This window comes from Ruegeria sp. AP7, from assembly GCF_056539905.1.
Genome location: NZ_JBQFVT010000016.1, coordinates 1 through 88,692, shown reverse-complemented (window position 1 = coordinate 88,692; position 88,692 = coordinate 1). Strand labels below are relative to the sequence as shown.

The following is an 88,692-nucleotide window of genomic DNA, read 5'->3' as shown; positions in this document are numbered from 1 at the left end:
AACTCAATGAAAGGCCGAGAATGACCTTGAATTACTTCTCACCGGCAGAGAAGTTCGAAGAGTGTGTTGCGGCGATCGGTTGAATCGGCAGGACAAACCTGCCGTTAGCCGCAGCGCGGTGCGATTGTTCCGCATGAACGACCGCTCCGCGGACTTTGCTGTCACTGGTTGTCAAAGGTGCGTGAGATCGAAATTTGTGATATGCGGTTGTGATTCAGGGAGGATTGATTATGGCTGGCTGGCATATCGAAGGCGAGTACATGGAGACCTGCAACTGCGAGTTTTTGTGCCCATGCATTACCACGAACCTGACCGCGACGCCCACCGAGGGTGATTGCAAGGCAGCGATTGCGATGAAGATTCTCAAGGGGGAAAAGGACGGTATTTCGCTAGACGGTTTGTCCTTCATAGTCTTGCTTCACTCACCGAGCGCGATGTCCGAAGGAAACATCAAAGTCGGTTTGATTGTGGATGAGAACGCCAGTGATTCACAAACTGCAGCGATCGGCGACATCGCAACCGGTGCTGCTGGTGGTCCGATGGAAGCCCTAGGACCCTTGGTCGGCGAACTGGCGGGTGTTGAAAAACGACCGATCACTTTCGTGACCGAAGGAGACAAGATATCCGTGACAGCTGGTGAGCTGGTTCAGCAAGAGGTCGAAGCCGTCAACAGCGCTCTTCCGAATGGTGGTCCAATCAAGATCGATAATGTCCCCCATCCGGTAACAACAACGCTCGCACTTGCGCGAGCTACGAAGAGTAAGTTCAATGCCTTCGGAGTTGAGTGGGACGATGCCACTGGCTCTAGGAACGGACATTTCGCCCCGTTCGCGTGGTCTGCCTAACTCTGCGCGCACTGTGACAACAGCAACTGGAACTGCGCTGGAGCGCAGCTTGAAGCGAGACAGACTAATAGTGGTAGCTGGTCTTTCTTCCGTAGTTGTTCTAGCAGCGATTTATACCCTGCTCGGGGTCGGCATGCCCATGTCGGCTATTACTATGACACAGATGGCCATTGAAATGCCGGGCATGATGATGGCATCCGCAGAATGGACACCTGGTTATGCGTTAATGGTCTTCCTGATGTGGTGGGTCATGATGATTGCTATGATGGTGCCGAGTGCGGCTCCCACGGTGTTGTTTTATGCTGCACTTGCAAGGAAAAACAAAAACGCGAATAAGCCATACGCTGCTGTGTCAATTTTCCTTGCCGGGTACCTGTTCGTTTGGGGTTTCTTCAGTCTCGTATCAACTGCTGTGCAGTGGTCCCTTGTTTCAATTGGGCAGATGAGCGGGATGATGGAAATCACGCAAGCGCCGCTTGCAGGAGCGCTGCTTGTGCTGGCTGGACTTTACCAAGTGTCCCCTCTCAAGCAGGCGTGTCTGAGGCATTGTCAGCATCCGGTGATTTTCTTCATGCACAATTGGAAATCAGGGGGTTGGGGGGCTCTTCGCATGGGGATGCAGAACGGGTGGTTCTGCCTTGGGTGCTGCTGGGTTCTAATGGCGCTTCTTTTCGTCGGTGGAGTGATGAACCTGATTTGGATCGCCGCACTCGCAATTTTCGTCGGAATAGAAAAACTCGCCGCGGGGCTTCCGTGGTTGTCCATGCTTTCTGCAGTCGCGCTGATCCTCGGGGGACTGGCGCTTGCCTTGGCATGACGTTTTGAGCCCTCCGACAACAGAAGCGTACCGCGCAATCTAGTTGAGCCGCATTGTCGCCTTGGGCTCAAGGCAGACGTTCGCTCAATTCCGCTCAATGACTGCAATGCGGACAAAGCAGACATCCAGTTATTTTGTTTGGCTAATTGCCGCTTGACGAAAGGCGACTAATTTCCCGATCAAGAAAATATGCAAGCAAAATCCTGATAAGAACGATCGCGCCAAGTACACCAAGATCCTCAAGAGACCGATGGGCGATGCTGTGCAATATGTCCGAGATAATCAGAAACTCAAGCGCAAGCAAAATCAGTTGGCCCAGGTTGACCCTTAACTTCACGAAAATGGCTTCTCGCTCAGTACCATTGATCCATGTTTTGACGCATTGAGCGAGCAGGAAGCTAAGACCGCCTATTAGGAGGACGATAACGCCTGCGTCGACAGTACCAGCGACCAGCTTTGCTGTATCTTCGATCATTGTCATGATTGCGACCATTAGCTTGTGAGGCTTCAAAACCCACCGAGGAAAGTGCCAAGCAAGATGATCGCGATCAATGCAATCATCGGCACCAGAACAGCGACCACGAATATATCACCATATGCTTCTCGATGAGTCAGTCCACAAATCCCGAGCACCGTGATTACCGCCCCGTTGTGGGGCAAGGCGTCGAGAGCGCCCGAAGCGACAGATGTGACGCGATGCATGGCTTCCAAAGAGGTATTGGTTGCGGCGGCAAGTTCGACAAATTGTGAACCTAATGCATCAAGAGCGATACTCATACCGCCAGAAGCAGAACCCGTGATCGCTGAGAGCGTCGTAACAGAAACCGCCACGGCAACAAGTGGATTGCCCTCACTCAACCCGAGCATGGCATTTGTGATCGCCTGAAAAACCGGTAGTGCCGCTATAACGGCGCCAAAACCCACGAGACTGGCTGTGTTGAAGATCGGCAATACGGCCGCATCAGCCCCTTTGTTGAGGCTTGTTTTGACGCTTGCCAGACGGGTCCAATTTGTTGCGAGCAGGAACAGGATCGAAGTGGTTAGTGCGACAATGATTGACCAAACCCCACGTACGGCCTCAATGGTTGTCTGTCCAAACAACGGTTCGGCAAGGTAACTGGTATCAAAACGCGGAACGGCTACCTGGATGAAGAGGAAGTTAACCACGACCACAAGCACTACTGGAGTGATGGCTAGCGCGAAGCTTGGTTCAATCGTTTGAGGCGTATTGCTCGGTTCAATTTCGTTCAAGTCGAAGCCTTCGCCCTGGGATCGCGCGCGCATCTCACTGTCCAGTTTGGGAAGCACCTCATCGTGTTGTCCATATCCTTCACCGGCAGCTTCTGCACGGGACGCGCGGCGGTTGAGCCACGCCATTCCTAGGCCAGCCATGATGGCGGCCGCGATGATCCCGAGACCCGGTGCGGCGAAGGCTGTGGTTCCGAAGAACGGCATCGGGATGGCGTTCTGGATCGCAGGGGTGCCAGGTAGAGCCGACATTGTGAAAGTGAACGCGCCAAGCGCGAGCGCTCCGGGAATAAGACGTTTGGGAATATCCGCGTCACGGAAGAGAGCGGCTGCGATCGGATAGATCGCGAATGCCACCACGAAGAGCGAGACCCCGCCGTAGGTTAGTACGCCACAGCACAAGACGACCGCCAGAATGGCTTTGTCAGCGCCAAGCTTTGCAATCACCCAATGTGCGATCGAACGCGCCGAGCCGCTGTCATCCATAAGTTTGCCAAAAATCGCGCCAAGAAAGAAAAGCGGAAAAAAAGAAATGATAAAGTCGCCGGTATTCGTCATAAAAATCTGTGTGAAGCTGGCCAGCAGCGGCAGTGCGCCCGTCAATGCGGCTGCCAGCAAAGCCAGAAGCGGTGCCAATATCAGCAGCGTGACACCGCGGAACGCAAAGTACATGAGCAACAAGAGCGAGAGCAGAACGGAAACAATATCCATCATTTCTTCGGCTCCCGATTGGTGCCTTCAGCCAGATGCGCCGGCTGGAGGCTTTCTTCAAAAATCTCTCTAGGCCGCCAAGTTGCGGTCTTTCCAACGTTTGGCCACTCTGAGTTCACCCACTCGTCAGCAGTTTTACGCCCGATTTCGAAAAGGTGGTCCAGAAAGGCCATCTCGGCGTTCATCTTACTGGACACCCCGAGTTTACACATGGCACCAGATGCATGGATCCTGTGCAATCGCCCATCGCGGTAAGCCGCGCGGTCCAGATTGTCGTGTTCTATAATTTCCCAGAGGAACCCTAGAGAGCGTATTTCTTTCATCAAGCTGGCATTGAATGTAATTTCGTTAAGGCGATTTTCGATCTCATAGGGCGTTGTGGGAATTTCCGCGCGTTCGAACGGATTAATTTGAACAATGACAATGTCTCGCGCCTCGGTCTCGTCCACCAAGGGGAAGAGCGGTGGATTTCCCATGTAGCCGCCATCCCAGTAAGCTTCTCCGTCGATTTCCACAGCTTTGAAGACATGTGGAAGGCAGGCCGACGCCATGACCGCATCTGCACTCAGATCGGGTTGGCGAAAGACTTTGGGGCGCCCGGTCCGCACATTTGTTGCGGACAGAAAGATACGCGGCCCTTCTGCTGAATTGATAGCTTCAAAATCAAAACAGTCCCGCACAAGGTCCCGTAAGGGATTAATGTTAAGCGGATTGAACTGATACGGTGACGCCAGTTGTCGTGTAAACTGCGAAATGATGAAGCCGGGAGAATGCTCCAGGCTCCAATCGCCCCGCAACCTGTTCCACAGAGTTCGTTTGTATGGACTCGCCCTGCTGGCCCGACTCACCTGTGTCCAATAGTGCCTAAGCAAGTTGCGAGCACCTTCAGGCCCAGCCTGTGTTAGGCCCTGCGCTAAAGCGACGGCATTCATTGCACCGGCACTGGTGCCAGAAATGCCCACTATTTCAATATCTTCAAGCTGCAGCAATCGATCCAGAACGCCCCAAGTGAACGCGCCATGCGATCCACCGCCCTGAAGAGCGATATCAATTTTTTTCTTAGGCACAACCGAAGCTCCATGAGACTTTTTCGCACATGCACCATCATTATGCCGCATTGCAGCAATCGCTTAAAGCAAAAGAAACGGAATGCTCTATTTGTCGCATTTCAGTGACCGCTTTGGGCTCATAACCGACATACGCCGTTATCTGAAGCAATGCCCGTTTTTTGGTTGGCCAGATTTGGCAGGTCCAATTTGATTGTAAGCGCATGATTGGCCTGAGGCCCGTCGGGATGATGGTTTGCTGCGCTTCTCATTCATTTCTTCTCGAAACGGTAAACGCCATCCCAAGCGGCCGGTGGTTTAAACGCAAAACTTCTGCAACGTTCGACAAAGATATCTACAAGAATCTTGTTAACTGCGATTTCTCGATGCCTCTGTAGTGCGTCTAATGCATCAGCCCATTTTCCAGACTGATACAAGTCATAGCATGCACGCCATTCTTCGAGTTCGCGTTTCTTGGCTACGCTCACCAGAAAACCACTCTCATCATCTTTTTCCGCTATTAGTTCAAAGATACGACTAGGAAAACTAGTCCCGGCAGGCACGACAAAGTCGATTTCGCGCAGCAAAAACTTTTTCTCAACATGAACAGCCACAGCTGACGAAACGAGAATCCTTGTACCGTAAACTTTGTTCAACCCTTCCAGTCTGGAAGCAAAATTTACGGCAGCACCCAGTGCTGTGTATTGCAATCTCGATAGAGACCCAACGTTACCGACAACTACGCGACCTGTGTGTAGGCCGAAACGTGTGTGCAACGGACGTAACGGTAACGCTCCATTATCTGAATTGAGTTTCGCCTCAGCCTCTAAACACGCCAAAGCTGCTCGGCAAGCATGAACAGGGTGATCAGTATCATCGAGCGGAGCATTCCATAGAGCCATAATGGCATCTCCAATATACTTATCCACTGTACCCTGATTACCGGATATCTCTTTCTCCATTGCTTCGAAATACTCGGACAAAGCAAGCATCAGAACTTCGGGTTCAAGTCCCTCGGTCTGGCGCGTAAACCCTTTGAGGTCGGCGAACATAAGGGTCACGTCGCGCGACTCTCCCCCAACGCTAATTCTCTCTGCTCTTGAAAGGATAGAGCGCACCAGCTCCTTTGGTACGAACGCACCGAAACTCGACAACCCAGCTTTCATACTAGCAATCGCTGTTTCGAGTTCGGCGACTTCCTGAATCTTTGATTTCAGGTTCAAGTCCTCACTTAGTTCAAAGTTACTGACTTTTCTCGCTTCCGTTGCCACGCGTACAAGATTTTTGCTCACCAGGCGGGCGACAACAAAGGTAAATGCGACAGCCAGAACCAAAGCAAGTACGCCAATTTGCATGGCACGAGTCGTGTTTCTTTTTATTTCTCCGATAAACTCATCTTCTGGCACTATAAGCCCGAGCGTAGGTTGGGCACCGAAGACTTCAGGGATTGGCATCACAGATGTGATGTAGTTTCTTTCATCGGATGCTGGAGCTATGCGGAAAAAATCCTGCTGATTTGCTCGCCATTTATCAATGACACTGTCAATAATTTTGCTACTGCCTTCAATTGACTCGTTCGTATTGGAACTCACGAAGCGGGCCGCTCCACCTTCGGACCGCGAGCTGGTGTACGATAGTAGGCGACCTTCGCGATCCAGCATAAATACCAAACCATGATCGCCGATCCTGATATTATCTAGGATCTGCGAAAGTGCCGACATTGTTATGTCGAGCGCAACGACGCCTATCAGTGTACCTTCGTCGTCGACTACGGTTTTTGAGAACGTTGCACCCAGACGCCCTGTGCTCTCAAATTGATAAAGCGGCGAAACGTAAATGCCGCTTTGCTCTAAAGCCCCGCGATACCAAGGGCGCGTTCGAGGATCGTAGACAGTGGTTCCACTACGAAATGGCATGGCCAACGAACGGCCATTAGACCAAAAGTAAGTTTCCACGCGCTCGCCAGATTGATCTGAAATTATCCTTTGGACGCGATCTACTCCTTCCGGCACTGGCAAGGCGCTCGGTCCAAAAGTTTTCCAGTGTTTTGGAAGGTTTATATTCTGAAAAAAGTCTCCGGATTTTTCCTCTCCAAAATACAAGCCATAGTAGTGCTCATTGCCTTGCATCTGCGAATAGAGCACGTCCAAACCTGCACTGGAGCCAGCATCTTCCGTAAAATTAGAAAGAAAGACAGATGCAGAAGATACGACACTTCCCGCTCCGCGCATTACGGTTAGCATCTCATCGACTGACTGACTTCTGGCCTCGGCCATCCGCTCTTTCGCGGTACGAATGGCGAGTTCTCTGTTGCCAAAATAAAGAATGGCAACCAGCATTGTTGTTACGGCTAAGGTGAGGAACGTGAATAACGTCGCAACGCCGATATGGAGACGTACTTTCATACCCTCAATTAGTCAAAATGTAGCAATAGAAGTCCAGCCGCTCGTCGCCTCACAAATGAATATCTTGAGTGCATTGTACCCTGAGGACAGAAAAGTATTGGCACTAGTGTTCTTCCTTGGCTTCTTCGGCGCTTTTGGTTCGCCCAAACCGAACGCTAAAGGACGGCATATCGTGAACCAGCCAATAGGCAAGTGAACAAGCAATCACTAGAAGTGCCAGGCCGACCAGATCCAGTCCGCTGGTTTTTTCTGTATCGAGTATAATGACCTTTCGTGCGACGGCCATGAGCGCCGTCGCAACCACTATCTTCACATGGATTACATCGTCGCGAAGGTAGATTGTGATGTTTACGAATATTTCGATAGCGATTAGGACCGCCATGAAGGCGCCAAAAGTTGCTAATATTTCAGAGATTGTCAGTATAAAGACAGGCTGATTGATTAGTTTCTGATAAAGGGTCCAAGCCACATCCACGACGCCAAGTAGTATAACCAGAACCATCATCACTGCCAGAATACGAACGGCGATCCGAATTACGACCTGAAGTTTTTCTACAAATGGATCCTTGTGTTCCATTTATCACCGCCCCCTGTTTGCTACGTCTGGACGCCAAACGGGCTTTCTCTGCGCCGCCATCCCTTTCCATTCGGCTTTTAGAATATAAAAGGCCGAAGATTTTTGACAATGATTACAAGCGCAACCGGTAAAAGAATGTTTCGGTGTGACGATTTTAAAACTGGCGAATGCTACTTCGCGAGACGCAGAAAGTTGGTTCTGGAGAAATAAGCGGCACTCGGTATCTTAGGGTTACCGCCTTCGACCTTTAAAATCATGTGCTGAGCGCGGCCCTCTGTGCGAAGCAACTTTTGCCTTGGCGGCACAGGTGCAAGAAACGGCAAAGGAGAAAGTCTCGTGATTGGTCAATTGTTGCTGGGCTCAGTTATCACGCTGCTCTCTATTATCACAGGCGCGATAATGTGGGGCGTTCTCAATGAGGTACTTGAAAAAATGGAGCCATGGCTTCGACATTCGGACAACCGATTTATGTCATTCGTAGTAGTTTTGATCATTGTCGTGGTTTGCATAATGAGCGTGACCACATTTGGCGTTTGGTTGTGGGCCCTAGTTTTTTTTGCAGATGTCAGTATTCAGCCCGCTGGAAGAGGCTGTGTACTACTCACTGGTAGCGTATACGACCTTGGGTATTGGCGATGTAGTCGTCCCACAGCACCAGAGATTGCTTGGCGGGATGACTGGAGCAAACGGTTTTTTCATGTTTGGTTTGATGACGGCAATGCTCACCGATATTTTTCGCCACGTGGGAAGGATGCAGCGCGGCTTGAAAGACTAGTAAATTGCTGTTGGGGGCCAGCGGGAGTTTTCCCTACTCGATAAACTCTGCTGTTAAATGTGTTGGAACGACCTTCAATTGGGCTCGATCACCCCCTCTTGGAACGTAACATGCTCGACTAATCCCGCTAAATAAAAGGTCCGCGTCAGCATGAAGTGCCCAAATGATGATAATAGCTTTCCAGTTGGGCTAATCTCGGACACGACCTACACCGAAGATTGAGAAGCAAATGGATAAACGTCTGTATCCCAGGACAAAAGCAACGCAAAAAGTCCGCCCAATCCGACAAGCGTCGTTGTAACGCCGGAGCCCTATCGAGATAATTTTTTTGGTCGCGTATCGCAAGACGATACGCTTGTTAACCAACGACGTTCTTTCCCACTATCGCTTTGGCTGCAGCGGTCAACTTCTGGCTATGAAACTCAATTAAGCCTGAATCTAAGGTAAGTTCGAGACAAACAATTGGATAATGAATGCATTGGCAATATCGACAAAGAAAGCTGAAACCAGCGGAAGTACAATGAAGGCAAGCGGAGATGGGCCATACTTATGCGTCACAGCCGTCATGTTTGCTATGGCCGTTGGTGTAGCTCCAAGAGCGAAACCCGCGAAACCTGCAGACATCACGCCAGCAAAATAGTTTCGCCCCATCGTTCGATAGACAACGAATATGATGAAAGCAGTTGCAGCCGCAGCTTGAAGCATCATAGTGACGGCTAAAACACCAGCGGAACCCGCCAAAGTCCAAAGTTGCATACTCATTAGAGACATTGAAAGAAACACTGCTAGCGAGAAGTCTTGCAATAGTTTTAAAGAAGCTGTCCCAGTTGGCGTCTTGATCCTTGGAAAAACTCTGGGCGTCAGGTTTGCAAGTAAAATTCCAGAAAGAAGGCATGGCACAAAGAGCGGCAAGTTTGCACCAGTTAATTCCAGCGATTCATCTGCAATGAAGCCAATCACAATTGCTAGATGTGTCCAAAGAATAGCTCTCATCATTCCAGGATTCGTCGGGCCGCCGGTTAGATCGGTAGAAGTTATCACCTCATTGGCGTTTTCATTGGAACCGGAAATCGGCGTTTTCTCTTTCGCGCTTGGTTCGAGCCGGTCACGCGCAATCAAGTAGCTGGCGATTGGTCCGCCAATTAGACTTGCCATGATTAATCCGATCGTTGCGGCAGCGATGCCGAGCTCTGCCGCCCCCGCTACAGCGTACTGCTCTTCTACAACTGGGCCCCACGCAATGGCTGTACCGTGACCACCGATGAGAGACGTTGTCCCCATCATCACACCAGCCTGAGATGGCAACCCAAATAGTGAAGCTCCGAGAATGCCAATTCCATTCTGGATAAACATATACCCAATGGTCAAAACAAGCATGAGGCCCAGAAGTGGGCCGCCTTTAACTAGATCTGAGAACTTCGCATTAAGACCAATTGTGGTAAAGAAGTAGATCAGCAAAGCGTCGCGCGACGCCAGATCATAAACCACTTCTCGCCCGGTCACAGCCACCACGCCCAGTGTCACTAGCGCTGCCAGTAAGCCACCCGAAACCGGTTCGGGGATTGAGTACTTGCGTAATAGCGCAAACTGCTCTGTGAGCCTTGATCCGAGAAAGTAAACAACGATGCCAAGAGTCACAGCAATAAAACTATCCACCATGATCGGTTCTGCCATGAACGGACTCCTAACTTCGCCGCACCACTATTCGGTCTTGAACAAGCTGCAAAGATGCAACCAGAAATTATTGTCCGATGGTAGAGCATGATCGAACAAGGGTGCAACGAAACTATCCTGCTGCTAAACTTGGCCGATACTTACAACAAAAAGCCAATTCACAAAAAAATAGAAGGGCTATCAACGTGAAACACTTGATCCAAAGCCCTATCAGCATCGCCCTTTGCAGTGTAGCTGATGTTCCAGCTACAGCAGATGAAAAGACACATTCTTACTTATTCTTAGGCGAAGAGACGATCCTAACAGGCACCGAAAATTGCGATCTCTCCTCCTGCAGGAAGATGTTCAAAGTACTTCTGGACATAGACTTGGGACGTTTGCCGGTCGCTTGGTGTGGGAAGCGCAATGACCCGAAACACTCTTGGGCTTAGACGCTCGTTAATACGTTTGATGACGCCGCCTTTTCCTGCGGCGCCGCGCCCTTCGAACACTACAACAACTCTCGCCTTAGTTCGTTGCACCCAACCTTGGAGGTGACAAAGCTCCACCTGCAGTCTCTTAAATTCTGTCTCATAGGATTTCTTGGAGATTTTTTTCTTTGTCGCCACGTCCTTTGCCCCCCTTCAGCAATTGTAGGTAATTGAGTCAGAGTTATTGTGAGTTCGTGTCCTGCAGTCTTTGCACACGCATAAGCGCTTAAACCTACGAGCAACTAACAACCCACTCGTTCAAGCTTTAAGGCACTGCCAGATCAAACTATACGACAACCTACGCATCTAGAATTTCCGGTGCCTCTATTACAGGCCACCAGACATGTGTGGCGAGCCATTCGTAGTCGGGCCCGCCCACACCAGTCGCAGCATTTGTCTGCTTGTGCGCAGAAATTAGTTCTTGGCTGAAACGATGCCCCCCTCGAACGAACTTCACCAGTTCGCGATGCACAGTCCAGTTCAAAGCCAAACCCAATTCTGTGATTTGAAACCCACCATCTACACATTGCACGTTCGGGTTAGCTAGGAGGTTCAGCTGTCGTCTCACGCTGGTCTGAGGCAAATTAGTATAATTAGCCAAACCGCGAGTTGTCCAAGGTTGAGGATGGATAACAAGCGCTTGATGCACCCTCTGCATAGGGGGCGGATACTTAAAATGATCAAACGTGACTTGCCAGCGGCGCCAAAGTCGTAACCGATTGCGCTCAGTTTCACTCATCGACATAGCTGGATACATTAATGATTATGATTTAGCTGACAAGCCAGCTGAAGCAACGTTCCCATTAGCGGTAACAAGTAATCCTGGCTTACCGAGGCGGACGATCGCTCCAAAGTGTCCCAGAGTTAAAACGCTGATAACCATAATTAAACAGCGCTTGCATGTACTCTGGATCGAACGGCTCAGTTAGAGGATAGTCGAAATCCGTTCCGATCCAAGTTGCCTGGTATTCGGCGTCTCCCTGCAGACTTAGTTTGTACGCAATCGTAAGATCATCTACGCCTTGTGCTTTGATCAGCGTAGAAAGCGAGCGTGCAGATACTTGGAAGACCCCCGGCTTAATAACTCTAAGTTCTGGCTCAACTTTGCCGTTTCGGATCGCATATAGCTTGCCACCGCGAACATATTTTCTTGGGATATCCCATCCTGGAACGTAAGCGGTTTGAGAGTAGACACCACCATCAACGTGAAGTTCATCTCGAACACCATCCTGAGTTTCGACGTCGATCAAAACGGGAGGGAAAACGCCTGGTATCGAGGCTGAGGCTAGTAGCGCATCTACGAACACCTTTTTTGCGTTTGGAGACCCGCTAATTGCAATGGCGCCCAAGTCCCAAAGCACCGGCCTTTGTGCGTCCAAGCTGACCGACTGAACTAACAAACGCCGACCACGAAGATGTTCGTTAGCAATTTTTGCTAGGAAATCGTCGGTAATGTAGCTTTCGATTAGTTGCCTTAGTGGGTCAGAACTCTTCACAGAAGCACCGCTCAGAATCCCAGTAACGAACCTGCCTCTGAAAATCCGGGACGGTGGAAGCCCACCGTAAAGGTTTTTTAGCTCATCGTCATAATCGCTGCCTAAATACGCAAAGGGCGCAGCCAACGCACCAGTAGAAACCCCCGTAACTGCCATAAACTCTGGACGATTGCCGGCTTCGCTCCACGCGTTAAGAATACCGGCGGCGAAGGCTCCATCTTCGCCCCCCCCCGACAGTGTCAGTGTGTAATCTGAAGAAACGCCCGATGCTTGTCGCTGGCGTAGAGCGGTTTCTAGAAGCTCGCTTACATTGGCCGGAGCGACATCAGCCCAATAGCGAGCACCTTTGATACCTGGGACTTGTGGGTCCTGAAGATCTGTAGCGCTTACTGGAGTCCTCGAAATACTTGAGCAAGCCACTTGGAAAAGTAACAGGAAAACAAAGAGTTTTCTCCAATACATGCGTCCCGTCTCCCCAACTACTAACTGACTTGGACTAGGCCAGGACAAACGCCCAAATCATAAACATGGACCATGTTTTTTGATCGTGGTTTTAACCTGTGGGGCGCATTGTTTGTTCCCAACTCATTAGTCGCCTTCAAACTAATCCCAGCAATAAAAAACATGATTTTCATGGCATTAACGTTTCTCGGACCGGGCCATTTCTGTACTGGTTGGTAGGACGTCGGTGTGAGACGTCTGCTCAGCACGCGAAACAGGCTCAACAGACCATACCCTTTGCCCCAAATACAAAGCAAAACAAAGCATGACCGAAAAATTCACCCAATAAAGCGCGATGTCACCGAAGTAGGTCGTAGCGACATTCGCGATTAGAGGACCGGTTATGGATCCTAAGGTCCAAACCAAAAGCATAGTTACCGCTGCCGAAGACACAAAGACCGGAACCGTTCTGTCCAACGCGTGCGCCACAAGCAAAGAATATAGAGTCAGCAAGCTACCACCCAGCAGCATCAGTATAATGCAAAGGATTACGAAGCCGATTGAGTTGTAGTCGAATGAATTGACGTTATGGTCGTAGTCTAGGTCGACAAGTATCCCCATAAAAAAAAGAACAAGTGTTGCAGTGACCGACGCAATTAAGATTACTATCCGGCGATCCATCTTGTCGGATAGCCGGCCCAGCGGAAACTGAAAAAGAACGCGCCCGAGATAGATCAAAGCTACCATAATGGCCACATTTACAATCTCTATCCCGAGCTGGGCAGCGCTGTAGGGAACCACGCTCAACAGCGTTGTAGATACCATACCGATGGCAAAAACACCCACAGCCGCGGCTGGTGCATCTTTGAACAACCCGCGCACCCGAATGGGTACCGGTGTGTCATTGTTGGGTGGAGTTGATCTAGTAGTCGAGATAACCGCAATCGAAATGCAGTAAATCAAAGCGACATAGACGAATGCCTCTCGAATATCTCCAGGCACTACAAAGACTAAGAACTGACTGAACACCGCGACGATGCCTACGACAATCGAATAGACTGCGAGCACACTGCCACGGGTCCTTTCCTCTGTGGTTTCGTTCAACCAGGTGTCACCGATTGAATACAGCCCAGCAGTCGCCAAACCGCTCAGGAAACGTAGGAAGACAAGAAAAGGCGTACTGGTGGAAACAGAAAACAGTATGGCCACAGCTATCGCGATAGCTGCGCCAAAAGCGAATGCACGAATATGGCCAAAATCAACGATGGATCTGGCAACTACAAAGCAGCCGACTAAAAACCCTGCGGAATATGCCGACGCCGCCATCGACGCAGCTTCTTGTGAAGCTCCAATTTCAGAAAACGCGAGTGGCACCAAAGTGCCTGATCCAGCGGTGGCTAGCTGAACAGCAGCCATTGCGATGAAGAGCGATTGAAGATTGAGAACTTGGTTTCTGATTGCCAATGCACCCTAGCTCCAAGTTGCACCGAGGCTCGGTAAGTTTTTCCTACTTCTCGCTTCTACTCAGGTAGACGCGCGGTATCTCTCAGCACACAACGCCACTCGTTAAAGTTATTAACACTGAGTGTTACTGGAATCGAAAACCGCTGGATTCTATACTGGAACTTTAGGCCTTCGCGAATATTGCTTTTTGGTCGGATTTTTAGCTTACACTTTATGATCCAACAATAAAATCTTCTAATTTCCTCGAAATTTTTACTGAGCCATTTTGGCTCGCATAAATTTGTGAAAAACTACTGGTGCGGGCAGAGTTGGTTCAATCGATCTCTTTTCCCACGAAGCTCCTTGTGCCTTTGCGAGCGTCCAACAGGCGAGCAGCTTCGAATAAGCGGGTGAACAAATATGCATTTGAACTTCCTAGGGACACTGGCGGCTGTTGTGTTTAGTGCTTTTCCCATCGTGGCCGCAGCACAAGACACCCTCGTAACGGCAAGACCAGCAAAAGTATTCACTGTCGCTAAAGCCTCATCTGATTTTGAAAGAATTTATCCTGCAATTGTCTATCCTTCGAGGGAAGTTGAACTCTCTTTTAGAGTCAGTGGACGAATTACAGAGCTACAAATTAGGGCCTCTAGCAGTGTCGCAAAAGAAGACGTTGTTGCCCAACTAGACACCCGAGACTTCGAAGTCGAGGTAGAAAGGCTTAATAGCCAACTCGAAGAGGCAGAGGCGAATTTAATTGTGCTGAGGTCAGGTGCACGCCCTGAAGAAATTACAGCTCTAGAAGCCTCGGTTGAGGCAGCCCAAGCTCAAAGAGACCAAGCTCGGGAAGACTACATCCGCTCAGCTCAGCTTTTGGAGAGGGGGGTAATTCCGACAGCGCAGTACCAACAACGCGAAGCTGCCTTTCGTCTGGCAGAAGCCGAGCTGGTGTCACGAGAAGAGCAGCTTACAATTGGTCGTATCGGTGGACGGCCAGAAGAAATAATTGCTGCAGAAGCGGCGATCCGTGGCCTTAAAACGCAAATTCAAGCGGCAAAAAACGATCTTTCCGATGCTACGCTTCGAGCGCCGTTTGATGGAACGATTGCCAAGCGCAACGTAGACAACTTCCGCAATGTTCAAGCCGGTGAAACCATCGCCTTAGTCCAAGATCTATCGACCGTGGATGTAAGTTATGACTTGCCAGGCGCTGACATAATCGCAATGTCGTCAATTGGCTTCGACAATGTTGTTAGTGTGGTTACGTTTGACTCGTTACCGGGCGTAGAAATGAACGCAGACCTTGTCGAGTTTACTACGCAAGCAGACGCTGCGACACAAACCTATCGTGGTCGTCTATCGGTAACCCCGCCTGAAGATTTGGTCGTACTGCCGGGGATGGTAGCGCGCGTGATTACTAGGGCAGACGGGCAAAGCGACACACAGGTTGTCGTTCCATTTTCGGCTCTGGCGGCAAGCCCCGACGGTTCCCCATATGTCTGGCTAGTTGACGGATCCAGCAACGCCGTTGCGCGTCAACCGGTTGAATTGGGGGAGATATCTGACGAGTTCGTGTTCGTGAAAGCGGGTCTTAAAGAAGGGAACATGGTTGTCACTGCAGGCTTGAGCGAACTGCAGGATGACATGGTGGTTCGCCCAATTTCAAAAGTTGGTGAGTAGCAAATGGATCTCGCAAGGTTCGCAATTGAGAAGCGCCTTATTTCGGCGTTGGTGACTATTCTCATCTTGGTGGCCGGCTATTTTGCATATTTAACTCTTCCTCGTTTCGAAGATCCCGAGTTCATAATCAGGCAAGCTCAGGTCATAACACCTTATCCAGGTGCCACTGCAGAAGAAGTCGCGGAAGAGGTCACCGAAGTCGTTGAAAATGCCCTACAAGAACTCCAAGGGGTAAAAGAGGTAAAGTCAGTCTCTTCACCCGGACTCAGCACCGTTACGGTCGAATTTACAATCCCCACGACACCTGATTTTCCGTCGCTTCACGCAAGATTTGCCCAACTGCGCGCAAAGATACTTGACGCTCAAGCTAGCCTGCCGCCGAACGCACTCCAATCGCAGGTCTACGATGACTTCGGCGATGTGTACGCCTTGTATTTCGCGATTGTTGGCGACGGCTATTCAATAGCCGAGCTCCACGAGTACGCGAAGGAGCTACAGAGGGAGTTGGTTGCCGTCAGCGGTGTTTCCAAGGTGGTCTTAAGTGGCGAACAGAATGAAGCAATCTTTGTAGAGTATGCACCAGCAAGGTTAATAGAACTTGGAATATCACCACAGCAAATTGGGCAAGTTCTGGAGGGACAAAACCTCGTAGCGCCCGCGGGTTCCCTCAAGTCCAACTCGCGTCGCATAGAGATACGGCCGTCGGCGGCAGTCGCCTCAATTGACGCTATCAAAGACCTAGTCGTTTCTGTGCCGAGTAGTGGTGCATCATTTCGACTTTCAGATATCGCAATCGTGTCGCGCGGATACGTTGAACCCGCAAGCCCCCTACTTTTTCGGGACGGTCAGCCTGCAATTGGAATTGGAATATCGAATAGCCTAGGCGGAAACGTTGTGAACATGGGCGAAGCCGTGAAGCAACGGATAAACGAGCTGGAGAACCTAAGGCCAATCGGAATCCAAATTTTGCCAATCTCTGATCAGTCTGCTTCTGTAAAAGAATCGATCAACGACTTTGTCATGAACGTGGTTCTGGCGCTCATCATCGTTGTAGGCATATTGCTTATTTTTATGGGGTTAAGATCCGGAATACTCATGGGAGGTATTCTGTTGGTCACAGTCGCAGGCACGCTTGCCGGCATGCAGCTCTTGGGGCTCGACATGCAAAGGATTTCACTAGGCGCACTGATCATTGCGCTCGGCATGCTGGTTGATAACGCTATTGTCGTTGTCGAAGGTACGTTGGTCCGAGTTCAACGCGGTGAAGCCACCAGCGACGCTGCTATCTCTGTCGTAAATCAAACCAAATGGCCGCTACTCGGAGGAACAATCGTAGGACTCTTGGCGTTTTCCCCAATTGGCTTTTCACCGGACAACACTGGAGAATACGCCGGGAGCCTCTTCTGGACCATTTCAATCTCGTTGCTTTTTTCGTGGTTGGTAGCGATATGGCTCACGCCCTATTTTTGCACTCTGCTGCTGAAGCCAACCTCGGAACAGCCGCCTGCAGAGAATGCAATTCTCCGTGCCTATCGTTCGCTCCTCGCGTATGCGATCCGATTCCGGTACCTTACTGTGGGGCTTGTTGTTGCGCTCTTTCTCTCTGCAATCGCAGGGTTTGCGCTAGTACCGCCGGGCTTCTTTCCCAACAGCACGAGGGCGCAATTTGTTGTGGATTACTTTTTGCCAGAGGGAACCGACATTGAACAAACCAGTAAGGACATGCGGGAGATTGAAGCGCATCTCTTAACTCTGCCGGGTGTCACCTCTACAAATCTGTCCGTGGGCAGCGGGCATTTACGCTTCATGTTGGTATACGACAGTGAAGACCAGAACCCTGCCTATGGTCAAATTTTGGTGGACGTAGAGGATTACCGGCAGATCGATGCGTTACAGCCTGAAATTCAGTCTTGGATTGACCAAAACTACGCTGACTCATATGCAAAAGTTTGGAAGTTTGTACTGGGCCCTGGTGGTGGATCGAAAATCGAAGCTGAATTTTCTGGACCCGATCCCGTTGTGCTTCGGGAACTCGCCGAACAGGCAAAACGGATATTCGCTGAAAATGGAGCCATCGCGATAAAAGACGACTGGCGCGAACAAAAGCCGGTAATTCGACCAGTTATTGACACAGAAAACGCCCGTAGGCTCGGTCTCACCCAAGCGGAAATTTCTAGGGCAGTTTACTGGCATCAAGTAGGGGCGCCGATAGGGATTTATCGCGAAGGCGACAACTTATTGGACATAGTTATGCGCCCGTTCGAAGCAGCCCGAAGCAATATCAGGGACCTAAAAAACATCCAAGTTTATAGCGATGTAGCCGGAGGGTATATTCCAATACCCCAAGTTGTAGACCGATTTGACCTTGTTTTCGAAGCTGGGAACCTTAGGCGCATCGACCGCAAGCTTGCAATCACCGCACAAGCCGATAACGCACCAGAAGTACTCTCGGGCGACCTTTTCGCTCAAGTCCGAGCACTTGTAGAGGCTATAAATTTGCCAAGTGGGTACTCTCTTGAATGGAGGGGTGAGTATGGGGACTCGCAAAGTGCAAACGACGGTTTAGCTTCGACTATGCCGCTTGGGTTCGGAGCGATGATTGTCGTAGTTTTCTTCTTATTTAATGCAGTCCGACAACCACTGATCATATGGTTGACAGTACCTCTGGCTCTCATTGGAGTCGTCTGGGGGCTCGCGGCAACCAGAACGCCGCTCGAATTTATGGCAATACTGGGTATTTTGTCTCTAACAGGGATGCTAATCAAAAACGCTATCGTCCTTATTGACGAAACCGATACTCAGATTGCCGGTGGAAAACCGCGATTGCAGGCTGTTGTTGAATCAGCTGTTCTACGCGTCCGCCCTGTATCACTGGGAGTTCTTACTACTGTACTTGGAGTAATGCCTTTGCTGTGGGATCCGTTTTTCGAGTCACTCGCTGTGGTGATCATCTGCGGTTTGAGTTTTGCGACCGTTCTTACGCTGATAGTGGTGCCAACTCTGTACTCAATTTTCTTTAGAATAAATGAGGACGAAACAGCAGCTTAATCACTAACCTGCAAATCCCTACCTCTGCAAAACACCTCGCGCTTTCGGCATGTTCGGGCTTTAAGTACGTCCTTTTGCATGCACCAACTGATTTGGATCTAACCTTCTATTCGCACGACCTTATTGATTGATCAAGAAACCTTCGATCTGTTGGAAGGGGCAAATGTGTTGGAGACATTTGGTAGAACAATGATCAAGGGTTTCTCCGATCCGTTCGATATCCATGCGATATGACCATTCATGCAACCTGGCAAGCGCAACTACATCGGGTGTAGTTGCGCTTGTGGCTTTGCTTTTCGCCCGATGATTTTCATATGTGGCTCAGTGATTGGAGACTAGATATTATCAGACTTTGCAAAGTCCGCTTTTGCGCACCTCCGCCGTTCGTGGCCAGCGCAGCAATTGCTCCTACTCCAGCACCTCATCTCCGTCGCGGGCAGCTGCACGCCTTTCGGCCAGACGTTTGGCCATGTTGTACTCGTCACTGCCCCGTTCGAAGCGGCTTTCATAGAAGTCGAGCGCCATTGCGTTTTCCTTGGCGGTTAGCAAACCACCAGTAGAAAGCCCTTCAATAATGCTGCGACGTTGCTGGTCCGACATTTTCCCATAGTAGATTTCCGTGATTTTTTCGTTCGTATGGCCGAGGTTTAGGGACCAGGCTTTGCGGTCCTTGGGAGAGGTGCAAAGCTCATCCCCAAGCGCCTTGAGTGTATCACGAACGGAGTGCGGTGTGCATTTGCGTCCGATCTGCGAGGTGGCGAGGTCGAAAGCACAGCTCACGGCTGAGGAGGATTTCATAGGGGGTACGGGGCTGATCTCCGGACCTCGTTGTTTCAGATGTGCAAGCTCAGGGAAGACAGCGTCGTCTTGGGTGAAGCCCAGTACCATTAGCTCCGAAAGCCAGCTTACGAGGACCTCTTGGAAGGCTTCAGTACGCGGGAAGAATGCACTGCGAAAACTCTTCCCATTCTTTGCGCGCATTTCTAAGGCGTCCTGAACCAGCTCCCCTTTACAAAGGTCAATATGTTTCAGTCTCAGTGTAGTGAGCGCTGCGGCGCGTAACCCACTGGTATAAGCACAAGCCACCATGGCGCGACCACGGCGCTCCGCAATCGTGCGATCTGGCATCTTTTCCAACATCTTTTCCGCCTGCTCAATCTTCAGATAGTCGCGATCATCGCGCGGCAGGGTTTTGGCGTGTACCGCCTTCGGGAGCTCCAGATAGAGCAGGATGTTTTGGTTCAAACGCTTGTAGCCTTCCTGAAGCCGAAGCCATTCGAAGAACTGGCGAACCTGCGAAGCGTGGTGCCGGATGGTAGAATTACCCAAACCGCCATGCGCTTTGGGCGTTTGGCCAAGGTTGACCAAATGATCACGAAAGGCTGCGGCGTCCTTCGGCGTGACCTTGTCGAAGGCTTTGCCTCCTAGGTAAACCTCCAGCATGCGGATGCTGCGCAAATGGGCGCGCTTGGTCGAAGTCTCAAAGCGCCCAGCATAGATTTGCCACTCATGAACGATCCGATCGTTTTTCGGGTACCAAACCGTCTCGCGAAGTTCGGGTTTATTCCCGGTATCAGCTGGGATCTCACTATTACTTTCGTCTATCAAAGCCAGGCTGGTACCTGACATTAGGCATTTTTCTATGCTGTCGTATTCTGACGCTTTCAGTAACTTTGTTACCTGGGCGTCGCAGGTAGCACAGACGCCTACCGCCATGTACCTATGACTGGAGGTTGTCATCAGCGAGATCGACTGAGGAGCGGGATAACCTGCACTGCCGCAGCTCAAACAATTGAACTCACCCCGCTTCAGTTTAGCCAGCGGTTTGCGCTTCTGGCCATTGTGGTAGCGTTGCAGCTCAGCTCCACGAAAAACAAAAGGGCGCAGATCGTCTGATTTCCGCAGGCCAGATTTCATCCAGTCGGTGATGGCATTGCGTCGAACATTGTAGATTTTGCATAGTTCATCTACCGAATAGACTTGGTCCTGGCAGACCTTCACCTTGTAGTGGGCTCGTGTCATAATTCGCGCCCTGACTTGCGACTTTTCTTTTTGGTCTGGCGTGATGCTTCAGCCAGTTTTTCCTCAAACGCGAGCAGGCTGGATAGGCGCCAGCGACTGCTGTTTGGGGGCAGCTTGATCGGTGCGGGTAGAACACCAAGCTCCACGCGTTTCCAAACTGTTTGGCGAGCGATACCAAAGCGTTTGGCCACTTCAACGTCTTTGAGATAGCGTTCGTCTTCGCCGAGGTTTTCAGCTTCTATCGCCTCCAATGCAGCAACCTGCACTGACGTCAGAGCGGGCGGATTGGAGTGAAACTGAACTTGAGCCTGAACCCCGCCTTGATTGGTGTCAGACACAGGCGATTGCGAAACGGCAGTAGAGGGATCTGCGAACAGATCCCCCATTGCAGAATTGTAGCTCAATTTAGCCATCGGCACCCCCATTCAGAGATGCCCAGTTATGGGAAAGAGAAAAGCTCTGGGGCTGGAACATTAAGCGCCCTCCCGCAAGAGTTCGCGGATGTCACCAACACGCCAAGCTGTCGTGCGAGGCCCGAGGCGTACAGGCTGAGGGAAGCGCCCTGCGCGGACGCCTGCCCACCACGTCGAACGGGATACAGGTATGGGACCGTGGGGGTGTAGGATCTGCTTTTCGCGCAGCAGCGCATCGTCGGGAAGATCGTCAAATCGCATCGTAGTCCATCTATGTTTGTTACAGATGGTCCAAGGGTGACGAGGTCCGGTCTTGTTCAGCGATTATCCACGAAGTCCGATCGTGGATCCACGATGTGAATTATATTTTTAAGGAGTTCAGTCGCTCCAATAGTCGCTGTTGACGTGCAACTCACTGGCATCCTTCAGAAGCCTACGAACCGTTTGCTGGTCCACCCCGCAGCCAAGTTCAGCAGCCTTGTCCGCAATCTGCTTCGGCACATCAGAGCGTTTTTGAATGGGCGTATAGCTGTGGCCGTCCACTGCGCAGGCAATGAGGGCTTTTTGAAGCGTTGCGATCCGTGTAGTGCTTGCAGACTTTTGAGCCCGGCTATTTTCGGCGGAGGAAGAGGCCTCTAGCATTGCGTCCAATTCAGACAGGCGCTCATCTTTCGCTCGCAGCATATCTCGAAGTTTCTCATTCTCCGCAATGATTTCCGCATTCTCAACAACGGTATCCGAATGCTGGCTATCCTGAGGCGGCATCCCCACGGCACGCCGCCATGCTAAGGACACATAATACCCCCTTTTCGCCAGCCAAAGCAGATAGTCTTTTGCAGGCGCCTTCTCACTGATTTCCCCGATCTCCAACGCCCTTTCCAAAATCAGGAACCTGTCGTTACGCTCACGTATCGTCTCTCCGGTTTCCGGGGCGTTGCCGCGCCAGCTATCTGTGCGGAATGGCTTAAAGTTCAGCGACAAATCGATTGCCTCGCGGGCTGTCCAATAAGGTTTTCGGACCCATTCCCCAATCAGACGCCGTTCCTGCCAGGCGTAGTCGAGGGACAGAATTTCCTTCCTCCGATGGGCAAAATGCTGACCGTCAAATGCGATCGGACCTTCCGGTGTGATGGCCAGCCACCAATCCGTATGGAACGGTAGGTTGTTGCGCTCTGCCCACCAAACCCAAAACACAGGCACGCCTATTCGTTCACCTGACCGCTTCGCTCTGGTTAATAGCGCGCTATGGTCATTCAGCACCTGTGCGACTCCGGCATCATCTGGCGAAATGCCCAGCGCAAGTAGGACGGCTTCTTCGAGAGACCAACTGCTCTGATAGATCCAAGCCTGCATCAAGTGTTCAGCTGGTTGTACCGGGGCCTGTCCACATTCAATCATGTCCCAGTTTGTCCTTCTTCATCTTATCAAGCTGATCTGCCCACCATTGTGTCAAATCAACTCGCTCATCCCAGTGGGCGCCGCGTGCGTATGCCCGGCGGATTTCGTTCTTTTCCACATGGGCGAGGGCTCGCTCAATGGCGTCCGGATGCCAGCGGCCGGATTCATTGGCCAATGTGGAAAAAATTGCCCGAAAGCCATGCGCCGTCATCTCGTCCTTCTCATACCCCATACGGCGCAGCGCGGCATTCAAAGTATTGTCGCTCATGCAGCGCTTGGATGAACGTACCGATGGAAAGAGCAACTTGCCCCAACCCGTCAGGTCGCGCAGTTCCTTCAAGTGATCGAAGGTTTGGCGGGACAGCGGTATTGTGTGAGGCCGCCGCATCTTGGCGCGATGTGCCGGAACGGTCCACGCCATTCTGGCTTCGTCGATCTCATCCCACTCCGCCATTCGCAACTCTCCGGGGCGCAGGGCAGTCAACGCGAGCAGTTGCAACGCGAGGCGCGTAGTTCTTTGACCGGCAAACCCTTCGATAGCCCGCAGCAATGCACCGACCTGCGCCGGATCAGTGATTGCCGCGCGGTGCTGCACCTGGGGCCGGATCAGGGCATCCTTCAAACCATAGGTCGGATCGTTATCCGCGAGTCCCAGGGCGATGGCATAGCGAAAGACGGCCCCGGCAGCAGACCGCATCCGTACGGCGCTTTCGTGATTGCCCTTTTTCTCCATCTTCTGCAGCGGAACCAGAATATCCCGTGCTGTTATATGCGTGATCGGTATTTTCCCGATGTCTGCGGAAAGTAGCCGGTGAAACCAGGCGGTCTTTGTCAGCGTTGCTTCGGCACGGCCTTCGCTGCGCTTCTTTTCCAGCAGTTCTGCCGCCAACTTGGAGAAGGTAGCGTTGTTCTCTGCCTCTTCTCTGGCTTTTTTGTCTTTGCGAACGCTGGAAGGATCTTCGCCATTTGCGATCAGGCTGCGGGCGTCGTCCCGTTTCCGTCGCGCATCAGCCAGTGTCACTTCAGGATACTTGCCCAGCGCCAGCAGCTTTTCCTTTTGGAGCCAACGATACTTGAAGCGCCAGAGTTTCGAACCGTTCGGTTTCACTAGCAAATATAGTCCGTCAAAATCGGCCTGCTTGTAGGGCTTCTCCTTAGGCTTCAGAGCCCGAATCCGTGCGTCGCTCAAGACAGGCATTGGGGGTACCTCCCAGTCATCGTGTGGCACGTACCCCAATTCGGTACCCCATTTGGGGGTAGATTGCAGCGCACGCGGGAGGACGACATCGGACAATCCGACAGTATAAATCCTGCAACTACAAGCTACTATCAGTCAAAATCGGACGCAACTGGATGTTAAAGTGGTGCCCCCACACGGACTCGAACCGCGGACCTACTGATTACAAATCAGTTGCTCTACCAGCTGAGCTATAGGGGCACTGGGTGTCGATTAATCGCTCGGAACAGGGACTGCAAGCCCGAATTTTCGCGTCGCCTTAACTTTGTGATGGTTTGCCTTAGGATAACCTAATAATTAGGCCTCATCCAAATTTGACTGCGCCGGGGACAGGTTGTAACCCAAGCGATAATTTCGCCCGAGGCAAGGACAATTCCAATATGCAGATGGTCATCCAAGCCGGAGTACACTTTACCGACCACGACCCGCTGCTCAATCTGCTTCAAGCGAACGCACAGCTTGTCGCTGAGAGCCATGCGGCATTTTGGGGGATGCGTCCGTTCAGAAAGATCTTTCGGCCAGCTCTGAAGCCTGCGGCTGACCGCCCTTCGCACCAAGATACGCGGGCAAGGTTTCAGAAATTAATGCCTCAGGGGCAAAAGGTTGATCGAGCGATCCTGTCAAGTGCGCTGTATCTTGGTGAACGGGCATCGATCATCATGGATGGGCAGTTCTATGCGAATGCGGGTCAAAGGATGTCCTATATGGACCACCTGTTCAGCGATTCGTCAGTCGAACTGTTTGTGGGGCTGCGCAATCCCGGCAGCTTTATTCCGAAGGTATTGATGTTGCTATCGGCCCCCGAGCGCGAACATATAGTTGCGACGACCGATCTGAGTCGCCTGAGTTGGCTTGCGATGATTGAGGACATTCGCGATCTTGCTCCAGACGTCAAGATCACCTTGTGGAGTAACGAGGATTCTCCTCTGATCCTTGGTGACATTGCGCGCGCACTTGTCGGACTACCCGCGGACACGCAGCTTGATCAGGAATACGCGCTGCTGTCCTCGCTCATCTCGGATCTGGGAAAGCAGGAGCTGAAGGGGTTGAGGGAACAACAACGCCCACCCAACGATCCCATTCTCAGAGGAAGGTTAGCACAGATCTTTCAGCAGCATGCGCTGACAGAGGCGATCGAGGAAGAGGTGGAACTGCCCGGCTGGAGCGAAGACATTATCGCGGCGTTTACCGAACTTTATGAGCAGGATCTAGCACGGCTTCGGACCATGCCAGATCTCCGTTTTTTGGACCCGTAAGCGGCTGAAGTTACATCCCCAGCGCTTCTTTGTACATTTCAAGAACCGCTTCTTCCTCGGCAATATCGTCCTTATCGCGCTTGCGCAGGGCGACGACCTTGCGCATGACTTTGGTATCGTAGCCACGGGCTTTGGCCTCGGCCATGACTTCTTTCTGCTGGTCGGCAATATCTTTCTTTTCGGCTTCAAGACGCTCGAAACGCTCGATGAACTGGCGCAGTTCGCCTGCGGTCACTCGGTAATTTGCTGCGGCCTGATCTTCAGTGATGTCTTCCATCTGCGTCTCTCCCAAGGGCTGAAAATAAGCAGCCGGATACATCGGCACCGACCCGATCGCAAGCAGACAATCCATACGGCGGGCTTGTCTGAATGGCATCGATCCGCTAAGCGCGACGACGGGTTCAAAGGGTGAGCGTAAACAACTATGTTCGACATTATCGTCTGGGGCGGTGCCGCCCTGTCCATGGCCGGGCTGATCGGTCTGGTTTGGTGCATCTTGCGGGTGATGAAAGCGCGCAAAGCTAACCTGACCGATGAGGAACTCCGCGCTGCAGTTCAGGGCGTATTACCCTGGAATCTTGCATCCCTTTTCCTGTCGGTTCTGGGGTTGATGATGGTTATCCTCGGAATTTCTTTTAGTTAACCGAACAGATCACACGGGCATATTGTCGAACCGCGCCTCTAACGCATCTTCGCACAGCGCTGCATCCAGCCGCCGCAAGCGCGAAGGTATCTGAACACGCTGCGCGCGCATTTTATCCAGAACCTGACTGACACGGGGCTGAAGAGCCAGCCGAGTCTCCAAGCATGCACCATGTAGCCTTTCTTCCAGCCGTTCCGCCTCCGTATAAAGATCCTGAGCAGTCATTTGCATCCTCCCATACAGTGCCAGTCTGCCTGATATAGGTAACAATATTAAGACCAGCACGAGACCGGGCCAAAACACCGCGGAATCTTGCCTGTGAGGGCCAAATACCGTCAATATGACCTTGGTCGCCCAAAACATATGCTCAATTCGCGAGATTTGCTTTGACAGACATCAATTCGTGATTTGGCACTTTAATCACATTCCAGTATTGATATATGAGTTAGAGCCGAACGGAGGATCCCATGACGCCAATAGTGAAAGCTTTTTTTGACCCTCAGACCTTCACCGTCTCATATGTGGTGCAGGAGCCCGAAGGACAGGCCTGTGCCATCATCGACAGCGTTCTGGATTTTGATCACGCCTCGGGGCGCACTGACACCAGTTCGGCCGATCAAATTGTCGAATATGTGACCGACAACGGGTTGAAGGTGGAATGGATACTGGAAAGCCATGTCCATGCCGACCACCTGTCAGCAGCGCCCTATCTGCAGGAAAAGCTAGGGGGAAAAATCGGGATCGGTGAGAATATCGTAGTCGTGCAGGACACATTCGGCAAAGTGTTCAACGAAGGAACCGAGTTCCAGCGTGATGGCAGCCAATTCGATGCTCTGTTTACGGAAGGGGCCAGCTTTCACATCGGCCAGATGCGCGGGGACGTCCTGCATACGCCGGGTCATACTCCGGCCTGCATGACCTATGTGATCGGCGACGCAGCATTCGTTGGCGATACATTGTTCATGCCGGATTTTGGAACCGCACGCTGCGATTTCCCGGGCGGATCTTCGGAGGATCTATTTGCCTCAATCCAAAAGATTTTAGCATTGCCCGACGAAACACGGGTATTCGTAGGGCATGACTATAAGGCACCCGGACGAGATGAATTTGCCTGGGAAACGACGGTAGGCGAACAGAAGGCGTTGAATGTCCATATCGGACAAGGCCGAAGCGTTGAGGAATTTGTCGAGATGCGCGATGCGCGGGATGCGACCTTGGCAATGCCACGTCTGATTTTACCCTCTCTGCAGGTCAATATGCGGGCCGGTCAGATGCCACCGGCGGATGAACAAGGTGATGTTTTCATGAAAATTCCGGTCAACAAGCTTTGACACGGAATATCGGGTGAGGAACTAGAAATGAATGTGGAGTGGATGTGGGGTCTTGCGGGTGGCCTGCTGATCGGGCTGGGTGCCGCTGTATATCTTCTGTGCAATGGTCGGATCATGGGAGCCAGTGGCATTCTTGGCGGATTGGTTGAGCGCAGCGACCGCAGTGCAATGACGGAACGTTTAGCCTTTGTTATTGGGCTGATCGGGATACCTTTCTTGCTACGCCCCTTGATTGCACCACAGACTCAGACTCATCTGACCCCGGATTTAGCAATTGTGATCCTGGCCGGGTTATTGGTCGGTGTGGGCACGCGGATTGCAAATGGTTGCACCTCGGGTCACGGCGTCTGCGGGATTTCTCGCTTCTCCCTGCGCGGGATTGTCGCCACGGTTTTCTATATCCTTGCTGGCGGGTTAACGGTCGTTCTGTTTCGCCAAGTTCTGGGGGTGATCTGATGCGCTCAGTATTTGCTTTTCTCGCCGGAGGTTTGTTTGGCACCGGGCTGTTGATCTCAGGCATGACCAACACCACCAAGGTGCAGGGATGGCTGGATGTGTTCGGCAACTGGGACCCGACGCTGGCCTTTGTCATGGGCGGGGCGATCCTGCCCATGTTGGTGGCGTGGCAAATGACCCGGAACCGAACGCCGCTGGTAGGTGGCAAATTTCCTGCTCCACCTCGTGTTGAGCTGGATCGTCGGCTGATCGTTGGTTCTGTTCTGTTCGGGGTTGGCTGGGGGTTGGCAGGTCTGTGCCCTGGCCCGGCGATGGCCTCGCTCAGTTATGGTGGTGTTGGCGGAATTGTGTTCCTAATCGCAATGATTGCGGGCATGTTGGCCGCGCCAAAGCTGGGTGCACAACTGGACAGGATGGCTGACGCGGCCTAATCAGTTGTCATGGAGATTCGACCGATTACCCCCCGCTATGCTGTCTCACCCCAGATCACGGTTGAGGATGTGCCAGCCATCGCCAAGGCAGGTTTCGTCAAGGTGATTTGCAATCGTCCTAATACGGAGGTGCCGCCAGATCAGCAGTCTGATGCCATCGGGCAGGCCGTGCGCGAGGCCGGAATGGAATACGAGGTATTGGAGCTGACGCACCAGACTATGACGCCAGAGAATGTCGCCCTGCAGCGCGATCTGGCCGAAAGCTGCAGCGGGCCTGTCCTGGCCTATTGCGCATCCGGTACCCGTTGCTCCGTTGTTTGGGCGCTGGGACAGTGCAACCGGCTAAGCACGGATGAAATTCTGGACGCGACGGGTAAGGCTGGCTATGCGCTCGACGGACTTCGCCCAGCGCTGGAGCAGTTGCGCGCACAGGACTAAGCCACCTAGTACGGCCCATCGCCCTCAGGCGCTGGTAGTCCAGCAAGATGTGAAATCTCGGCAACGCGTTGGTCAGGATTCGATGGCAAAATATCATCCGGGTTAAGCTGAGTATCATTCATTGCCTGTTCGCTGGTCACAATTTCTTCGTCCAGCAACGCTGACTTTTCGTCATCGTCCAGTTTGGAAACTGGGCCAGACTTGTGAGCCAGAAAGGACTGTTCGTCCGTCGTTGGCAATGTCGCGACCGGATTGTGTTCATTTATCCGAACCGCGCGCATCCCACCGCATTGCCCCAACCGACCAATCGCCATACGGCACGGTCGATTGACAGAACTTCAACCCGATCCACACGCGCGCCTAGCAACGGAAGGACGTCGCCAACTGTCAACTCTGACAGAGCAGTCAACGGCAGTGAAATACGGCTTATTAAAGCGTTCAGTTCAGCGCGCATCACGCCGGATGCCTGATCGAGGTTCTTACCCGCGAGACTGTTTTCCGCCTCCTGCTCCGCATCAGACAGAGGTCGGTCAGGCAACAACACGCAAACTTCCCCCTGTCGGCTACCGCCAGCCAACTCGACTGTCAGATCGAATACACGATATGCCTCATCCACCAGCGCCAGTGTCAGGCTGCGCCGATCTTCAGCCCGCGATGTGAACTCAAACCCCGACAGGCTGGCCATATCCGCCGCGGATTCGACCAGCTTCTGCGCCCGGCCCAGCAAATCCTCGATCAAGGGGGCGACCATGGCGGCGTCAGTGTCCGTAAACATTCGCTCCGACGGTGGATCAGAGGTGACAATTGCGATCGTCTGCTGCTGAATCACGGCCGACACGCATCCCGGGTCCAGACATACTGCCGCCATGCTACCTTGATCCGAGCCAAAGAGCAGCATCAACCAACCCTGTTTCAATCGCGCGGTCGCGTCCTCCTGCGCACGCAACGCCTGTTTGGCCCCGATGACTGCCAGCGCTAGCCCCATGCCATCACCTGTCGCCCGCGCCAAACCAAGCCGCAGGGCACGTAGAATTGAACGGAGCGTATCAACTTCACCCTGCCTCGCCGATAGTTTGCGTGCCAATGCTGATTTGGTCATCGCCCCGCTCTGCCGTCTTAGAATACACCTAGGAATTGTGTAACCCGCAGATCGTTACAAATATCTTTATGACATCCTCATTGCGCGGCCTGCCGATAAGCAAGTGGCAGACTCACACGGAAGGCGGCTCCTGCCTGCCCGGGCAAATAGGCGACTTCGCCCCCTAGGCGCTGCATGATCTCGCGACAAATCGCCAAACCCAACCCGGCCCCACCTGCCTTGTCCGAGCCAACGCGGGCAAATTTCTCGAACACCAGCGATTGCGCCTCGGTCGGGATGCCGCCGCCATTGTCGATGAAATCAATCACCACCTGCCCGCCAACGTCATGGGCCGATATCGTCAGCACCGGCTCATCAGCGTCGCAGTATTTCTGAGCATTCGAGATCAAATTAATGAAGACCTGCCCCAGCCGATCCAGATCAGTGTAGAGCGGGATGCGTTCGTTGGCGCGCACCCGCCGCAAACCAATCTTGCGATCACTGCCTGCCAGAGCACTTGAGACTGCGCGATCCAATACCTCATTCAGCGTTGCGTCATCCATATTCAGGCTGACCTGCCCGCTTTCCAGGACACTCAAATCCAGCAGATCGTCCAGCAGCCGGGTCAGACGCAGCGACTCGTCATGAATGATCGCAGCATAGCGGGTCTGCTCTTCTGCGCTCAGGCCCTCGGCGTCGCGCAGGATTTCGGAAAATGCGCGGATCGAGGTCATCGGCGTGCGCAATTCGTGGCTGACCTGACTGAGAAAGGCGTCTTTCTGCTTTGATACTTGGGTGAGCTTGGCGTTGGCCTCCCTTAACTGGCGCGCAGTGCGGCTGAGTTCAGCCGATTTCGCTTCGAGCTGGCTGGAATATTCCAGCATCTGAGCGGATTCGTCGGCTACGGCCAGCAGGTCCTCGACCGAAACAGACGCACCACCCACGATCTGACCAATCATCGCATGGGCGGTTGCGGCACCGACCGAACCGCTGAGTTCACGTTCCAGCCGTTCCAGAAACTGCGGAGTTGGTTCGGGAAGACGCCCAGGCCGGCCATTCTGCCGTTCCGCTTCGGCCTGAAAGAATTCCTGCGCGGGTATGGTGCCCAAAATCCGCTGGGTCATGATCATTAGATCTTCGCTTTGCGCGACTGACCCGGTCCAGCCGCGCGCCGAAACCGAGTGGTCGAAGACATTGACGAATTGTGCACCCTGCAGGCGTTCCAGCGGGCTTGGGAAGCTGAGCATCGAAGCGACGCAGAAGGCGATTGTGTTCAGTGACAGCGACCACATGACTGTATGCACCATCGGATCAATTCCTTCGATCCCAAAGAGCGCTTGCGGGCGTAGCCAGCCCCAGCCGAAAGGTCCGTTTTCGATCACCGACGCCGGGATGATACCACCTTCCATGCCGGGCAGCAGCAGAGTATAAATCCACAGGAAGAACCCAACACTGAGCCCCACCAACGCCCCGGTTCTGGTCGCACCGCGCCAGAACAAACCACCCACCAGAGCGGGCAGGATCTGAGAGATCCCGGCAAAGGCCACCAGACCGATTGAAGCCAGTGCAGCCCCGCCACCTGACAAGCTGTAGTAGAAATAGCCCAGTGCCATGATCACAGCGATCGAGACACGGCGGGCCATCAGAACGATGGTCCGGACATCACCGGATACCGACGCGGTGCCTTCCTGCGTATTCAGCCAGATCGGCATGACCAAGTGGTTCGAGACCATGGTCGACAGCGCCATGGCCGTGACAATCACCATCGACGTAGCCGAGGAGAACCCGCCGATGAAGGACAGCATCGCCAGCCAGTCATTGCCCTGCGACAGCGGCACGGTCAGCACAAACAGGTCCGGGTTCGATCCCTCAGGCATCAGGTCCAGCCCGACCACCGCGATCGGCACCACAAATAGGCTCATAAGCAGCAGATAAAGCGGAAAGGCCCAGGCTGCAGTGCGCAGATGGCCTTCGTCATCATTCTCGACCACCATGACCTGAAACATCCTTGGAAGGCAGACAAAAGCCGCTGCCGAGAGGAAGATGAAAGTGGTCCAGCGCCCGGCATCCACATGCCACTGACCAATCTCAGACGCGTCGATCTGGTCCATCATCGGCCCCAGCCCCCCCGCGACGCCCCAGACGACAAAGATACCAACCGCCAGCAGAGCAAAGAGTTTAACAACTGATTCCAAGGCAATAGCCGTGACAACGCCGTGGTGGCGCTCGTTTGCGTCCAGATTGCGAGTACCGAAGAGGATCGCAAAGACCGCCAGACCGGCAGCGACCCAGAACACGCTGGATCCCTCGCGGTAAAGGCCGGTTGGATCAGCCTCGGCAAAGATCGAAAAGGACAGCGTGATCGACTGCAATTGCAGCGCGATGTACGGCGTGCCACCCAGCACCGCCAAGATCGTCACGCAAACCGCCAGGGTGTTGGACTTGCCGTAACGCGACGAGATCAAGTCAGCGATGGAGGTCACGCGCTGGCTGCGTCCGATACGAACCAACTTGCGCAGGCCCCACCACCAGCTGATCATTACCAGAGTTGGACCCAAATAGATGGTCACAAATTCCAGCCCAGAACGCGCGGCGTTGCCGACCGCGCCATAGAATGTCCAGGCGGTGCAATAGATCGACAGAGACAGCGTATAGATCAGCGGGGACCGAAGCCATTTCCCACCTCCGCGTGCCGCAACCCGATCAGCGGTAAAGGCCACGCCGAACAGCAGCACCACGTAGCCCAGACAGACCAGGATCAGGACATTCAGTGTCGCCATGATTCGGCCCCGGGCTCGGCGTTCTCGCGTGCTGCCATACGCCTAGCAGCAATGCCAAAGACCACACTGATCAGAATCAGAACCCCCCAGCAGGCAAAGATGTAGAACATGGCTGAGGAAAGCGACAACGCCTCGGCACTTTCACTTTCATCAGGCCACAGAAGCGGTAGCGCAAGCAGGGCGGCCCCCAGAAATGGCAGCAGTCGCGCCGCATCAGCCAGTCTGCGCCGACGATAACCCTGCCGCTCGAGAAACAGAGACGGTCGGGCCGGCGAGGGCCGGTCTTTGCCGTCGTCCGGGGAATTCATGACTGTGACGCCTGCGCATGCAGGTCACGCACCGCGGTCAAAACCTCGGTATTCGAGAACGGCTTGGTCATGAAACGACTAACCCCGGCCTGTTCGGCCATCTCCCGGTCACGGGATTGCCCGCGTGCGGTCAGCATCAGGACGGGCAATGCCTTCATCTCCTCATGCTCGCGCAGATCACGCAGCACATCCATTCCGCTTTTACCCGGCAACATCACATCCAGAATCACCAAATCGGGCTGAGCGGACAGTATTACCTGCACCGCGTCCGTTCCCTCGGCATGCGTTTCAACCTGCCACCCTTCACGCGTCAGCAAAAAACGGATCGCCTCGGTGATATTGGGTTCATCCTCGATCAACAGAACCTTACGGCTCATATTTGTACTTCCTCCCCAGGACCGGTTGCACGTCCGGCCACCTGTCCAGACCAGCTTAAGCGCAGCGTCACGAAACTGTCAAAACCCTTCGCTCAAGATCGACGGTTCCCGACGTGCGCCGCAATCTCGTTTGGGGCAAATCCGACAACTGACCCCGACTTGCGCCGCGTTCTCCGTCGGCCGCACGGTGTCTTCAACCGGCAGCACCAACATGACCGAACGGTAGACCGGCTCGGCTCCGAACGCCTCGGCCGGTTGGGGGGAGGCGATGGCGAAACATTCAAACTGGGCGGCGGTGCGGCCAAGCTGCACGACGCGCTTGCGGATCGGCACCAGAGGGCGGTTTAGCGCCGTGAACAAAGGCCAGAGCGGGCACGCCTCGCCATGGCGCGGCAGGGCAAAGCCCGGCGCAGGCTTATAGAAAAGAACGCTGCCCGAGGCGTCGCAGATCACCAGCCCTGTAGGACGTGCCAGCGTGCCTTCGGGCAGAAAGGCCAACCGTCGCAGCACCGTAACCAAATCCACCGAAAATGCTGCCGCGAGGGCCAGCGGGTCAGGATCTGACGCGTCAAGCGCGGAGCGCACCTGATCCAACGGCATGGCCAGCGCATCAGCTCCGTAAAGGGTCAGCAAGCCCGAGGCTACGGCGTTGGCGGCGGAGGACTCGAGCCCATCCAGCAGCGCATCGGTTAATTCCCCTCCGGCTTCGAGTTCCGGGAAATGATATCCCTGTTCAGCAAAAAAGGCCTCGACCGCATCAAGGGGGATGCCACGCAGATCGCGTTGCCCGTCACTGTCATCAAGATAGGCCACAAGCGCTTTGGAGCTTTCAGCCAGCCGCTCGGCATCCTGATGCAGATTGCGATGGAAGCGGTCGCGCCATTCGGCCTCGATCTCTCCGGGTTCGGCCAGAATCGCGGCGGTTGAGCGGATGGCGGCAGCGGTCGACAGCACCTCATGCATCGAAGCGGCCAGATGTGGGTCATGTGTCAAACGATCCGAAAGGGTTTCGACTGTACGTTCCAACGTCACTACGCGGCGATGCATCTGTGCCAGAACGCCAGACCAGCCGGGAAAGCGTCCGGCGAATTCTTCGAGCCCGTCAACCTCGGCCTTTTGACCAACCGCATCTGCCGCCGCCTCGCGCAGGGCTGAGATGAGCGTATCTTCTATCCCTTGCGTCAGCAGCGATGGTTCCACTGACAATGCCGCCGCAATATCAATCAGAAGCTTGCCACCAATGCGGCGGCGATTGTGTTCGATAAGGTTCAGATACGATGCCGAAATCCCCACCTGCCGCGCCAGTTCCGCCTGTCGCAACCCCGAGATTTGCCGCCTTTCGCGTATCCGGCTGCCGGTAAGGGTATCTCGCATCTTGTTTGTATCCTTGACGACTGCAAACAGATTTGCAGAATAACTGCATGATTTTTAACTCTTGGCGAAGAATTATCAAAGAAGATTTACAGCTTTGACAACGGCCACAGAAAGAAACCCACCCTTTCGCGCCGCCTGCTCTTCTAATTCAACGCAATACCCGTCACGATAAGTACATGAGCGATCCCGCCTTCGAATACGCCCCAATCGGCCTTGTTGAGCTTGAGAACCGGATCATCCGGCGGTGCAATCTGCAATTTGCGCGGACCTTTGGCGGGGATGAAGCTGATTACCGCAACATGCCCTTGCTACATCTTTATCCCTCGGTCGCCGACTGGGAGCGGATTGGAGCACGAAGCCTGCAAGTGATGCGCGACACCGGGTACTATACGGATGAACGAGTTATGCGGAGGCGCGACGGGGACCTGTTTTGGTGCCGCGCACGAGGGCGGTCCCTTACGCCCGACGATCCGTTTCGTCACGGGATATGGAGCTTTTCGGATATCTCGGAAGAACGCCCACTTGTGCAATTGACCACCCGCGAACGCGAAGTCGCCATCCTGTCCTGCCGCGGCCTGTCTGCAAAAGAAATCGGAGTGGAGTTGGGGCTGAGTTATCGCACAATCGAGGCCTATCGCGCTCGTCTTCTAGAGAAATATGGCGCTCGAAAGCTGCCCGAGTTGGTGGCAAAACTGTCAGGGACGCCGCTGTAATTGCAGCGCCCCTCGAACTTGAAGCGAAAACCCCTATTTAACGGGCGCAGTCGACGCTTTTCATGGGCGTCTGCATAGCTTATAACCCTGCGTAATCAGACCAAGCCCGCAGGGAACAGACGGGCCATAGGGGAACCTTCGAGGACACTCATGACAGATACCAAACACGAAGCGGATGTCGCGTTTATCAAGGCACTGGCCGAACTGCTGCGCGAAAACGACCTGACCGAACTGCAGGTCAAACGCGAATATGGCGATGACGACAGCCTGAATGTCCGCGTCAGCCGTATGTCGCAGACTGTTGCCGCTCCGGTTCAGGTGGCGGTTCCTGCGGCAGCACCCGCAGCCGCACCTGCTGCTGCACCCGCACCAGCCGCAGAGGCGCCTGCTGCGATGGACGATCCCGCCAGCCACCCCGGCGCAGTGACTTCGCCCATGGTCGGCACCGTTTACATGCAGCCCGAACCGGGCGCGCCTGCATTTATCTCGATTGGTGCGTCGGTATCCGAAGGCGACACGCTGCTGATCGTCGAAGCCATGAAGACTATGAACCACATCCACGCACCCAAGTCGGGCACCATCAAGCGCATTCTGGTCGGCGATGGTGATGCCGTGGAATTCGGCACGCCTCTGGTCATCGTTGAGTAAGGCGGGCCCATGTTCGACAAAATCCTGATTGCCAACCGAGGCGAGATCGCCCTGCGCGTGATCCGTGCTGCCCGCGAGATGGGGATCAAGACGGTCGCCGTGCATTCAACCGCCGACAGCGACGCGATGCATGTGCGTATGGCCGACGAATCGGTCTGCATTGGCCCACCGCCCAGCCCGCAAAGCTATCTGTCCGTGCCCGCGATCATCTCGGCCTGTGAAATCACCGGCGCGCAGGCGATCCATCCTGGCTATGGCTTCCTGTCCGAGAATGCCGAATTTGTGCAGATCGTCGAAGATCACGGCATCACCTTCATCGGACCCACCGCGGAACATATTCGCGTCATGGGCGATAAGATTACCGCCAAGGACACGATGAAGGAACTGGGCGTGCCTTGCGTTCCCGGCTCCGATGGCGGCGTTCCCACACTGGAAGATGCCAAGCGCATCGGCGAAGAGTTCGGCTATCCCGTCATCATCAAAGCCACCGCCGGCGGCGGCGGTCGCGGCATGAAAGTCGCAATGACCGCAGATGAGATGGAAAGCGCCTTCATGACCGCGCGCGCCGAAGGCAAAGCCGCCTTTGGCAATGACGAGGTCTATATCGAGAAATACCTGACCACGCCGCGCCACATCGAGATTCAAGTTTTCGGTGACGGCAAGGGCAAGGCGGTTCATCTGGGCGAGCGCGACTGCTCGCTGCAGCGTCGCCACCAGAAAGTGTTCGAAGAGGCCCCCGGCCCATGCATCACCCCTGAAGAACGCGCCAAGATCGGTAAGGTTTGCGCCGACGCGGTGGCCAAGATCAACTATATCGGCGCTGGCACCATCGAGTTCCTCTATGAGAATGGCGAGTTCTACTTCATCGAGATGAATACCCGTCTGCAGGTGGAACATCCGGTGACCGAAGGCATCTTTGGCGTCGATCTGGTACGAGAGCAGATCCTTGTCGCCGCTGGTGAGGACATGTCGTTCGGTCAGGACGATTTGGAGATCAACGGTCACGCCATTGAGGTTCGTATCAACGCGGAAAAACTGCCGAACTTCTCGCCTTGCCCCGGTAAGATCACGGCCTATCACGCGCCGGGTGGTCTGGGTGTGCGGATGGATTCGGCGCTCTATGATGGCTACTCGATCCCGCCGTATTACGACTCGCTGATCGCAAAGCTGATCGTGCAAGGCCGCGACCGAGCTGAAGCATTGGCCCGTCTGGAACGCGCATTGGGAGAGCTAATCGTCGACGGCATCGACACTACCGTGCCGCTGTTTCATGCGCTGTTACAGGAACCTGACCTGCATAGCGGTGACTACAACATCCACTGGCTGGAGCACTGGCTTGCGGAGAACATGGCCCAATAAGAAAACGGGATCAGAGGGCTACGGCCCTCTGGTCCCGGGGCACCCGGCATGAGCCTTTCCCCTGAACTTCTGCTGCATGGCTACTCCATCGGCATCTTTCCGATGGCAGAGCACCGCGATGACCCCGAGCTGTTCTGGGTCGATCCGAAGATTCGCGGCGTGTTCCCGCTGGATGGCTTTCACATCTCACGCAGTCTGGCGCGTCGCTTGCGGACGTGTGGGTTCACGATAAGCATCAATCGCGATTTTGCGGGCGTGGTGGATGGCTGCGCCGACCGATCGGAAACCTGGATCAATCCTGAACTGCGCCGCCTGTATCAGGAACTACATCGGGCAGGCCGCGCGCATTCCCTCGAAGTCTGGGAGGGTGCTTCGCTGATTGGCGGGGTCTATGGTGTGGTTCTGGGCGCAGCCTTTTTTGGCGAAAGCATGTTTTCGCGCCGCACGGACGCATCGAAGATCGCACTTGCCTATCTGGTGGATCGGTTGCGCCAAACCGGGTTCACGCTGTTCGATACGCAGTTTTTGACCGCGCATCTGGCCTCATTGGGCGCGATCGAAATCCCGCGTGCAGTTTATCACAGCGAGTTGAAACAAGCGATTGATCTAAAAGCGGATTTCACCACTGATCTGCAGCAGACGCCTCAGGGTGTGATACAGCGGATCACCCAGACATCGTAACGCGCATGGTCCAGCGCGTTCAGCGCGGGTGAGGTCGCGATCATCCAGCCATCAAATAACTGCTGCGCCTTGCCCTGTTCCCAGATAGTCAGATAGGCAAAGGCGTCGCCTGTGGGGTTGTCAGCCGGGTAGCGGCAATCGCCCAGTGCAACGTCCAACCCGAACACGGTCGCCGTCTGTCCGTTCTGAACCTCGATATCCAAGGTCTGCCCGCTAACCTTATCCAGCCCGCGCAGCATGGCGCCCGGACCGGATTCTACCTTTTGCTGTGCAGCCGCAGCAGTCACGGTGACCAGCAGCGCAGCGAGGGCCGCACGGATCATTCGCTGCCGTCCCCTGCAACAAACTTGACCAACAATGAGATCAGGCTGACCGCGCCCTGCGTGTCCTCGATCTCATCACCCGGCTCAAAATAGAACGGAGAACCGCCGGGCATCACCTCAACAAAATTGCCTCCCAGCAAACCTTCTGAGGAAATCACAACTGCGCTGTCATCCGGGATCAAAATGCCATCCGCCACAGAAAATTGTGTATCGGCACGGTAGGTGTCAGAATTCAGTGTAACGCCCGTTACTGTACCGATTTTCACACCGGCTAGGCGCACATCAGTTCCAACGCCGACACCTTCAAGAGAGCGAAAAGACGCGCCCAGCTCGTATCCTGCGCTGGACTGGGACAGGCCAGTGGACTGGCTGGCATAGACGCCAAAAGCAATGGCGCAGGCCAGCACGGCACCGCCGACAATAACTTCTGTCTTGGTATGAGCTGACATTGCTTATTCCGGGCTCCACGCCTCGTAATCCGAGCGCTCTACCGGATCAGCACGGCGCAGCGACCCTGCCGGAGCATAGGCCAGCGCGGTTCCAGTCAGGTTTTCCTGATGCGGTTTCTCCCAGGATTTGTGGGCCAGAGGTTTGTCGGTTGGCGGTTCATCCCAAGTGCGATGCAGCCATCCATGCCAATCAGGGTCGATCCGGCTGGCCTCGGCCTCACCATTGAAAATCACCCAACGTTTGCTGTCGTCTGCGTTACGATAGAACACGTTGCCTTCATCGTCTTCACCGACCTTGATCCCTTTGCGCGCAGTGTAGAACTGCGTGTTCAGGGTGGCTCCGTTCCACCAGGTCACGGCCCGCAATAGACTGTTCAGGATTCCCATCGGCTGCCTCCGGCATTTCTGTCCCCGAAGATATGGACCAAAGGCACGCTGAGGTCCAGTGCCACCGGGCTCGCCTGCGTCATTCCGGCAGAATAGCGGTAACTTCAATTTCAATCCGATATTTCGGATCGATCAACCCGCATTCAATCATCGTGGCTGCAGGAGGGTTCGCGCCAAACCTCTCGGCCAAAACAGGCCAGCAAGGCTCGAACTCGGTGCGATCCGGCAACATATATGTGACGCGCACAACGTCTGAGAATGATGAACCAGCCTCGATAAGCGCATTTTCGATAATCGACAGAGCTGAGCGACATTGGTCAACCACCGTGTCCCCCTGACCTACAGTCCCTGCGACATGAACCCAGCCTCTAGTGACAACTGCGCGGCAATAGCCAGCCTTGGCCTCGAATTCGCCGCCAGAAGATATCCGTTTGATTGCCATGGTCGCCTACTAAAATTGCCTCAATGACCTCAAAGCCGATTCAATGCGAGGCTCTGCCTCGCGCTCCGAAGTATTTATAGCCAGATGAAGCAGGGGTCCGCTCTTCATCTGGCTATAGATACTTCGGGGAAGTCGCCCAATGGCGACGGGGACAGAGCCCCCTAACCAGTGCCGCGGGCAAGCAGCCTCGGCTCAACCAGCGGAAGCAGATTCAGCTGTGTCAGCGTAGATGATCAGCGGTTGCGACTCTGACGTCACCGCCTCTTCGTTGACCACAACTTCGGTCACATTCTTCATGCCCGGCAGCTCGAACATCGTATCCAGCAGGATATCTTCGAGGATCGAGCGCAAGCCACGTGCGCCGGTTTTGCGTTCAATAGCCTTCTTGGCGATGGCTTTCAGCGCATCATCGGTGAAGGCCAGATCGGCATCTTCCAGCTCGAACAGGCGCTGGTATTGCTTGACCAGAGCGTTTTTCGGGCTGGTCAGGATAGTGACCAGAGCATCTTCGTCCAGATCTTCGAGCGTTGCCAGAACCGGCAGACGGCCAACAAATTCAGGGATCAGGCCAAACTTCAGCAGATCCTCGGGTTCAAGATCCTTGAAAATCTCGCCCACACCGCGTTCGTCATTGTCGCGGACATCAGCCCCAAAGCCCATAGCCGAGCCCTTGCCGCGCTGCGCAATGATCTTGTCGAGGCCTGCAAAGGCACCACCACAGATAAACAGGATATTTGTGGTATCCACCTGCAAGAATTCCTGCTGAGGATGCTTACGGCCACCCTGCGGCGGAACGCTGGCCACGGTGCCTTCCATCAGCTTCAGCAGCGCCTGCTGCACACCCTCACCCGAGACATCGCGAGTGATCGATGGATTCTCGGACTTACGAGTGATCTTGTCGACTTCGTCGATATAGACGATGCCGCGTTGTGCGCGTTCGACATTGTATTCGCTGGCTTGCAGCAGCTTGAGAATGATGTTTTCGACATCCTCACCCACGTAGCCGGCTTCCGTCAGCGTGGTTGCGTCCGCCATCGTAAAGGGCACGTCCAGAATCCGTGCCAGCGTTTGCGCCAGCAAGGTCTTTCCGCAACCGGTGGGACCGATCAACAGGATGTTGGATTTGGCAAGCTCGATATCACTGCCCGCTTTCTGGGCGTGATTCAGACGCTTGTAGTGGTTGTGTACCGCAACCGATAGAACCCGCTTGGCGGTGGCCTGACCGATCACATAATCATCCAACACTTCGCAGATATCTTTGGGCGTTGGCACGCCGTCCGAGGATTTCAGGCCGCTGGCCTTTGTCTCTTCACGGATGATGTCCATGCACAGCTCGACACATTCGTCGCAGATGAACACTGTCGGGCCTGCGATCAGCTTACGCACCTCATGCTGGCTTTTGCCGCAAAAGCTGCAATAGAGCGTGTTCTTGCCGTCACCGCCTGAATTCGTCGCCATGCTTTACCCCTCGGGCTCCGTCTCAGCAGCCCGTCTCGGGGCCGCGCTTGCCGTATATGCCTGCAGCTTAGGCCAGCCCTCTGGCAGCTACAATCTCAAAATCAATACTCACGCCTGACGCGCGCGGATTTGAACCTAGGCGTCGTCGCCGTCCATTTTGGCGCGGTTCTCGACGATCTCGTCGATGTGACCCCACTCCTTGGCCTCTTCCGGGCTCATGAAATTGTCGCGATCCAGAGCCTTTTCAACCGCCTTTTTTGTCTGACCCGTATGACGAACATAGATATCATACAGGCGATCCTTCAGCTTTTGAGTCTCTGCTGCGTGAATCATAATGTCGCTGGCTTGACCCTGATATCCACCGCTGGGCTGATGCACCATGATCCGGCTGTTGGGCAGAGAAAACCGCATTCCCTTCTCGCCACCAGCCAAAAGAACGGACCCCATCGAAGCCGCCTGACCGATCACCAATGTAGAACATTTCGGCTTGATATACTGCATTGTGTCGTAAATCGACAAACCGCTGGTGACCACGCCACCGGGCGAATTGATGTAGATCGAGATTTCCTTGTTCGGGTTTTCCGCCTCGAGATGCAGCAGCTGAGCGACGACCAGATGGCTCATTCCATCGTGGATCGGTCCGTTGATGAAAATAATTCGCTCTTTCAGAAGGCGCGAGAAAATATCATACGCGCGTTCGCCCCGGCTGGTCTGCTCGACGACCATGGGGACGAGAGTGTTCATATATGTTTCAACTGGATCGAACATTCGGAACCTGCCTGCTTTGCGATGGATCGGGACTTTACCCGAAGAAGAGTTACCCGAGTCTTAGTGCTGCTGTTGGGGGGCTGCAAGGGGGGCTAAGCGTGCCGAGGAATTCCTTCGGTTTCCGAAACTCCTCTAAGAGAGGTCTGGCAAACCATCAGGAATATACTATATAACATCACATTATTTTGATCCATGCATATAGTGATACATGCCTAGTAATTGTACCAATTGCACTTTCAACCTAGTAACTTCAGACAATCTCGAACTTGGGCGAATATAATCGAGGAACACGATCATGGCTTTGCCGCAAATGACCGAAGATATGTCACAGTCCGAACTTGAGCGGATGGTTGAAAACGCAACCCGTGCGTCGAATTTTCTCAAGGCGATCAGCCACGAAGGGCGTTTAATGATCCTGTGCCACCTTGTTTCCGGCGAGAAATCCGTGACCGAGTTAGAGCGGCTGCTGTCGGCCCGGCAGGCGGCCGTCTCACAGCAATTGTCACGCCTCAGATTGGAGGGGCTTGTCGTTCCCAGACGGGAGGGCAAGACAATCTACTACCGATTAGCGGACGAAAGACCCGCGCGGATACTTGAGGTGGTGTACGAGCAGTTCTGTAGTCCGGAAGCAGGCTAATCCCTGTAAATCTGGCTAAAATCCATGGTGTAACTGGAAACGGGCCCAAGGCCTTCTCCGTAGTCTTGAGGTCGCATTTACGCGCCGTTCGCTATACGAGCGATGTAAGCGAAGGAGCATTTAAAATCTGTGGCTCTGATACATAAAAGCTGCTACCCAATTCGAAACAAGCACTTATGGAGCAATCGATGATCCGAGCAATTCTAATTGGCCTGGCCCTATTCACACTTACCGCTTGCGAAACCGCAAAGGGTGCGGGCAAAGACATCGAAAATGCAGGCGATGCTATCCAGAACGCGGCTGAGGACGTTCAGGAAAACATCTGATTGCGACGGGATGTTGCGGTTTAGCAACGCCAAATCCGCAAGATGTAGTTGCCAGACCCAAACAACAGGCGTAGTGTCGTCCGCACAGGTGCATAGACGCGGCATTGCATTTCTGACACTTCTACGGGGTTCTTTTGCGCAAGCAAAAGAACCCCGTTCCGTTCCGGAGGTTTGTGCGTGGTAGCCTGTATGAACCTTAAGTTCTAAAAAAGGAAAAGGCGCCAGGTGCTCAGACGCGGTCTTTGCATGCATCCTTACGGACACTCCTGACGCCTTGCCGGTTCGAACCGCCCGAGGGGCGTCCCGATCCAGTTGCCTCTGCCCCCGAAGAGGCGTTGGCGACTGCCACACGCGCTGTGTCGCGTCGCAGCCCGCGCAGACCTTCTGAGAAGCTGACCACCTAATCCGAACCGAAGCCCAGTTTATCTGATCCACTACCGGTAAACCATTGCAACCAAGAACAAATCCTAAAACCTGCCTTTGTCGCCGTGGCCCCCTTGGCCTTTGCGTCCAGCCCCTGTTCCGAAGATCAGAAGCCGTATCCAGACTTTTGCATCAGGACCCTGTTCGGGCAAGAAAATAGCACTGCAGCATGAAAATTAGACGGGGATAAACTGTTGATATCCGGCGGGAGATAAATGTGGATAACCTGAGAATTTGCGTCATGACACGGGCTTGGACGCAGACAAATTAAAAAGCGTGCTACGAGCCAGATATCACCCAGTTTCTGCACCTGCGAAGGTTCTGAGCGTTGTTCTTAGGGTGCAGTACCAAAGGAATCGGTATTCTGAACCCCGATTTTTCGAATCGAAGAACCAATGATTCCCTAGCGCACGTGACAATTCCATTCACTTGCGATCCTCAGGACGAGTTGGCATGCCGGATTAACGTAACCCCATCTGATTGCGCGCAAACGCATTGGTGAAATCACCTCTTCCGAAATCGGCCAAGTGTTCATCATTTCTAATGCGCTTTTGGGCAGCCCTGTATTGCGCAAATACTTTTTGTATTCTGTAAACTAATGCGCATGGCACTTGTTTCGCATTGGGATCCGACACGAGTAGGCATTCACTTGAACTGCCACCAATCGCCAATGTCACAAAAGTGCCAAAAACACGGCAGTGCATTGGCGTTTCTTGTTAAGACCGAAACGTCATAGGCTGTGAAATGGGCTGCAAACGGAGGAACCAATCATTATACGAACAATCGTACTCGCGCTTGTGGCAAGCGTCATTGCAAACCCTTCTTTAGCAACGTTTCTTGTGTCCTGCGAAGCGCCTGATGAGTCAGGCGTTGCGGTAGCATTTGGCTTCGGATCCGTACCCGGCCTTGCGATTGTCAGCGCGATTATCCACGCGGATGGACAGGAATGGAGCATGACAGAGACAGAAGGTGCGCTGCCCCTTGTTTTGGCTCAGGGGGCTGCGGAGAACACGCACACGTTGCTGGATTTCGCCGATCCTGAGTTTGACCGCATTGTTGCATCAGTGCGGCTGATAACGGCTGTTGAAGGAGACGACCAAATCACCGTTGGCACGCTCAAGATCCCGGAGGTCGGGGTCTTTCCGCTGGTCTGTGAAGGACCATGACCCCCATCTTCGCTAGAAACGTGTGGGCGGGCACGGGGAGAAAACCAATGCCCCCGCCCTAGTGAATGAACATCCAGTAATAGCTTCATTTTCCGTTTTTTAGCGATCTCAGCCCACACCTGGCCTATAGATATGAGGTTAACTCCCGGGACATGTTCAGAAGTGGCATTTTCTAGCTACATTCCAGACTACGCCCGCCCGGCAACCTTCTAACGGCCGTGCCACCGCAGGAGACAGTCGCATGATCCAAGAAATACATCGACCCGGAGATCCAGTAGCTGACATTCTCTTCAATTGGCTTCCATTTCTTGGGATGGTTGCGCTCGGCGTAGTAGGATTGGTCATCACCGCGCAGGGCTATCGGCACTATCTGAATTCGACATATTTGAAGCGAGCCGGTCGATCTGGGCAGGCGCGTGTGACCGACAAATGGGTCAAGAAGGGCCACGTTGGTCGCGACGAACGGAATCGCACCAAACCTTCGAAACGTCACTTTTTGCGCTTCCAACTTTTGGATGACCCGCGCGCATTTTCCCTAAAAGAAGTCGCTCCGATAGACCTTTGGAACGCGGTCGAGGTCGGCGACATTGTCGACGTGCTCTATCACCCGCAGCGGCGCTTGATGCGCCTTGCTGCCTGGACGAACTACAGCGGGACAAACGCAGGTGCAGCCCAGATGGCAATTGGTGCGGTCATGCTGTCAGCAGCCGTCGCTTCTGTTTCAGAAGGCGCAGTCTCGGCTTTGCGAAGTCCTGAGCAGCGCATTGCTGGCGAAAAATGGGTTCGTAGCAAGGCAGAGGTTTTGAACATGGGCAAGCCCGCGGATCCGTATCTGCGCATGTTTGCTCCAGGGTCCCGGATGATCCGCGTCGTGTTCGGAGAAACCCATGGAGGCGCATTCTTAGGGAATGAGCGCATTATCCATGTCACTCCAGCAGAAATCGAGACTTACGACATCGACGAAGGCGCGATCCTAGTTGCCTGGATGGACCCGGAGAATGAATTCAATGCTGTTCTGGACCTTGAGCAGCGTGACACAGATTTGCGTTGATTGTTTTGGATCGAATTGTACGGCGACAAATACACTCAGATGGTGGGTTTGTCCCGGATTGTGTCATTGATCGCGGTTGCAAAGAAAGTGCAGTCTTGATTCTGCAAAAGTCGAAGTACTGAATGACCAAATTTGCAACGCGAGCATCGACATCGCTTTGTGTCTACCGCATATGAAAACATGCTGCGACAGCGCTCTCTGAATTTCAAAAGTCTAGAAGCTCCGTGAGTTGCACGTTGATGATTGATCTGATGCTGCGTTGTGGATGAATGTCGGCAATGTGGGCTGCGACCGTAGCATACGAATTGGCTGGTGAATGTTTCTTTTCGGCCGTGTGATCGGGTGTTAAATTCGATATAAAAGTTAATTTGAATAATACATAATGATGAAAAGAGCCGCATGAGAACTTGGTTTTCAAAAAGTGGCTCAGCCGTAACTCGGATTGCTAAATCCTGCTTTTCCGAACGTTCTAAACGGCGTTTTCGCCACCTCCCTCATTCATTTTGCCATGTACTTTCTCCCTGAACCGCTGCGCGATGATGTAAAGGGGCGGGATGACAAATATGCCCACAAGAGCAGCTGCGATCATCCCTCCGAAAACCGGCGTACCTACACCTCTGCGGGCGAGCATAGAGGCACCGTCGGCCACAATCAGCGGGTAGAGTCCGGCAATAAATGCAAAGCTGGTCATCATAACCGCGCGAAAACGCGCACGGGCGCCCTGAATGGCTGCATCCACGGCGTTCAGACCTTGCCGGTACCGATCCATTGCGAATTCGACGATCAAAATTGCATTTTTGGCGGCAAGCGCTATCAGGACCACCAATCCGATCTGGGCGTAGAGGTTGTTCTGGAGACCCAGCAACAGCAGCGCACCCAACGCACCGCACACCGCAAAGGTGACCGAGAAAAGGACCGCAAGCGGTATCGTCCAACTCTCGTAAAGCGCAACAAGGAAGAGATATGCGAACAGCAAAGCAAGCCCCAGAACAATAGGTGTCTTTCCGGCGGCCTTAATCTCTTGCTGCGCGGTTCCGGTCCAATCGTAGCTGTAGCCTTCTGGCAGAGTCTGGGCTGCAATTTCTTCCATCCCCGCGATGGCCTCGCCCATTGATACGCCCGGAGACGGTCCACCGTTTATGGTGACGGCCCGAAAATTATTGTAGCGGGCGAGCAATTGCGGGCCCAGAATGAGTTCTACCTTCGCCACGGCGCGCACTGGCACCATATCTCCGTCGTGATTTCGGACATGAATACGAGCAATATCTCCGACATTGGCCCGGTATTTCTCATCTGCTTGTAAGTTGACCTGCCACGTCCGACCGAACAGGTTCATGTCATTCACGTGATACCCGCCCAAAGTGACCTGCATGGCCCGGAACAGGTCGTCGACATCCACGCCAAGCGTCTGCAGCCTTTTACGATCGAGATCGAGATTCAGTTTTGGCGACTGCGCAGAGAATGTCGTGTAAACGCCCGACAACCGTGGGTCGGCGTTGGCGGTTGTGACGAACCCCGCCGCAGTTGCACCAAGATCTGAAACGCTGTCGCCATGCAAGTCCAAAAGCTCGAACTCGAACCCGGCACCAGTGCCCAGACCAAGGATCGGGGGCAGATTGAAAGGAAAGGCAATGGCGTCTTCCAAACCGGCAAACTCGCGCCGGACATGCCGGATCGAGGATCTTACGGATAAGGCGGGATCGGTTCGATCTTCAAACGGTTGCATGATCGCGATGCCAAACCCACTGTTCGACTTGTTCAGGCCGTCGACAAAGCTGAAGCCTGTGACTGTCATGACATCCTGCACGCCCGGCGCGGATTTGATGATGGTCGAAACGTCCTCCATCACTTTGGATGTGCGATTGATCGAGGCGCCTTCGGGTAGCGCGACTTCAACGAAATAGGCCCCTTGATCTTCGACGGGAAGAAACCCGGAAGGTGTGGTCTTAAACAGCCATCCTGCGCCAAAAAGTGCAAAACCGAGCAGTAAAACAGCCAGGATTGTCCGTCGGGCGAGGATTGAGACCGCATAGGCATAGCCATCGCGCGCGTTGTCTATGCGGCGCGATATCCAGGCCAGCGGTCCACGCCTGGGGGCGCTCTCACGGCGCAGCAGCACCGCGCACAGGGCCGGGCTGAGTGTCAGGGCGTTCAAAGCAGAAATAAGCATTGAAAAGGAAACAGCCACAGCGAATTGTTGGAACATCGTTCCCGTAATGCCGGGAATGAATGCAACCGGTACAAACACCGACAGCAGCACACAGGTTATGGCCAAAATGGGGGCCGTAATCTGTTTCATTGCCTCGCCGGTGGCTTCGGCCACGGTCATCTCAGGGTTTTCGCCCATCACCTTTTCGACGTTTTCGATCACCACGATCGCATCGTCCACCACGATGCCAATCGCAAGTACCAGCGCCAGCAACGAAACGGAGTTGAGTGAAAACCCCAAAGCCAGAATGAACGCCAGCGCACCAATTAGCGAAACCGGAACCGCGATAAGCGGGATCAGCGCCATCCGCAGATTGCCCAGAAACAAGAAGACCACGATCACCACCAAGGCAAACGCTTGCACCAGAGTTTTCACAACTTCATCGATACTGGCGCGGACGAAGGTCACCGAGTTGTAGGGCACACTCCAGTTAACCCCATCGGGAAAGGCGCTCTGCAATCCAGTCAGCGCCTTTTTTATGGCCTCTGATGTGTCCAGGGCATTCGCGCCTGGCTCAAGGTAGACACCGATCATTGCGGCTGGCTTATTGTCAAAAGAAGAAAAGGAATCCCGGGTCTTTGCCCCAAGATCTACTCGTGCGATATCACTGATCAGAACGAATGAGCCGTCTGGACGAGCCCGCACGACAATCTCTTCGAACTCTGAGACAGTGCTCAACCGGCCTTGCGTCTGAATACTCAGCTGAAAGGTCGGGTCATTTGTCATCGGCTGCGCACCGACGCGCCCCACCGCTGCCTGAACGTTTTGCGCATTCAGCGCGGCAATCACATCGTCGACGGTAACCGAAAGACTGGTCATCTTGTCGATGTCGAGCCAGATGCGCATGGAGTAATCAAGCGCCCCGAACAGCGTCGCATCCCCTACCCCGGGTGATCTTTTGATGCTGTCCAGAACGTTGATTGTCGCAAAATTCGACAGAAACAATTCGTCGTTCTTCGGGTCGTCCGACGTAATGGCCACGACCTGCAACAGAGCCGAGGACTTCTTTTTGGTGTTGACGCCTGCGCGTGTGACCTCTTCAGGCAATGCGGACATGGCCAGGCTGACACGGTTCTGCACATTGACGGCGTTGATATCGGGGTCCGTTCCAGGCTCGAAAGTGACCTGCAGGTTATAGCTGCCATCCGAACCGCTCGTCGATTCCATATACAGCATGTCACTGACCCCGATCACCTGTTCTTCGATGATCTGGGCAACGGTCGACTCGACAACTTCGGCCCCGGCCCCAGGGTAACTGGTAGTAACCTGAACCTGCGGCGGGACAATGTCGGGCAGTTGCTCCACCGGCAGCTGTGTAATGGAAATCAACCCGGCCAGCGTAATCACCACCGAGATGACAATTGCAAATCTGGGGCGGCGGATAAACAGTTGCGAGATCATGGGATCAGTTTCCGCTGGTGGCTGACGATGTGTTCTGGGGTGTGGAGATACTGACCTCGACGCCCGCATGAACGCGCTGAAGGCCGTCGGTGACAACCTGGTCCCCTTCGGTCAGACCGCTCGAAATGACGGCTTCGGCCCCTTCGGTCCGTCCCAATTGAATCGGCTTCTTTTCAACCTTGTCGTCGCTTCCGACCGTGAATACAAAGTAACCCGACTGATCTTTTTGCAAAGCTTTGGCGGGGATCACCAGCGATTTGTCCTGCGTGGGATCTGTGACAAGAACCCGCACCAGCTGATTATCAATGAGTGACCCATCCGCATTAGGAAAAGACCCCCGGACCAGAACGGTATCCGTGCCCGACTGCACCTGCGTGTCAGCCACTTCAATGCTGCCTGTTTCACCGTATGTCGTGCCATCGGCAAGAATCAGCTGCAGTTTCAGCGGTTCAGAGTCCGACGCCTTGGCACGGCGGGCGCGAAACTCAAGCAGTTCGGCTTCGGTTACCGGAAAGGTTACATTGATGGGATCGATGCTGGACAGCGACAACAGGGTTCCACCCTCTGGGCTGACGAATGCGCCCACGGACAAGTCCGTCAGTCCGATCCTGCCATCAAAGGGCGCGGTTATCTTTGTATAAGACAGGTCAAGCTGAGCGTTTTGGAGGCTGCCCTGTAGTTCCAGCACATGCCCATCCGCCTCACCTTGCTGCGCTTCCGCTTTCTGAACGACAGCCTGAGGTGTGTCGCCTTTGGCGTATAGCTTTTGCTGTCGATCAAGCTCGATATCGGCAATTTTCTTTCCCGCTTGTGCCGCTTGGATTTGTCCTTGAATTTCCGTGACGGTCGCCTCGTAGGAATCCGGTTCGATCTCGATCAGGACATCCGCCGCTTTAACGCTTGAGCCGTCCTTGAAATTAATGGACTTCACAAATCCAGGTACGCGCGCGATCAGGTCGACACGATCCAACGCCTCGATCCGGCCAGTGAACACTTCGGTCAAAGATACCTGTTTCATCTCTGCCGACGTCACGGTCACTTTAGGCTTCGTTTGGCTGTCCTGCGCAATGACAACAGAAGGATTCAGACCAAAGTTCAAAATCACTGCGGTGACTAACAGCCTTACTGACAAGTTGCATCCTCCAGAAGAGTTTCGTCTGTGCTCTCGTTGAAACCACGGTAACGTAATGCTGTTGAAAATCCAGCAATCACATTGAGTGCATTTTCCACCGACTCAACCAATTGGAAGTCTTTGCAAATTAAGCAAGGCGCCTTGGTCTCATAATGCTGTCGCCAATACGTCGAGACTTTTGAGCAATCTATGAGTTCAATTAGTTTCTGATCCCGCAGGCGCAGCGAATGTCAGGAGAGAGGGCTGCAACTGCAGCATGGCAATGGTATGACGAACGTCCGAAATAGGTCATTCCAAGAAATTCATGCTCCTCGCAAAAACCGGTCGCTGTCTCTGGCGGTGAAGTGTGTTCTAAGGCGTAATTCCAGAACAGCAAAATCTGCCTCGCGAAGGTACTCCGACGCGTCATCTGCCGATTTAAAGAACTGTGTATTGTCTTTGAACATTCGGTCGTTGCTCGTGGGTAAATATTTGTCGGCGTTCTCTGCTATGGCGTTTCGACGCGTACGGTCGTTCGCATAAACTCAGAAGGTGTTGGGAAATCATTTTTTGACAACGCGCTACTCACATTTCTTGGTTTTGCATTGAGACTGCAGCCTCGACCGAAACGTGTCCAGACGGTATGGCAATCTCTGACAATCAAAGTTGGTGCAACTAATGCTTCGGGTGGAAGAAACTCTAATCTGAATGACTGCTTTCCAAGATTCGCATCTGGATTTCGCATCCACAGTGAATGTCTGCTCCCAGCCCAACCTTTCAAGCAAATTGAATTAGTCAACGTCCCAAGTATTGGGCTTTGGCAGCTGAAGTCCTCCGTTTGAGACAATGGCAAACTTATGAGCTCAAAATGGCAATCCCTAGGGCCAAAATGGCAATACTATGGGTACGTCAACAACTAAGCACCCTGAATCTAACCGCATTTCGAATGGCCGCAACTTCTGCAGGTCATGCAGCCTTCGATCATCACCATGTCGAACTGACCACAGGACGGGCATGCTTTGCCGCGTGGAGTGTCGATATTGACAACTTGCGCCTGGGGGTCCGACTTTAGGCCCATTCCTTCACCTTCGAGAAATCCGATTACAACCATATGCTGCTCGATCACGCCACCAATTGCAGCAAGAATTGAAGGGATGTACTTGCCCTTGACCCAAGCCCCGCCGCGTGGATCAAAGACGGCTTTCAGTTCTTCTACAACAAACGAAACATCTCCGCCCCGGCGGAAAACTGCGGAAATCATCCGCGTCAGGGCCAGCGTCCAGGCATAGTGCTCCATGTTCTTCGAATTGATGAACACTTCGAACGGTCTACGACGACCACTGATGACAATGTCGTTGATCGTCAGATAGATCGCGTGTTCGCTGTCGGGCCATTTCAGCTTGTATGTCGATCCTTCCAGAGATTGCGGACGATCCAGCGGCTCTGACATATAGACGACTTCGCCGCCATCAACCTCCTGCGGCGCAGCGGCACTTTCACCTGGTGCTGTATCTGTACTCTCTGAGACGGTCAGAACAGAACCCGTCACATCGTTGGGGCGATAGGTCGTACAGCCTTTGCAGCCTTGATCCCAAGCCTGCATGTAGACGTCCTTGAAGGCGTCAAAGCTTATATCTTCGGGGCAGTTGATGGTCTTCGAAATCGAGCTGTCGATCCACTTCTGCGCCGCGGCCTGCATCTTGACGTGATCAGACGGCGACAGCGTTTGTGCGTTGACGAAAAAGTCTGGCAGCTCCGTATCCCCGAACTTATCGCGCCACAACTGGACGGCATAGTCGACTACTTCTTCTTCAGTGCGCGACCCGTCTTTCTGCAGCACCTTGCGCGTGTAAGCATACGCAAAGACCGGCTCGATCCCTGATGAGACGTTCCCGGCATAAAGCGAAATCGTACCAGTCGGCGCGATCGACGTCAGCAGCGCGTTGCGGATGCCGTGTTCGCGGATCGCATCGCGCACATCGTCATCCATCTGTTGCATCGTGCCACTGGCCAAATATTTCTCAGCATCGAACAAAGGAAACGCGCCTTTCTCCTTTGCCAAGTCCACCGACGCCAGATACGCGGCGCGGGCAATCGCGTGCAGCCAGCGCTCGGTTTGACGCGCCGCCTCGTCCGAGCCATAGCGCAGGCCCAGCATCAGCAGTGCATCTGCGAGACCCGTCACGCCCAGCCCGATACGGCGTTTGTCTTGAGCTTCCGCCTCTTGTTCAACCAGCGGGAATTTCGACGCGTCGACCACGTTATCCATCATACGAACGGCGGTGGCGACCAGCTCTTGCAAAGCGTCCTCATCCAGATGCGCCGCATCCTCAAAGGGCTCGGCCACCAACCGTGCCAGATTGATCGAGCCCAACAGGCAAGCACCATAAGGTGGCAACGGCTGTTCGCCGCATGGATTGGTCGCAGCAATCGTCTCAACGTAACTGAGGTTGTTGGCCGTGTTGATGCGGTCGATGAAGATCACACCTGGCTCGGCATAGTCATAGGTCGCCTGCATGATCTTGTTCCATAGATCACGGGCCTGAACGGTGTGATAGACTTTACCGTCAAACACCAGATCCCACGGGCCATCGGCTTTGACCGCTTCCATGAACGGATCGGTCACCAGAACCGACATGTTGAACATGCGTAGCCGCGCCGGGTCGGATTTGGCGGTGATGAACTGTTCGATATCCGGGTGGTCACAGCGCATAGTCGCCATCATCGCCCCACGGCGCGAGCCTGCGGACATGATCGTCCGACACATGGCGTCCCACACATCCATAAAGCTCAGCGGGCCAGATGCGTCTGCAGCAACCCCTTTAACGTCCGCGCCGCGTGGACGGATGGTCGAGAAATCGTAACCGATCCCCCCACCCTGCTGCATGGTCAGAGCGGCCTCTTTCAGCATATCGAAGATACCGCCCATGCTGTCGGGGATCGTGCCCATCACAAAGCAGTTGAACAGGGTCACTTGACGTGCGGTGCCCGCCCCGGCGGTGATGCGACCAGCAGGGAGGTATTTGAAATCCTCAAGCGCGGTGTAGAACTTTTCTTCCCAACGCGCCGGGTCCTGTTCCACCCGCGCCAGATCACGTGCAATTCGCCGCCAACTGTCCTCGACCGTCTGATCGATGGGTGTGCCATCCGCCTGTTTGAAGCGGTATTTCATGTCCCAGATCTGCTCGGCGATGGGGGCGGCAAAGCGGCTCATTGGTGATTCCCTGTGCTGAAAGAGGTATTCAGACTATCATCCACAATACCTTGATGACAATCGCGCATGAGCTACAATGGATAGATAGTCGATGAACGACTCTGTGGGAAAGCTGTGGATAAGTACGTAAACCTCATCAAACTTTCGGTCGGATCAGAAAGCGTCGACACGCTGATCGCATGGCAGGACAGCCGAAAACCTCTCTATGAGGACGGATGCCCGCGCCATGTCACACGTATGTGGCCCAAACGTGAATCCGAGATTTTGAATGGCGGATCAATCTATTGGGTGATCAAAGGAGTCGTCCAATGCCGTCAGCAGATTCTACGGCTGGACGAGGTGCGCGGTGAGGATGGAATCCGCCGCTGTGCCATCGTTCTCGACCCCGAGGTGCATCGCACGCAGAACGCTCTGAAACGCCCGTTCCAAGGCTGGCGCTATCTGAAACCCGAGGATACTCCGGCCGACTTGCCCAGAGGACGCGAGCAAGACGATGCCCTACCCGACGACCTGAACCGTGCCCTGGCGGATATCGGCGTGCTTTAGCGCAACCGATCCAGCAGGTCGTTCAGAATCGTCTTCTCGGATGCGTTATAGGTCGCCACCCGGCTGCGCCACAAAGTCGCTTGCGACTGCAAGATCAACCCATCTGATAGGATTTTCAGGTGGTTGGCCCTCAGAGTCTCGCCAGTTGACGTAATATCAGCAATCGCCTCGGCGGTTTCGTTCACCACCGTGCCCTCAGTCGCGCCCTGACTATCGACCAGCGTGTAGTCGGCCACGCCCGCATCGGTCAGAAATTCGCGAACCAAACGGTGGTACTTGGTGGCGATACGCAGCCGGTGCCCGTGTACCTTGCGGAAACTCGCAGCTGCCGCGTCCAGATCGTCCAACGTATCCACATCGACCCAGCAGGCAGGTGTTGCGATGATCAAGTCAGCCTTGCCGAACCCAAGCGGGGCGACCTCTTCGACCTGCTGTTCCCACCGCGGCAGTTTCTCTTGCACCAGATCAATCCCGGTCACACCCAGATGAACGCGCCCAGCGGCAAGCTCGCGCGGTATCTCCCCGGCGGATAGCAGGATCAGCGAGACGCCATCAATCCCCTCAACTTTGCCTGCATATTCCCGGTCCGATCCGCTGCGCGAAAGGGTGATGCCGCGCTTTTCAAACCACGCGAAGGTCTTGTCCATCAATCGGCCCTTCGAGGGCACGCCCAGTTTCAGGCTCATTGCGCGGCCTCCTCGATTTCGAGCATCAGGTCCGGGCGGATCACGCCGCCAATAGCCGGAATCTCGGCCCCACCTCCCAATTGCCGGGTCAGCGCATCATAGCGCCCACCGGTTGCGACCGGTGGCAGATCAGGGCGGCCTTCGGCGTAAAAACCGAATACAAAACCGTCGTAATACTCCATCGAGGTTCTGCCATAAGACGCCTCAAAATCCAGTGTATTCACGTCCACGCCCCGCGCCTGCAGGGCTGCGATACGCGCTTCCAAACGATCCAGCGCGGGCGTGATCTGCGGCAGGTCAACCGCCACGTCGCGCAATTGTTCCAGCGCAAAAGGCATGGTTTCGCGCACATTCAGCAGTGTCTCCAAACCGGCCAGTTCATTGTCCGAGATCGGCGGCGCGGCGCGGTCTTCGCGTAGGGCTTCAATCCGGTCGAGGATTTCCGGCGCGCGGCGTTTACCGATCATGGGCACGTCAATCGCCAATGGGTCAGCTGCGTCAAGCACAGCATCGCGACCCTCAAGGCCCGCTTTGCGCCCGGCGTATCGGTCCAGCAGAACACGGAACCGGCGAGGCCGCCAGAGATGCCGCATCAGCGCGGCCTTGCGGCGGTCAGTTGTCTTCAGACCCGCGACAGCGGCGATCAGAATTCCAATATCACCTGTCGCTGCCCGCAAGGGCAGCCCGCGCAGTTGCAGAGCAATCAGCGAAAACACCTCGGCATCGGCACCAGCGGGGTCTTCGCGATCAAAGACCTCGTAACCGACCTGAATATACTCATTAGCCCGGTCCGGATCGTGTTCCTGACGGCGGAACACTTCGCCAGAATAGGTGTATCTTGCAGGTTCAGCCCCTTCGGACATGTGCATCTGCACCACTGGCAAGGTGAAGTCCGGGCGCAGCATCTGCTCACCCCGCAGCGCGTCCGAGGTCACATAGGCGCGCGCGCGGATATCTTCACCGTAGAGGTCCAGCAGCGTACCCGCAGGTTGCAACAAAGGTGTGTCCACCACATGCGCACCCGCGGCCTCGAACCGGACGCGCATCATGGCGGCGCGGGCCTGTATCTGGGAACGATTGGGCATGGGTCAGTCCTGACTGTCCAAAATTTCGCGCACCTTGGCGACCAGATCTCCGCGCAGCACTTCAAACTGGCTGGGTCGTTCTTTCCATTCCTCAAGCGTGGCGCTTTCGGCAATCTTTGCGCCAAGAATCAGATCCTTGATTTGCACAATTCCCTTGTCTTTTTCGTCACCACCTTCGATCACAGCGATCGGAGAGTTCCGTTTGTCTGCGTATTTCAGCTGGTTGCCAAAGTTCTTGGGGTTGCCCAGATACACCTCGGCCCGGATACCTGCATTGCGCAGCTCGGTTACCATGGCCTGATAGTCGGCCATCCGATCCCGATCCATGACGGTGACGACCACCGGACCGGTGGCTTGCGCTGCGATCCGACCCTTTTCGCGGAGCGCGGCCAGTAAACGATCAACACCGATCGAAATACCCGTCGCGGGCACTTCCTGTCCGGTAAAACGCTTGACCAGATCGTCATAGCGACCACCGCCTGAGACCGACCCGAATTGCCGCTTGCGGCCTTTCTCGTCGAATATCTCGAAGGTCAGTTCGGCTTCATAAACCGGCCCAGTGTAGTAGCCGAGGCCACGGACAACCGAAGGATCAATCTCGATCCGGTCCGATCCATACCCACCCGTATCCAGCAGTGCACCGATCTGCTCCAGCTCGGCAATGCCATCCGCGCCAATCTTGCTGTCGCCCACGGCGGCGCGCAGGTTGGCCAGCGTACCAGCGGTGTCGGTAGCTTTCGAGGTCAGGAACGCGATCACAGGTTCGGCCTGATCTTCGCTGAGACCAACACCATCAATGAACGCCCCAGAGGCATCCAGTCGCCCCTTGGTCAACAGCTCTCGCACACCTGCCTCACCGACCTTATCGAACTTATCGATAGTGCGCAGAACATTATCGCGGGCGGCCAAGTCTTCGCCCAGCCCCATCGCCTCAAGCACACCATTCAGAACCTTGCGGTTATTGACGCGCACAAGATAGTCACCACGTGGTATGCCGACGGTTTCCAGCGTGTCCGACAGCATCGCGCAAATCTCGGCATCCGCAGCCATCGAGGCCGTGCCCACCGTATCCGCATCACATTGATAAAACTGGCGATACCGCCCTGGCCCCGGCTTCTCGTTCCGCCAGACCGGACCCATCGCATAACGGCGATAAGGCGTCGGCAGATCGTTGCGGTGCTGCGCATAGACGCGGGCCAGAGGCGCAGTTAGGTCATAGCGCAGAGCCATCCAGTCGCCATTGCCGCCCTCGTCGAATTCCTGCCATGCAAACACGCCCTCGTTTGGGCGATCCACGTCCGGAAGGAACTTGCCCAGCGCTTCGACGGTCTCAACCGCACTGCTCTCCAAGGCATCGAACCCGTAACGATGATAGACGCCCGCAATCGTCCGCAGCATTTCGGTGCGCTGCGTGACTTCCTCGCCGAAATAGTCACGGAACCCTTTCGGCGTTACGGCCTTGGGGCGGGGCTGTTTCTTGGGCTTGGCCATGTGGGGCGTCCTTGGGATTTAGTGTTCCGCGCGCGGTCTATCCCATGGCCCGCATCGGAGCAAGGCGGGGTTTCACTGGTCATGGGCTGCCGGGGTCGCTATGAGACGCCTATAAGGAGAGCCCCATGCAGCATCTGGAAGAACAGATCGCCCATCTGACCCGCACGGTTGAAGAGCTGAACTCGGTCGTCACAAACCAACAGAGCGAGATCGACCGCCTGACCCGTCGTGTTGAGATGTTACTGCAGCGCGAGGCCGAACGGGCGCAGGAAGGCTCAGGCGGAGTTGTGTTCGGCGACGAACGTCCGCCGCATTATTGAGTGATCACAACCCCAGTGTCGATTTCACCGCATTGTCGACCACCCCGCCCAGAAGGGCGTTCTTGTCTGCGGCACAGCTCTCGGACAGAGCGGCAATGAAGGCTTCGCGTAGTTGGGCCTTTTCCTCGTCAGTGGCTGCATGATCCTCGATATTGATCTGGCGGTTGTAAAGCGACAGGGCCGTCATCTTTCCAACCACAGCCACGACAAATTCTTCGTCGCCATCAGCCTCTTCCGCGATCGATGCGCATGTATAGTGCATCACGGGCAAGGCATCCTGCACCAATTGCTCTGCAGAATCGTCAGCCACAGCAAATGTTGGAAGGACAAAAAGCGCGGCACAGGCGGTGGATTTGATGGAATTTTTCAGCATCATGATCACTTCCAGTTATGTCCGATAATCGCCCCGGCGACACCACCGACCGCGGCCCCCTTGCCGTCTCCGACTAAAGCACCGACGCCTGCACCAACCAGAGCGCCAGTAACAGTATTTTTCTTCTTGTCGTCCGCTTGAACGGCAGTGGCCAACGCCAAAGCACATGCCACCGCTAGGCTAAGTGATCTGAAATCAATACCTGAATTCGTCATTTCGGAACCCTCCTGTGAAATGACCCCTAAGGTTATTCAGTCAGCCTAGCTGGGCACATCGCTTAAGGCAACAATTCGGTTTGTGGTCAAACTTCCTCGATCTCCGAGATTCCCTCAAGCGATTTGAGGGCACCTTTGATCTGGGGATTGATCGCATAGTTTCGTCCCAGATCCAATTCGACCTCCCCCGGCAAACCGGGATCAAGCAGGCAGACGTAAACTGGGCCTTTGGCAGCCCTTTTGGCGTTGCTATCTGCGTCTTCCAACACTTTCGCCATGCTTGGCAAAACCTTTGAATCTTCCACAAATACACGCAGGCCTGTGGCCCCAGCCTCGGCGACCACCACGTCGACCGGACCAACTGACCGACCCAACAGCTTGAGCTGATCCGCCTCCATCGTGGCTTCGGCGGTTAATACGACCTGAGCGCCGGTTTCCAGAAACTCTCGGGATTTCTCTAGTGTTTCTGAGAATAGCGTGACCTCGAATGCTCCGGTGGGGTCAGAGAGCTGAGCAAATGCGAACCGATTGCCACGCGCCGACTTTCGCTCTTGCCGTCCGGCGACGACACCGGCCATCTTTGCTATGAACGGACCAGAGCGCGCCTTTTCGGTCACCTGATCTAGTGTCAGCACCTGTTTACGCTTCAATGCAGGCATATAATCATCCAGCGGATGGCCGGACAGATAGAACCCGATGGCCTTGAATTCTTCGCTCAATCTCTCGGCAGGCAGCCAGTCTGGTGTGGGTGACAGCCGAGGTTCGGGCAGGTCATCTCCTGCCTCACCAAACAGCGACACCTGGTTTGAGTTTTTCTGATCATGGATGGCGGCTGAATATTGCACCAGCGGGTCCAGGCTTTCAAACACGCGACGGCGATTCTTGTCGAGTTCATCGAACGCACCGGCACGCGCCAGCATCTCTAGCGGGCGCTTGCCGACTTTTTTCAGATCAACACGGCGAGCAAAATCGAAGAGGTTCACAAATGGCTTGTCCGCGCGCCCATCGACGACGAGGTTCATCGCCTCAACACCCACGTTTTTCAGCGCACCCAGCGCATAGACCAGATGCCCTTCCACCACGTCAAACGTCGCCTGAGATCGGTTCACGCTGGGCGGCACATAGGGCAGTTCCAGCCCCTTTCGGACCTCTTCAAAATAGACAGCCAGCTTGTCGGTCAGATGGATATCGCAGTTCATGACGCCCGCCATGAACTCGACCGGATGGTTCGCCTTTAGCCAGCCGGTCTGGTAGCTGACGACCGCATAGGCGGCAGCGTGGGATTTGTTGAATCCGTAGTTGGCGAACTTTTCCAGCAGGTCGAAGACCTCGGAGGCCTTCTTGACATCAACGCCATTCTCACCCGCGCCCTTTTCGAATTTGGGGCGTTCGGCATCCATCGCCTCTTTAATCTTCTTGCCCATAGCGCGGCGCAGCAGGTCGGCACCGCCTAGGCTGTACCCTGCCATGACCTGCGCGATCTGCATCACCTGCTCCTGATAGACGATGATGCCTTGGGTTTCCTCAAGGATATGGTCGATCAGAGGATGCACGGATTCGATTTTGCGCAGCCCGTTCTTGACCTCGCAATAGGTCGGGATGTTCTCCATCGGGCCGGGACGATAGAGCGCCACAAGGGCCACGATGTCCTCAATGCAGGTGGGTTTCATACGCTTGAGCGCATCCATCATGCCCGAGGATTCCACCTGGAACACCGCCACGGTCTTGGCCGCCGAGTAGAGTTTGTATGTCATCTCGTCATCCAGCGGGATGGCGTTGATCTGGTTTACCGCTCCTTCGGCAGGTTCATAGAGTTCCGCGCCGTCGGGCGCGATATGCAAATCCCGCCCAGACTTGAAGATCAAATCCATAGCATTCTGGATCACAGTCAGCGTTTTCAGGCCCAGAAAGTCGAATTTTACTAACCCGGCCTGTTCTACCCATTTCATGTTGAACTGGGTCGCGGGCATGTCCGAGCGCGGATCCTGATAGATCGGCACCAGTGCATCCAAAGGACGGTCGCCAATCACCACACCAGCCGCGTGGGTTGAGGCGTTGCGCAGCAATCCTTCGACCTGCTGGCCGTAAGTTAAAAGGCGGTCGACAACTTCTTCGCTGCGTGCCTCTTCCCGTAGGCGCGGTTCATCCTTCAATGCCTTTTCAATGGAAACGGGTTTAACGCCTTCGACCGGGATCATCTTGGAAAGTCGATCCACCTGCCCGTAGGGCATTTGCAGGACCCGCCCGATATCACGCACGGCAGCTTTCGACAGGAGTGCACCGAAGGTGATAATCTGACCTACCTTGTCGCGCCCGTACTTCTGCTGCACATAGCGGATCACCTCTTCGCGGCGGTCCATGCAGAAATCGATATCAAAGTCTGGCATCGAGACCCGCTCGGGGTTCAGGAACCGTTCGAACAGCAGCGAATAACGTAGTGGGTCAAGGTCGGTAATCGTCAGCGCATAGGCCACCAGCGAGCCCGCACCCGAGCCACGTCCCGGACCAACCGGGATGTCTTCATCCTTTGCCCATTGGATAAAGTCGGCAACGATCAGGAAATAGCCGGGGAACCCCATGCCTTCAATGATGTCGAGTTCGAAATCCAGACGCTCTTGATATTCTTCCGGTGTCACCGCGTGCGGGATCACCGCCAGACGCTTCTGCAGGCCCTCATTCGCAATGCGGCGCAATTCTGCCACTTCGTCATCAGCAAATTTTGGCAGGATCGGATCGCGGCGATAGGCCATAAACGCGCAGCGCTTGGCGATCTCAATCGTGTTTTCAATCGCCTCGGGCAGATCGGCAAATAGGGTCACCATCTCTTGCTGAGACTTGAAATAGTGCTGTGCGGTCAGGCGGCGGCGGCCTTCCTGCTGGTCAACATAGGCACCTTCGGCGATGCAGATCAGCGCGTCATGCGCCTCGTACATGTCCGTGGTCGGGAAATAGACATCGTTTGTGGCGACTAGCGGCAGGTTCTTGGCATAAGCCATCTCGACATGGCCGCGCTCGGTCAGGCGTTCGGCCTCGGGCTGACCATCTTCACCTGGGTGACGCTGAAGTTCGACATAAAGCCTGTCTGGGAACATCCCTGCCAGTCGATCCATCAGAGCCTCGGCCGCTGGGCGCTGGCCTTGTTGCAACAACATCCCAACCGGCCCATCCGGCCCACCCGTCAAACAGATCAAGCCGTCCGAGTGCTTTGACAATTCGTCTAATGTAACCTGCGGCAACTGCCCGCCCTTGTCCACGTAAAGGCACGAGCTGAGCTTCATCAGGTTTTCATAACCGACCTCGGATTGAGCCAGAAGAACCAAGGGCGCAGGCGCCTTCGGCTTCTCACCCGGCTGTGCTTGTACGTAGGTCAGATCAACTTGACAGCCCATAATCGGCTGAATGCCCGCCCCGCTGGCGGTCACGGCAAACTCCAGCGCCGAGAACATGGAGTTTGTGTCGGTCACCGCAACGGCGGGCATTTCCATCTTCTCGCAAAGACCCGGCAGCTTTTTTAGCCGCACGGCACCTTCCAGCAGAGAATATTCGGTGTGAACGCGGAGGTGAATGAATCGGGGATGGCTGCTCATTCCTGCAAGCTATCCCAGCAAACAGGGATGCAAAAGCAGGAACCCACCCCATGGATTCGGCAAAATAATCGCGCGGATTATTCGGATATTTCTGAAGGTGCTTCTGAACTCCCGCAAGCCCGATCCAAGAAAATACTTTAATTTCAGAGCACTGAACGATAGATAGATGCGGCAATTGACCACAATTCGCGCCATATGATGCATCACAGAGACAGTTTTTCTTGCCAGATCGCACAGCCTGTTTCTAACATCAGATGGCAAGCTACACGCCCGCCACTCTTTCTACGTCGCATCGAAGGAGAGCATCCAAAGGGCGCAACTGGGTAACGCGACGGGTTTCACTCATGAATATCACGTTTCTTCTGAACGGAGAGACAGTGGAGCTGGAGGATATCGATCCGACGGCGACCTTGCTGGATTGGTTGCGCGAGGATCGCGGCCTTACCGGCACCAAAGAGGGCTGCAACGAAGGTGATTGCGGAGCCTGCACTGTCATGGTGACCGATGAGGACGGTGCCAAGGCGGTGAATTCCTGCATCATGTTCCTGCCGCAACTTCACGGTAAAGCGGTGCGCACTGTCGAAGGCGCGAGCGGCCCAGATGGAGACGCTCACCCGGTTCAGAAGACAATGGTGGATCTGCATGGCTCGCAATGCGGGTTCTGTACGCCTGGCTTTGTGATGTCGATGGTGGCAAGTCACACCAATGGCGCGACGGATCACGACAATCAACTGGCCGGAAACCTGTGTCGCTGCACGGGCTATGCACCAATCATCCGGGCGGCTGAGGCCGCCGAAGCACATCCAGTTCCCGTGTGGGTCAAAGATAAGCCGGTGTCTATCCAGTCGACCCCTGCCAGGTTGCCTGGTTCGTCGGATGAACTCGCCAAGATTTACTCTGAAAATCCAAATGCTACTTTAGTTGCTGGGGCAACGGATGTCGGACTTTGGGTCACGAAGCAGCTGCGCGACCTTGATCCCGTAATCTTTCTTAATCGTTGTGAAGATCTGAAAGAGATCACGATCACCGATGAAGAAATCCGCTTTGGCGCAATGGTCGACATGAACCGCATGGGCGATGCGCTTGCCGATCTGCATCCGTCTTATGCAGAAATGGTTCGGCGCTATGCCAGCGTTCAGGTCCGAAACGCGGCAACAGTTGGTGGCAACATCGCCAATGGCTCGCCCATCGGAGATAATCCCCCTGCCCTTATTGCTTTGGGAGCAACACTGCACCTGCGCAAGGGGAACGCCCGCCGGTCAATCCTTCTGGAAGAGTTTTTCATTGATTACGGCAAACAGGATCGCGCGCCGGGTGAGTTTGTCGAGGCCGTCAGCTTCCCGCGTCAGGCCGATCGGTTGAAGTGCTACAAACTCAGCAAGCGGTTCGATCAGGATATCTCGGCCGTTTGCGGGTGTTTCAACATCACCGCAACCAACGGCACAGTCGAGCAGGTTCGCATTGCTTTTGGCGGCATGGCTGGAACTCCAAAACGTGCAACGGCAGTCGAGGCTGCGCTAACCGGCCAGCCATGGACGCGCGAAACAATTAACGCCGCATTGCCTGCTTTTGCGGAAGATTACGCGCCGATGACCGATATGCGGGCCTCGGCCACGTATCGTCTGGAAACAGCCAAGGCGATGCTTGTCAGATACTACAACGAGGATCAGGGCAAACTGTCCAATGTACTGGAGGTGTCGGCATGAGTGTCGCCAAATCCCTTCCGCACGACACTGGACCACTGCACGTGGCCGGTACAGCGCGCTATGTCGACGACATCCCGACACCAAAGGGATCGTTGCATTTGGCGTTCGGACTAAGCCCGATCGCCAAAGGTAAAATCAGAGCCATGGATCTGTCTGCCGTAAGGGCTGCTGACGGCGTTGAGACGGTGATCACCGCTGATGACCTGCCCTTTGCGAACGACGTATCCCCATCAATCCATGATGAGCCGCTTTTGTCGGATGGAACGGTGCACTATATCGGTCAACCGGTATTTCTTGTCGTCGCCTCCAGCCATCTGGCTGCCAGAAAAGCGGCCCGGCTGGGCAAGATCGACTATGCCGATGAAGCACCGATTCTGACAGTCGAGGAGGCCCTTGCCGCTGACAGCCGATTCGAGGACGGCCCGCGTATCTACGCCAAGGGGGATGCAGAGGCCGCCATCACAGATGCGGCACATATCGTCGAAGATACGTTTGAAATCGGTGGGCAGGAACATTTCTATCTGGAAAGTCAGGCCGCACTGGCCGTGCCGAATGAGGGCGCCGACATGCTGGTGCACAGTTCGACTCAGCACCCGACCGAGATACAGCACAAGGTGGCCGATGCACTGGGTGTTCCCATGCACGCGGTCCGGGTTGAGACACGCCGTATGGGCGGAGGTTTTGGCGGCAAGGAGAGCCAGGGCAACGCTTTGGCCGTCGCCTGCGCTATCGCCGCACGTGCGACTGGCAAGGCCTGCAAGATGCGCTATGACCGTGATGACGATATGACGATCACGGGCAAGCGCCATGGCTTCCGGATTTCGTATAAAGCCGGGTTTGATGAAAACGGACATATTCAGGGCGTCTCGTTTGTTCACTATGCCCTGTGCGGTTGGGCGCAGGATCTGTCTCTTCCGGTTGCAGATCGCGCCATGCTGCATGCGGACAATTCCTATTTGCTGCCAAATGCCCGGATCGAAAGCCATCGGCTGAAGACCAACATCCAGTCTGCCACTGCCTATCGTGGGTTTGGCGGTCCGCAAGGGATCGTTGGGATTGAACGCGTAATGGACCACGCGGCGCATGTTATGGGGCTGGACCCGATCGAGCTGCGCCGCCGGAACTACTATGAACCGGCGCATGAGGTGGCCGATCCCCCGGTTGCTCAGAAACCTCTGGGCCATCCTGACCCGCATGAGGACCTCACCAGCCGAGGCGCGGTTGAGATGGGCGATGCACCGGTTCGCCCGGTACCCGCAGGCGGCAACACCACGCCTTATGGGATGGAAGTCAGCGATTGCGAACTGCATGGCATGACAACAGCTTTGCTGAAGTCTAGCGACTATGCCGCCCGTAAGCAGGCGGTTGACGCGTGGAATGCCGAGAATAGCGTGATCAAGAAGGGAATCGGTTTTTCCCCGGTTAAATTTGGCATTTCCTTTACACTGACCCACCTGAACCAAGCCGGTGCGCTGGTGCATGTATATCAGGACGGCTCGGTCCACCTGAACCACGGCGGCACCGAGATGGGCCAGGGTTTGTTCCAGAAGGTCGCTCAGGTTGCAGCGTCGCGTTTTGGCATACCACTTGAGCTGGTGAAAATTACCGCCACCGATACGGCCAAGGTACCGAATACATCCGCCACCGCGGCCTCGTCAGGAAGTGACCTGAACGGCATGGCGGTCAAAGCAGCCTGCGACACAATCCGTGACCGGATGGCGGATTATTTGGCGGAACGACATCAGGCCGACCCCACGACCGTGACATTTGCGGACGGGCAAGTTGCAGTGGGCGAAGAAAGCTATAGCTTCGCCGAAGCCGCAGCGTTGGCCTATCAGGGGCGCATCAGCCTGTCCGCAACCGGATTCTATAAAACTCCGAAGGTCGAATGGGACCGGATCAAAGGTCATGGGCGCCCCTTCTTCTACTTTGCCTATGGCGCAGCCATCACTGAGGTGGCTGTCGATACACTGACCGGTGAGAACCGTATATTGCGCACCGATATCCTGCATGATGCGGGTGCGTCCCTGAACCCGGCGTTGGATATCGGGCAGGTCGAGGGTGCCTATGTTCAGGGCGCGGGCTGGCTGACTACAGAGGAGTTGGTCTGGGACGGCAAAGGCAATCTACGCACGCACGCACCGTCCACCTACAAGATACCGGCCTGTTCTGACCGACCCGATATCTTCAATGTCGCGCTTTGGGATGGTGAGAACCGCGAGGACACGATCTATCGTTCGAAAGCGGTTGGTGAGCCACCCTTCAATCTGGGCATATCAGCTTGGTTGGCCCTATCGAACGCGGTGGCCGCATGTGGAACCAGCTATCCCGCGCTGAATGCGCCTGCCACCGCAGAAGAAGTCTGGCGTGGAATTCAAAGGGTAAAGGGAGATACCTGATGGGATTTGACAGGGAGGCTTTGAGGGAGGCGGTCAAAACCCACGGCAAGGTGGTTCGGGTCGTCATTGCCGGGATCAAGGGATCATCACCGCGCGAAGTTGGCGCTTCGATGCTGGTATGGAAGGACGGGCAAAGCGGCACCATCGGCGGCGGCACGCTGGAATATCAGGCCGCTGAAGCTGCACGTCGCCAATCCAAACCGTCACGGTTGAGCCAGCATGCACTTGGCCCTGATTTGGGCCAATGCTGCGGCGGAGCAGTTTCGCTACTTTCGGAGATATATGACAACGCTTCTTTAACGCATATTGAAGGTACGGTCGTCGCACGACCTGTGACCCAGGAATGCGAAAAAGAGGACCCGCTGGATACTCAGGTTCAGCCTATGGCGGTTAAACGCGTATTCGCGCGGTCTCGCGCTCAAGGCGTCGCACCCGAGCCACAGCTGATCGAGGGATGGATGATCGAACCCATCCACGAACCCACCCGCAACCTCTGGATTTGGGGTGCAGGGCATGTTGGCCGTGCGTTGGTGGATGTTCTTTCCCCCCTGCCCGATCTTGCAATCACATGGGTTGATACCAGTCCCGAGCGTTTTCCCAGCAGCATTCCGTCGGGGGTGACTGCCGTGCCGGCGGCCAAACCTGCAGAACTGGTGCGACATGCACCGCCTGAGGCCGAGCATTTGGTGCTTACTTATTCACACAATCTGGATCTGGAACTGTGCAACAGGTTGCTTTTGCACGATTTCCGTTTTGCCGGGTTGATTGGTTCAGCTACTAAATGGGCGCGATTCCGGTCGCGACTGGCGGCGCTGGGACATCCGCCCGCACGTATAGGTCGGATTACCTGCCCGATTGGCGACCCCAATCTGGGCAAACACCCGCAGATGATCGCCGTTGGGGTCGCAGCGCAACTTCTGCGTCCGGCCCGGCAGAATGAACTGAAGAAGGACCTGAGCGCGTGACCACTCCACTTCTAAGTCTTCAAGGGCTGACCAAGGCCTATCCCGGCGTCGTGGCCAATGATCAGGTGTCTTTCGACATCGGTGAGGGCGAGGTTCATGCCCTGCTGGGCGAAAACGGCGCGGGCAAATCAACGCTGGTCAAGATGATCTATGGCCTGGTGAAGCCCGACAGCGGTTCGATGCTGCTGCGTGGCCAGGCTTTTGCACCGCCTGAACCTCGGGCAGCGCGCTCTGATGGGATCGCGATGGTGTTCCAGCACTTTTCATTGTTCGATGCCCTGAACGTCGCCGAAAACATCGCGCTTGGTATGGAAAACCCTCCTGCGATGGGTGATCTGGCGTCCCGCATCCGCGAGGTGTCGGAAACTTATGGCCTGCCGCTGGATCCGTATCGCACAGTGGGCGACCTGTCTGCGGGAGAGCGTCAGCGGGTCGAGATCATCCGTTGCCTGCTGCAAGACCCCAAGCTGTTGATCATGGATGAACCAACATCGGTTCTGACCCCTCAGGAAGTCGATATCCTTTTTGAAACGCTGAACAAATTGCGCTCCGAAGGCACCTCGATCCTGTATATCTCACACAAGCTTGAAGAAATCAGAACGCTGTGTGACCACGCCACGATCCTACGTCTGGGCAAGAATGTAGGCGAGTGTGTGCCCGCCGAAACCTCCGCCCGTGACATGGCCGAAATGATGGTCGGCTCGACGTTGCAAACGCCAGAACGATCCGGTCGGGAGTTTGGCGAAGTCGCGCTGGATGTAAGTGGCCTTTCGGTGCCATCGCCTTCGGAATTTGGCACAGCGTTGCGCAATGTTCACATGACCGTCCGCAAGGGCGAAGTTCTGGGCATCGGTGGCGTTGCCGGAAACGGTCAGGACGAATTGCTGGGTGTTCTGTCAGGAGAGATTCCAACTGCTGCGGATGCGATCAAGTTCAATGGTCAAGCGATTGGCAAGCTCGGTCCGACGGCCCGGCGGAAACTTGGTGTGCTGACCGCCCCTGAAGAACGGCTGGGCCACGCAGCTGCCCCTGATATGAGTCTGACTGAAAATGCCCTGCTCACCGGATCGATCCGCGAAGGGTTGGAAAGCAACGGCTTTCTAAAGTGGAACGAAACCAAAGAGTTCGCCGAGAAAATCATCAGCGCTTTCGACGTTCGGACACCCGGACCTGAGAATGCAGCACGCTCGCTTTCGGGTGGGAACCTGCAGAAATTTGTGATCGGGCGCGAGGTGTTACAGAATCCCGATGTGTTGGTGGTGAACCAGCCAACCTGGGGCGTGGACGCTGCTGCTGCTGCCTCGATCAGACAGGCGATCCTGGATCTTGCGGCCAAGGGAACGGCAGTGATCTGTATTTCCCAAGACCTTGATGAGCTCATGGAAATCTCGGACAGCTTTGCCGCGTTAAACGAAGGGCGTCTGAGTGCGCCGCGTGAGACCACCGGCCTGACGGTTGATGAGATTGGCCTGATGATGGGCGGAGCACATGGCATGGAGGTGGCGCATGTCTGACGTGTTGAACTGCCTTCTACGAGAATATTTTCAAAAAGATGAAGAAAGCGGGGGGATAATCGGGTGATTGTGCTGGAGAAACGACCTCAGCCATCCAAGGCTTGGTCATATGCGACCCCCTTGGTGGCGGTGTTGGCCACGATGGTTTTTGGCGGATTGCTGTTCGCTATACTGGGCAAAAATCCGGTTGAGGCGATCGGAACAATTTTCTGGGAACCGCTGTTTGGCGAGTTCGCATTCTACTACCGCCCTCAACTGTTGGTCAAAGGTGCGCCTTTGGTGCTGATTGCGATAGGCCTGTCTTTGGGTTTTCGCGCAGGTATCTGGAATATCGGTGCTGAGGGTCAATATATCATGGGAGCCATCTTCGGGGCGGGTGCTGGACTGGCATTCTATCCGATGGATGCGTTCTTCATCTTTCCCATCATGGTGATCGCAGGCGCGTTTGGCGGCTGGCTGTGGGCAATGATTCCGGCCTTTCTTAAGGTTCGGTTCGGAACCAACGAAATCCTCGTCTCTCTGATGCTGGTCTATGTGGCCGAGCAGTTTTTGGCCTCGGTTTCGCTGGGTCTGCTTAAGAACCCCGAAGGGTTTGGTTTTCCCGGATCGCGCAACCTGCAAAGTTATGAAAGTGCACACAATGCGGAACTGATCGCAGGTTCAGGTATGCACTGGGGTGTAGTTGCGGCATTTATTGCAGTGATCTTCTCATATGTTCTGCTGAACCGGCACATGCTGGGCTTTCACATTCGCCTGACAGGTGAGGCGCCTCGTGCAGCCAAATTTGCAGGCGTGAACCCAGCACGTTTGATCCTGTTCTGTCTTGGCCTGTCCGGTGCACTTGCCGGTCTGGCAGGTATGTTCGAGGTCTCGGGCCCCTCGGGCGTGGTCAGCATCGACTTTAACGTCGGCTATGGCTTCACCGCGATCATCGTGGCCTTTCTGGGCCGACTGCACCCGGTAGGTATCCTGCTGGCAGGCGGACTAATGGCACTGACCTATATCGGTGGTGAAATTGCGCAGTCTCAACTAGGCCTGCCTGCCGCCGCGATACAGGTGTTTCAGGGAATGCTGCTGTTCTTCTTGTTGGCATTCGATCTTTTGACAAATTACCGCATCCGTGCGGCACGTAGCGAGGTGGCATAATGGACCTTGGTGAGATTAACCCCGTCCTTCTGGTCGCTTCGCTGATGGTAGCGGCAACGCCACTGCTTCTGGCCGCGATTGGTGAACTGGTCGTCGAAAAGGCGGGCGTTCTGAACCTCGGCGTCGAGGGTATGATGATCGTAGGCGCGATCAGTGGTTTTGCGATCTCGGTTGAGACCGGTTCACCCTGGTTGGGCTTTATCGCGGCAGCGATCGGAGGCGCGGTACTATCGCTGCTATTCGTGCTGTTGACGCAGTTTGCGCTGGCCAATCAGGTCGCCAGCGGTCTTGCCCTGACATTGTTCGGATTGGGCTTCAGCGCGCTCATGGGGCAGAGCTATGTGGGCATCAAACCCCCCAGCATGGGCGACATACATATCCCGCTGCTCAGCGACATTCCGGTCGTCGGTCCGATCCTGTTCCAACACGATCCGATCCTCTATGTCGGCATCGCGATAATCGCCGCCGTCTGGGCCACGCTCAAATTCACCCGTGTTGGTCTTATCCTGCGTGCTGTGGGTGAAAACCATGACGCCGCCCACGCGCTTGGCTACAAAGTCATCAAGATCCGCATCATGGCGATCCTGTTTGGCGGGGCCTGCGCAGGACTTGGCGGTGCCTATATCAGCCTGATCCGAGTCCCTCAGTGGACCGAGGGTATGACCGCCGGTGTTGGTTGGATCGCTCTTGCACTGGTGGTGTTCGCCAGTTGGAAACCATGGCGTGTTCTGCTGGGTGCCTATTTGTTCGGCGGAATCACTGTGTTGCAACTGAATTTACAGGCGGCGGGCGTTGCCATCCCGGTCGAGTATCTGGCAATGTCGCCCTACATTATCACGATCCTTGTGCTTGTGATCCTTTCGGCCGACAAGAGCAGCGCACCTGCCTCACTGGGCCGTACATTCCATGCCTCGCTCTAGGGGCTAACTAAACCAACTTGGGGAGTAACACATGAAATTCACTAAACTTTTGGCAAGCGCCGCCATGGCGCTGGGTCTGGCCACCGGTGCCATGGCCCAAGACAAGACCAAAGTCGGGTTCGTCTATGTCGGCCCGGTGGGCGACGGTGGCTGGACCTATGAACACAACAAGGGTCGCCTGGCAGTCGAGGAAGAGTTCGGCGACAAGGTTGAGACTGTGTTTGTTGAATCGGTCCCGGAAGGCCCAGACGCCGAGCGCGTGATGACTCAGATGGCGTTGGAAGGTGCTGACCTTATCTTCACCACCTCATTCGGATACATGGACCCGACAATCAATGTCGCCAAGAAATTCCCGAATGTGAAGTTCGAGCACGCGACCGGCTACAAAACCGCAGACAACGTTTCGGTCTACTCGGCCCGTTTCTACGAAGGACGCGCGGTGCAAGGGCACATTGCGGGCAACATGACTAAGTCCAATGTCATTGGCTACATCGGGTCGTACCCTATCCCCGAAGTGATCCGTGGTATCAATTCAGCCTATTTGCACGCCAAAAAGGTGAACCCAGATGTCGAGTTCAAAATCGTCTGGGCCTACACATGGTTTGATCCCGCTAAAGAGGCTGACGCCGCCAAGGTTCTGATCGAACAGGGCGCGGACGTTATTCTGCAGCACACCGACTCGACCGCACCGCAAGCTGCTGCGCAGGAAGCTGGCAATGTGGTAACCTTCGGTCAGGCCTCTGACATGAGCGAATACGCCCCCTTCCCGCGTGTGTCATCGATCATCGATGATTGGGCACCCTACTACATTGCGCGGACACAGGCGGTCATGGATGGCACCTGGGAGAGTGTAAATACCTGGGACGGCATCCGGGAAGGAATGGTCGCAATCGGTGAGATTTCCGACGCGGTACCGGCTGATGTCAAAGAAGAAGCGCTGGCCCTGAAAGCCGCGATGGCGGCAGGTGAATATCACCCCTTCACCGGCCCGATCAACAAACAGGACGGCAGCGCCTGGCTGGCTGAAGGCGAAGTTGCTGATGACGGCACGCTGGCCGGGATGAACTTTTACATCGAGGGGCTGGAAGGCGACATTCCGCAGTAAAGTCTAACCCAGTAAGATAAGATCAAGGCTCGCAGAATCCTGCGGGCCTTTTTTTGGTCATCCGTTCAAGGGGACACCATCTGGAAGAAATTGGCTTTCAGCGGTATCGCCGACGGCTCTGAACCAAAACGTGCACGCATATTGTGTGCGAGATCACTGGCAATTTCACCATGGTCTCCATCGCGTTCGAGAACCTCAAAATAGGCTGGGCTGCCAAGCATCAGGCCCAGCGCAAAATTATCAAAACTCGCAACAGTTGAGGCATGTTCGACGTATTCGTGACGTGGCTCGACAAACCCTGCTTGCGCAACCTCATCCAGAATCGCGGCAGCATCGTGTAGCGAGAACGGGACTTTCATGAAACCGGGAGGATGACCATCAAATGCAACGGATAATGTTTCGATGACCAGTTCGGAATATGGGTTCTCGGCGTTCGTGCCCCAAGTCGAAAACAAATAAATGCCACCCGTTTTCAACACCCGGAGCGCTTCGGCGTAGGCTTTGGCACGATCAGGGAAGAACATATGACCGAACTGGCAGATAACCGCGTCGAAACTTGCGTCATCGAATGGAAGCTCCTGCGCATCTGCAGTTTGAAAAGTCACATTATCCGTCTCGCTGAACTTAGTGCGTGCGATATCAAGCATCGGTTCGTTGAGGTCTGTGACCACAATATGCCCATCTTCCAACGCACTAGACACGTGCCGGGTCACGATCCCTGTGCCTGCAGCGAGTTCTAACACCTGTCTGGGCGAAACGGCCGCTGTTTTCTGCGCCATAATGCGGGCCATATGATCGAATATCACCGGCCCCATCTCTCGATCGTAATTTCCCGGGATATCTCCTACAAATGCAGAATTTGTATCAACCATCATAACCTCCATGCACCAAAAAAATCCCCAGCCTATCATGGCCAGCTGAGGATATGCTGAGGCATCGTAGCACAGACTGCGCAAGTTCAGCGACATAACCACGTTGAACACATGGCTGCCAGGGACCGGGTCAAACACCAAGTAATGGATTAGGAGCAGGTTTTAGTGTCCAGTCAAAACCAGAGTGTTCACCGGCATCAGGATCAACCGCAACCGCAAGCCCGCAGCGTGGACAACGCCGATGGTGTCGACCACATGCAGGAATGACTTTTCCCAGAACCCAAGGTTTTCGTCTTCCAGCTTGGCGTGGTTATCCGTGTAGACATTGGCCAGACAGTTGCTTCCCGGCGGCACATCATCGACCATGCTTTCATAAAGCGGCTCGAGATAGACGAGGATCGAGCCTGGCTTGGTATTGGTCTGGACGTCACGTAATTCATCGGTTGGCCTGATCTGACCTGAAGGGATCACATCCTGTACCTCGACGACGACGACAGGGATCACTGTGAAGGGTTTTGTCATGCACCCGATTTCACCGATCATGCCTGGTTTGATCACTTGCGCTGAAAGCTGGTTGAACGCAGCCTGAAACCGGTCGTGCCCCGAAGAAGACGGCACAAGGATGCCTGCTGGCCGCAATAACGGGCTCACGTAATCGCCGACCTGCAGCCCAAATTGTTCGATGCGACCGGTGACACCTGCGCTGATTATGGTCTTGTCCAGCTCGGTCAATGCCGCGTCAAGCTGAGCATTCGCGCTGGCTAGCTGGGCAGGAATCAGTTCCTCGATCTGCTGCACCACCGCAGCGCGCTTGGAAGTGGCAGCCGTGACTTGCGCCTCACGCTCGGCGACCAAATTTTCAAGCCGGTCGATCTCGGCCAGGCGCACGGCACTGGACCCTTCGTCGCGCAGTGTTGTATTCCGCTCGAGATCTTCAAGCGCCTGATCCAAAGCCGCGCGTGCACCCGCAATGCCTGCCTCGGCCTCGGCCAGATCGGTTTCCGCCACTTTTAATGAGGCTTGAACCTGCGCGATTTGCGCATGGGCAGCTTCAACCTGTGCTGTTTGCGCGAAATCCTCAATCCGGAAAATCGGCTGCCCTGCTGTCACCTGCTCATTGTTGCGCACATAAACTTCGGAAACGCGGCCGCCGAGCTGTGGAAGGATCGTGACCGTCCGGAAGTACGAGGCTGCCGTTTTGCTGGCCGGATGGAAGTAAAACAAAGTGGTGATCACCGTCAGTGCCAGAATAGCGCAGGTCGTTAACCCCCAACGCAATTCATACCACATGGTGAACAGAGTAATCTCATGTCCGATCCGTTTGCCCTGAACAAAGCGGCGGAACAGATAATCGGGAAGCACGGTGATCAGCGCGCACAGCATTGTCTCAATCATGGTTCAGTGCCCCTGCGCTGCCGGTTCTGAGGGTTCGGGCTCAATTTCCGGTTCGGGTGGATCAGGAACCACGGCTTTATCCTGCCCCGGTGCCAGGGATCGGATGGCATCTGCAATCGACCGTAACGGAGCAGCAAAATCGGGGAACTGAAAACCCGCGACAAGAATTGCCGCAATCCAGAATATTCCGTTGTGGGTAAACAAAGCCAACAGCGCGAGTATTCCAACCAGCTGAAACTGTGGATGGTTATTCTCATGCGCCATTTTTTCCGGGATCGAATGCAGCGTAAAATACGCGACCCCGATCAGGACCACCAAACCGACGGTGAAAATGACCATAAAGGTAAAGAGGTAGTCGCTACCGTCCGCCTGCGTTACATAAGAGGGTATATGCCCCGTTGCCATCGGGTGAATGTCTGCCGAGTTCACGTCCGCCTCCGAATCTCGCTTTGATTGCACTAAGAGCAGGCTGATCGCTTGCGATCAAGTTTCCTGTGCATGGTGCTTGCGTCTTTTCGTTTGAAGGCACGCGTGCCATGGTCAGCATGGGTCACGGGTTTATTATGCGTCACACTGATCATCCCGCGGCCGGAAGCGAAAGAACACGTATGATTGATTTCCTGATTATCGGCGGTGGTATCGCCGGGTTAAGCGCGGGTGCCCGCCTGTCCAAGCACGGCACCGTAACTGTGTTAGAAGCAGAGGATGCGTTGGGCTATCACACCTCAGGTCGGTCCGCCGCCCTGTTTGAAAAGGGATATGGTCCGCCGTCCGTCAAAACTCTGAACGAAAAGAGCGCTGCTTTCTTTGAAGTCAATGAATACCTGACACCGCGTGGATTGATGCTGGTGGGTGCCAAGGATCAACAAGAGTTGTTCCTGAAGGAAGCTCAAGACCTTGGAGTTCAGCAAATTTCTCTGGACGAGGCCACAAAGCAAATCCCGATCCTGAATGCCGACACCGTAGGACATGTTGCCATCAGCAATACTGCCTTTGACATAGATACGGACCGGATGTTGCAGGATTATGCACGGATCATCCGACGCAACGGTGGATCAGTCCTGACCCGAGAGAAGGTCGGCAGCATTCGCAAGTCCGGTCAATGGGTCGTTGAAGCCTCTGACACCTTTGAAGCCCGTAACTTGGTAAATGCCGCCGGCGCATGGGTGGACGAGGTGGCGCAAATGGCAGAAATCCAGCCAATCGGTATTACTCCATTTCGTCGATCCATGGCCCGCCTACCATCGCCTGGAGGGCATGATGTGAAAGACTGGCCCATGATGCTGGGGGTCGCTGAGACCTGGTATGCCAAACCCGATGCCGGAAAGTTACTCGTTTCACCTTGCGAGACCGACCCGACCTCACCCCATGATGCCTATGCCGACGACTTGGTTCTGGCAGAAGGTTTGGCACGGTACGAGGCCATGGTGACAGAACCGGTGACACGTGTTGAAACAAACTGGGCCGGGCTGCGCAGCTTTGTATCGGACGGCACTTTGGTTCTGGGGCCAGATCCCACAGACCGAACCTTTATCTGGTCTGCCGCGCAGGGCGGATACGGGTTTCAGACTGCCCCGGCTGCCTCGCAACTTGTGGCAGATCTTGTAACAGGTACTGAATCATCACTTGATGCCACAACTGTGCAAATGCTGAAGCCCGAAAGGTTGCGCAGATGACGCCGCGCAAACTGCCCCCCAATGCAAGCGTCGCCACAGAAGGTGATGACGGCATGCTTGTCGCCCCAGCAGCAAGCCGAAACGCGGCGGTGCTTTGTGATCTGATTGCGCGTGTTGCCCCATCATCGGGCCGCGCATTGGAACTGGCCAGTGGCACAGGTCAGCATGTATCGGCCTTTGCCCGGCGGATGCCCGGACTTCATTGGCAACCCAGCGAAGTCACCTTGGAACGGCGCGCCAGTATTGACGCCTATTCGACCGGGCTGAGAAACACTTCCCCTGCACTTCATCTGGATGCAACCGCGGCAGGTTGGCACAAAACCATAGCAAGGCAAGATTTGGTTGTGCTGGTCAACCTCTTGCATCTGATCAGCTTACCCGAGGCTGAAACCTTGATTGCCGAAGCCGCGCGCGTTTTGAACTTGGGCGGGCGTTTGGTGCTATATGGCCCTTTCAAACGTCATGGGCGCTTGACCAGCGAAGGCGACCAGAGATTTCACGACGCATTGGTTCATCAGGATCCAGAGATTGGCTACAAAGATGACACCCAGATAATGGCGCTGTTCTCTGAAAACGACCTCGAACTGGTCGAGGTCGTTCAGATGCCCGCGAACAACTTGGCATTCATAGGCCAAAAAGCAGCAATCTGATCAGGATCAAAGCCGGTCCCCTTCTTATGTATCATATGCAATTTATCATATGTTTTAAGAAGGATGTTGTAATGAGCTGGCACGAAGCACTGGACGGGACCCGCAAAAGCCTGCGCAATCTCAACGGCGCCATTCCCGATACCGCCCGAGCCTTTGGTGCCTTGGGGAAATCGGTCAAAGAAGGTGGGATCCTGGACTACAAAACCAAGGAATTCATCGCGTTAGGCATGTCGATCGCCCTTCGGTGCGAGCCTTGCATCACCCTGCATACCGAGGCGTTGGTCAAAGCAGGCGCCACTCGCGATGAGGTTTCGGATGTGTTGGCGATGGCGGTGCAGATGGGCGGCGGGCCATCTATGATGTATGCGGCGAAAGCCTTAGACTGCTTTGACGAGTTGAACGCATAATAAAAGCCCACCGGAGGCGGGCTTTTGGGGAAGGCGGTACAGGTTTGTGCCGCCTTTCTAAGTTATTAGCCGTCCTTACGGATGGTTTCATTCTTCGGATCGTAGGGGCTGTCGCATGTGACGACCGCATCCCACAGTTTGTCCTGAATTTTGACCTGAAGCTTAGTACCTTCGACCGCCAGTTCGGGCTTCACATAGCCCATGCCGATGGACTTCTCGAAGGCCACCGAATAGCCACCCGAGGTCAGGCGACCGACGCGCTCGCCTTCCGGCGTGTACAGCGCCTCGCGGCCCCATGGATCGGCATCGTCCGGCCCGTCGATCAGCAGAGTGCAGCATTTCACGCGTACGCCGGTCTCTTCCAGCTTGGCCTTGCCGTAGAAGTCTTTCGACAGATCAACAAAGCGTGGCAGGTCAGCTTCCAGAGGGGTTGCGTCACGGCCCAGTTCTGTACCAAACGCGCGATAGGATTTCTCCTGACGCAGCCAGTTCTGGGCGCGCGCGCCGACCAGCTTCATACCGTGCTTCTCACCGGCTTTTTCCAGCAGGTCGAACAGGTAATTCTGCATCTCGATCGGGTGGTGCAGTTCCCAACCCAGTTCACCGGTATAGGCCACGCGGATCGCGTTCACGGGGCACATGCCGAGTTCGATCTGACGGGCCGACAACCACGGGAAGCGCTTGTTGGACAGTGCAGTTTCCGGATCGGCGTCCTTGATCACCTCTTTCAGCACGTCACGCGACTTGGGTCCGGCGATGGCGAATACGCCCCACTGGGTGGTCACGTCCTGGATCTCGATATAACCGAACTCCTCCATCTTGTCCTCGGCCGCCTTGCGCAGATAGTCGGCGTCGTACTCGGTCCAGGCACCGGCAGAGACGATGTAGTAGTTGTTCTCGCCGTTGCGGACGATGGTGTATTCGGTGCGGGTGGTGCCGTGCGAAGTCAGCGCGTAGGTCAGGTTGATGCGACCAACTTTGGGCAGCTTGTTGCAGGTGAACCAGTCCAGGAACTGGGTCGCACCGGGGCCTTTGACGACATGCTTGGTAAAGGCCGACGCGTCGATCAGGCCAACGCCTTCTCGGATCGCTTTGGCTTCTTCGACGGCATACTGCCACCAGCCACCACGACGGAACGAGCGGCTTTCCTTGTCGAAGTTGTCTGGCACCTCGAGCGGGCCGAAATAGTTCGGACGTTCCCAGCCGTTGACCCAGCCAAACTGAGCGCCACGGGCTTTCTGCCGCTCATAAGCCGGAACAGTACGCAGTGGACGGCAGGCTTCACGCTCTTCATCTGGGTGGTGCAGGATGTAGACGTGCTCATAGCACTCTTCGTTCTTGCGCGCCGCAAATTCGGTGGTCATCCAGTTGGACGAGTAACGCTTGGGGTCCAGCGAAGCCATGTCGATCTCAGCTTCGCCATCGACCATCATCTGTGCCAGATAATAGCCGGTGCCGCCTGCAGCGGTGATGCCGAACGAGAAACCCTCGGCCAGCCACATGTTGCGCAGGCCCGGAGCCGGACCAACCAGCGGGTTGCCGTCAGGGGTGTAGCAGATTGGACCATTGAAATCGTCTTTCAAACCGGATTCGGCGCAGGAGGGAACACGCTCTGCCATCGCCATGTACTGATCGGCAATCCGGTCCAGATCCAGCGGGAACAGGTCAGCGCGAAAGCTGTCCGGCACGCCATGTTCGAACTGCGCAGGAGCGCCATGTTCGTAGATACCCAGTATCCAGCCGCCACGTTCTTCGCGTGCGTAGGATTCGTTGTCGGCATCGCGGACAACAGGGTGTTCGGGGTTGCCCGCTTCGCGCCATTTAACCAGTTCGGGGTCTTTGTCCATGACGATGAAGGTATGCTCGACCGGGATGGCAGGCATCTTGATGCCCAACATCTTGGCAGTGCGCTGCGCGTGGTTGCCTGATGCGGTCACCACATGCTCGGCAGTGATCACAACCTGCTCATCTGAAGGAACGAGGTTGCCGCCCTTCTCGACCATCTTGGTGCAGGTGACTTCCCAGTGGGTGCCATTCCAATGGAACGCATCAGCCTGCATCTTGCGAACAATGTCGACGCCGCGTTGACGAGCACCCTTGGCCATCGCCTGCGTCACGTCGGCAGGGTTAATATAGCCGTCCTCGGTGTGATAAATTGCACCCTTCAGGTCCGAGGTTTCGATCAGCGGCCAGCGCTCTTTGATTTGGTCAGGGGTCAGCCATTCATAGGCAACGTCGCAGGTCTCAGCCGTTGAAGCGTAGAGCATGTATTCGTCCATACGCTCTTGCGTCTGTGCCATGCGCAGGTTGCCCACCACAGCGAAACCGGCATTTAGCCCGGTTTCTTCCTCAAGCGTCTTGTAGAAATCGACCGAGTATTTGTGGATGTGGGTCGTCGCATAGGACATGTTGAACAACGGCAACAGGCCCGCTGCGTGCCAGGTAGAACCGGATGTCAGTTCGTCCCGCTCGATCAGCATCACATCATCCCAGCCTGCCTTGGCCAGGTGATAGGCAATCGAGGTTCCGACGGCGCCGCCGCCGACAACCAGTGCTTTGACTTGGGTTTTCATAGCCGGGTGTCTCCCCTTGGAATCTGTTGACACCATATGGCGCATTTGTGGTGCCCGGCGCGACATTCATCCGACCAGTGATAATAGAAAAACGACCCGCAATTGATGCAGGTTCGTTATTCGGGCGTGACAATCCGATCAGTTTTTACCGAAGGTGCAGCGTTTAGAGCTTCCACTCATTGCGCAGGAAGATCCTTCGTTTCCTTTTCGAACACGGACGTCTGAGCGTCCTGCGTTTGCTGCAGTGGCGACTGCGCCGCCGCCAAATGCCCCAAAACCGGGGATTTTCTGTAGCAATCCATCGATAAAACCGCCACCCGAGTCAGTCGGACTGGCGTCGGCTTGACGTTGATCCGATTGCAATATCAACTCAAGCGCCTTTCCATAGGCCATCTGCAAATTGTCCTGATTTTCAAAGACTTTGCCGCCAGTGATATCGGCCAGACCTTCTGCGTTGAAATCCGTCGCTGTGAGCGTGTTCAACATCACAGCTCCGATATCCATGTTCTCGAGTTTCTGCTGTGTCACCTTGTCCTGCACAGCCACCATTTTCCCATAGAGGTCCAGCATTTTTCCTGCCATTTCAGGCTGTTCCTCCAGTGGAACATAAATACCCTGCCCCGTCGCAACCGAGGGAAATTCCAATAGTGCATTCAGCCCGGCCAAATCGACTGAATTCAAAAACTGCCGGATCGTGGCATCGCTTGCATTGGTGTGCAGACGCAGCACTACCTCTTCATCAAATCCGATGCGACCTTTGATCTTACGGATGTCGCTTTCTTGTACATCGCCAGAAAGACCCTCGGTCACTTCCGCAAACGCCACGCCATCAATGACGGCATATCCGTTAGAAAACTGCATCGCGTTCATAAAGTCGGCCTGTCGCCCCAGTGCCAGACCAACCAGAGTATTGCGTGCTTTCTTAGGCTTCAATGTGATGTCGAACCAGACGATTTCACCATCTTTTTCATAAACATAACCCGACTCTGCCAGCTTACGTATCAGACCCTCGCGCCCCTCATTCGTGAGGCGCTGTAATTCAGCCTGGCCGGAAATAGAGCTGATCATGGGCGATATTTCATACCCCGACAGAACCGCCTGAACCGGCTTGCTATCGGCATCTATAAGATCATAGCGGCTCCAACCCTCGGGGGGAGATGGCAAAAAGGATTTTGTGCCCGCATCCCAGCTTTTCTTGCGCTCACGTTCGGCCTGCTTGGCGACCTGCTCGGCCTTATACAAGCCGAAACGATCATTGATCGTTTCGATATAACCTGCAAAGGACAATGTATCGTCGTGCTTTTTATCCTGCTGGTAATAGTCAAGACCCGCGATAACAATCGCCGCGATCAGCAAAAATCCAATGAACCGCAAGGCGCCCATAAATCAACCTCAGAATCAATTAGTGCTCTGAAGAGATTCAATCCTATGAAATTTGGGCGTGGATATGACCGATCCTTGGAATTATCTGTCCGTCGACATACAGCTTATATACTAAATAATCTTCCCCGGATTCATGATGTTATCAGGATCCAGCGCCGATTTTATCGCCGCCATATAGGCCGTGGCTGCACCCAGTTCTTTCACCAGATAAGGGCGTTTTCCTTGCCCTATTCCGTGCTCCCCAGTGCAGGTGCCTTCCATCGAAATGGCCATATCGTTCAGCCATCCAACGAAATCCTCAGCGCTTGCGACTTCAGTCGGGTTGTCCATATCGATCAACAACAGAGTATGGAAGTTTCCGTCTCCGACATGACCCACAATCGGGGCCAGCAATCCCAACTCGGCGGCTTTTTCCTGTGCGGCTGTCACACAATCGGCCAGACGCGAGATCGGAACGCAAACATCCGTTGAAATCCCCTGCGCGCCCGGTCGCAATTGCAGGCTGGCCCAGTACATGTCGTGCCGAGCTTGCCACAGCTTGTTGCGCTCTTCGGTTGTCGAGGTGGTGGTGATATCGCTGCCACCGAATTCTTCCGAGATTTGCCCAAAGGTCTCGGCCTGCTCAGCCGCTCCGCTGTCCGAGCCGTGAAACTCCAACAGCAACAGCGGCGCTTCAGGCAAATCAAGTCCTGAATAGGCGTTTGCCGCTTTGACAGACATCTGATCCAGCAGTTCGATCCGGGCAACAGGGATGCCATATTGAATGGTCAGCATCACAGCTTGGCATGCCGCATCCACTGTTGGAAATGAACAACGCGCTGAACTGATGGCCTCGGGTATACCATGCAGACGCAAAGTGATCTCAGTGATGATGCCTAACGTCCCCTCGGCACCAATCAACAGACGCGTCAAATCATACCCGGCCGAGGACTTGCGGGCCCGATGTCCAGTGCGGATCACTTGCCCGTCAGGCATCACGGCCTCAAGGCTAAGCACGTTGTCTTTCATCGTCCCATAACGCACTGCGTTGGTGCCAGACGCGCGCGTCGCGGCCATGCCACCCAGAGACGCATTCGCGCCCGGATCAATGGGGAAGAACAGCCCCTGATCTCGCAGATGGGTATTCAGATCGGCGCGGGTGACACCCGGCTGTACCACGCAATCCAGATCACCGACGTTGACTGCCAGTATCTTGTCCATCTGGCTCAGATCGACGGAAATCCCACCGGCAGGCGCATTCACATGCCCCTCAAGCGAGGTGCCTGTACCGAAAGGGATTACCGGCACTTTATGCGCGGCACAGACCTTAACGATATTCGCAACTTCTTCGGTAGAGTGCGGAAAGACCACCGCATCGGGGCTCTGGTTCTCGATCCAGGTCGTGGTGTGCCCGTGCTGCTCACGGATCGCGGCACCGGTCTGTAGCCGGTCCCCAAATCTTTGTTTCAGAACTCCGACAGCGGTTTCTATTCCGGCTTCATTTCGCGGCAAAGCGGCTGCCTGCACCATTGCGTTCCCTTTCCTTCAGGCCGCGGCCTATAGCATTGCAGGTACAACCTGATCAGGCGGCCGATGGCCGTCCTCGAATGTCTTGATGTTGATGATGACCTTCTCACCCATCTCGATCCGACCTTCCAGCGTGGCAGAGCCCATATGAGGTAACAAAACTACATTTGGCAGCTGCCGAAGGCGAGGATTAACGTCCGTGCCCTGCTCATAAACATCCAAGCCTGCGCCTGCAATTTCCCCCGCACGGATCATCCGGGTCAACGCGTTTTCGTCTACAACTTCACCACGTGAAGTATTCACGATCACTGCCGAGGGTTTCATCAATTTCAAGCGCCGCGCATTCATCAGGTGAAATGTCGAAGGCGTCGACGGGCAGTTGACCGAGATGACGTCCATGCGCGCAACCATCTGGTCCAAACTTTCCCAGTAGGTCGCTTCCAACTCTTGCTCAATCTCTGGGCGCAGGCGGCGGCGATTGTGATAGTGCACCTGCATTCCAAAGGCACTGGCACGGCGGGCAACCGCCTGCCCGATCCGGCCCATGCCAAGAATACCCAACCGGCGTCCACCAACCCTGCCACCCAGCAAGGCAGTCGGAGCCCACCCGGCCCAATCGCCTTTTTGCATGACGCCCAGCCCCTCAGGGATACGCCGGGTCACCGCCAGGATCAGTGCCATCGTCATATCTGCGGTATCGTCGGTCAGTACGCCTGGAGTATTCGAAACAAGAATGCCCCGCTGCCGCGCTGTCGCCACATCTATATTGTCAACACCCGCACCGTAGTTCGCAATCAAGCGCAAATTCTCTCCTGCCTGCCCCAAAATGCCGCCATCAATGGTATCGGTGATGGTTGGGACCAGCACATCTGCTTCTTTCACTGCGGCAGTCAGTTCTTCGCGTGTCATGGGATCATCGTTGTCCCGCAGCTTTACATCGAAAAGCTCGCTCAACCGGGTTTCCACCGCTTCGGGTAACCGTCGCGTAACGACAACACTCAGACGTTCTCTTGGCACCTTAGCCCTCCTACCGCTTTGCAAACAGCCGCGCGCCATGGCATCGTGGCGCAGGATTACACGGGGCACAAGAACCCCTTGGGCATCGTCTCAACCTTTTTTACGCACGATCGACAGGCATAAGAGCAGACAGGCAGTGAGTGCTAGTTTTTCAGTGAATCGCCATTTTGTGGCGTTGATCTCGGTGTTTCTTCTCGCGTTTGGCGCTGTGGCCGCGTCTGCGCAGGAAAAACGTGGCCAAGTCACGAATCTGCCTCTACCCCGATATGTCTCAATGAAAGCGGCCGAGGGTAATGTGCGCCGCGGCCCATCTCTGACCCACCGAATCGACTGGGTGTTCAAGCGACGCGGCATGCCGCTGCAGATCACGGCTGAATACGGAAACTGGCGCAAAGTGCAGGACCACGACGGCGCAGGGGGTTGGGTTCACTACGCTCTGCTTTCAGGCGTGCGGACTGTTCTCATAGAATCCGACTTGCTGCCGGTTTACACCCTGCCCGACCAAAATTCGCAGGTGAACGCGCATTTCGAAACCGGGGTTGTCGCCCGACTAGAGCAATGTACACCGGATTGGTGCCGCATTTCGGCCGGAGGCTATCGTGGCTGGACCCTCAAGAACAATCTTTGGGGGGTCGATCCCTCTGAAATTCGGGAATAACCACCCCTTATCCTGAGTTCTGCGTTGGTTAACCCTCGGCTTGCCCGTTGCCGCGCTTGGCCAGTTCCTGATCCAGCAGCAATAGATTCCAGCGATCTCCGTTGGCCGCCTTGGCCTTATCCAATATCGAAGTGAACAAATCCTCTTCCTCGATCTGCTCTGCCAGAAACCAGTTCAGCATATTCTGCGTACTGAATTCCTTGACCTCGTGCGCCAGCTCGAACAACGCATTGATCTGCCCGGTTACTGTCTGTTCCTGCACCAGAGCCTGTTCGAGCACATCAACAGGCGATTCATATTCCTTTTGCGGCTTGGCGATCCCCTCCAGGTTGATCCGGCCACCCCGTTTGGCGATAAAGTCGAAAATACGCATTGCATGAGTATCTTCTTCTGCGGAATGCCCCCGGAACCAACTGGCGAAACCTGGCAGGTCCTGCGCCTCGAAATAGGCCGACATCGCCAGATAGGTATACGAAGCATGAAGCTCATTATTTATTTGCTTGTTCAATGCCTCTGCTACTTGCAAGTTCAGCATCATAATAGGCTCCTTTTTTGGATAGCGGACAATAATCACCTAGGTGAGTGAACGGGAATTTTCAATCGTCACATTCTTATTTTAACACAATATTTCAACAGGTTAATAGGCGCATTACGCAATTGAAACGCAGTCGCAGGTTGAAGTTCACATACATAAACCAAAATCTGCGCCTTTGCCAAGAAATCCAAGAAACACTCACCTGAACCAATCGTTGGAATTCACCATCTTTCAATACTTCGAGCAGTTTCCCAAGAGCGGTAGACATCACCAAACCGCTGTCAGAAAAATTTGCAGATCGATATGATATTTGTCCAAAAAAGCCCTTGAACCCCGAAAGCAACAGTCGTAGATAGCCGCTCACCGTTGGGGTGTAGCCAAGTGGTAAGGCAGCGGTTTTTGGTACCGTGTATCGTAGGTTCGAATCCTACCACCCCAGCCACCCACTCCTCCATATCGAGACCGCGCAAGGTGTGCTCTGATTAGTCACGTGTTATCCGCGGGTTAGCGGCGCGGCGTAATTGCGCAGACCGTGGACCGTGCCGGAGCAGCGCTGCAAATCTCCGAAAGTCTGCGTTCGGCATTTTCGCGGTAGCAGGTGTGGATGTGGTGGATCAGAGAGTCGCGAGAAGCGCGCGCTGGTCCTGCCAGTCTGATGGCAGGGTTCGCGATTTGCACCAGTCGGACGTAAAGCCGAGGGGCTGTTCGCCTTCCAGTACATTTCGCACGAGATCCGGCGCGAGGAAGGCGAGATCGATCATGTGCTGAACGCGGCGTTTGGAGATATTGCTGGCTTCTGCAATGTCGCCGAAGGTTTCGCCCGCCTTGATCCGCTCCAGCCAGTGATGCGCAAGCGCGATGTTTCGGATCAACGTCTCGTCTCTTGCGGCGGTCGTATCAGCGAGAATGATCTTGGTTTCGACACCCCGCTTTCGCACCTGGAATGGCGCTTCGATCCGCAGGGCGTTTGCGTCCAATGCATCAGCGTTGGTATCCAGCATCGCCGCTACGCCTTTGATATCTAGCCTGAGCATAATCTTTCCCGGCGCAATCTCGATGCGTTCTACAAGCGGCAAGATGTCTTTGCGCTCCGGCTCTGAGATCAGCTCCGTCAGTTTGCTTCGAACGCGGGCGATCTCACTGGCGTCGGACTGTAGGCAGAGACACCCTGCAAATGTAGGGTTAGCAAGATGGCTGCGCGCAAGAGTGCCGATCTGTGCCTCAAGCTGGTCCGCCGGCAAGCGCCAGCCATCGAGGTTCTCCTCGCCGCTGCGCGCGATCAGCCGGTGCGAGACGTAGTAGCGCAAACGGGTGCCCTTCTTCGTTTTAGAATGCGATGGCGTCAGCCGGTCCCCTGTTTCATCAAAGATTTTCCCGCAAAGTAGCGACACGTGGCGCGGCGTCTTTTTCAAGCGTATCCGGGAGGCCATCCCTTGCAGCCTGAGCTGAACCGCATCCCATCGGTCGGGATCGATGATCGGGTCGTGCTGGCCGTCATGCACTTGATCTTTGTGCCGGATGCGCCCGGCATAGATCGGGTTTGTCAAAACGTGATGGATATGCCCGCGGTCGAAAGCGCCGCCGCCGCGCGTCTCGCCCGATGACAGTGATCTGCGCCGGGTGCGCAGTAACAAAGCGTCGGCCTTTTCCTTCACCTGCCGGATCGTCCCGTGTTGTTCGTAAAGCGCGTAGAGCGTCCGGATCGTCTCGGCCTCAGGTTCATTAATCTTCAGCGTCCGGCCATCCGGATCGTACCCCATCGGCACCAGCCCGCCCATCCAGAGCCCCCGACGCTTTGAGGCAGCAATCTTGTCCGGGATCCTCTCCGCCGTCACTTCGCGCTCGAACTGGGCGAAGCTGAGCAGCATGTTCAGTGTCAGACGTCCCATGCTGGTCGCGGTATTGAACGACTGCGTGACCGAGACGAAGGAGGCACCGGTGGCATCCAGGATATCGACGATCTTCGCGAAGTCCGCCAGCGACCGTGTCAGACGATCGATCTTGTAAACGACGATCTGGTCGATTTTTCCATCGCCTATATCCGCTAAAAAGCTGCTGCAAAGCAGGGCGGTCCAGTGATCCACCAGACAACCCACCATCATCATATTAGTCCGGTACCAGCACCCAGCCTTCATCTTTCTGGCTGGCCACATAGGAGGCACAGGCCTCCCGCTGGGCATGGAGCGAGTTGAACTCCTGCTCCAACCCGTCTTCCGAGCTTTTGCGGGTGTAGATGGCGCAGCGGATCTTCTTCATCTGCTGCTTCCTGACCTGCTGGTGAGGCCGAAGAACCGTGGGCCTGACCATGTCGTGCCGGTGATATGCTTTGCAATCGCGGATAGCGACGGCCAGTCCTTGCCATCCATTCGATAGCCGCCTTCGGTCACCTCGACCTGGTAGGTTCGGCCGTTCCATTCCCGCACGAGGTGCGCGCCGGACCGAAGGTCGCCGCATGTGGTGACGGCAATCGGCTTGCCTTCTGCGATTTGTCGCAGCTTGCGCCGTGTCGCCGCCGGCAGACCGCCCGAAGAGCGGCACTGAGCGTCATAAGCTACTGCCTTGCGCAGGAACGCCACCGACAAATACGGCGGTGGAGGAGACCCAAAAGCCTCCTCCCACGCGGCAATCGCCAGCGGTCGATCCGGATCCGGCTTACCGGGCATCAGTCTTTTCGGCTGTTGAAGTCGCACCAGTTTGGGCGGGCATCGCCAAGATCCGATAGCGCTTGGGCTTCCCCTCATCTGGCTTCGCGCCCAAAACCTCGTAGCCCGCCTTGCGCAGCCCAGTCAGCGCCGCCCGCGTCGTGTGCATCTGCCAGTCGAGTTTTTCGCTGATCGTGGCAACATCTGCCCCGGCCTTGCGGCTGAGCATCTGAATGAGCAGCGCTTTCTTGGTTTTGGGTTTCGGCGATCGTGTCATTTGGCCTTCTCCTTTTGGTTCACGCAGGCTGAAAGTGACCCTGCTACCGAGGAGAGCCCGGAGACCCGGGCGGAAAATGGCGCGGCGCAACATTGGGTACGTCGCAACATGGACAGTACCGCTCTGTTTGGCTCACAAGTCCAGTGGAAGAATGACCGCTTAACGCAGAAAAGCCGTCATCTGATAAAAATAGTCAGATGACCGAGTCGAGCCCGAAACGGACCTTGATCTTACCCTTGACGTCTGTTGTTAGGTTCCTGTCGCGTGTTAGGGTGCCGGAGAAATCACTATTTTCCAAAAGGTATGTGATGCGGGTATCTCTCTGGCAGCCGTTCTCGAATCCCAGTTTTATACAACGGACCTGTGCGCTCATTCTTGCCTGGATTGTGTCGACGGGAGCTCCGGCCCTCGCAAGTGAGGCTGAGTGCGAGAAAAAGCGTTTTGATCCGCTTCCAGAACTTCGCCTTGTTTCGGTGGAGCCGTTGGCAGACCCCGTGCCGCATTGCTCGGTCACCGGCGTGATCGGTAGCAAGATACATTTCGAGCTACTGCTTCCAGACAATTGGAACAGCAAATTCGTCATGGGTGGCGGGGGTGGTTTTGTCGGGTCCGTGATGAATACAGCGCTTCTGTACGGAGCACTTCAATCTGGCTATGCGACGGTTGGTACCGATACAGGGCATCAGGGCCACCCAGCAGACGCCAGCTGGGCCCTCAATGATTTGGAAGCCTTGGTCAACTTCGGGCATCTGGCGGTACACCGAACGGCGGTCACAGCCAAAGCCCTTATCAACTCATACTACGAGACATCGATTGCCCGCAGCTACTTCACAGGTTGCTCGCGGGGCGGGGGTCAGGCAATCATGTCCGCTCTACGCTATCCCGAGGATTTCGACGCGGTTGCCGCTGGCGCCTACGCCATTGATTGGACGGGAATTGCGGTGCAGGCGACCAGCATCAACCGGGTGATGTACCCGGATTCCAGGGACTTGGAGCAAGCGGTTGTCGGTCCAGAAGCTCAGGAACTGGTCGAGAGTTCTTATCTGGCTGCTTGCGACGTGCTTGATGGGCTCGAGGACGGTATTCTCAATGACCCGCGTCAGTGCCAATTCGACGTGACCAGCCTGCAATGCGAGGCTGAAAAAACCGGAGACTGTTTGAGCGCGGAGGAAGTTGCAGCATTTAAAGTTGTCTACGAAGGACCAAAGGACGCTGACGGAAATCAACTTTATTACGGATTTCCGTTTGGCGGTGAGACTGCAGAAGGCGGCTGGAGTCGTTGGCTGACCGGTGGGCTAAAATATCAGGAAGCTGAAGGAGATTTTCAGGAAGGTGTCGGTTCTGGCGGTTTCGAGGCTCCGGTCTCGCCGAACGCATTCTTCAGCTTCGGCAATGGAATCATGCAGAATTTCGTTTATCACGACCCAACCTGGACCTACGAGAATTTCGATTTCAGAACCTACGCGAAGGATTCGTCAGCAGCAGCAGAAACTTTGAACGCAACAAACCCCGATCTGTCGATGTATCGCGAACGCGGTGGCAAGATGCTGTTGTATTCCGGCTGGTCCGACAACGCACAATCCGGGCTGGCGATGGTCGGCTACTATGACGATGTCCTTGCACATGATCCAAGTGCCGCCGAGTATGTCCGACTGTTCATGATGCCCGGAGTGGAACATTGCTTTGGAGGCCCCGGCCCGTCGTGGGTGAATTTCCTTACCGAGATCGACAATTGGGCGGAAACGGGTGAAGCACCTGACGAGATCATCGCGTATTGGCTAGACGGTCAGGCTCAGCCAGCCGGGGCCAGACCCATTTGCGCCTATCCGGAAGTCGCAAAGTATTACGGCAATGGTGATCCTCGGGATCCATCGAGCTTTTCGTGCCGTTCCGGCAATTGACGCTGTTCGCAAAAATATTGAATGTCCGCAAATCAGTCATTGGGCGAAATTCAGCGAATGACCGCTCTGCGGGGCGGTCTCAATGGATCGACGCAACACTTCACTTTGAGAGCAAAGATGGAGTGTTGGAATGGCTTATCGACGTCGGATCTATTTTA

General features: G+C 54.9%; 82 protein-coding genes, 2 tRNA genes and 1 pseudogene. 34 read left to right on the top strand and 51 right to left on the bottom strand.

From position 1 onward, the window contains the following. Window positions 1-230: 230 nt before the first annotated feature. A complete protein-coding gene (locus ACR0KN_RS20405) occupies window positions 231-845 on the top strand; it encodes a DUF1326 domain-containing protein (protein WP_480656115.1) in 615 nt (204 codons plus the stop codon). Between the two features lie 13 nt (window positions 846-858). Further along, entirely contained in the window at window positions 859-1,662 is an 804-nt protein-coding gene (locus ACR0KN_RS20400) for a DUF2182 domain-containing protein (protein WP_480656113.1), read from the top strand. A 142-nt stretch (window positions 1,663-1,804) separates the two neighbouring features. Here the strand turns inward: ACR0KN_RS20400 and ACR0KN_RS20395 are convergent, their stop codons facing one another. The 5 genes from ACR0KN_RS20395 to ACR0KN_RS20375 form a co-directional block, all read right to left on the bottom strand. Continuing rightward, complete coding sequence (locus tag ACR0KN_RS20395; protein ID WP_480656111.1) at window positions 1,805-2,143, bottom strand: DUF1622 domain-containing protein; 339 nt, start codon at window positions 2,141-2,143, stop codon at window positions 1,805-1,807. A 26-nt stretch (window positions 2,144-2,169) separates the two neighbouring features. Beyond that, window positions 2,170-3,624 (bottom strand): GntP family permease, encoded by a 1,455-nt coding sequence (locus ACR0KN_RS20390; protein WP_480656109.1) that lies wholly within the window; start codon window positions 3,622-3,624, stop codon window positions 2,170-2,172. Then, window positions 3,621-4,688: a patatin-like phospholipase family protein gene (locus ACR0KN_RS20385; protein WP_480656107.1), complete on the bottom strand. Its 1,068-nt coding sequence runs from the start codon at window positions 4,686-4,688 to the stop codon at window positions 3,621-3,623. Before ACR0KN_RS20385 ends, ACR0KN_RS20390 begins: the two co-directional genes overlap by 4 nt. A 251-nt stretch (window positions 4,689-4,939) precedes the next feature. After that, window positions 4,940-7,072: an adenylate/guanylate cyclase domain-containing protein gene (locus ACR0KN_RS20380; protein ID WP_480656105.1), complete on the bottom strand. Its 2,133-nt coding sequence runs from the start codon at window positions 7,070-7,072 to the stop codon at window positions 4,940-4,942. Between the two features lie 103 nt (window positions 7,073-7,175). After that, window positions 7,176-7,649 (bottom strand): phosphate-starvation-inducible PsiE family protein, encoded by a 474-nt coding sequence (locus tag ACR0KN_RS20375; protein ID WP_480656103.1) that lies wholly within the window; start codon window positions 7,647-7,649, stop codon window positions 7,176-7,178. A gap of 562 nt (window positions 7,650-8,211) precedes the next feature. Between ACR0KN_RS20375 and ACR0KN_RS20370 the strand changes: the two genes are divergently transcribed. After that, window positions 8,212-8,424 (top strand): ion channel, encoded by a 213-nt coding sequence (locus ACR0KN_RS20370; RefSeq protein WP_480656101.1) that lies wholly within the window; start codon window positions 8,212-8,214, stop codon window positions 8,422-8,424. Window positions 8,425-8,862: 438 nt separating this feature from the next. Here ACR0KN_RS20370 and gltS read toward each other — a convergent pair whose 3' ends face one another. The 5 genes and pseudogenes from gltS to ACR0KN_RS20345 form a co-directional block, all read right to left on the bottom strand. Next, the gene (gltS, locus tag ACR0KN_RS20365) at window positions 8,863-10,098 is read right to left on the bottom strand and encodes a sodium/glutamate symporter (RefSeq protein WP_480656099.1); all 1,236 of its coding nucleotides are present in this window, start codon (window positions 10,096-10,098) and stop codon (window positions 8,863-8,865) included. Window positions 10,099-10,409: 311 nt separating this feature from the next. Beyond that, a pseudogene (locus ACR0KN_RS20360) lies at window positions 10,410-10,706 on the bottom strand (polyphosphate kinase 2 family protein); the annotation flags it as partial. Window positions 10,707-10,866: 160 nt separating this feature from the next. Next, on the bottom strand, window positions 10,867-11,136 hold the full coding sequence (locus tag ACR0KN_RS20355; protein ID WP_480656097.1) for a hypothetical protein: 270 nt from the start codon (window positions 11,134-11,136) through the stop codon (window positions 10,867-10,869). Between the two features lie 259 nt (window positions 11,137-11,395). Further along, window positions 11,396-12,526: a patatin-like phospholipase family protein gene (locus ACR0KN_RS20350; protein ID WP_480656095.1), complete on the bottom strand. Its 1,131-nt coding sequence runs from the start codon at window positions 12,524-12,526 to the stop codon at window positions 11,396-11,398. Between the two features lie 177 nt (window positions 12,527-12,703). Then, complete coding sequence (locus ACR0KN_RS20345) at window positions 12,704-13,921, bottom strand: MFS transporter (protein WP_480656093.1); 1,218 nt, start codon at window positions 13,919-13,921, stop codon at window positions 12,704-12,706. 447 nt (window positions 13,922-14,368) lie between these two features. Here ACR0KN_RS20345 and ACR0KN_RS20340 point away from each other — a divergent pair, with 447 nt between their 5' ends. Both ACR0KN_RS20340 and ACR0KN_RS20335 read left to right on the top strand, forming a co-directional pair. Then, window positions 14,369-15,628 (top strand): efflux RND transporter periplasmic adaptor subunit, encoded by a 1,260-nt coding sequence (locus tag ACR0KN_RS20340; RefSeq protein WP_480656091.1) that lies wholly within the window; start codon window positions 14,369-14,371, stop codon window positions 15,626-15,628. A gap of 3 nt (window positions 15,629-15,631) precedes the next feature. Further along, window positions 15,632-18,676 carry an efflux RND transporter permease subunit gene (locus ACR0KN_RS20335; protein WP_480656089.1) on the top strand — a complete coding sequence of 1,015 codons (3,045 nt, stop codon included), beginning with the start codon at window positions 15,632-15,634 and terminating at the stop codon, window positions 18,674-18,676. Between the two features lie 408 nt (window positions 18,677-19,084). Here ACR0KN_RS20335 and ACR0KN_RS20330 read toward each other — a convergent pair whose 3' ends face one another. The 6 genes from ACR0KN_RS20330 to ACR0KN_RS20305 all read right to left on the bottom strand — a co-directional run bounded on the left by ACR0KN_RS20330 (window position 19,085) and on the right by ACR0KN_RS20305 (window position 23,947). Further along, entirely contained in the window at window positions 19,085-20,698 is a 1,614-nt protein-coding gene (locus ACR0KN_RS20330) for a tyrosine-type recombinase/integrase (RefSeq protein WP_480656087.1), read from the bottom strand. Further along, complete coding sequence (locus ACR0KN_RS20325; RefSeq protein ID WP_480656085.1) at window positions 20,695-21,111, bottom strand: helix-turn-helix transcriptional regulator; 417 nt, start codon at window positions 21,109-21,111, stop codon at window positions 20,695-20,697. Before ACR0KN_RS20325 ends, ACR0KN_RS20330 begins: the two co-directional genes overlap by 4 nt. A 60-nt stretch (window positions 21,112-21,171) precedes the next feature. Next, window positions 21,172-21,372, bottom strand: coding sequence for a helix-turn-helix transcriptional regulator (locus tag ACR0KN_RS20320; RefSeq protein WP_480656083.1), 201 nt, complete (start codon window positions 21,370-21,372; stop codon window positions 21,172-21,174). Window positions 21,373-21,489: 117 nt separating this feature from the next. Then, window positions 21,490-22,464 (bottom strand): hypothetical protein, encoded by a 975-nt coding sequence (locus ACR0KN_RS20315; protein ID WP_480656081.1) that lies wholly within the window; start codon window positions 22,462-22,464, stop codon window positions 21,490-21,492. Between the two features lie 37 nt (window positions 22,465-22,501). Further along, on the bottom strand, window positions 22,502-23,707 hold the full coding sequence (locus ACR0KN_RS20310; RefSeq protein WP_480656079.1) for a tyrosine-type recombinase/integrase: 1,206 nt from the start codon (window positions 23,705-23,707) through the stop codon (window positions 22,502-22,504). Window positions 23,708-23,871: 164 nt separating this feature from the next. Then, window positions 23,872-23,947 (bottom strand) — tRNA-Thr (locus tag ACR0KN_RS20305). Between the two features lie 179 nt (window positions 23,948-24,126). Between ACR0KN_RS20305 and ACR0KN_RS20300 the strand changes: the two genes are divergently transcribed. After that, complete coding sequence (locus ACR0KN_RS20300; RefSeq protein WP_480656077.1) at window positions 24,127-25,002, top strand: hypothetical protein; 876 nt, start codon at window positions 24,127-24,129, stop codon at window positions 25,000-25,002. A 10-nt stretch (window positions 25,003-25,012) separates the two neighbouring features. On the opposite strand, the gene ACR0KN_RS20295 is transcribed toward ACR0KN_RS20300, so the two are convergent. Then, window positions 25,013-25,279: a DUF2312 domain-containing protein gene (locus ACR0KN_RS20295; RefSeq protein ID WP_170686114.1), complete on the bottom strand. Its 267-nt coding sequence runs from the start codon at window positions 25,277-25,279 to the stop codon at window positions 25,013-25,015. A 147-nt stretch (window positions 25,280-25,426) separates the two neighbouring features. Here ACR0KN_RS20295 and ACR0KN_RS20290 point away from each other — a divergent pair, with 147 nt between their 5' ends. Continuing rightward, the gene (locus ACR0KN_RS20290; RefSeq protein ID WP_010443249.1) at window positions 25,427-25,645 is read left to right on the top strand and encodes a hypothetical protein; all 219 of its coding nucleotides are present in this window, start codon (window positions 25,427-25,429) and stop codon (window positions 25,643-25,645) included. Window positions 25,646-25,654: 9 nt separating this feature from the next. Here the strand turns inward: ACR0KN_RS20290 and ACR0KN_RS20285 are convergent, their stop codons facing one another. Next, window positions 25,655-25,870 (bottom strand): hypothetical protein, encoded by a 216-nt coding sequence (locus tag ACR0KN_RS20285; protein ID WP_010443250.1) that lies wholly within the window; start codon window positions 25,868-25,870, stop codon window positions 25,655-25,657. 242 nt (window positions 25,871-26,112) lie between these two features. Between ACR0KN_RS20285 and ACR0KN_RS20280 the strand changes: the two genes are divergently transcribed. From ACR0KN_RS20280 to ACR0KN_RS20265, 4 genes are read left to right on the top strand one after another with little or no spacing between them, the layout of a single operon-like run. Continuing rightward, complete coding sequence (locus ACR0KN_RS20280) at window positions 26,113-26,976, top strand: MBL fold metallo-hydrolase (RefSeq protein ID WP_170775067.1); 864 nt, start codon at window positions 26,113-26,115, stop codon at window positions 26,974-26,976. A gap of 27 nt (window positions 26,977-27,003) precedes the next feature. Continuing rightward, window positions 27,004-27,432, top strand: a complete 429-nt coding sequence (locus ACR0KN_RS20275; protein WP_260022869.1) for a YeeE/YedE family protein — start codon at window positions 27,004-27,006, stop codon at window positions 27,430-27,432. Next, on the top strand, window positions 27,432-27,863 hold the full coding sequence (locus ACR0KN_RS20270; protein ID WP_010443253.1) for a DUF6691 family protein: 432 nt from the start codon (window positions 27,432-27,434) through the stop codon (window positions 27,861-27,863). The genes ACR0KN_RS20275 and ACR0KN_RS20270 overlap by 1 nt, the downstream gene beginning before the upstream one ends. A gap of 9 nt (window positions 27,864-27,872) precedes the next feature. Beyond that, window positions 27,873-28,301, top strand: coding sequence for a TIGR01244 family sulfur transferase (locus ACR0KN_RS20265; RefSeq protein ID WP_170543264.1), 429 nt, complete (start codon window positions 27,873-27,875; stop codon window positions 28,299-28,301). A 5-nt stretch (window positions 28,302-28,306) separates the two neighbouring features. On the opposite strand, the gene ACR0KN_RS20260 is transcribed toward ACR0KN_RS20265, so the two are convergent. From ACR0KN_RS20260 to ACR0KN_RS20235, 6 genes are all read right to left on the bottom strand, one after another. Then, window positions 28,307-28,582, bottom strand: coding sequence for a hypothetical protein (locus tag ACR0KN_RS20260; RefSeq protein ID WP_480656074.1), 276 nt, complete (start codon window positions 28,580-28,582; stop codon window positions 28,307-28,309). Next, window positions 28,564-29,400, bottom strand: a complete 837-nt coding sequence (locus ACR0KN_RS20255; RefSeq protein ID WP_480656072.1) for a FliM/FliN family flagellar motor C-terminal domain-containing protein — start codon at window positions 29,398-29,400, stop codon at window positions 28,564-28,566. Before ACR0KN_RS20255 ends, ACR0KN_RS20260 begins: the two co-directional genes overlap by 19 nt. A 77-nt stretch (window positions 29,401-29,477) precedes the next feature. After that, complete coding sequence (locus tag ACR0KN_RS20250; protein WP_480656070.1) at window positions 29,478-32,159, bottom strand: ATP-binding protein; 2,682 nt, start codon at window positions 32,157-32,159, stop codon at window positions 29,478-29,480. Beyond that, the gene (locus ACR0KN_RS20245) at window positions 32,147-32,467 is read right to left on the bottom strand and encodes a hypothetical protein (protein WP_480656068.1); all 321 of its coding nucleotides are present in this window, start codon (window positions 32,465-32,467) and stop codon (window positions 32,147-32,149) included. Before ACR0KN_RS20245 ends, ACR0KN_RS20250 begins: the two co-directional genes overlap by 13 nt. Continuing rightward, window positions 32,464-32,844, bottom strand: coding sequence for a response regulator transcription factor (locus ACR0KN_RS20240; protein ID WP_480656066.1), 381 nt, complete (start codon window positions 32,842-32,844; stop codon window positions 32,464-32,466). The genes ACR0KN_RS20245 and ACR0KN_RS20240 overlap by 4 nt, the downstream gene beginning before the upstream one ends. 78 nt (window positions 32,845-32,922) lie before the next feature. Continuing rightward, window positions 32,923-34,218, bottom strand: coding sequence for a short-chain fatty acyl-CoA regulator family protein (locus ACR0KN_RS20235; RefSeq protein ID WP_480656064.1), 1,296 nt, complete (start codon window positions 34,216-34,218; stop codon window positions 32,923-32,925). Window positions 34,219-34,394: 176 nt separating this feature from the next. On the opposite strand from ACR0KN_RS20235, the gene ACR0KN_RS20230 reads away from it, so the two are divergent. From ACR0KN_RS20230 to aat, 4 genes are all read left to right on the top strand, one after another. Next, window positions 34,395-34,931, top strand: a complete 537-nt coding sequence (locus ACR0KN_RS20230) for a helix-turn-helix domain-containing protein (RefSeq protein ID WP_010443260.1) — start codon at window positions 34,395-34,397, stop codon at window positions 34,929-34,931. 150 nt (window positions 34,932-35,081) lie between these two features. After that, window positions 35,082-35,579 carry an acetyl-CoA carboxylase biotin carboxyl carrier protein gene (accB, locus tag ACR0KN_RS20225; RefSeq protein WP_170775088.1) on the top strand — a complete coding sequence of 166 codons (498 nt, stop codon included), beginning with the start codon at window positions 35,082-35,084 and terminating at the stop codon, window positions 35,577-35,579. Window positions 35,580-35,588: 9 nt separating this feature from the next. Then, window positions 35,589-36,938 carry an acetyl-CoA carboxylase biotin carboxylase subunit gene (gene accC / locus ACR0KN_RS20220; protein ID WP_039534085.1) on the top strand — a complete coding sequence of 450 codons (1,350 nt, stop codon included), beginning with the start codon at window positions 35,589-35,591 and terminating at the stop codon, window positions 36,936-36,938. A gap of 48 nt (window positions 36,939-36,986) precedes the next feature. After that, a complete protein-coding gene (gene aat, locus ACR0KN_RS20215) occupies window positions 36,987-37,619 on the top strand; it encodes a leucyl/phenylalanyl-tRNA--protein transferase (RefSeq protein WP_170476656.1) in 633 nt (210 codons plus the stop codon). Here aat and ACR0KN_RS20210 read toward each other — a convergent pair. The 6 genes from ACR0KN_RS20210 to ACR0KN_RS20185 all read right to left on the bottom strand — a co-directional run bounded on the left by ACR0KN_RS20210 (window position 37,583) and on the right by ACR0KN_RS20185 (window position 41,446). After that, window positions 37,583-37,942: a DUF2155 domain-containing protein gene (locus tag ACR0KN_RS20210; RefSeq protein WP_170775094.1), complete on the bottom strand. Its 360-nt coding sequence runs from the start codon at window positions 37,940-37,942 to the stop codon at window positions 37,583-37,585. The two genes, aat and ACR0KN_RS20210, sit on opposite strands and share 37 nt — an antisense overlap. Continuing rightward, window positions 37,939-38,391, bottom strand: a complete 453-nt coding sequence (gene mlaD, locus ACR0KN_RS20205) for an outer membrane lipid asymmetry maintenance protein MlaD (protein WP_010443265.1) — start codon at window positions 38,389-38,391, stop codon at window positions 37,939-37,941. Before mlaD ends, ACR0KN_RS20210 begins: the two co-directional genes overlap by 4 nt. A gap of 3 nt (window positions 38,392-38,394) precedes the next feature. Next, window positions 38,395-38,778 carry an NADH:ubiquinone oxidoreductase subunit NDUFA12 gene (locus ACR0KN_RS20200; RefSeq protein ID WP_010443266.1) on the bottom strand — a complete coding sequence of 128 codons (384 nt, stop codon included), beginning with the start codon at window positions 38,776-38,778 and terminating at the stop codon, window positions 38,395-38,397. 79 nt (window positions 38,779-38,857) lie between these two features. Next, on the bottom strand, window positions 38,858-39,220 hold the full coding sequence (locus ACR0KN_RS20195; RefSeq protein ID WP_480656060.1) for a RidA family protein: 363 nt from the start codon (window positions 39,218-39,220) through the stop codon (window positions 38,858-38,860). 192 nt (window positions 39,221-39,412) lie between these two features. Further along, the gene (gene clpX, locus ACR0KN_RS20190) at window positions 39,413-40,678 is read right to left on the bottom strand and encodes an ATP-dependent Clp protease ATP-binding subunit ClpX (RefSeq protein WP_170685905.1); all 1,266 of its coding nucleotides are present in this window, start codon (window positions 40,676-40,678) and stop codon (window positions 39,413-39,415) included. A 135-nt stretch (window positions 40,679-40,813) separates the two neighbouring features. After that, window positions 40,814-41,446 (bottom strand): ATP-dependent Clp protease proteolytic subunit, encoded by a 633-nt coding sequence (locus tag ACR0KN_RS20185; RefSeq protein ID WP_010443269.1) that lies wholly within the window; start codon window positions 41,444-41,446, stop codon window positions 40,814-40,816. Between the two features lie 295 nt (window positions 41,447-41,741). Here ACR0KN_RS20185 and ACR0KN_RS20180 point away from each other — a divergent pair, with 295 nt between their 5' ends. From ACR0KN_RS20180 to ACR0KN_RS20165, 4 genes are all read left to right on the top strand, one after another. Further along, window positions 41,742-42,083 carry an ArsR/SmtB family transcription factor gene (locus ACR0KN_RS20180; protein WP_480656057.1) on the top strand — a complete coding sequence of 114 codons (342 nt, stop codon included), beginning with the start codon at window positions 41,742-41,744 and terminating at the stop codon, window positions 42,081-42,083. A 188-nt stretch (window positions 42,084-42,271) separates the two neighbouring features. Continuing rightward, on the top strand, window positions 42,272-42,409 hold the full coding sequence (locus ACR0KN_RS20175; RefSeq protein WP_010443271.1) for an entericidin A/B family lipoprotein: 138 nt from the start codon (window positions 42,272-42,274) through the stop codon (window positions 42,407-42,409). 1,376 nt (window positions 42,410-43,785) lie between these two features. After that, window positions 43,786-43,998, top strand: a complete 213-nt coding sequence (locus ACR0KN_RS20170) for a hypothetical protein (protein WP_170476667.1) — start codon at window positions 43,786-43,788, stop codon at window positions 43,996-43,998. 241 nt (window positions 43,999-44,239) lie between these two features. Next, window positions 44,240-45,049 carry a hypothetical protein gene (locus ACR0KN_RS20165; RefSeq protein ID WP_480656055.1) on the top strand — a complete coding sequence of 270 codons (810 nt, stop codon included), beginning with the start codon at window positions 44,240-44,242 and terminating at the stop codon, window positions 45,047-45,049. Window positions 45,050-45,518: 469 nt separating this feature from the next. On the opposite strand, the gene ACR0KN_RS20160 is transcribed toward ACR0KN_RS20165, so the two are convergent. From ACR0KN_RS20160 to ACR0KN_RS20150, 3 genes are all read right to left on the bottom strand, one after another. After that, on the bottom strand, window positions 45,519-48,659 hold the full coding sequence (locus tag ACR0KN_RS20160) for an efflux RND transporter permease subunit (protein WP_480656053.1): 3,141 nt from the start codon (window positions 48,657-48,659) through the stop codon (window positions 45,519-45,521). A 4-nt stretch (window positions 48,660-48,663) separates the two neighbouring features. Continuing rightward, on the bottom strand, window positions 48,664-49,791 hold the full coding sequence (locus ACR0KN_RS20155; RefSeq protein WP_170476673.1) for an efflux RND transporter periplasmic adaptor subunit: 1,128 nt from the start codon (window positions 49,789-49,791) through the stop codon (window positions 48,664-48,666). Between the two features lie 910 nt (window positions 49,792-50,701). Next, window positions 50,702-52,984: an adenosylcobalamin-dependent ribonucleoside-diphosphate reductase gene (locus tag ACR0KN_RS20150; RefSeq protein WP_480656051.1), complete on the bottom strand. Its 2,283-nt coding sequence runs from the start codon at window positions 52,982-52,984 to the stop codon at window positions 50,702-50,704. A 114-nt stretch (window positions 52,985-53,098) separates the two neighbouring features. Between ACR0KN_RS20150 and ACR0KN_RS20145 the strand changes: the two genes are divergently transcribed. Further along, complete coding sequence (locus ACR0KN_RS20145; RefSeq protein ID WP_170543240.1) at window positions 53,099-53,530, top strand: DUF1489 family protein; 432 nt, start codon at window positions 53,099-53,101, stop codon at window positions 53,528-53,530. On the opposite strand, the gene hisG is transcribed toward ACR0KN_RS20145, so the two are convergent. Genes hisG through hisS form a run of 3 tightly spaced genes read right to left on the bottom strand, consistent with a single transcriptional unit; the run spans window position 53,527 to window position 56,792 of the window. Continuing rightward, the gene (gene hisG, locus ACR0KN_RS20140; protein ID WP_480656048.1) at window positions 53,527-54,216 is read right to left on the bottom strand and encodes an ATP phosphoribosyltransferase; all 690 of its coding nucleotides are present in this window, start codon (window positions 54,214-54,216) and stop codon (window positions 53,527-53,529) included. The genes ACR0KN_RS20145 and hisG overlap by 4 nt on opposite strands. Continuing rightward, entirely contained in the window at window positions 54,213-55,301 is a 1,089-nt protein-coding gene (locus ACR0KN_RS20135; protein WP_480656046.1) for an ATP phosphoribosyltransferase regulatory subunit, read from the bottom strand. Before ACR0KN_RS20135 ends, hisG begins: the two co-directional genes overlap by 4 nt. Window positions 55,302-55,304: 3 nt before the next feature. Further along, entirely contained in the window at window positions 55,305-56,792 is a 1,488-nt protein-coding gene (gene hisS, locus ACR0KN_RS20130) for a histidine--tRNA ligase (RefSeq protein ID WP_480656045.1), read from the bottom strand. Window positions 56,793-56,917: 125 nt separating this feature from the next. Here hisS and ACR0KN_RS20125 point away from each other — a divergent pair, with 125 nt between their 5' ends. After that, window positions 56,918-57,112: a SlyX family protein gene (locus ACR0KN_RS20125; RefSeq protein WP_010443294.1), complete on the top strand. Its 195-nt coding sequence runs from the start codon at window positions 56,918-56,920 to the stop codon at window positions 57,110-57,112. Window positions 57,113-57,116: 4 nt separating this feature from the next. On the opposite strand, the gene ACR0KN_RS20120 is transcribed toward ACR0KN_RS20125, so the two are convergent. The 3 genes from ACR0KN_RS20120 to dnaE all read right to left on the bottom strand — a co-directional run bounded on the left by ACR0KN_RS20120 (window position 57,117) and on the right by dnaE (window position 61,287). Continuing rightward, the gene (locus ACR0KN_RS20120) at window positions 57,117-57,488 is read right to left on the bottom strand and encodes a hypothetical protein (protein ID WP_480656042.1); all 372 of its coding nucleotides are present in this window, start codon (window positions 57,486-57,488) and stop codon (window positions 57,117-57,119) included. A 2-nt stretch (window positions 57,489-57,490) separates the two neighbouring features. After that, window positions 57,491-57,700, bottom strand: a complete 210-nt coding sequence (locus ACR0KN_RS20115; protein WP_010443296.1) for a YMGG-like glycine zipper-containing protein — start codon at window positions 57,698-57,700, stop codon at window positions 57,491-57,493. 86 nt (window positions 57,701-57,786) lie between these two features. After that, window positions 57,787-61,287 carry a DNA polymerase III subunit alpha gene (gene dnaE / locus ACR0KN_RS20110; protein WP_480656040.1) on the bottom strand — a complete coding sequence of 1,167 codons (3,501 nt, stop codon included), beginning with the start codon at window positions 61,285-61,287 and terminating at the stop codon, window positions 57,787-57,789. Between the two features lie 344 nt (window positions 61,288-61,631). Between dnaE and xdhA the strand changes: the two genes are divergently transcribed. The 7 genes from xdhA (at window position 61,632) to ACR0KN_RS20075 (ending at window position 71,042) form a co-directional block, all read left to right on the top strand. Next, window positions 61,632-62,993, top strand: a complete 1,362-nt coding sequence (xdhA, locus tag ACR0KN_RS20105; protein ID WP_480656038.1) for a xanthine dehydrogenase small subunit — start codon at window positions 61,632-61,634, stop codon at window positions 62,991-62,993. Then, window positions 62,990-65,392 carry a xanthine dehydrogenase molybdopterin binding subunit gene (xdhB, locus tag ACR0KN_RS20100; RefSeq protein WP_480656036.1) on the top strand — a complete coding sequence of 801 codons (2,403 nt, stop codon included), beginning with the start codon at window positions 62,990-62,992 and terminating at the stop codon, window positions 65,390-65,392. Before xdhA ends, xdhB begins: the two co-directional genes overlap by 4 nt. Next, the gene (xdhC, locus tag ACR0KN_RS20095; protein WP_480656034.1) at window positions 65,392-66,357 is read left to right on the top strand and encodes a xanthine dehydrogenase accessory protein XdhC; all 966 of its coding nucleotides are present in this window, start codon (window positions 65,392-65,394) and stop codon (window positions 66,355-66,357) included. Before xdhB ends, xdhC begins: the two co-directional genes overlap by 1 nt. Then, window positions 66,354-67,871: an ABC transporter ATP-binding protein gene (locus ACR0KN_RS20090; RefSeq protein ID WP_480656032.1), complete on the top strand. Its 1,518-nt coding sequence runs from the start codon at window positions 66,354-66,356 to the stop codon at window positions 67,869-67,871. The genes xdhC and ACR0KN_RS20090 overlap by 4 nt, the downstream gene beginning before the upstream one ends. A gap of 63 nt (window positions 67,872-67,934) precedes the next feature. Continuing rightward, window positions 67,935-69,017 carry an ABC transporter permease gene (locus tag ACR0KN_RS20085; protein ID WP_010443302.1) on the top strand — a complete coding sequence of 361 codons (1,083 nt, stop codon included), beginning with the start codon at window positions 67,935-67,937 and terminating at the stop codon, window positions 69,015-69,017. Continuing rightward, window positions 69,017-69,937 carry an ABC transporter permease gene (locus tag ACR0KN_RS20080; protein WP_170780656.1) on the top strand — a complete coding sequence of 307 codons (921 nt, stop codon included), beginning with the start codon at window positions 69,017-69,019 and terminating at the stop codon, window positions 69,935-69,937. Before ACR0KN_RS20085 ends, ACR0KN_RS20080 begins: the two co-directional genes overlap by 1 nt. A 31-nt stretch (window positions 69,938-69,968) precedes the next feature. Next, window positions 69,969-71,042, top strand: a complete 1,074-nt coding sequence (locus tag ACR0KN_RS20075) for a BMP family ABC transporter substrate-binding protein (RefSeq protein ID WP_480656030.1) — start codon at window positions 69,969-69,971, stop codon at window positions 71,040-71,042. Between the two features lie 65 nt (window positions 71,043-71,107). Here the strand turns inward: ACR0KN_RS20075 and ACR0KN_RS20070 are convergent, their stop codons facing one another. The 3 genes from ACR0KN_RS20070 to ACR0KN_RS20060 all read right to left on the bottom strand — a co-directional run bounded on the left by ACR0KN_RS20070 (window position 71,108) and on the right by ACR0KN_RS20060 (window position 73,738). Next, window positions 71,108-71,914 (bottom strand): class I SAM-dependent methyltransferase, encoded by an 807-nt coding sequence (locus tag ACR0KN_RS20070; RefSeq protein ID WP_480656028.1) that lies wholly within the window; start codon window positions 71,912-71,914, stop codon window positions 71,108-71,110. Between the two features lie 162 nt (window positions 71,915-72,076). Beyond that, complete coding sequence (locus ACR0KN_RS20065) at window positions 72,077-73,309, bottom strand: HlyD family secretion protein (protein ID WP_480656026.1); 1,233 nt, start codon at window positions 73,307-73,309, stop codon at window positions 72,077-72,079. A gap of 3 nt (window positions 73,310-73,312) precedes the next feature. Further along, window positions 73,313-73,738: a hypothetical protein gene (locus tag ACR0KN_RS20060; protein WP_480656024.1), complete on the bottom strand. Its 426-nt coding sequence runs from the start codon at window positions 73,736-73,738 to the stop codon at window positions 73,313-73,315. 179 nt (window positions 73,739-73,917) lie between these two features. On the opposite strand from ACR0KN_RS20060, the gene ACR0KN_RS20055 reads away from it, so the two are divergent. The 3 genes from ACR0KN_RS20055 to ACR0KN_RS20045 all read left to right on the top strand — a co-directional run bounded on the left by ACR0KN_RS20055 (window position 73,918) and on the right by ACR0KN_RS20045 (window position 76,042). Further along, entirely contained in the window at window positions 73,918-74,985 is a 1,068-nt protein-coding gene (locus tag ACR0KN_RS20055; RefSeq protein WP_480656022.1) for an NAD(P)/FAD-dependent oxidoreductase, read from the top strand. Beyond that, a complete protein-coding gene (locus ACR0KN_RS20050; protein ID WP_480656020.1) occupies window positions 74,982-75,635 on the top strand; it encodes a DUF938 domain-containing protein in 654 nt (217 codons plus the stop codon). Before ACR0KN_RS20055 ends, ACR0KN_RS20050 begins: the two co-directional genes overlap by 4 nt. Window positions 75,636-75,706: 71 nt before the next feature. Continuing rightward, window positions 75,707-76,042, top strand: a complete 336-nt coding sequence (locus ACR0KN_RS20045) for a carboxymuconolactone decarboxylase family protein (RefSeq protein ID WP_480656018.1) — start codon at window positions 75,707-75,709, stop codon at window positions 76,040-76,042. 65 nt (window positions 76,043-76,107) lie between these two features. Here the strand turns inward: ACR0KN_RS20045 and ACR0KN_RS20040 are convergent, their stop codons facing one another. From ACR0KN_RS20040 to ACR0KN_RS20025, 4 genes are all read right to left on the bottom strand, one after another. Further along, the gene (locus tag ACR0KN_RS20040) at window positions 76,108-78,615 is read right to left on the bottom strand and encodes a GcvT family protein (protein WP_480656016.1); all 2,508 of its coding nucleotides are present in this window, start codon (window positions 78,613-78,615) and stop codon (window positions 76,108-76,110) included. A gap of 138 nt (window positions 78,616-78,753) precedes the next feature. Beyond that, window positions 78,754-79,998, bottom strand: coding sequence for a hypothetical protein (locus ACR0KN_RS20035; protein ID WP_480656014.1), 1,245 nt, complete (start codon window positions 79,996-79,998; stop codon window positions 78,754-78,756). Between the two features lie 111 nt (window positions 79,999-80,109). Beyond that, window positions 80,110-81,507, bottom strand: coding sequence for an FAD-binding oxidoreductase (locus tag ACR0KN_RS20030; RefSeq protein ID WP_480656012.1), 1,398 nt, complete (start codon window positions 81,505-81,507; stop codon window positions 80,110-80,112). Window positions 81,508-81,534: 27 nt separating this feature from the next. Then, window positions 81,535-82,521 (bottom strand): 2-hydroxyacid dehydrogenase, encoded by a 987-nt coding sequence (locus ACR0KN_RS20025; protein WP_170543206.1) that lies wholly within the window; start codon window positions 82,519-82,521, stop codon window positions 81,535-81,537. 136 nt (window positions 82,522-82,657) lie between these two features. Between ACR0KN_RS20025 and ACR0KN_RS20020 the strand changes: the two genes are divergently transcribed. Next, window positions 82,658-83,179, top strand: a complete 522-nt coding sequence (locus ACR0KN_RS20020; protein ID WP_411353642.1) for an SH3 domain-containing protein — start codon at window positions 82,658-82,660, stop codon at window positions 83,177-83,179. Between the two features lie 28 nt (window positions 83,180-83,207). Here ACR0KN_RS20020 and ACR0KN_RS20015 read toward each other — a convergent pair whose 3' ends face one another. Then, window positions 83,208-83,717, bottom strand: coding sequence for a ferritin (locus ACR0KN_RS20015; RefSeq protein WP_480656009.1), 510 nt, complete (start codon window positions 83,715-83,717; stop codon window positions 83,208-83,210). 364 nt (window positions 83,718-84,081) lie between these two features. Between ACR0KN_RS20015 and ACR0KN_RS20010 the strand changes: the two genes are divergently transcribed. Then, window positions 84,082-84,156: transfer RNA gene (locus tag ACR0KN_RS20010), tRNA-Gln, on the top strand. Window positions 84,157-84,328: 172 nt separating this feature from the next. Here the strand turns inward: ACR0KN_RS20010 and ACR0KN_RS20005 are convergent. From ACR0KN_RS20005 to ACR0KN_RS19990, 4 genes are read right to left on the bottom strand one after another with little or no spacing between them, the layout of a single operon-like run. After that, window positions 84,329-85,819, bottom strand: coding sequence for a recombinase family protein (locus tag ACR0KN_RS20005; RefSeq protein ID WP_480656007.1), 1,491 nt, complete (start codon window positions 85,817-85,819; stop codon window positions 84,329-84,331). Window position 85,820: 1 nt separating this feature from the next. Beyond that, window positions 85,821-85,970 (bottom strand): hypothetical protein, encoded by a 150-nt coding sequence (locus ACR0KN_RS20000; RefSeq protein WP_480656005.1) that lies wholly within the window; start codon window positions 85,968-85,970, stop codon window positions 85,821-85,823. Then, entirely contained in the window at window positions 85,967-86,377 is a 411-nt protein-coding gene (locus ACR0KN_RS19995; protein WP_480656003.1) for a DUF2924 domain-containing protein, read from the bottom strand. Before ACR0KN_RS19995 ends, ACR0KN_RS20000 begins: the two co-directional genes overlap by 4 nt. Then, window positions 86,367-86,633, bottom strand: coding sequence for a DUF3489 domain-containing protein (locus ACR0KN_RS19990; protein ID WP_480656001.1), 267 nt, complete (start codon window positions 86,631-86,633; stop codon window positions 86,367-86,369). Before ACR0KN_RS19990 ends, ACR0KN_RS19995 begins: the two co-directional genes overlap by 11 nt. A gap of 482 nt (window positions 86,634-87,115) precedes the next feature. Between ACR0KN_RS19990 and ACR0KN_RS19985 the strand changes: the two genes are divergently transcribed. Continuing rightward, a complete protein-coding gene (locus ACR0KN_RS19985) occupies window positions 87,116-88,534 on the top strand; it encodes a tannase/feruloyl esterase family alpha/beta hydrolase (protein ID WP_170542867.1) in 1,419 nt (472 codons plus the stop codon). Window positions 88,535-88,692: the final 158 nt, after the last annotated feature.

Excerpts from the sequence above, each read along its gene's own strand:
- ACR0KN_RS20405 (WP_480656115.1), top strand. The coding sequence starts at position 231 with ATGGCTGGCTGGCATATCGAAGGCGAGTACATGGAGACCTGCAACTGC.
- ACR0KN_RS20395 (WP_480656111.1), bottom strand. The coding sequence starts at position 2,143 with ATGACAATGATCGAAGATACAGCAAAGCTGGTCGCTGGTACTGTCGAC.
- ACR0KN_RS20390 (WP_480656109.1), bottom strand. The coding sequence starts at position 3,624 with ATGATGGATATTGTTTCCGTTCTGCTCTCGCTCTTGTTGCTCATGTAC.
- ACR0KN_RS20380 (WP_480656105.1), bottom strand. The coding sequence starts at position 7,072 with ATGAAAGTACGTCTCCATATCGGCGTTGCGACGTTATTCACGTTCCTC.
- ACR0KN_RS20375 (WP_480656103.1), bottom strand. The coding sequence starts at position 7,649 with ATGGAACACAAGGATCCATTTGTAGAAAAACTTCAGGTCGTAATTCGG.
- ACR0KN_RS20370 (WP_480656101.1), top strand. The coding sequence starts at position 8,212 with ATGTCAGTATTCAGCCCGCTGGAAGAGGCTGTGTACTACTCACTGGTA.
- gltS (WP_480656099.1), bottom strand. The coding sequence starts at position 10,098 with ATGGCAGAACCGATCATGGTGGATAGTTTTATTGCTGTGACTCTTGGC.
- ACR0KN_RS20350 (WP_480656095.1), bottom strand. The coding sequence starts at position 12,526 with ATGTATTGGAGAAAACTCTTTGTTTTCCTGTTACTTTTCCAAGTGGCT.
- ACR0KN_RS20345 (WP_480656093.1), bottom strand. The coding sequence starts at position 13,921 with ATGGCTGCTGTTCAGCTAGCCACCGCTGGATCAGGCACTTTGGTGCCA.
- ACR0KN_RS20340 (WP_480656091.1), top strand. The coding sequence starts at position 14,369 with ATGCATTTGAACTTCCTAGGGACACTGGCGGCTGTTGTGTTTAGTGCT.
- ACR0KN_RS20335 (WP_480656089.1), top strand. The coding sequence starts at position 15,632 with ATGGATCTCGCAAGGTTCGCAATTGAGAAGCGCCTTATTTCGGCGTTG.
- ACR0KN_RS20330 (WP_480656087.1), bottom strand. The coding sequence starts at position 20,698 with ATGACACGAGCCCACTACAAGGTGAAGGTCTGCCAGGACCAAGTCTAT.
- ACR0KN_RS20325 (WP_480656085.1), bottom strand. The coding sequence starts at position 21,111 with ATGGCTAAATTGAGCTACAATTCTGCAATGGGGGATCTGTTCGCAGAT.
- ACR0KN_RS20320 (WP_480656083.1), bottom strand. The coding sequence starts at position 21,372 with ATGCGATTTGACGATCTTCCCGACGATGCGCTGCTGCGCGAAAAGCAG.
- ACR0KN_RS20315 (WP_480656081.1), bottom strand. The coding sequence starts at position 22,464 with ATGCAGGCTTGGATCTATCAGAGCAGTTGGTCTCTCGAAGAAGCCGTC.
- ACR0KN_RS20310 (WP_480656079.1), bottom strand. The coding sequence starts at position 23,707 with ATGCCTGTCTTGAGCGACGCACGGATTCGGGCTCTGAAGCCTAAGGAG.
- ACR0KN_RS20300 (WP_480656077.1), top strand. The coding sequence starts at position 24,127 with ATGCAGATGGTCATCCAAGCCGGAGTACACTTTACCGACCACGACCCG.
- ACR0KN_RS20295 (WP_170686114.1), bottom strand. The coding sequence starts at position 25,279 with ATGGAAGACATCACTGAAGATCAGGCCGCAGCAAATTACCGAGTGACC.
- ACR0KN_RS20290 (WP_010443249.1), top strand. The coding sequence starts at position 25,427 with ATGTTCGACATTATCGTCTGGGGCGGTGCCGCCCTGTCCATGGCCGGG.
- ACR0KN_RS20285 (WP_010443250.1), bottom strand. The coding sequence starts at position 25,870 with ATGACTGCTCAGGATCTTTATACGGAGGCGGAACGGCTGGAAGAAAGG.
- ACR0KN_RS20280 (WP_170775067.1), top strand. The coding sequence starts at position 26,113 with ATGACGCCAATAGTGAAAGCTTTTTTTGACCCTCAGACCTTCACCGTC.
- ACR0KN_RS20275 (WP_260022869.1), top strand. The coding sequence starts at position 27,004 with ATGAATGTGGAGTGGATGTGGGGTCTTGCGGGTGGCCTGCTGATCGGG.
- ACR0KN_RS20270 (WP_010443253.1), top strand. The coding sequence starts at position 27,432 with ATGCGCTCAGTATTTGCTTTTCTCGCCGGAGGTTTGTTTGGCACCGGG.
- ACR0KN_RS20265 (WP_170543264.1), top strand. The coding sequence starts at position 27,873 with ATGGAGATTCGACCGATTACCCCCCGCTATGCTGTCTCACCCCAGATC.
- ACR0KN_RS20260 (WP_480656074.1), bottom strand. The coding sequence starts at position 28,582 with ATGCGCGCGGTTCGGATAAATGAACACAATCCGGTCGCGACATTGCCA.
- ACR0KN_RS20255 (WP_480656072.1), bottom strand. The coding sequence starts at position 29,400 with ATGACCAAATCAGCATTGGCACGCAAACTATCGGCGAGGCAGGGTGAA.
- ACR0KN_RS20250 (WP_480656070.1), bottom strand. The coding sequence starts at position 32,159 with ATGGCGACACTGAATGTCCTGATCCTGGTCTGTCTGGGCTACGTGGTG.
- ACR0KN_RS20245 (WP_480656068.1), bottom strand. The coding sequence starts at position 32,467 with ATGAATTCCCCGGACGACGGCAAAGACCGGCCCTCGCCGGCCCGACCG.
- ACR0KN_RS20240 (WP_480656066.1), bottom strand. The coding sequence starts at position 32,844 with ATGAGCCGTAAGGTTCTGTTGATCGAGGATGAACCCAATATCACCGAG.
- ACR0KN_RS20235 (WP_480656064.1), bottom strand. The coding sequence starts at position 34,218 with ATGCGAGATACCCTTACCGGCAGCCGGATACGCGAAAGGCGGCAAATC.
- ACR0KN_RS20230 (WP_010443260.1), top strand. The coding sequence starts at position 34,395 with ATGAGCGATCCCGCCTTCGAATACGCCCCAATCGGCCTTGTTGAGCTT.
- accB (WP_170775088.1), top strand. The coding sequence starts at position 35,082 with ATGACAGATACCAAACACGAAGCGGATGTCGCGTTTATCAAGGCACTG.
- accC (WP_039534085.1), top strand. The coding sequence starts at position 35,589 with ATGTTCGACAAAATCCTGATTGCCAACCGAGGCGAGATCGCCCTGCGC.
- aat (WP_170476656.1), top strand. The coding sequence starts at position 36,987 with ATGAGCCTTTCCCCTGAACTTCTGCTGCATGGCTACTCCATCGGCATC.
- ACR0KN_RS20210 (WP_170775094.1), bottom strand. The coding sequence starts at position 37,942 with ATGATCCGTGCGGCCCTCGCTGCGCTGCTGGTCACCGTGACTGCTGCG.
- mlaD (WP_010443265.1), bottom strand. The coding sequence starts at position 38,391 with ATGTCAGCTCATACCAAGACAGAAGTTATTGTCGGCGGTGCCGTGCTG.
- ACR0KN_RS20200 (WP_010443266.1), bottom strand. The coding sequence starts at position 38,778 with ATGGGAATCCTGAACAGTCTATTGCGGGCCGTGACCTGGTGGAACGGA.
- ACR0KN_RS20195 (WP_480656060.1), bottom strand. The coding sequence starts at position 39,220 with ATGGCAATCAAACGGATATCTTCTGGCGGCGAATTCGAGGCCAAGGCT.
- clpX (WP_170685905.1), bottom strand. The coding sequence starts at position 40,678 with ATGGCGACGAATTCAGGCGGTGACGGCAAGAACACGCTCTATTGCAGC.
- ACR0KN_RS20185 (WP_010443269.1), bottom strand. The coding sequence starts at position 41,446 with ATGTTCGATCCAGTTGAAACATATATGAACACTCTCGTCCCCATGGTC.
- ACR0KN_RS20180 (WP_480656057.1), top strand. The coding sequence starts at position 41,742 with ATGGCTTTGCCGCAAATGACCGAAGATATGTCACAGTCCGAACTTGAG.
- ACR0KN_RS20175 (WP_010443271.1), top strand. The coding sequence starts at position 42,272 with ATGATCCGAGCAATTCTAATTGGCCTGGCCCTATTCACACTTACCGCT.
- ACR0KN_RS20170 (WP_170476667.1), top strand. The coding sequence starts at position 43,786 with ATGACAGAGACAGAAGGTGCGCTGCCCCTTGTTTTGGCTCAGGGGGCT.
- ACR0KN_RS20165 (WP_480656055.1), top strand. The coding sequence starts at position 44,240 with ATGATCCAAGAAATACATCGACCCGGAGATCCAGTAGCTGACATTCTC.
- ACR0KN_RS20160 (WP_480656053.1), bottom strand. The coding sequence starts at position 48,659 with ATGATCTCGCAACTGTTTATCCGCCGCCCCAGATTTGCAATTGTCATC.
- ACR0KN_RS20150 (WP_480656051.1), bottom strand. The coding sequence starts at position 52,984 with ATGAGCCGCTTTGCCGCCCCCATCGCCGAGCAGATCTGGGACATGAAA.
- hisG (WP_480656048.1), bottom strand. The coding sequence starts at position 54,216 with ATGAGCCTGAAACTGGGCGTGCCCTCGAAGGGCCGATTGATGGACAAG.
- ACR0KN_RS20135 (WP_480656046.1), bottom strand. The coding sequence starts at position 55,301 with ATGCCCAATCGTTCCCAGATACAGGCCCGCGCCGCCATGATGCGCGTC.
- hisS (WP_480656045.1), bottom strand. The coding sequence starts at position 56,792 with ATGGCCAAGCCCAAGAAACAGCCCCGCCCCAAGGCCGTAACGCCGAAA.
- ACR0KN_RS20125 (WP_010443294.1), top strand. The coding sequence starts at position 56,918 with ATGCAGCATCTGGAAGAACAGATCGCCCATCTGACCCGCACGGTTGAA.
- ACR0KN_RS20120 (WP_480656042.1), bottom strand. The coding sequence starts at position 57,488 with ATGATGCTGAAAAATTCCATCAAATCCACCGCCTGTGCCGCGCTTTTT.
- ACR0KN_RS20115 (WP_010443296.1), bottom strand. The coding sequence starts at position 57,700 with ATGACGAATTCAGGTATTGATTTCAGATCACTTAGCCTAGCGGTGGCA.
- dnaE (WP_480656040.1), bottom strand. The coding sequence starts at position 61,287 with ATGAGCAGCCATCCCCGATTCATTCACCTCCGCGTTCACACCGAATAT.
- xdhA (WP_480656038.1), top strand. The coding sequence starts at position 61,632 with ATGAATATCACGTTTCTTCTGAACGGAGAGACAGTGGAGCTGGAGGAT.
- xdhB (WP_480656036.1), top strand. The coding sequence starts at position 62,990 with ATGAGTGTCGCCAAATCCCTTCCGCACGACACTGGACCACTGCACGTG.
- xdhC (WP_480656034.1), top strand. The coding sequence starts at position 65,392 with ATGGGATTTGACAGGGAGGCTTTGAGGGAGGCGGTCAAAACCCACGGC.
- ACR0KN_RS20080 (WP_170780656.1), top strand. The coding sequence starts at position 69,017 with ATGGACCTTGGTGAGATTAACCCCGTCCTTCTGGTCGCTTCGCTGATG.
- ACR0KN_RS20075 (WP_480656030.1), top strand. The coding sequence starts at position 69,969 with ATGAAATTCACTAAACTTTTGGCAAGCGCCGCCATGGCGCTGGGTCTG.
- ACR0KN_RS20070 (WP_480656028.1), bottom strand. The coding sequence starts at position 71,914 with ATGGTTGATACAAATTCTGCATTTGTAGGAGATATCCCGGGAAATTAC.
- ACR0KN_RS20065 (WP_480656026.1), bottom strand. The coding sequence starts at position 73,309 with ATGATTGAGACAATGCTGTGCGCGCTGATCACCGTGCTTCCCGATTAT.
- ACR0KN_RS20055 (WP_480656022.1), top strand. The coding sequence starts at position 73,918 with ATGATTGATTTCCTGATTATCGGCGGTGGTATCGCCGGGTTAAGCGCG.
- ACR0KN_RS20050 (WP_480656020.1), top strand. The coding sequence starts at position 74,982 with ATGACGCCGCGCAAACTGCCCCCCAATGCAAGCGTCGCCACAGAAGGT.
- ACR0KN_RS20045 (WP_480656018.1), top strand. The coding sequence starts at position 75,707 with ATGAGCTGGCACGAAGCACTGGACGGGACCCGCAAAAGCCTGCGCAAT.
- ACR0KN_RS20040 (WP_480656016.1), bottom strand. The coding sequence starts at position 78,615 with ATGAAAACCCAAGTCAAAGCACTGGTTGTCGGCGGCGGCGCCGTCGGA.
- ACR0KN_RS20035 (WP_480656014.1), bottom strand. The coding sequence starts at position 79,998 with ATGGGCGCCTTGCGGTTCATTGGATTTTTGCTGATCGCGGCGATTGTT.
- ACR0KN_RS20030 (WP_480656012.1), bottom strand. The coding sequence starts at position 81,507 with ATGGTGCAGGCAGCCGCTTTGCCGCGAAATGAAGCCGGAATAGAAACC.
- ACR0KN_RS20015 (WP_480656009.1), bottom strand. The coding sequence starts at position 83,717 with ATGATGCTGAACTTGCAAGTAGCAGAGGCATTGAACAAGCAAATAAAT.
- ACR0KN_RS20005 (WP_480656007.1), bottom strand. The coding sequence starts at position 85,819 with ATGATGATGGTGGGTTGTCTGGTGGATCACTGGACCGCCCTGCTTTGC.
- ACR0KN_RS20000 (WP_480656005.1), bottom strand. The coding sequence starts at position 85,970 with ATGAAGAAGATCCGCTGCGCCATCTACACCCGCAAAAGCTCGGAAGAC.
- ACR0KN_RS19995 (WP_480656003.1), bottom strand. The coding sequence starts at position 86,377 with ATGCCCGGTAAGCCGGATCCGGATCGACCGCTGGCGATTGCCGCGTGG.
- ACR0KN_RS19990 (WP_480656001.1), bottom strand. The coding sequence starts at position 86,633 with ATGACACGATCGCCGAAACCCAAAACCAAGAAAGCGCTGCTCATTCAG.